92 protein-coding genes and 1 pseudogene (2 of these 93 running past the window's edge) are annotated in these 114,959 nt (G+C 68.1%); 29 read left to right on the forward strand and 64 right to left on the reverse strand.

Features of this window, described 5'->3' with window-relative positions; genetic code table 11:
* From icmH to tssH, 11 genes are all read right to left on the reverse strand, one after another.
* Positions 1-324: the start of a type IVB secretion system protein IcmH/DotU gene (icmH, locus tag V5F84_RS01635; RefSeq protein ID WP_394045260.1), read on the reverse strand. The gene continues 1,185 nt to the left of window position 1, outside the view; only the first 324 of its 1,509 coding nucleotides appear in the window; the start codon lies at positions 322-324; the stop codon falls past the left edge of the window.
* Positions 325-456: 132 nt separating this feature from the next.
* Entirely contained in the window at positions 457-1,791 is a 1,335-nt protein-coding gene (gene tssK, locus V5F84_RS01640; protein ID WP_394045258.1) for a type VI secretion system baseplate subunit TssK, read from the reverse strand.
* Positions 1,788-2,873 (reverse strand): FHA domain-containing protein, encoded by a 1,086-nt coding sequence (locus tag V5F84_RS01645; RefSeq protein WP_394045256.1) that lies wholly within the window; start codon positions 2,871-2,873, stop codon positions 1,788-1,790. Before V5F84_RS01645 ends, tssK begins: the two co-directional genes overlap by 4 nt.
* 17 nt (positions 2,874-2,890) lie before the next feature.
* Positions 2,891-3,478 (reverse strand): DUF6931 family protein, encoded by a 588-nt coding sequence (locus V5F84_RS01650; protein ID WP_394045254.1) that lies wholly within the window; start codon positions 3,476-3,478, stop codon positions 2,891-2,893.
* Between the two features lie 11 nt (positions 3,479-3,489).
* A complete protein-coding gene (locus V5F84_RS01655; RefSeq protein WP_394045252.1) occupies positions 3,490-5,556 on the reverse strand; it encodes a type VI secretion system Vgr family protein in 2,067 nt (688 codons plus the stop codon).
* Between the two features lie 175 nt (positions 5,557-5,731).
* Positions 5,732-6,208 (reverse strand): Hcp family type VI secretion system effector, encoded by a 477-nt coding sequence (locus V5F84_RS01660; RefSeq protein WP_394100495.1) that lies wholly within the window; start codon positions 6,206-6,208, stop codon positions 5,732-5,734.
* Positions 6,209-6,279: 71 nt separating this feature from the next.
* On the reverse strand, positions 6,280-8,370 hold the full coding sequence (locus V5F84_RS01665) for a hypothetical protein (RefSeq protein WP_394046892.1): 2,091 nt from the start codon (positions 8,368-8,370) through the stop codon (positions 6,280-6,282).
* Between the two features lie 130 nt (positions 8,371-8,500).
* Positions 8,501-8,977: an Hcp family type VI secretion system effector gene (locus V5F84_RS01670; RefSeq protein ID WP_394100494.1), complete on the reverse strand. Its 477-nt coding sequence runs from the start codon at positions 8,975-8,977 to the stop codon at positions 8,501-8,503.
* Positions 8,978-9,098: 121 nt separating this feature from the next.
* Entirely contained in the window at positions 9,099-10,175 is a 1,077-nt protein-coding gene (locus V5F84_RS01675; protein WP_394046465.1) for a class I SAM-dependent methyltransferase, read from the reverse strand.
* Between the two features lie 3 nt (positions 10,176-10,178).
* A complete protein-coding gene (locus V5F84_RS01680) occupies positions 10,179-10,562 on the reverse strand; it encodes a PAAR domain-containing protein (protein ID WP_394046467.1) in 384 nt (127 codons plus the stop codon).
* Between the two features lie 57 nt (positions 10,563-10,619).
* The gene (tssH, locus tag V5F84_RS01685; RefSeq protein WP_509277147.1) at positions 10,620-13,253 is read right to left on the reverse strand and encodes a type VI secretion system ATPase TssH; all 2,634 of its coding nucleotides are present in this window, start codon (positions 13,251-13,253) and stop codon (positions 10,620-10,622) included.
* A gap of 486 nt (positions 13,254-13,739) precedes the next feature.
* On the opposite strand from tssH, the gene V5F84_RS01690 reads away from it, so the two are divergent.
* Both V5F84_RS01690 and V5F84_RS01695 read left to right on the forward strand, forming a co-directional pair.
* Positions 13,740-14,150, forward strand: a complete 411-nt coding sequence (locus V5F84_RS01690; protein ID WP_394046471.1) for a hypothetical protein — start codon at positions 13,740-13,742, stop codon at positions 14,148-14,150.
* A 15-nt stretch (positions 14,151-14,165) separates the two neighbouring features.
* On the forward strand, positions 14,166-14,981 hold the full coding sequence (locus V5F84_RS01695) for a MinD/ParA family ATP-binding protein (protein WP_394046473.1): 816 nt from the start codon (positions 14,166-14,168) through the stop codon (positions 14,979-14,981).
* Here the strand turns inward: V5F84_RS01695 and V5F84_RS01700 are convergent.
* From V5F84_RS01700 to V5F84_RS01730, 7 genes are all read right to left on the reverse strand, one after another.
* The gene (locus tag V5F84_RS01700) at positions 14,943-16,853 is read right to left on the reverse strand and encodes a protein kinase domain-containing protein (protein WP_394046475.1); all 1,911 of its coding nucleotides are present in this window, start codon (positions 16,851-16,853) and stop codon (positions 14,943-14,945) included. The two genes, V5F84_RS01695 and V5F84_RS01700, sit on opposite strands and share 39 nt — an antisense overlap.
* A 184-nt stretch (positions 16,854-17,037) precedes the next feature.
* A complete protein-coding gene (tssJ, locus tag V5F84_RS01705) occupies positions 17,038-17,577 on the reverse strand; it encodes a type VI secretion system lipoprotein TssJ (protein WP_394046477.1) in 540 nt (179 codons plus the stop codon).
* Positions 17,578-17,822: 245 nt separating this feature from the next.
* Positions 17,823-19,301 carry a GumC family protein gene (locus V5F84_RS01710; protein ID WP_394046479.1) on the reverse strand — a complete coding sequence of 493 codons (1,479 nt, stop codon included), beginning with the start codon at positions 19,299-19,301 and terminating at the stop codon, positions 17,823-17,825.
* Positions 19,298-19,987, reverse strand: a complete 690-nt coding sequence (locus V5F84_RS01715; RefSeq protein ID WP_394046481.1) for a hypothetical protein — start codon at positions 19,985-19,987, stop codon at positions 19,298-19,300. Before V5F84_RS01715 ends, V5F84_RS01710 begins: the two co-directional genes overlap by 4 nt.
* Before the next feature lie 241 nt (positions 19,988-20,228).
* Positions 20,229-21,365 (reverse strand): glycosyltransferase, encoded by a 1,137-nt coding sequence (locus V5F84_RS01720; protein WP_394046483.1) that lies wholly within the window; start codon positions 21,363-21,365, stop codon positions 20,229-20,231.
* Positions 21,355-22,848, reverse strand: a complete 1,494-nt coding sequence (locus V5F84_RS01725) for an O-antigen ligase family protein (protein WP_394046485.1) — start codon at positions 22,846-22,848, stop codon at positions 21,355-21,357. The genes V5F84_RS01720 and V5F84_RS01725 overlap by 11 nt, the downstream gene beginning before the upstream one ends.
* Positions 22,849-22,885: 37 nt before the next feature.
* Complete coding sequence (locus V5F84_RS01730; protein WP_394046487.1) at positions 22,886-23,935, reverse strand: glycosyltransferase family 4 protein; 1,050 nt, start codon at positions 23,933-23,935, stop codon at positions 22,886-22,888.
* Between the two features lie 333 nt (positions 23,936-24,268).
* Between V5F84_RS01730 and V5F84_RS01735 the strand changes: the two genes are divergently transcribed.
* Both V5F84_RS01735 and V5F84_RS01740 read left to right on the forward strand, forming a co-directional pair.
* Positions 24,269-24,967 (forward strand): orotate phosphoribosyltransferase, encoded by a 699-nt coding sequence (locus V5F84_RS01735; RefSeq protein ID WP_394046489.1) that lies wholly within the window; start codon positions 24,269-24,271, stop codon positions 24,965-24,967.
* Positions 24,968-24,977: 10 nt separating this feature from the next.
* Positions 24,978-26,042 carry a quinone-dependent dihydroorotate dehydrogenase gene (locus tag V5F84_RS01740; RefSeq protein WP_394046491.1) on the forward strand — a complete coding sequence of 355 codons (1,065 nt, stop codon included), beginning with the start codon at positions 24,978-24,980 and terminating at the stop codon, positions 26,040-26,042.
* Between the two features lie 137 nt (positions 26,043-26,179).
* Here the strand turns inward: V5F84_RS01740 and V5F84_RS01745 are convergent.
* A pseudogene (locus tag V5F84_RS01745) lies at positions 26,180-26,740 on the reverse strand (GntR family transcriptional regulator); the annotation flags it as partial.
* Between the two features lie 146 nt (positions 26,741-26,886).
* Positions 26,887-27,816 (reverse strand): glycosyltransferase family 2 protein, encoded by a 930-nt coding sequence (locus tag V5F84_RS01750; RefSeq protein ID WP_394046493.1) that lies wholly within the window; start codon positions 27,814-27,816, stop codon positions 26,887-26,889.
* Between the two features lie 230 nt (positions 27,817-28,046).
* Between V5F84_RS01750 and V5F84_RS01755 the strand changes: the two genes are divergently transcribed.
* From V5F84_RS01755 to V5F84_RS01775, 5 genes are all read left to right on the forward strand, one after another.
* Positions 28,047-29,537, forward strand: a complete 1,491-nt coding sequence (locus V5F84_RS01755) for a lipopolysaccharide biosynthesis protein (RefSeq protein ID WP_394046495.1) — start codon at positions 28,047-28,049, stop codon at positions 29,535-29,537.
* A 259-nt stretch (positions 29,538-29,796) separates the two neighbouring features.
* Positions 29,797-30,327, forward strand: a complete 531-nt coding sequence (gene fabA / locus V5F84_RS01760; RefSeq protein ID WP_394046497.1) for a 3-hydroxyacyl-[acyl-carrier-protein] dehydratase FabA — start codon at positions 29,797-29,799, stop codon at positions 30,325-30,327.
* A gap of 55 nt (positions 30,328-30,382) precedes the next feature.
* Complete coding sequence (fabB, locus tag V5F84_RS01765) at positions 30,383-31,600, forward strand: beta-ketoacyl-ACP synthase I (RefSeq protein WP_394046499.1); 1,218 nt, start codon at positions 30,383-30,385, stop codon at positions 31,598-31,600.
* A 189-nt stretch (positions 31,601-31,789) separates the two neighbouring features.
* Positions 31,790-32,638 carry an enoyl-ACP reductase FabI gene (gene fabI / locus V5F84_RS01770; RefSeq protein ID WP_394046501.1) on the forward strand — a complete coding sequence of 283 codons (849 nt, stop codon included), beginning with the start codon at positions 31,790-31,792 and terminating at the stop codon, positions 32,636-32,638.
* A 27-nt stretch (positions 32,639-32,665) separates the two neighbouring features.
* Positions 32,666-33,622, forward strand: coding sequence for a homocysteine S-methyltransferase family protein (locus V5F84_RS01775; protein ID WP_394046503.1), 957 nt, complete (start codon positions 32,666-32,668; stop codon positions 33,620-33,622).
* Between the two features lie 96 nt (positions 33,623-33,718).
* Here V5F84_RS01775 and V5F84_RS01780 read toward each other — a convergent pair whose 3' ends face one another.
* Positions 33,719-34,711: a hypothetical protein gene (locus V5F84_RS01780; protein ID WP_394046505.1), complete on the reverse strand. Its 993-nt coding sequence runs from the start codon at positions 34,709-34,711 to the stop codon at positions 33,719-33,721.
* Between the two features lie 241 nt (positions 34,712-34,952).
* Between V5F84_RS01780 and V5F84_RS01785 the strand changes: the two genes are divergently transcribed.
* Together V5F84_RS01785 and V5F84_RS01790 are read left to right on the forward strand one after the other, a co-directional pair.
* On the forward strand, positions 34,953-35,729 hold the full coding sequence (locus tag V5F84_RS01785) for a bestrophin-like domain (RefSeq protein WP_394046507.1): 777 nt from the start codon (positions 34,953-34,955) through the stop codon (positions 35,727-35,729).
* 77 nt (positions 35,730-35,806) lie between these two features.
* On the forward strand, positions 35,807-37,828 hold the full coding sequence (locus V5F84_RS01790; protein WP_394046509.1) for a methyl-accepting chemotaxis protein: 2,022 nt from the start codon (positions 35,807-35,809) through the stop codon (positions 37,826-37,828).
* Positions 37,829-37,849: 21 nt separating this feature from the next.
* Here the strand turns inward: V5F84_RS01790 and V5F84_RS01795 are convergent, their stop codons facing one another.
* Positions 37,850-39,196 carry an aminotransferase-like domain-containing protein gene (locus V5F84_RS01795; RefSeq protein ID WP_394046519.1) on the reverse strand — a complete coding sequence of 449 codons (1,347 nt, stop codon included), beginning with the start codon at positions 39,194-39,196 and terminating at the stop codon, positions 37,850-37,852.
* Between the two features lie 218 nt (positions 39,197-39,414).
* Between V5F84_RS01795 and V5F84_RS01800 the strand changes: the two genes are divergently transcribed.
* On the forward strand, positions 39,415-40,275 hold the full coding sequence (locus V5F84_RS01800; protein ID WP_394046511.1) for a DMT family transporter: 861 nt from the start codon (positions 39,415-39,417) through the stop codon (positions 40,273-40,275).
* A 108-nt stretch (positions 40,276-40,383) separates the two neighbouring features.
* Here the strand turns inward: V5F84_RS01800 and pnp are convergent, their stop codons facing one another.
* The 10 genes from pnp to V5F84_RS01850 form a co-directional block, all read right to left on the reverse strand.
* Complete coding sequence (gene pnp, locus V5F84_RS01805; RefSeq protein WP_394046513.1) at positions 40,384-42,570, reverse strand: polyribonucleotide nucleotidyltransferase; 2,187 nt, start codon at positions 42,568-42,570, stop codon at positions 40,384-40,386.
* 255 nt (positions 42,571-42,825) lie between these two features.
* Positions 42,826-43,095 carry a 30S ribosomal protein S15 gene (gene rpsO / locus V5F84_RS01810; RefSeq protein ID WP_394046515.1) on the reverse strand — a complete coding sequence of 90 codons (270 nt, stop codon included), beginning with the start codon at positions 43,093-43,095 and terminating at the stop codon, positions 42,826-42,828.
* Between the two features lie 1,132 nt (positions 43,096-44,227).
* Positions 44,228-45,409, reverse strand: a complete 1,182-nt coding sequence (gene truB, locus V5F84_RS01815) for a tRNA pseudouridine(55) synthase TruB (RefSeq protein WP_394046521.1) — start codon at positions 45,407-45,409, stop codon at positions 44,228-44,230.
* Positions 45,409-45,852: a 30S ribosome-binding factor RbfA gene (gene rbfA / locus V5F84_RS01820; protein WP_394046517.1), complete on the reverse strand. Its 444-nt coding sequence runs from the start codon at positions 45,850-45,852 to the stop codon at positions 45,409-45,411. Before rbfA ends, truB begins: the two co-directional genes overlap by 1 nt.
* 321 nt (positions 45,853-46,173) lie before the next feature.
* Positions 46,174-49,458, reverse strand: coding sequence for a translation initiation factor IF-2 (gene infB, locus V5F84_RS01825; RefSeq protein WP_509277149.1), 3,285 nt, complete (start codon positions 49,456-49,458; stop codon positions 46,174-46,176).
* Complete coding sequence (locus tag V5F84_RS01830; RefSeq protein WP_394043148.1) at positions 49,455-50,159, reverse strand: RNA-binding protein; 705 nt, start codon at positions 50,157-50,159, stop codon at positions 49,455-49,457. The genes infB and V5F84_RS01830 overlap by 4 nt, the downstream gene beginning before the upstream one ends.
* A 36-nt stretch (positions 50,160-50,195) precedes the next feature.
* Positions 50,196-51,809: a transcription termination factor NusA gene (gene nusA, locus V5F84_RS01835; RefSeq protein ID WP_394043149.1), complete on the reverse strand. Its 1,614-nt coding sequence runs from the start codon at positions 51,807-51,809 to the stop codon at positions 50,196-50,198.
* Positions 51,809-52,612 carry a ribosome maturation factor RimP gene (gene rimP / locus V5F84_RS01840; RefSeq protein WP_394043150.1) on the reverse strand — a complete coding sequence of 268 codons (804 nt, stop codon included), beginning with the start codon at positions 52,610-52,612 and terminating at the stop codon, positions 51,809-51,811. The genes nusA and rimP overlap by 1 nt, the downstream gene beginning before the upstream one ends.
* Before the next feature lie 497 nt (positions 52,613-53,109).
* Positions 53,110-53,709, reverse strand: a complete 600-nt coding sequence (locus V5F84_RS01845) for a deaminase (RefSeq protein WP_394043151.1) — start codon at positions 53,707-53,709, stop codon at positions 53,110-53,112.
* Positions 53,651-54,628 carry a cytidine/deoxycytidylate deaminase family protein gene (locus tag V5F84_RS01850; protein WP_394043152.1) on the reverse strand — a complete coding sequence of 326 codons (978 nt, stop codon included), beginning with the start codon at positions 54,626-54,628 and terminating at the stop codon, positions 53,651-53,653. The genes V5F84_RS01845 and V5F84_RS01850 overlap by 59 nt, the downstream gene beginning before the upstream one ends.
* Positions 54,629-54,685: 57 nt before the next feature.
* Between V5F84_RS01850 and V5F84_RS01855 the strand changes: the two genes are divergently transcribed.
* A complete protein-coding gene (locus V5F84_RS01855; RefSeq protein WP_394043153.1) occupies positions 54,686-54,865 on the forward strand; it encodes a hypothetical protein in 180 nt (59 codons plus the stop codon).
* Between the two features lie 22 nt (positions 54,866-54,887).
* On the opposite strand, the gene trmB is transcribed toward V5F84_RS01855, so the two are convergent.
* The 13 genes from trmB to V5F84_RS01920 form a co-directional block, all read right to left on the reverse strand.
* Positions 54,888-55,583 carry a tRNA (guanine(46)-N(7))-methyltransferase TrmB gene (gene trmB / locus V5F84_RS01860; protein ID WP_394043154.1) on the reverse strand — a complete coding sequence of 232 codons (696 nt, stop codon included), beginning with the start codon at positions 55,581-55,583 and terminating at the stop codon, positions 54,888-54,890.
* 195 nt (positions 55,584-55,778) lie between these two features.
* Positions 55,779-56,969 carry a methionine adenosyltransferase gene (gene metK, locus V5F84_RS01865; protein WP_394043155.1) on the reverse strand — a complete coding sequence of 397 codons (1,191 nt, stop codon included), beginning with the start codon at positions 56,967-56,969 and terminating at the stop codon, positions 55,779-55,781.
* 89 nt (positions 56,970-57,058) lie between these two features.
* Positions 57,059-57,481, reverse strand: coding sequence for a helix-turn-helix domain-containing protein (locus tag V5F84_RS01870; RefSeq protein ID WP_394043156.1), 423 nt, complete (start codon positions 57,479-57,481; stop codon positions 57,059-57,061).
* A 93-nt stretch (positions 57,482-57,574) separates the two neighbouring features.
* Complete coding sequence (gene lnt, locus V5F84_RS01875; protein WP_394043343.1) at positions 57,575-59,206, reverse strand: apolipoprotein N-acyltransferase; 1,632 nt, start codon at positions 59,204-59,206, stop codon at positions 57,575-57,577.
* An 11-nt stretch (positions 59,207-59,217) separates the two neighbouring features.
* Entirely contained in the window at positions 59,218-60,207 is a 990-nt protein-coding gene (locus tag V5F84_RS01880; protein WP_394043157.1) for a hemolysin family protein, read from the reverse strand.
* A 21-nt stretch (positions 60,208-60,228) separates the two neighbouring features.
* Complete coding sequence (ybeY, locus tag V5F84_RS01885) at positions 60,229-60,747, reverse strand: rRNA maturation RNase YbeY (RefSeq protein WP_394043158.1); 519 nt, start codon at positions 60,745-60,747, stop codon at positions 60,229-60,231.
* Between the two features lies 1 nt (position 60,748).
* Complete coding sequence (locus V5F84_RS01890) at positions 60,749-61,831, reverse strand: PhoH family protein (RefSeq protein WP_509277150.1); 1,083 nt, start codon at positions 61,829-61,831, stop codon at positions 60,749-60,751.
* Positions 61,832-61,833: 2 nt separating this feature from the next.
* Positions 61,834-63,219 (reverse strand): tRNA (N6-isopentenyl adenosine(37)-C2)-methylthiotransferase MiaB, encoded by a 1,386-nt coding sequence (gene miaB / locus V5F84_RS01895; RefSeq protein WP_394043159.1) that lies wholly within the window; start codon positions 63,217-63,219, stop codon positions 61,834-61,836.
* A gap of 123 nt (positions 63,220-63,342) precedes the next feature.
* Complete coding sequence (olsA, locus tag V5F84_RS01900) at positions 63,343-64,311, reverse strand: lyso-ornithine lipid O-acyltransferase (protein WP_394043160.1); 969 nt, start codon at positions 64,309-64,311, stop codon at positions 63,343-63,345.
* Complete coding sequence (locus V5F84_RS01905; protein WP_394043345.1) at positions 64,308-64,688, reverse strand: Fur family transcriptional regulator; 381 nt, start codon at positions 64,686-64,688, stop codon at positions 64,308-64,310. The genes olsA and V5F84_RS01905 overlap by 4 nt, the downstream gene beginning before the upstream one ends.
* A gap of 127 nt (positions 64,689-64,815) precedes the next feature.
* Positions 64,816-65,292 (reverse strand): GNAT family N-acetyltransferase, encoded by a 477-nt coding sequence (locus V5F84_RS01910; RefSeq protein ID WP_394043161.1) that lies wholly within the window; start codon positions 65,290-65,292, stop codon positions 64,816-64,818.
* A complete protein-coding gene (gene tsaB, locus V5F84_RS01915; RefSeq protein WP_394043162.1) occupies positions 65,289-65,972 on the reverse strand; it encodes a tRNA (adenosine(37)-N6)-threonylcarbamoyltransferase complex dimerization subunit type 1 TsaB in 684 nt (227 codons plus the stop codon). Before tsaB ends, V5F84_RS01910 begins: the two co-directional genes overlap by 4 nt.
* Positions 65,973-66,081: 109 nt before the next feature.
* Complete coding sequence (locus V5F84_RS01920) at positions 66,082-66,642, reverse strand: NifU family protein (RefSeq protein WP_394043163.1); 561 nt, start codon at positions 66,640-66,642, stop codon at positions 66,082-66,084.
* Positions 66,643-66,917: 275 nt separating this feature from the next.
* Between V5F84_RS01920 and htpX the strand changes: the two genes are divergently transcribed.
* The 5 genes from htpX (at position 66,918) to hemN (ending at position 74,312) form a co-directional block, all read left to right on the forward strand.
* The gene (gene htpX, locus V5F84_RS01925; RefSeq protein ID WP_394043164.1) at positions 66,918-67,886 is read left to right on the forward strand and encodes a zinc metalloprotease HtpX; all 969 of its coding nucleotides are present in this window, start codon (positions 66,918-66,920) and stop codon (positions 67,884-67,886) included.
* A gap of 106 nt (positions 67,887-67,992) precedes the next feature.
* Complete coding sequence (gene rsmB, locus V5F84_RS01930) at positions 67,993-69,372, forward strand: 16S rRNA (cytosine(967)-C(5))-methyltransferase RsmB (RefSeq protein WP_394043165.1); 1,380 nt, start codon at positions 67,993-67,995, stop codon at positions 69,370-69,372.
* Between the two features lie 9 nt (positions 69,373-69,381).
* The gene (locus V5F84_RS01935; protein WP_394043166.1) at positions 69,382-71,133 is read left to right on the forward strand and encodes a heparinase II/III family protein; all 1,752 of its coding nucleotides are present in this window, start codon (positions 69,382-69,384) and stop codon (positions 71,131-71,133) included.
* Positions 71,134-71,187: 54 nt separating this feature from the next.
* Positions 71,188-72,777 carry a bifunctional phosphoribosylaminoimidazolecarboxamide formyltransferase/IMP cyclohydrolase gene (gene purH / locus V5F84_RS01940; RefSeq protein WP_394043167.1) on the forward strand — a complete coding sequence of 530 codons (1,590 nt, stop codon included), beginning with the start codon at positions 71,188-71,190 and terminating at the stop codon, positions 72,775-72,777.
* A gap of 167 nt (positions 72,778-72,944) precedes the next feature.
* Positions 72,945-74,312: an oxygen-independent coproporphyrinogen III oxidase gene (gene hemN / locus V5F84_RS01945; RefSeq protein WP_394043168.1), complete on the forward strand. Its 1,368-nt coding sequence runs from the start codon at positions 72,945-72,947 to the stop codon at positions 74,310-74,312.
* Positions 74,313-74,663: 351 nt separating this feature from the next.
* Here hemN and V5F84_RS01950 read toward each other — a convergent pair whose 3' ends face one another.
* Entirely contained in the window at positions 74,664-75,365 is a 702-nt protein-coding gene (locus V5F84_RS01950) for a helix-turn-helix domain-containing protein (protein WP_394043169.1), read from the reverse strand.
* A 193-nt stretch (positions 75,366-75,558) separates the two neighbouring features.
* Between V5F84_RS01950 and V5F84_RS01955 the strand changes: the two genes are divergently transcribed.
* The 4 genes from V5F84_RS01955 (at position 75,559) to V5F84_RS01970 (ending at position 81,107) form a co-directional block, all read left to right on the forward strand.
* Entirely contained in the window at positions 75,559-77,100 is a 1,542-nt protein-coding gene (locus tag V5F84_RS01955; protein WP_394043170.1) for a sensor histidine kinase, read from the forward strand.
* On the forward strand, positions 77,093-77,731 hold the full coding sequence (fixJ, locus tag V5F84_RS01960; protein WP_394043171.1) for a response regulator FixJ: 639 nt from the start codon (positions 77,093-77,095) through the stop codon (positions 77,729-77,731). Before V5F84_RS01955 ends, fixJ begins: the two co-directional genes overlap by 8 nt.
* Positions 77,732-77,886: 155 nt before the next feature.
* Positions 77,887-78,294 carry a response regulator transcription factor gene (locus V5F84_RS01965; RefSeq protein WP_394043172.1) on the forward strand — a complete coding sequence of 136 codons (408 nt, stop codon included), beginning with the start codon at positions 77,887-77,889 and terminating at the stop codon, positions 78,292-78,294.
* Between the two features lie 140 nt (positions 78,295-78,434).
* Entirely contained in the window at positions 78,435-81,107 is a 2,673-nt protein-coding gene (locus tag V5F84_RS01970; RefSeq protein ID WP_394043173.1) for a bifunctional acetate--CoA ligase family protein/GNAT family N-acetyltransferase, read from the forward strand.
* Between the two features lie 67 nt (positions 81,108-81,174).
* On the opposite strand, the gene V5F84_RS01975 is transcribed toward V5F84_RS01970, so the two are convergent.
* The 5 genes from V5F84_RS01975 to argH all read right to left on the reverse strand — a co-directional run bounded on the left by V5F84_RS01975 (position 81,175) and on the right by argH (position 85,670).
* Complete coding sequence (locus V5F84_RS01975; RefSeq protein ID WP_394043174.1) at positions 81,175-81,615, reverse strand: hypothetical protein; 441 nt, start codon at positions 81,613-81,615, stop codon at positions 81,175-81,177.
* A gap of 65 nt (positions 81,616-81,680) precedes the next feature.
* On the reverse strand, positions 81,681-82,949 hold the full coding sequence (gene lysA / locus V5F84_RS01980) for a diaminopimelate decarboxylase (RefSeq protein WP_394043175.1): 1,269 nt from the start codon (positions 82,947-82,949) through the stop codon (positions 81,681-81,683).
* Between the two features lie 16 nt (positions 82,950-82,965).
* On the reverse strand, positions 82,966-83,367 hold the full coding sequence (lptM, locus tag V5F84_RS01985) for an LPS translocon maturation chaperone LptM (RefSeq protein WP_394043176.1): 402 nt from the start codon (positions 83,365-83,367) through the stop codon (positions 82,966-82,968).
* A gap of 153 nt (positions 83,368-83,520) precedes the next feature.
* Positions 83,521-84,192: a 5,6-dimethylbenzimidazole synthase gene (bluB, locus tag V5F84_RS01990; RefSeq protein ID WP_394043177.1), complete on the reverse strand. Its 672-nt coding sequence runs from the start codon at positions 84,190-84,192 to the stop codon at positions 83,521-83,523.
* An 80-nt stretch (positions 84,193-84,272) separates the two neighbouring features.
* Entirely contained in the window at positions 84,273-85,670 is a 1,398-nt protein-coding gene (gene argH, locus V5F84_RS01995) for an argininosuccinate lyase (RefSeq protein ID WP_394043178.1), read from the reverse strand.
* 15 nt (positions 85,671-85,685) lie between these two features.
* Between argH and tlpA the strand changes: the two genes are divergently transcribed.
* Positions 85,686-86,459, forward strand: coding sequence for a thiol:disulfide interchange protein TlpA (gene tlpA, locus V5F84_RS02000; protein ID WP_394043179.1), 774 nt, complete (start codon positions 85,686-85,688; stop codon positions 86,457-86,459).
* Positions 86,460-86,751: 292 nt separating this feature from the next.
* Here tlpA and V5F84_RS02005 read toward each other — a convergent pair whose 3' ends face one another.
* The 6 genes from V5F84_RS02005 to V5F84_RS02030 form a co-directional block, all read right to left on the reverse strand.
* Positions 86,752-87,960, reverse strand: a complete 1,209-nt coding sequence (locus V5F84_RS02005) for a serine hydrolase (protein WP_394043180.1) — start codon at positions 87,958-87,960, stop codon at positions 86,752-86,754.
* Positions 87,961-88,091: 131 nt separating this feature from the next.
* Complete coding sequence (locus tag V5F84_RS02010) at positions 88,092-88,973, reverse strand: 3-hydroxybutyryl-CoA dehydrogenase (RefSeq protein WP_394015468.1); 882 nt, start codon at positions 88,971-88,973, stop codon at positions 88,092-88,094.
* Between the two features lie 114 nt (positions 88,974-89,087).
* Positions 89,088-90,032 carry an electron transfer flavoprotein subunit alpha/FixB family protein gene (locus V5F84_RS02015; protein WP_394043181.1) on the reverse strand — a complete coding sequence of 315 codons (945 nt, stop codon included), beginning with the start codon at positions 90,030-90,032 and terminating at the stop codon, positions 89,088-89,090.
* Positions 90,032-90,781 (reverse strand): electron transfer flavoprotein subunit beta/FixA family protein, encoded by a 750-nt coding sequence (locus V5F84_RS02020; RefSeq protein ID WP_394043182.1) that lies wholly within the window; start codon positions 90,779-90,781, stop codon positions 90,032-90,034. The genes V5F84_RS02015 and V5F84_RS02020 overlap by 1 nt, the downstream gene beginning before the upstream one ends.
* Before the next feature lie 175 nt (positions 90,782-90,956).
* Entirely contained in the window at positions 90,957-92,513 is a 1,557-nt protein-coding gene (locus V5F84_RS02025; RefSeq protein WP_394043183.1) for an HlyD family type I secretion periplasmic adaptor subunit, read from the reverse strand.
* 10 nt (positions 92,514-92,523) lie between these two features.
* Positions 92,524-94,293, reverse strand: a complete 1,770-nt coding sequence (locus tag V5F84_RS02030; RefSeq protein ID WP_394043184.1) for a type I secretion system permease/ATPase — start codon at positions 94,291-94,293, stop codon at positions 92,524-92,526.
* A 275-nt stretch (positions 94,294-94,568) separates the two neighbouring features.
* Here V5F84_RS02030 and ppc point away from each other — a divergent pair, with 275 nt between their 5' ends.
* The 5 genes from ppc (at position 94,569) to V5F84_RS02055 (ending at position 100,948) form a co-directional block, all read left to right on the forward strand.
* On the forward strand, positions 94,569-97,361 hold the full coding sequence (gene ppc, locus V5F84_RS02035; RefSeq protein WP_394043185.1) for a phosphoenolpyruvate carboxylase: 2,793 nt from the start codon (positions 94,569-94,571) through the stop codon (positions 97,359-97,361).
* A 128-nt stretch (positions 97,362-97,489) separates the two neighbouring features.
* Positions 97,490-97,732 (forward strand): AbrB/MazE/SpoVT family DNA-binding domain-containing protein, encoded by a 243-nt coding sequence (locus V5F84_RS02040; protein WP_394043186.1) that lies wholly within the window; start codon positions 97,490-97,492, stop codon positions 97,730-97,732.
* A complete protein-coding gene (mazF, locus tag V5F84_RS02045; protein WP_394043187.1) occupies positions 97,732-98,064 on the forward strand; it encodes an endoribonuclease MazF in 333 nt (110 codons plus the stop codon). Before V5F84_RS02040 ends, mazF begins: the two co-directional genes overlap by 1 nt.
* Positions 98,065-98,214: 150 nt before the next feature.
* The gene (locus V5F84_RS02050; RefSeq protein ID WP_394043188.1) at positions 98,215-99,507 is read left to right on the forward strand and encodes an adenylosuccinate synthase; all 1,293 of its coding nucleotides are present in this window, start codon (positions 98,215-98,217) and stop codon (positions 99,505-99,507) included.
* A gap of 37 nt (positions 99,508-99,544) precedes the next feature.
* The gene (locus tag V5F84_RS02055) at positions 99,545-100,948 is read left to right on the forward strand and encodes a hypothetical protein (RefSeq protein ID WP_394043189.1); all 1,404 of its coding nucleotides are present in this window, start codon (positions 99,545-99,547) and stop codon (positions 100,946-100,948) included.
* An 83-nt stretch (positions 100,949-101,031) separates the two neighbouring features.
* Here V5F84_RS02055 and mutS read toward each other — a convergent pair whose 3' ends face one another.
* The 7 genes from mutS to mnmE all read right to left on the reverse strand — a co-directional run bounded on the left by mutS (position 101,032) and on the right by mnmE (position 114,163).
* The gene (gene mutS, locus V5F84_RS02060) at positions 101,032-103,818 is read right to left on the reverse strand and encodes a DNA mismatch repair protein MutS (protein WP_394043190.1); all 2,787 of its coding nucleotides are present in this window, start codon (positions 103,816-103,818) and stop codon (positions 101,032-101,034) included.
* A 263-nt stretch (positions 103,819-104,081) separates the two neighbouring features.
* Positions 104,082-105,722 carry an inorganic phosphate transporter gene (locus V5F84_RS02065; protein ID WP_394043191.1) on the reverse strand — a complete coding sequence of 547 codons (1,641 nt, stop codon included), beginning with the start codon at positions 105,720-105,722 and terminating at the stop codon, positions 104,082-104,084.
* 152 nt (positions 105,723-105,874) lie between these two features.
* Complete coding sequence (locus tag V5F84_RS02070) at positions 105,875-106,759, reverse strand: ParB/RepB/Spo0J family partition protein (protein WP_394043192.1); 885 nt, start codon at positions 106,757-106,759, stop codon at positions 105,875-105,877.
* A 29-nt stretch (positions 106,760-106,788) separates the two neighbouring features.
* The gene (locus V5F84_RS02075; RefSeq protein ID WP_394043193.1) at positions 106,789-107,631 is read right to left on the reverse strand and encodes a ParA family protein; all 843 of its coding nucleotides are present in this window, start codon (positions 107,629-107,631) and stop codon (positions 106,789-106,791) included.
* Positions 107,624-108,313, reverse strand: coding sequence for a 16S rRNA (guanine(527)-N(7))-methyltransferase RsmG (gene rsmG, locus V5F84_RS02080; protein WP_394043194.1), 690 nt, complete (start codon positions 108,311-108,313; stop codon positions 107,624-107,626). The genes V5F84_RS02075 and rsmG overlap by 8 nt, the downstream gene beginning before the upstream one ends.
* Positions 108,314-108,561: 248 nt before the next feature.
* Positions 108,562-110,496, reverse strand: coding sequence for a tRNA uridine-5-carboxymethylaminomethyl(34) synthesis enzyme MnmG (gene mnmG / locus V5F84_RS02085; RefSeq protein ID WP_394043195.1), 1,935 nt, complete (start codon positions 110,494-110,496; stop codon positions 108,562-108,564).
* Positions 110,497-112,834: 2,338 nt separating this feature from the next.
* Positions 112,835-114,163 carry a tRNA uridine-5-carboxymethylaminomethyl(34) synthesis GTPase MnmE gene (mnmE, locus tag V5F84_RS02090; RefSeq protein ID WP_394043196.1) on the reverse strand — a complete coding sequence of 443 codons (1,329 nt, stop codon included), beginning with the start codon at positions 114,161-114,163 and terminating at the stop codon, positions 112,835-112,837.
* Between the two features lie 32 nt (positions 114,164-114,195).
* Between mnmE and V5F84_RS02095 the strand changes: the two genes are divergently transcribed.
* Positions 114,196-114,959 carry the 5' portion of a thioredoxin domain-containing protein gene (locus V5F84_RS02095; protein WP_394043197.1) on the forward strand. 1,252 nt of this gene lie beyond the right edge of the window, so only the first 764 of its 2,016 coding nucleotides appear in the window; the start codon lies at positions 114,196-114,198; the stop codon falls past the right edge of the window.

Raw genomic sequence — 114,959 nt, forward strand, 5'->3', positions numbered from 1 at the left:
CGCCGCGAGGCCGAGGCTGGGATTGTCGCGATAGACATCGAACGCGGCATAGAGCGCATCGGAGCGTTCGGTTCCCGCCGGCGGCCCCTTGCGCGGCGTGGCGCGGGCCTCGGGTCCGCGTTGTGCGGAGACGGCCGGGCTCGGCGGCGGCGGCGCGGCCGAGCGGGTTTGGTCGAACGGCGATGCGGGCGCCGACCGGCCACGACCCGGCGGCGGAGGCGGCGGGGCCGGCTGCGCCTTTACCGAACCATCGGCCGGCGCGGCGACCACGGAACCAAGCTGGCGCGCAGCAACAGCTGGGCGAGCGAAAATGGTGTCATCCATATCCCCTTCGCTCGGCCCGTTGCGGTTCATGTGATCAGTTTCCAGCTTGGTTCATCATACCGCGTGTACGCTGACCTTGTGATGCTTTCCTGTTGCGATCCGATGACTAATTCCTGAAAGCTCCGCTTAACCTTAATTGCGGATCGCCCACATCTCCATATGGACGCCGGGAAAATCGCCCGCGAGATGGACCGCGATACCGCCCGACACGGCCAATTGCTTCCAAAGCGGACTGGCCGGCTCCAGTTCGAAGTAAACCGCCCCGGCATTGTAGGGGATCTGGCGCGGAGCCAGCGCCAGGGGCCGGACGCGGATACCGGGAAGCTGGACGTTCACAAGCTCGCGGATCTGCTCCACGGGGCCGATCTTGATCAGCGCCGGCAGCGACCGGCGGATCGTCTCGCCGGGCATTTCCGCCTTCACCACCAGCACGAAATTCGCGCCCGAAATCAGCGTACGGTCCTGGATCGTTCCGACGCGGATGCCGTACTTGCGATCCTGAAGCGGGATCTGCACCGCGCTCTGCTCCAGCACCGCGCTGAGCGAGCGGCGCAATTCCACCATCACCGGCTCGAAGGTCTCTTCCAGATTGTCGTGGCGATAAACGGCGAAATCGCGCGGCCGCTTCTGGATGGCGGTGAAGGTGGACAATTCCCCCGCCAGCTCCAGGAAGGTGGCATAGAGGCGCTCGGGATGCAGGCCGGAAAGCCGCGCCAGATGGGCCAGGTGCGGTTCCGCGCGATTGATCACCTGGAGCATCAGGAAGTCGGCGATCTCGGCGACGCCGTGGCTGTCGGAGCCGGTCACGCGCGGCGCGAGCGCCTCGCCGCGATGATGCAGCATCGCGGTCAGTTCGTTGAGGAAGCCGGAGAGCGCAGGCGAGGCGGCGGCATCGAGAAACGGGGGAATGTAATTGGCATCGAGCCGCACCTTGCGGTCCGCCCCCACCTCCGCCACCCGCGCGAGCCCAAGGCAATGGAAGCCGCTGCGGTCCTGATTGTGCAGCAGCAGGGAAAGCCGCAGCTTGGCGGTCCGGATGCGGGCGGTGTTGTTGGAGCCGCTGATCTCGTCCACCACCTCCATCTCCTCGGAGCCGAAGCGGGCGGCGGAATTGCGCATGGTGCCCACCTCCACGTCCGCCGCGCCGCGCTGGCGCACCGGAATGCAGAGGTAGACGATGGAATCCGTCAGGCTCACCGGCAGGTCGATGGGCTCGGGGTGCTCGTGATCCTCGGGAATGTCAAACGGCGTGCCGTCCTCGAACACGCCCTGGCAGCGGTCGAGCGCGAATTTGCCCAGCGCCAGCAGGTCGCGGTTGATGGACAGCGCCCGCAGGCCCCAGGGGAACGGGCACAATCCCTCCACCCGCAGGCGCACCAGGCGTTCCAGATAGCGATCCTGCTGCTGGAAATGCTGGGCGCGCAGGAACATGCCCTCGGACCAGACGACCTTGCCGTTGGTGTTCATCGCGTGTCGTCTCCGTCAAGGGGGCGGCGGTAAGGGGCCTCGGGGTCGGGGGCGTCCCACGCGTCCGGCAGCATCTGCGTGTGCGGGGCCGGAGCGTGCGAGAGGTCGCGGTCGGCCCGCAGCTGGCTGGTGATCCGCACCGACAGGCTGACCAGGGAGAGGCCCGCCCATTCGGGATCCAGCGCCGCAAGGCGCGCGACGGCTTCTTCCGCTGTGCCGGCGAGAATGTCCTCGCCGGCCTGGACATCCGCGGCCTCGGAAATGCGGGCGAGCGCCTCCACCAAGGCGAGCACGGTCGCGCGCGGCAAGGTGGGCGCGGCGGTGGCGGAAGCCCCGCCCGGACCGCCGAAAGGCGGGGGCGGCGCGCCGTAGGCCGGGGCCGGTGTGCCGTAGGCGGGGGCGGGCGTGCCGAAGCCGGGGCTCTGGCGCGCCGAAGGCGTCCCCAGCACCTCGTCCTCCCAGCTCTCTGGAATATGCGTGTTCACCGGCGTCACCGTGCCCAGCGCCTGGAGCTCGGCCGGCACGTGGTCCGGTTCGGTCGCGTTCTGCCACGGGCTGGTGGCGAACAGCGGATCCGGGAGGGGCGCGGGCGGATCTTCCGTCCAGGGCAGAAGCGAGGTGGGCGAATAGGGCGTGAAGGCGGTGCTCTGCCCGATCTGCGGCGCGTCGGCGAAGGGATCGGCGGCCGGCGCCGGGGCGGTGCGGGAGCCGGCCGCGCCGGGCAGGATCGCCAGGAACGGATCGCGCTGCGCCTCTGCATCCTGGAGGCTCGCCTGCAAGGTGACGCTGGCGAGGTGCAGCAGGTCGCCGTCGTTCAGGATCACGGAATTGCCGCGCCCCAGCGGCTGCTCCGCGCTGTTCACGAACAGGCCGTTGACCGACGTGTCGATCACCACGAACACGCCGCCCTTCAGGTCGATGGTGCAATGGTGACGGGACATGAGCCGCGCCGGGTCCTCGATGACCCAGTCGTTGTCGTCCACGCGGCCGATGCGGAACGGCCCCTGCGTGACGCTGCGCGTGCGCTCGTGCAGCGGCAGGTTGGCCGGATCGACGATGGTCAGGCGAAGGCTCGGTGCCATGCTCCTCATGCGCTCCTTCAGGTGGCCGACTGTCCGCTGCCACCATTGGCGATGTCCGCCCCGATCATCAATGCCGCCGCATGGCGCTCGCCGATGGTCTTGGCCGGACCGGGCACGCAGCACAGCAGCAAGGAGGCGCCGATCGCGCTGCCGGTCAAGGCATCGCCCGGCGGCACCACCAGCACCGATTCCGGCGGCGCGAGGCTGCCCCCGGACCAGAAGGTGCCGAGCGCCGCATAGGCCCCGGCGGTCTCGAACTTCAGGGCTTCCGCCGGACGATAGGCCGCCCGCCGGTTCGCCTCGGTGGGTTCATAGACCCAGGTCTCGGCCGCGTTCCAGGCCGCGGTTTCCTTCTCCGGCAGCTCGCCCGGCAGGAAGCGCTGGCGCGCCGCGCAGGCCCACCACACCGCCTCGCGCCGGGGCAGGCCCAGCGCCAGAAACCGCAGCGCTTCCGTGGTCAGCTCGGCGTCGGCAAGCGCCTGGATGAAGCCGGCCGCGGTGAGGCCCGGCGTCAGCAGCGCCTGCGCCTCCTCGCTCGGCTCCAGTTGCGCCGTGAGATGCTCCGCCAGCGCATAGCGCAGCTTGGGGAGAAAACCGAGTTCCATGTTCCCCTCCCCTAGTTGATGGTGACCAGGCCGCCCTGGACCTGCACCGTGCCGCTGCCGTTCACGGACACCATCGGCCCGCTGACCGCAACCTTGGCGGTGCCCGAAATGGTGACCTGCGTGGCGCTGATGGCGACGCCGCTCTGGCTGATGGTGATGGAATTGCTCCCCACCTTGAGGGTGATGGTCTGCGCCGCCTGCAAGGTGATGCTGCCGCCGTTGCACTTCAGCGTCGCATTGCCCGAGCCGAGCGTCACGGTCTGGTTGCCCTGGCTGATGTCTGTGGTGGAATTGCCCTGCGAGACCGTCAGCGCGTGATTGCCCTGGCTCACGGTGGTGGTGGAATTGCCTTGCGAGACGGTGAGGGTCTGGTTGCCCTTCGAGACCGTCAGGTCCTCGTTGCCGGTGGTGATCGTCACCGCCCGATTGCCCTTGGAGACGGTGACGGTCTCATTGCCCTCCGACACGGTCTCGGTGCGATTGTTGGTGATGGTGATGATCTGGTCGTGCTTGACGTTCAGCGTGTCGTCATTCTCCACGTCGCGCGTCTGGTCCTTCTGCGCGTGCATGTAGATCAGCTCGGCGCCCTTCTTGTCGTCGAAGCGCAGCTCGTTGAAAGTGGTGGCATCGCCGCCGGTGGTGGAGCGCGTCTTCAGCCCGCTCTGGGTCTTGTTGTCGGGCTGGGTGTAGGGCGGCATGTTGGTGGCGTTGTAGACGCAGCCGGTGATCAGCGGCCGGTCGGGATCGCCCTCCAGGAAGCTCACCACCACTTCCATGCCGACGCGCGGCGTGAACAGGGCGCCCCAGCTGTTGCCCGCCATGCCCTGCGAGACGCGGATCCAGCACGAACTCTTCTCGTCATTGGTGCCGAGCCGGTCCCAGTGGAACTGCACCCGCACGCGCCCGTACTTGTCGCAATAGATCTCCTCGCCCGAGGGCCCGACCACGGTCGCGGTATGGGGACCCGGAATGAGCGGGCGGCGCGTCACCGGCGGCGGGCGATAGGCGACCGTGGCCGGCAGGGCGGTGAAGCTGTTGGAATAGACCACGTCCCGGCTCTGGTTGCCGATGTGGGTGGGATCGCGCGCCTCGTGCGTGACCGTGGCGAGCACGTAGGGCTTGCCCTGCTCCGCGGCCACCTCGTGCTTGGCCATGGTGAATTTTGAGCCGGCCTGGAAGGAGGCGTAGCTCGCCTCCCCGCGCACCACCGAATAGGTCGCCTCCACCGCTTCCATGCGCACCCGCGACAGGGAGGTGCCATCGTCCTTCTTCGTGTAATCGCCGGGATAATCGTAGATTTCCCAGGACTTGAAGGCCGAATTGGTGAGCACCGTGGAGGTGGTGGAGGTCAGATCCGTGGTCGGTTGCTCGAAATTGTAATCGTCCAGCGTCGTCTTGCCGGATTCGAAATGATAGGAGGATTCCCAGCGCTGCACCGCCACCGTCTCGCCGCTCTGCGGCTGGGCATGCTGCACGCTCTTGTCGGCGCAGTCGGTATATCCCGCGGTGCTGTCGCTGAGGATCAGCGTGTGCTTCCCGTTGGCGTGCTGGAAATAATAATAGATCCCCTCCTCCGCGAACAGGCGGGTGAGGAAATCGAAGTCGGTCTCGCGATATTGCACGCAATAGTCGCGGGCCGGGTGCGAGCCGGTGAGGCCCTGCTTCTGATAATCGGTGATGCCGCCGTCCGAGAACAGGGTGTCGGCGATCTGCGTGACGCTCTGGTTCTGGAAGATGCGGCAGTCGGCGGTGCGGGTGAGCAGCCAGAACTTCGGCGCCAGCACCGCCTCGTAGCGGCGCATGCCGTCCACGGTCTTGTCGGCCGCCGCGAAGGAGATCACGATTCCATTGATGTAGCGCGGGTCGGCGCCGGGGCGCGCGATGGCCACCGTGATCGGCTTTCCGAGCAGGCTGTCCGGAGTGATCGCGGTGTTGGTAGACACCATGGAGAGGGTGAAGCGGAACAGCTGCGACAGGCCCTCCGTCCCCGAAAACGCAGTGGCGATGAGCACATCGCCGCCAAGCGGGGTGGTGAGGGTCAGCAGGCGATCGGTCTGCACCGGCGCTTCGGTACTCATAGGTCAGGTCCCGTGGCGCGCGAGGCCCGATTGGCGTCCCGCGGCGCAGTTTGAGCGCGGCGCAGTGTAGCGCGATGCCAGAACCGGCAAAGCCGGAATGCGATGGCGCGCGCCCCGCATCCCGGCTGGCAACGAAGGGGCCGGCGCGGCGCGCCGACCCGGGCTCCAGGTCGGATCAGGAGGTCTTGGTGGTGGCCATGTCGTACGACACGGTGACCGGGGTGCCGGCCTTGTTGGTGTCGTCGTAGGGCGTGAACTTGAACTCGAGCTTGGTGAAGCTGATCGAGATCGACTCGGTCGGGCGGTCGCCGCCGGAGGAGACCGAATAGGACGAGATCAGCGCATTGGTCAGCGTGTAGGTGCAATAGGTCACGCCGGGGCTGCCGGTGGTGGTCAGATCGATCTTGACCGTCTTGCCGGTGTTGCCGGTGCAGGCTTCCGTGAACAGCTTGGGCGAGGAGGAATCGAACATCTTGACGATCGACACTTCGCTCACCGACGGCTCGGAGGCTTCACGGTTGTTCGTGGAGCCCGAAACGGTGGCGATGCCGCGGCCGACACCCCAGGAGAGCGACAGCACGTCGATCCACTTGGTGTGGTCCTGCTGGGTGGCTTCACCCGGAATGCCGTCGTAATTCACGTAGATGGCCATGTCTGCCCTCCTGCTATTTTTACCGGTTGGAGAAAGTCGCACTCCCGGCCCTTGTGGGGCCGAAGGTCAAATCATTTGACTGCCGTGGCGGAAATCTTTTTGCACACCTCATTGAGGGCGAGCTTGGTTTCCTTCCAGCTACAGAAGCCCAACGAAATCTTGCCCACGTCCAAAGAGAAGGCCACGACGGTGCAAAAGGCGATCACCATCGCGCGCTCGGTGTTGCTCGGGCTCACCGACCAGCGCAGCTTGCCCGTCGCCGCCAGCGTCGCCTTCTTCGCCTTCGTCACGACGCCGAACGTACCGACATAGCGCTCGATGAAGCCCGCGTCGTCCAGCATCTGGATGTAGCGGCTGTCGATGGAGGTGGCGTCGGTGGTGGGCGTGATGGCGCGCGAGAAGCGGGTAAGCTTGCTGGTCTCCTTCAGCTTCGCGTCGCGCAGGGTCTGGTTGATGATGAGGTTGGCGCCGATATAGACCTTCCACATCTCGACCATGTCTTTGTCGTTCATGATCCCTTCGTTGCCCTTGTTCATGGCGGTCGAAATGTCCGACACGAGGGCGTCCTTCAGGGCGCTGAAATATTCCTTCGAGGCCGCCTTCACCTGATCGAGCTTGTCGATGGAGATGTCGGCCCGGGTGAAGGTCGCCCCAAGGAAGTTCTTCTTGCTGAGCGCGGTGCTGGCTTTCTGGTAGGTGGCGAAGCTGGTCGCCATCAGGGCGTCGTCCTGGTTCCCCGCCTGCTGCCAGAAGGAATGGATCGCCGTCAGCGTGTTCTTCTTCGACATCAGCTGGGCCATCTCCTGCTGAATCGAGGCGATCTGCCCTTCCTTGGTGCGCAGGTCGCTGTTGAGCTGGTTGATCCGGTCCTCGATCGGACCGCGATCAATGCCCTGCGCATTGCCCAGATCGCCGGTATTCCGCTGGATGCTGGTTTCGATCACGCCCTTCTCGCCGGTCAGCCGCTGAAGGTCGGTGTTGTGCGTCACCATCTGGGCGCCCTTGTCCCAGCGTTTCGCATAGAAATAGCCGAGGATGAGCAGCGCGATCTTCTGCTCGTTGCTGAGCGGGCGATCGATCTTATCCGTCGAGCTCTTGAAGGATTCGCGCAAGCCGGCCGAGATGACCTGGCTGATCAGCTTGTAGAAGGCGATGAACATTTCCTGGGTCTTGGTGCGGAAATCGCCCAGGGACTTCTTTTCGTCCAGGTAGAATTTGGTGCGGTCGGCGGTCGGCCGCAGCACGTCCGGCAGCTTGAGATTGACCTTGTTGAGGCTGTTGATCTCCACCGCCACCGACTGGTTCTGCGACTGGACCTGGCCCATCATGACATTGGTGAAGGCGCGCCCGCTGACGGAATCGGGGTTCTTCAGAACCGATTCCTCATTGCGCTTCACCAGCATGCCGATGCCGGTCGCCACCAGGCTAGCGATGCCCTTCTGCGCGGCCAGCTGTCCGATGGTGCTTTCCTTGTCGAAGGCGCCGAAGGCGTTGGAAACGCCGCTGCTGATGGCCTTGCCGGCGTTGCCCGACGCATCCGCGCGGTTCTGGGCGGAATTGACATCCGAGCTGCCGGAGATGGCGGTCTTCTGGTCGGCCTTCTGCTGCGCATTGCCGGTGTTGAACAGAAGCGCCGGATCGTCCGCCGCGCGCTGGATGCCGGCATTGATGCCGAACCCGATGGCGCTGCCGAGGCCCTGCGAGAGCGGCACCAGGAACGGCCCGGCCACCGGCACGAAGGCGAGTCCAGCGGTGATCGAGGTGTCCATCACCGCCAGCAGCACGCCCATCATGCCCGCCGGCGGCGGCTTCACGCCGGCCAGGACGGCGCTGAGGTTCGCATCGAAGCGCTGGGTCTGGTAGACGAGCGCGCCCATGGCGGTGGTCGCACCGGTGGTCGCCTGCGCCGGCAGTCCGTTCACCACCAGCGCAAGCTCCGCAAGCGCATTGGCGAACTGCTGGTTCGGCACCCGGACCATATGCTCGTCGTAAAGCTCAAGCGCCTTGGTGACGGCCTTGTCCTTCATGATCTTGTCGGTGAGGGGGCCATACTGGGCGACCAGGGGACCCGCCGGCTTCGTCATGCACGCCGCAAGCGTATCGGCGCCGCCGGCCGCCGTCACGGTCGATTCGATGAGCGCTGTGAACTCTTTGATATCCATGACGTCCCCCTTCGAAAAACCACGGGCGCGGCGACAGGCTTAACTGGTTGGCCGGGCAACGTCCGCTTGGTCCCCGACAAGCACGAGCCCCCGGGCCGGCGCGGCGCGCCGACCCGGGCTCCAGGTCGGATCAGGAGGTCTTGGTGGTGGCCATGTCGTACGACACGGTGACCGGGGTGCCGGCCTTGTTGGTGTCGTCATAGGGCGTGAACTTGAACTCAAGCTTGGTGAAGCTGATCGAGATCGACTCGGTCGGGCGGTCGCCGCCGGAGGACACCGAATAGGACGAGATCAGCGCATTGGTCAGCGTGTAGGTGCAATAGGTGACGCCGGGGCTGCCGGTGGTGGTGAGGTCGATCTTGACCGTCTTGCCGGTGTTGCCGGTGCAGGATTCCGTGAACAGCTTGGGCGAGGAGGAATCGAACATCTTGACGATCGACACTTCGCTCACCGACGGCTCGGAGGCTTCACGATTGTTCGTGGAGCCCGAAACGGTGGCGATGCCGCGGCCGACACCCCAGGAGAGCGACAGCACGTCGATCCACTTGGTGTGGTCCTGCTGGGTGGCTTCACCCGGAATGCCGTCGTAATTCACATAGATGGCCATGGTGGGATTTCCCTATTTTCACCCATGATCGGCGCGGCTGCGGAGATCATCGAGGCTTGGCTGTAGCACCCAATATTGACAGTCGTACAACTGGTTTTACCCGTACTCCTGAAATTCCAGATCAGTCCAGTGAGGCGGTGAGTAGATGAACCGCGTAATGCATCGCAGCACGATCATGCAGGCGTACATGCCAGTCCAGGTCGTGCGAAGGACCGGTCTGGACCAGGGCGCCAAACCCCGCCTGGCGGGCCTGGGTGCCGACCTCCGCCATCAGCGTGTCCAGCGCCGCCGGCCCGTCCACCCACGCCTCCGGTGAGGTGACCTGGCTGCTCCAGTCGAACGGGGTCGCGATCGCCGCGCCGCCGCCGCTCATGAGCACGCGCGCCATCTCGGCGATCAGCCGGGGCGGGGCGCTGACGCAGTCGATCACATTCATGGCCACCGCGAGGTCGAACGTGTGCGCGCGGAACGGCAGGGCGAGCGCGTCGGCGATCCAGAAATCCACCCGGTCGCTGCCGGCGAACGCCACCGCATGGCGCCGGCGTTCGAACCGCATGCCCAGCCGCCGATGCGGATAGGACAGCACGGCGCGGTCGAGGATGCCGCGGCCGATCGCCAGCAGCGGCCAGTTCAGGTCGATGCCGAGGACGAGCCCGGGCGTCGCCGCCGCGAGATCGAACGCCGTGCGGCCCACGGCGCAGCCGATGTCCAGCACCGGCCCGGTGGTCGCGGGCAATTGCGCCAGCGCCGTGGCCAGGGTGCGCCGCACCGCGCCGGGCACGAGCGGCGTCGGAGCCGGCGGCGGTCCGAACAGGGCGGGCGCGCTGTCCGCCTCCGCCAGGTCGCCGTAATGGTCGTGGGCGTAGCTCGCCTGCTGGGTGCGGATCACGTTGAACGCCGCGTCCGGCCCCAGCGCGGCCGCCACCACCGCTTCCACCGGGTCCGGCAGTTCGTGGCGCTGCAGCAGCAGATGTCCGTTTGCGGCGAGCCAGGCGCCGAGGTCCGGCACCAGCACCGGCGCGCCGTCGATGATGGGATAGGCGATCCCGCAATCCAGCGCGGGGCAGCGCAGCAGGCCGGCGCTCACGCCGGCGGCATCCTCCAGCGCCCCCGGCGCCAGCAGGAGCGGAGAATCGATGCCACGGCGCTGGCACGCCGGACACACCGGCTGGAGAGCCTCGAAATGAGCATGGCGCATGGGTCAGCCGCCGATGATCACGGTGGGGCAGCCCGGCGGCAGAATGCTTCCGCTCGGGCTCGGAATCGGCGCGACGCAGCTGGAATGCAACGAGGAATCGCCGACGCGCGCGGCCGGCATGCTGCCGATGAGCACGGTCGCGGAACCCTTCATGATCATGCCCGGCCCGCCCGGCACGCAGCCGATCAGCATGCACGGCATGGTGGTGTCGGTGAGCCGCGCGGCGGGCATGTTGCCGATCAGCACCGTGGGGCACCCCTTCATGATCATCAGCGGCGTCGCCGGGTGCGGCACGGGCGTCGGCACCGGCGCCGGCGGATGCATGGGCGCATGGCAATGGGGCGCGCTTTGCAGCACCTGATCACCCATGCGGGCGGCGGGGGGCATCAGGCGCGCCTCCGCACGGCCGGCGCGGACGTCGGCCGGGAGGGGAACGGACCGCGTTCAGGCGACGTCATAGGTGAAATGCCCGTCTTCCCCGAGACCGACGGAGATGCTCGTGATGGGGGTGCCCTCGGTCAGCTTCTCCAGGACGCGGGCGGACATTTCCGGCAGCAGGGTGCGCGAGAGGATGTTTTCCACATTGCGCGCGCCCGACGAGCTTTCGGTGCAGCGGGCGGCGATGGTTTCCACCAGTTCGGGGGCGTAGCTGAACGCGGCCTTGTAGGCCTCGCGCACGCGCCGGGCGATGCGGCCGAGCTGCAAGCCGACGATGGTGCGGATGGTGTCGTCGCTGAGCGGCAGGTAGGGCACCAGCGTCACGCGGCCGAGGAACGCGGGCTTGAAGAATTTCATCAGCTCCGGCCGCAGGGCCTCGGCGAGGACCCCGGGCTCGGGCATGGTTTCGGGATCGGCGCACAGCTTCGCCAGCAGGTCGGAGCAGGCGTTGGAGGTCATGATGATGATGGTGTTCTTGAAATCGATGTCGCGGCCTTCGCCGTCCTTCATATTGCCCTTGTCGAACACCTGGTAGAACACGTCCTGCACGCCGGGATGGGCCTTTTCCATCTCGTCCAGCAGCACCACCGAATAGGGCTTGCGGCGCACCGCCTCGGTCAGGATGCCGCCTTCGCCATAGCCCACATAGCCGGGAGGCGAGCCCATGAGGAGGCTCACCTTATGCTCTTCCTTGAACTCGCTCATGTTGATGGTGGTGAGGTTCTGCTCGCCGCCATAGAGCAGGTCCGCGAGCGTCAGCGCGGTCTCGGTCTTGCCGACGCCGGAGAGGCCGACCATCAGGAACACGCCCACCGGCTTGCGCGGGTCGGTGAGCTTGGCGCGCGAGGTGCGGATCGCTTGCGCCACCGCCTCCAGGGCGTGCGACTGGCCGATGATGCGCTTCTCCATCGCCTCCTTGAGGGCGAGGACGGTGCGGATCTCGTTCGACTGCATGCGGCCGGCCGGGATGCCGGTCCAGCTCTGGACGATCTCGGCCACCGCCTGGCCGTCCACCACCGGGAACACCAGCGGCTGCTCGCCCTGCACCGCTTTCAGGCGCGCCACCGCGTCCTGGAGGGCAGCGCGCAGGGCGTCCTTGTCGTCGAGCAGGGCGGGATCCTCGAGCTTCGCCCGCAGGGTCTCGAACTCCTCCACCAGCGCCTTCTCCTCGGCCCAGCGCTGTTCCAGCGCGGCGAGCTCGGCGGTGGCGGTGGCGCGCTCGTCCTGGAGCTCGGCGGCGCGGGCGGAATGCTCGCCGCCGGAGCGGGTCTCGCGCTCCAGGATCCCAAGCTCGGTGTCGATCAGCGAGATCTTGCGCTGGCGATCCTCGATCGGGGCGGGAATGGTGCTCTGGCTCACGGCGACGCGCGAGCAGGCGGTATCGAGCAGCGACACCGCCTTGTCGGGCAGCTGCCGGGCCGGGATGTAGCGGGCGGAGAGGCGCACCGCATCGCCCACCGCCTCATCGAGGATGCGCACCTTGTGATACATTTCGAGGGTCGCGACGAGGCCGCGGATCATGGCCATGGCGGTGGGCTCGCTCGGCTCCTCCACCTTCACCACCTGGAAGCGGCGGGTCAGCGCGGCGTCCTTCTCGAAATACTTCTTGTATTCGGCCCAGGTCGTGGCGGCGATGGTGCGCAATTCGCCGCGCGCGAGCGCCGGCTTCAGCAGGTTCGCGGCATCGCCCTGCCCCGCCGCGCCGCCGGCGCCCACCAGGGTGTGGGCTTCGTCAATGAAGAGGATGATGGGGGTGGGGCTCGCCTTGGTCTCGTCGATCACCGAGCGCAGGCGGTTCTCGAACTCGCCCTTCATGCCGGCGCCGGCCTGGAGCAGGCCGAGGTCGAGCGTGCGCAGGGTCACGTCCTTGAGGGCGGGCGGCACGTCGCCGGCGGCGATGCGCAGGGCGAAGCCCTCCACCACCGCCGTCTTGCCGACGCCGGCCTCGCCCGTGAGGATCGGATTGTTCTGCCGGCGGCGCGACAGGATGTCGATGATCTGGCGGATCTCCTCGTCGCGGCCGAGGATCGGGTCGATCTTGCCCGAGCGCGCCTGGGCGGTGAGGTCGATGGTGAATTGCTCGAGCGCGCCCTTGCCGCGCGGCAGGGCCATGTCGTTGCCGCCGCCGTCGCTCGCCTGCGCGGTGCGGGCCACCGAATTCGCCTCGCCGGTGGTCATGGTGAGGCCGGAGAGATCGCGCTTCAGCGCGTCCGACTGGATGCGGCGGAACTGGTCGGAAATCTCGTAGCTGCGGCGCGCCAGCGCGTCGTCGGCCACCATCGCCCAGAGGATATGGCCCGAGCGGACGCGCGACTGGCCTTGATCCAGCGAGGCGAGCAGCCAGGCCTGCTTGGCCAGATCCACCACGTCCGGCGCAAGGCCCGGCGGGCGGGCATTCCCGGTCTTCATCTTGTCCAGGGCGCGGTTGAGGTCGGCGGCCAGGCGGCCCTGCTCGACCCCGTAATGATTGAGCACGGCGATGAAATCGGCGTCGTTCTCGCCGGCCAGCTTGGCGACCCAGTGCTCGACCTCGACATTGTAGTGCGTGCGCATGAGCGCGAAGCCTGCGGCGCTTTCCAAGGTCGCGCGGCACACGTCGTCCAAGCGCAGAATCAATGATTTGAGATCCACAGCCGCCATTGTCGTCCCCACGCCGCTGATCCGGCCCGCGCGCCCGCGCAGGTCGCTCGCCGCAGGGTGCAATCCCCCGCGCCGGCGCGAACCTATTCACGAATGACTAGAACAATATGTCGGTTTGCGACGGCCAGCGAGCGCACCGGGCGGCGGAAGCCCGGCCGGGCGGAAGCTGCGGCATGGCAGCAAAGCAGGCCGGCCGGCGGGATATAAGGGTTTTCCCGTATGCCCGCACCGCTTCAGCCCGAATGGCGTCCAATGCTGCCACCAGGGGTAGCAGAAAGCGGCCCTCAACTGCGGCAATATAGCACATGTTACGTTTTGAGCCGGCTGAGAATTGCTGCGATGCGGAACCGCGCCCGCCGTGAAATCCCCTCCTCCAACGGCAGGACCGCAAAAAACGGTTCTGTCATTTTTCGATGCTACATCTTAGCTTTCCTCGCCTTGCGGCAGCATTCGTGCCGCGCGGGGACGGCAGCGGCGGAGCCCGGCATGGCGGAGCAGGACAGCGAAACCCAGGCGCTCGATCAGCTGCGCACGCTGTGCGAAGCCATATCCGGCGGACGCTACGAGGATGTGGACGTGCTGCTCGCCATGACCGGCGATTGCGCGCTGCCCGACACGGTGCGGCGCCTCGCCGAGGCCTTCGGGATGATGATCGTGCGCGTGGAGGCGCGCGAGCTGCATCTGGAAGAGACGCTCGCCGCGCTGAAGGAGGCGCAGGCGCTGCTGGAAAAGGACAACCGCAACCTCGCCGCCAGCAACGAGGCGCTCTCCGCCGAGGTGCACCGCCTGCGCATCGACATCTCCCAGCGCGACCGCGCGGTGGCCGAGATCGTCGATACCGATCAGTTCCGCGCCGTCCAGGCCATGGCCAAGCGGCTGCGCGATCGCCCCCTCTAGAGAATCGTGCCCTTCATGACCCAGATCCTCGCGCTGCACTCCTATCGCGGCGGTACCGGAAAAACCAATGTGGCCGGCAATCTCGCCGCCGAGCTGGTGCGCGCCGGCCGCCGCGTGGCGCTGGTCGACGCGGATATCCAGTCCCCCGGCATCCATGTGCTGTTCGAGGTGGATGTGGACGAGGTCAGCACCCTCAACGATTTCCTCTGGGGCCGCTGCACGATCGACAAGGTGGCCGTGGACGTGACGCACATGGTGGCCCGCGCCGTGCCGCCGGAGGAGGCGCCCCGTCTCGGCCATCTCAGCCTGCTGCCCGCGAGCCTGAAGGCGGTGGATATCGCCCGCGTGGTGAAGGAAGGCTATGAGGTGGAGCTGTTGAACGAGGGGCTGATCGCGCTGTGCCGTTCGCTCGCGCTCGACTACCTGATCCTCGACACCCATCCCGGCCTCAATAACGAGACCCTGCTGTCGATCGCTATTTCCGATATCGCGTTGATCCTGCTGCGGCCGGACCATCAGGACTACCAGGGCACGGCGGTGACGATGCAGCTGGCCCGCCGGCTCGAAGTGCCGCGCATCGTCATGGCGGTGAACAAGGTGCATCCCGATTTCGACACCGCGGTGCTGTCGGAACGGATCTCGGAGACCTATGGCGCGGAAGTCGGCGCCATGATCCTGATGAGCGACGAACTGGTACGCACCGGCTCGTCCGGGCTCGTCTCGCTGCTTTATCCGCAGATCGACTTCTCGCGCGGCGTGCGCCAGCTCGCGATGGCGCTGGAGCGGGACGCCTCAATCCTCCCCGCGACGGCCGATGAGGCTGGGCAATAGCGCGGCGGCAAGGGCGCGGGCGTCGGCGGGCCGCTCGTCCCGGGTGAAGGACAGCGCGCACTCCAGCGCCCACCGGGCGGGGTCCGGCATGCCGGGGATGGGCGCGGGCACCAGCCCGAGCTGGGCCGCTTCTCCCGCCGGGCGCCGCCCATAGGGGTGCTGGCCGGCATAGATGAGATAGATGAGGCAGCCGAGCGAGAACACATCGTCGCGCGGATCGCGCGGCGCGCCGGCGATCATCTCCGGGCTGGAGAAGGCGGGCGTATAGGCCGCCAGCCCCTCGGGATTGAACCCGCCGCCCCGCAGCGCCACGGCGACGCCGAAATCCAGCACCTTGGCCATGCCGTCGCGGGTGATGAACACATTGCCCGGCTTGAGATCGCCATGCACGATGCCGAGCGCATGGGCGTGGGACATGGCGGCCAGCACCCCGGAGACCACGGGGCCGGCGAGATCCGCGTCCAGCGGCTCCCCCGGCGCGCGGCGCAGCGCGAGGTCGAGCGTCTCGCCCTGGAGCAGCTCCATCACGAAGAAGGCATGCGGACCGTCGCGATCGAAATCGAAGATCGGGCAGATGTTGGGGTGCGAGAGCAATTGCACCTTGCGGGCCTCCGCCTCCAGCGCCGCCAACGCGTCGGGATGCAGGCGAAACTGGGCGGACAGCACCTTGAGCGCCACATAGGGGTCGGGGTCGCCCGCCTCCAGGCGGCGGCGATCCACCGCGCGGAACACTTCGCCCATGCCGCCATGGCCCAGCTCGTCGTCGAGCACGAAGCGGTCCTTCAGCATGAAGCCGATGGCGAGCCGGGGCGCGTCGGTGGGCAGGCGCTTGGGCTCCAGCCGCTCGCCCTCGCGCACCAGGTCCGCCTGGCGGCGCACCCGCATGCTGCGGAAGCCGGAGAGCCAGCCGTCCAGATGGCGTTCGTTGAGCCCGGGGCCGTGCGTCTCTCCACCCTTGTGGCGCAACCCCTTGAGGCCGGACAGCAGGGCCGAGGTGATGCTGTCGTCGATGCGCGCCCGGGGCGTCGCGGCGCCCGCGTCCGGCCCGTCCGGGGCGGCGGCGAGCGGGGTGCGGCCGCGGGCCCGCGTGGGCAAGGTGGGAAGCGGAAGCGGTGCGGGAGCACGAGGGGCGGCGGGCGCGGGAAGCGGCCCCGCCAGCGCGCCCGTGGCGGTCGGCGGCAGCAGCGGCCTGCGGGCCGCGGCACTCTCGGCGGCCCGGTCCGGAGCGGGTGCGGCGGCGGGCGGGACCGGCGGCGGGGGCGCGAAGCCCGTCCGGTCGCGGGCGAACCGGTCGGACGCACCGGAAGGGGGCGGGGTGGCCGGCGGCGGGGCAAGCTCCGGCGGCTCGAAGGCGCGGACCGCGCCCGGCGCGAGGCCGCGCCGGTCCAGCGTCGGGCGCTCGCCCCAGCCGGTTCGCCCGTCCGACACCGGCAGCGGGCGCGCGGAGCGGCGCGGATCGACGACCGGGCGCAGCGTGCGCTCCTCCTGGGGCTGCGGCAGCGGCGTGCGCCGGTGCCATCCGGCTTCGGAGACGCCGGGGGGCGCCGGCTGGAACTCGGCGGGATCCGGCGGATGCAGCGGCTCGGGCCGCGCTGGGGGGGCGCCCGTCTCCGCCGCAGGCAAGGCACGGCGCGGATCGGTGGGGGAAGAGGACCGGCGGCGCTCCGGCATGGCGCCGGCGCGCACGCGATCCAGCAGCAACGCCGCGAGGCGATCCGGCAGGCGGCCGGAGGCGACGAAGTGCGTCAGGACGGCGGCGATCTCGTCCGGCGCGACACCGCAGCTCGCCAGCCGCTCGCCCAGATGCTGAACGCCGATCTCGCCGGTCAGGAAAAGCTCGATGGCCTCGACTGCGGAGGAATATCCGGCCATGTCCCGACCCTTGTGCTGACCCGTGACACGCCCTGTTTCCGTCGGGTCCTGGTTGCGTCCGCACCCCGCGCTCCGGCGCCATCGCGCCGGCGACGGGACTGCCTGCCCGCCCGAGATCGCAGCACCTTAGCACCCGCACGGGAGAACGGCAGCGATTTCCCGGCCGAACCTGTGTCGCGCAAGCCTAGAACCAGTTGTGATAATAAACTTTCACCAGCGGGATCGCGACCGACAGGGCGGTGATGTTCACCGTCGCCGCATTCAGCGCATTCTCCTGGATCGGCGCGATCGCCCGCCAATCGGCGAAGTCGATGTTGCGGAAGCCCACCACCACGCCGAGGAACGCGGTGTCCAGCGGCACGTCGTCCTTGTAGCCCTCGACCTTGCCGGGAGCCATGAGGAATTCGCGCTTGCCCAGCATGTCCTGCCCGAGGGTGGCGGCGTCGGCGTTGAACAGGGACGAGAAATCCGCCTGCTGAAAGGCATTGTCGGTCTTCAGCGTATAGAGCCGGATGATCACCGGCGTGGCGGTGCCATCGGGCGCCGGGTTGATCGACAGGTCCGCCGTGATCTTCGCGCTGACCTGGGTGGATTTCGGCGGCTTCAGCGCGCTGCACCCGGCGAGCGTGAACAGGCCGCCGAGCACGAGCGCCCGGCGCCCGCTCTGGAACGAGGCCTGCTGCCCGCGGGCGGCGAAATCGCGACCCATCTGATCCTGACCCATCTGATCTCGTTGCGGAATGGGGGCTGGCCCGTTGCGGTGCGTGGCGGTGCGAAGCGTATCGGTACGGTTCGTATCGGTACGATGCGTGTCGGTACGGTGCGTGCCGATGCGCTCGCACCCGGGCTGGGGATGCGGCGCGGACACGTCGGCGCGCGCCAATGCCGGGTCGGAGGACTCCAAGCGACGCGGCGTTAAATCACGATTTTCGTTACAGAATGACGACGGCGCGCCGTCCGGGGGGGCGCTCATGCGGGAAACCCTTCGCCCGCGGCCTCGATGCGCGGAATGCGCGCGATGACGGGGACGCCGAAGATGCGCGCGAAGTCGCCCGGCTTGCGCAGGCGGGTGTCGAGGAATTCCGCCATGCCGGCCAAGCCTGCTCCAAGCGCTATGCCGGCGACGACGCCGGCGAGGACATAGACGATATAGCCCGGCGTGACCTTGCGGGCCGGGCTCTCGGGATCTTCCAGCACCTTCACACGCTCCGGCGCCTCGAACACGCCGAGCGCGCCGGTGACGCGCGCCATCTCATAGCGCTTGGCGAGGGCGTCGTAATTGTCCCGCGCCATGCCCACGTCCCGCTCCAGCTTCTGCTGCTGCCGGTCGATGGGCCCGAACGCGGCGATGTCGCGTTGCAGGGTGGCGCTGACTTCCTTGATCTGCTCGACTTCCTTGGCCAGCGTCACCCGCCGGGCCTGCGCCTCCTGGAGGCGCTGCAATTGCGACACCAGCAGCGGGGCGGAGCCGAGGGCCTGGCCGTTCTCGCCGGCCTGGGTCACTCCGGCGGCGAGGTTCCACAGCCGGTCGAGATCCACGGTCTCGATATTCTTGGCCGACCCGAGCAGGCGCTGGCGCTCCTCCTCCAGCCGCGCGAGCTTGCGCTCGGCCGCCTGAACCTCGGAATGCTCGTCGGTGTAGCGCGCGCGCAGGCTCGCCAGTTCGGCGGAAACCTGCACGATGGATTCCTCGATCCGGCCGATCAGCGGATTGGTGCTGGCGAGGCGCTTGCGCAAATCCTGGAGCGCGGCATCCGCGCTGGCCAGCGCCATCTGCTTTTCCTCCAGCTGCTGGGTCAGCCCGGCGAGCCGCTGGACGGTGGCGTTGTAGAGCGCCGGCAGCTTGTCCGCATTGGCGGAACGGAAGGTGGCGAACGCCTGCTCGGCCTGGTCGAGGCTGGCGCGGCGCTCGTCCATCTGCTGCTTGAGGAAGCGCTCGCTGTCCTGCACCGCCGTGCGCTCGGGCGAGACCAGGCGCTCCACGAAGCGGTTGGCGATGGCCGTCAGCGTCGCCGCCGGCGAGAGCGGATCGCCGGAGCGCAGCCGCATCTCGATGATGTCGCTCCCCACCAGCTGGATGTTCACCGCCAGCGAGAGCGCCCGCACCATATAGTCGCGGTCGCGCGGATCGGTGGTCGGCCCGATCCGGCCGAGATCCTCCAGCACCTTGCCCAGCACCACCTCCGAATGGGCGAGGGCCACCAGGGCCGACATGCGCTCCTTCAGGTTGGGATTGATGGAGATGTCCTTCAGGATCGGGTTGAGCTTGGAGGGCTCCTGCACCAGCATCGTCATGCGCGCCTCATAGCGCTTGGGGGCGACCATGGCGGTCACCACCGCGAGCGGCGGCAGCAGCAGCAGCGGAATGAAGGCCAGGAACCTGCGCCGCCACGCCACCTGGGCGATATAGGCGAGGGTGTCCGACGTGCTTTCGAACAGCGCGCTCATTCGCGGCTTCCCGCGAGGATGCGCACCGTGTCGGGCTCAAGGTCCGGGTCGTAGAGCTGGGTCGCGGGAATCTCCGGCGGCAGAAGCGCCTTGACCGCGCGCGCCCGCTTGTTCGCCAGCAGCGCCTGGGCGAACGGATCGGCGCCGGAGCCCGGGCCCGCCAGCACGGTCACCGGGCGGCCGGGGCCGAGCCGGGCCGCCTTGAGCGCCTTGGCCAGCGCCGCCCCATCGGCCGCGCTGGGCATGTCCTGCCCGGGCTCGAACACGATGTCGATCAGCGGCGCGCGGGTGGACGGACGCGGCAGGGCGCCTGTGGTATCGGCGGCGAACGCGCTGACCTGCCGCGCCGCGGGCGGGCCGGCGAGCGCCGGAGAGGGCGATTGCGCGCCAGCGGGAGCCTGCACACCACCGGGCGATTGCAGGCTACCGGAAGGTTGCGCCAGGGCCAGGAGGGCCCGGCGGGCGGCGGCGGCCTCCGGCGTCGCAGCCGCGGGGGAAGGAGCCGCTGCCGTCGCTATCGCGGAGGCGCCATTCGCGGGCGCCCCGGTCGCCGTTGCCGCGGCGATCGCCGGCTGGTCCGGCGCGGCACGCGCACGCGCCAGGATGTCGGTGACGCTGACGGCTGTCCCCTCGCCCTTCTGTGCCGCGGCGGCGGCGCGCGCCTCGCGCAATTTGTCTTCGGCCATCAGGCTATTCTGCACCGGAGCGGGAATGAGCGCGGTGGGATCGCGCGGGCCCGCGCAGCCGCCCAGACCTCCCGCGAGCATGGCCCACAGAAAGACGGCGGCGAAGCGTTCTGGACCACGCCGGCTCCCCATCACCCCTTCCCCCGAAGCGCCCGTCCCCGAATCGGCGGATCACAGGCAGGCAGTCTAGTGTCATCCGCCTTAATAGATGATTCCGCCGCGCCCACATGCATCGCCGCGCTCAGAATCGCCCGAGCGCGGTCTCGACCGCCTCCGCGCGCCGGTCCCATCCTTCTTGCGCGACCGCCAGTTGCCGCAGCCGCGCCAGGGCGCCGCCGGCCTGGTTCGCCGCCGCCTCGATGGCGCCCGCGAGATCGCCGTCGGGCGCGATGGTGCTGACCAGATGGGCATAGGGCTCGAGCGCGGGAAAGCGGGTGGCCGCCACCGGTGTGCCGCTGGCGAGATATTCCCGCAGCTTCAGCGGATTGCACGCGCGGATCTGCGGCGTGTCGCGGAACGGGATGAGCGAAACCGTCCAATGCTGCACATAGCCCGGCAGCGCCGCATGGGGGCGGGCGCCGAGAAAGCGCACATTCTCCAGCCGCGCCAGGGCCGAAACATCGGTGCGCACCGGCCCGATGAACACGAAGGTCCAGTCGAACAGCGCCTGCGCCGCACGCGCCAGCATCGGCACGTCCAGCCAGTCGGAGATGCTGCCGTAGAAGCCCGCCACCTTGCCCCGCGGAAGGTCGGCGGCGGGCGGGGCGGGGCTGGAGAACACGCGCGCATCCACCCCGTGGGGCACCAGCACCGTCTTCTCGCGGGGAAAGCGCGCGGCGAGCACCGGGCTCGCGGCGATCACAAGGTCCGCCTTCTCGACCAGCCGGCGTTCCATATCCAGCACCGGCGCGTGGTCCACCCCCGAGAGGGCGCCGAAATCATCGCCGCAATAATAGACCACCGCCCGTTCGCCGAGCGTCCCCACCACCGGCAGGGCGCTCGGCAGCGAGGTCCACAGGATCGGCCGGACGATGTTTTCCTGCGCCATCACGGCGCGCAGCTGCCCGCCCAGCAGACGGGCGTTCGCCGCTTCAGCGACCGGGTTGCCGGGCCAGGGAAGGGCGCGCGGCGCCACCACGCGGAACCCCGGCGCGGCGCCGGGCGCATCTTGGGCCGGCGCGTCGATGGATGGCGGCGACCCGGCCAGCGCGGCGAGCTTGTGCGCCACCCGCCGCACGTCTCCCAGGCGCGGGCGCCGCAGGCCGATGGAATTGACCCATACGATCTTATGGGTGCGCGCCAGATGGCCGACGAGGTGCTGGGTCGAGGAGGGATGGCCGCCCCAATCCTCGCCGAACACGATCAGATCAGCTGCCATGGCCGCCCCGTTCCCCTTGGCCGGGCGGCGCCGGCCTGCGCGCGAAAGACAATCCGGCCCCGGGCGCCGGGCGCGGCGGGGGGAGAAAATCCGCTTCCCCCTCCACCTCCGGCGGCGCCAGCGCGCGGTCCAGGGCAACGCTGAGGGCAAGGATGACATAGAGCGGCCATGTGGTGCCCTGGGTGAGGAAGGTGCCGGAGACGCAGAAGCTGGCAAGGCCGGCCAACAGCGCCACCGCCGACATTTTCAAGCGCACATCCACCTCCGGTGCCTGCGCGGCCTTCAGGGAGTTCAGACACATGCGCCACATACAGGCGACCAGCACCATGAGTGTGACGAAGCCGGGCACGCCGATCTCGCCGAGAATGCCGAACCAGGTGGAGTGCACGGCATGGGGCGTGCCGTCCCAGGTGTCGGAATACTCGAAATAATTCGCCGTGAAATTGGCGATGCCGACGCCGGTGAGCGGGTTGTGGATCGCCATGCTGGTGGCGGCGCGCCAGGCGGTGAGGCGGCCCTCGGACGATTCGTCCACGATCGCCCCTTCGCTCGCCCCGCCCGACGAGCGCCCGGAGATGCCGGCTGCGGCGAACAGGATGATGAGGAAGGCGAGACCGCCGCCGATCAGCACCAGCTTGCTCTTCACGAACCGGCTGCCGATCACCGCCGCCACCGCCGCGAGCCCCAGCAGCCCGCCGCGACTCTGGGTGCACATGATGCCCCAGAAGATGGTGCCGCAGGCCATGGCGCCGAGCAGCCGGTCGCCCCAGCCGCAGCGCCCCATGAGCAAGGCGGCGGCGAAGGAGAAGGGAAACAGCAGCGCCAGCGCAAGATCGTTGGGGTCGCCCAGCAGCGAGCGGATGTCGCGGCCGATGGTGACGCGTGTGCCCTCCACGAGGCCGATGCCGTTCATCCAATTATAGATCGCGACCATGGCCACCACCGAACCGAACACGCAGAACGACCGGCTGATGAGGCTGAAATCCGCCGGCTTGCGCGTCGCCCAGGCCACCACGAAGGTCATCAGCCCGATCTTCACGAACACGTCGGACCAGAAGCTGAAGGCCAGATCCTTGCTTTTCGCGAACACCACCGAGATCGTGCAGAAAAAGAAGAACAGCGCGAAGATCTTCAGCTCGCGCGTCCAGAACACCTTCATCGTGCGCAGGAAGAACAGGTGCCAGCCGATCACGACGATGGTGAGCACGGCCAGCAGCAGCGGGATCTTCAGATTGAGCAGGACCGGGAACACCTCGGGAATGCGCAGGAACGAGAAGATGATGAACAGGATGCACGGCACGAACGGCCAGCGGAACGCGAAGATCAGGAAGATCAGCCCGAACGCCAGGGCGATCGGCACCAGCGGCTCGGTCACGCTGAGCCAGGCCGCGAACACCGCCAGCACCGCGCCCACCGCGATGGCGATCTCGCGCCACGGGCGCGGGCGCGGATCGGCGGGAGGATCGAAAAGGCGTTCGGTCACACAGGGGCTCGCGGCGCAGCGGGGGCGTGAATCGAGTCTACACGCGCCCATCCCGCCCCGCGAGGGCGGCATCATAAAGCGCGAGAATTTGAGGCAGCCGCGCCCGCGGCCCGTAGGCGGCGTGCACCCGCTCCCAGGCGCGCAGCGAGAGCGCGGCGCGCGCCGCATCGTCCGCTCGCGCCCACGCCTCCAGTGCGGCCGCGGCGGCATCGAGATCCCCGGCGGGGAACAGATAGCCGCTCGCCCCACCACCATTCACGCCATCGCCGATCAGCTCCGGCAAGGCGCCGAGCCGGCTCGCCGCCACCGGCACTCCCGCCGCCATCGCCTCGATGGCCGCCATGGGCAGCCCCTCCGCCCGCGAGGGCATGAGCAGCAGGCCGATGCCCGGCCAGATGCGGGACGGATCGCTCACCATGCCGTGGAACCGCACCCGCCCGCCGTGGGCCGCCTCCAAGGCGGGGCGCAGGGGGCCGTCGCCGAACATCTCGAACGACAGGGCACCGGCAAATCGTTCCGCGAGGGCACAGAACAGGTCCGGCCCCTTTTCCACGCTCAGCCGGCCGACGAAAGCGACCGTGCGGGAGGACGGCGGCGGGGGCGCTTGGTCCGGCACCGGCACGAAATTGCCGATCACCGACACCGGCTGCGGCAAGGCCTGCGCGATCGGTTCGCTCACCGCGATGCGCGGGCCGAGGCGCGCGGTGGCGGCATCGATCGCCTGATAGAGCGAGACCGGAAACCGCCCCGTTTCGCCCGCGTGGAAGGTGGACAGGCAGGGAATCCCCGCCAGGCGCGCGGCGAAACGCCCGAGAATGCCCGCCTTGTAGCCATGGGTGTGCAGCAAGGCGGGCCGCGCCTCCGCCAGCGCCGCGCGCAGCGCCCGAAAACCGCCCGGCAGCACGGTGAACGGCACGGCGGCGGCGCGCAGCTGACGCAGGAAATCATGATCGCCGTGGTCGGCCAGCAGCACGGCGCGCGCCGGCCGCCCGGCGGCGTTCAGCGCCTGCGTGAGGATCGCCACATGGCGCTCGATCCCGCCGATGCCGCGCGAATCCACCAATTGCCAGATCTCCCCCCGCGCCACGCCGCCCCTCCTTGCGCCCCGGACCCGCCGCCCGGCTCCCGCGGCGGTCGTCCAGCGTCATGCCCGGCCTTGCGCCGGGGATCCAGACTGAACCGCCAGCGCTAATTTGAGAAAGTCTCACCCGGCCACCGGGCGGGCCATCCACCGGTCCAGGATCGGCGGGATTTTCAGCCGGCCCGGGCGAAGGGTCCCCCCGGGCAAGGGACGGCTTGTGGCGATTGGACCCAGCCCTGCGCCCCGCGCGCATCTTCGGCTGCGCCGCCGGGTGCCCATGGACGCCGGCTCTGATATATGCGTTTTCCGCACACGAACGAACGAAGGGCGCCGCCGATCATGGCCAATGTGACAGCTTTCCCGGATAAGGCCACCATTGCCGCGCTTTCGGCGCGCATGTTCCTGGAAGTGGAGGCGGTGCGCTTCTCGTCCGGCGAGCCCTTCATTTTCACCTCGGGCTGGGCGAGCCCGGTCTATATCGACTGCCGCCGGCTGATCTCGTTTCCGCGCGTGCGCCAGGCGCTGGTGGATTTCGCGGTCTCCACCATCTATCGCGAGATCGGCTTCGAGAAATTCGACAGCGTCGCCGGCGGCGAGACGGCGGGCATCCCGTTCGCGGCCTGGATTTCCGACCGCATGATGCTGCCCATGCAGTATATCCGCAAGAAGCCCAAGGGCTTCGGCCGCAATGCCCAGATCGAGGGACATCTCTCGGCCGGCGAGCGCGTGCTGCTGGTGGAGGATCTCACCACCGACGGGCGCAGCAAGGTGAATTTCGTCAACGCCCTGCGCACCGCCGGCGCGGAGTGCGAGCATTGCTTCGTGTTCTTCTATTACGACATCTTCGCCGAGGCGGCGGGGGTGTTCAACGAATCCGGCCTGTCGCTGCATCGCCTGCTGACCTGGTGGGATATCCTCGCCGAGGTGAAGCGGCAGGACCTGTTCCCCGCCGCCCAGGTGGCCGAGATCGAATCCTTCCTGAACGATCCCCATTCCTGGTCGAAAGCCCATGGCGGCGTCGCGCAGATGGCCGAATAGCCGCAGCGCGATGGATTTCTACCCTCTCCTGCGTCCCGCGCTGAGCCGCATCTCGCCCGAGACCGCCCACACGCTCGCGATCCGCGCCCTGCGCGCGGGTTTCGGGCCCAAGGCGCGGACCGATTGCGATCCCATTCTCGCGACGCGGGTCTGGAACCTTGATTTCCCCAATCCGGTGGGCCTCGCCGCCGGGTTCGACAAGCATGCCGAAGTCATCGACCCGCTGCTGCGCATGGGGTTCGGCTTCGTGGAGGCGGGTTCGGTGACGCCGCGTCCGCAGAGCGGCAATCCCAAGCCGCGCCTGTTCCGCCTGGACGAGGATTGCGGCGTCATCAACCGCTTCGGGTTCAATTCCGAGGGCCTCGCGCCGTTCATCTACCGGCTCGGCAAGCGGCTGGGGTCCGGCGGCATCGTCGGCGCCAACGTGGGGAAGAACAAGGATACCGAGGACGCCAGCGAGGATTACGCCGCCGGCATCTCGGCCACCTGCCGCCTCGCCGATTATCTGGTCTGCAACCTCTCCTCCCCCAACACGCCGGGCCTGCGCGACCTGCAGGCGCGCGCCGAGATGGGCCGGCTGATCGGCCATGCCATCGGCGCCCGCAACGAGAGCATTCCCGATCCCGCCGGCCGGCCGCCGCTGCTGGTGAAGATAGCCCCGGACCTCGACGACGCGGCGCTCGCCGACATCGTCGAAGTGGTGCTGGAGACCGGCGCCGACGGCATCATCCTCGGCAACACCACCCTGTCGCGCCCGGCGAGCCTGCGCAGCGCCCACAAGGGGGAGACCGGCGGCCTCTCCGGCGCGCCGCTGATGGCGCTCTCCACCGAGCGGCTGGCGGCCCTGGCCCGCCTCACGCAGGGCCGCATTCCCCTGATCGGCTGCGGCGGCATCGCCTCCGGCGCGGACGCCTATGCCAAGATCCGCGCCGGGGCGAGCCTGGTGCAGCTCTATTCGGCGTTGGTGTTCAAGGGGCCGGGCTTGGTGGTGCGGGTGCGCGACGAACTGGCGGCCCATTTGCGGGCCGACGGCTTTTCCTCCGTGGCCGAGGCGGTCGGCGTGGACGTGCGCTGACGCTTGGCGGTTTCCTCGCCCCGTTCCTCCGATGCGGGGAGGGCGGCGAGGGATTCGTGCACCATCTCCGCCTTGTGGCGCAGATGCTCGCGCAGGATCGCGCCCAGCGCCGCCCCGTCGCGGGCGATCAGCGCCTCCATCATGCGCTCATGGTCCTCCACCGCCTCCAGCCAGCGGGCGGGCGACTTGCGCGCCACGAAGCGGATCGCGTGGATGCGCACCATCATGGAATTATAAAGCTGGGTCAGCGGCGCATTGCCGGCGACCTCGAACAGCGCCTCGTGGAACGCCCGGTTGAGCTTGAGATACGGCGCGGACTGGCCGGCGCGATAATGCTCCACCATGGCCTCGTGCATGGCCTTCAGCTCGGCCACCTTCGCATCGGTGATGCGCGCGCAGGCGAGTTCGCCCGCCAGCGCCTCCAGCGCCCCCATGATCGGGAACAGGGCGTCGATCTCGCCGTCGGACAGGCGCGCGACCATGGCGCCGCGATTGGGCGTGAGCGTCAGCAGCCCCTCGGCGGCGAGGACCTTGAGCGCCTCGCGCAGCGGCGTGCGCGACACTCCGAACCGCGCGCACAGCGCCTGCTCGCTGATCTTGTCGCCGGGCTGGAGCTCGCCGCCGAGGATCAGGTCCCGCACCAGGGGCACCAGGGCGCCGTGAAGGCTGCGGCGGACGATCAATGCGCTGTCGGACATGATGATCTCATTTCTGCGCCCAGAGATTTGCCGCCGCCGCGCCGCGATGCAAGCCCCGCGCGCATCCCCCGGGCGCTTTCCCGCCGATCGGCCTTCTTTGCAGCCGCCGCGCCCGCCAAACAGGCAGGGGCGCGCGCAAAAACCGGTCAGACGGACCGCGCGCCGATGCCGGCCAGCAGGCTTGCCGCGATGCCGCGTACGATTTCCGGCGAGGGCTCGTCCGCGAATGCCCTGAGTCGGCCGACGAGCGAGGCCCAGGCCCGGCCGGCCGCAAGGTCGGCTTCCGCCTCCACCAGGGTGATCTGGGTGCGGGCCCGGCGGATCGATCTCACCATCGCCGGGCTGGCGCGATCCGCATAGGCATCGACGATCGCATGCAGCGCCGCGATGCGCGCGGCCACATTCTTGGACACGCTGCCGGGCCGGTCGAGATAATCCACCAGGGTCGCGCCGGAGACGGCGACCGGGTGCCGGTCGGCGATCTTGAGCCACAGGGCCCAGTCCGAGGCGGAGGGCACGTCGGTGGGAAAACCCTCCACGTCCCGCAGGGCCGCCGTGCGGGCCACGGCGGTGGAGGTGCCGATGAGATTGCAGCCGAGCAGCGCCGCGCAGGGGTCGGCGAGGCGCTGGAACGCGGGCGCCCCGAAGAAGAACTCGTCCGGCTTCACAAGGTCGAAGAAGGTGCCGAAGGCCTGCCCCGCCTCGTTCACGAAGCGATAATCGGTGCCGGTCAGCGCCACGTCGGGATTGGCCGCATGGAAGGCGAGCTGGCGCGCCAGCTTGTCGTCCAGCCATACGTCGTCGGCATCGAGAAAGGCGATCAGCTCGCCCTCGGCGACTGCGATGGCGTGGTTGCGCGCCCGCGCCGGGCCGATGCCGTCCGTCGAGAGCACTCGCAGCCCCGGCCAGCGGCCCGCCTCCTGCGCCAGGAAGGCGTCGGTGCCGTCCGTCGAGCCGTCGTCGACGACCAGGACTTCCAGCCCCTCGACCTGCTGGAGACGAATGCTCTCAAAAGCCTTCGGCAGATAGGCGAGGCAATTGCGCGTCGGCATGACGATGGAACAGATCGGCCGCATGGTCCCCCCGAGCTTCCCGCCTGCTCTAGCATGGCCCCCGCCCGGTCCATAGCGGCGCACGCGCCGCACCCCGGCCGGGCGCGGCACGGGGTGCGGGACGAGGGCGGGATGGGGGGCGGGACGGCGCGGCGCCGGCCGGCACGCACCGGCGAAATGGCTTGCGCGGGATCGGGAATAAGGGAATCTTCCGCCCGCTTCGCCGGAATGATCGCGGGGCGGATAGAGGCGCAATGACCTTCTGGACCCGCTTCAGCCTCCAGAGATTGCCGGGCGGGGTGCGCGAGAGCCTGTATTACGCCACCGGCATCATTATGGTGCGGGCGATCGGCCTCATCCTGCTGCCGGTCAACACACGCTTTCTCTCCGCCGACGATTACGGCCATCTGGAAGTGCTGCTCGCCTTTGCCGACGTGGGCTCGCAATTGTTCGCCCTCGCCCTGCCCACCGCGCTGAGCCGGTTCGTCGGCGCGGCGGCGGGCTGGGACGAGCGGCGGCGGGTGTGCGCGGAAATGTTCGGCGTGGCGCTGGTCACCGCGCTCGTGTTCGGCGCCGCCGGCCTGGCATTCGCGGTGCCGCTCGCCACGGTCCTGCCGGGGCCGCCCACGGCCTGGGAAGTGCGCATGCTGCTGATCGCCCTGTGCACCGAGGGACTGCTGGCCGTGGGCCTCACCTGGCTGCGGATCCGCGGGCAGGCCGGCACCTTCCTCGCCCTCAGCCTCGGACGCACGGTGCTGTTCGCGCTGCTGTCCATCAGCCTGCTGTTCGCCGGCTTCGGCGTCATCGGCATCCTGATCGCCACCGCCGCCTCGGCCGCGGCGCAGACCCTGGCGATGGTGTGGTTGGTGGTGAAGGACACCGGCATCCGCCTGCGCGGCATCAATTGGCCGGGGCTGGCGCTCTATGTGGTGCCGCTGCTGCTCTCGGGCATCGCCGCGTTCGCGCTCGGCACCTTCGACCGCTGGATCCTGGCGGACGCGGTGGACCCGGCCGAACTCGGCCTCTACGGCGTCGCGGTGCGCATCGGCGTGCTCACCGCCGTGCTGCTCCAGCCGTTCCACATGTGGTGGATGCCCAAGCGCTTCATCGTGCTGGAGGAACCCCACGGCGCGGACCGCAGCGCGCGCATGGTGGGCCTGGGCATCATCATCACGCTTCTCGCGGCGGCGGGGGTGGCGCTCGCCGGGCCGCTGGTGATCACCCTCATGACGCCGCCCGCCTTCCATGCCGCCGCGCTCTATGTGCCGTGGCTGGCGCTGATCTATGTGGTGCAGGAATCCACCTCCCTGGTGGGGGTCGGCTGTTTCCTGCGCAAGGACGGCTTCGCGCCGCTCGCCATCAATCTGGTGGCGGCGGGGGTCGTGATCGCGCTCTATGTCCTGTTGATCCCCCGCCATGGGGTGGCCGGCGCCATCGGCGCGACATTGGCCGCGCAGGTGCTGCGCTTCGCCCTGACCCTGGCGATTTCTTACCATTACGCGCGAATCGCCTACCCCTTCGGCCGGCTCGCCCTGGTGGCCCTGTTCCTGCTGGTTGCGGTCGGTGCGGCGAACGCCTGGGCCGGCGGCGGGGCCAACGGCTGGGGCGGCCCGCTGGCGCTGTTTCTGCTCGGAGGGCCGGTGCTCGCGCTCGGCGCCGGGCTGACCTTGGTGCTGGGGCTGGTGCCGGCCCTCTCCGAGCGATGGCCGCTGCTGCGCCGGTTTTCGCCCCTGGGCGGGCGCTGAGGCGGCGCGCGGGAAGGTTCTGCCCGCGGCGCGGCGGCGGATCGCCCCGCCCGGGGCACGCCTGCTCCGCGCGACGGCTGCGCGCGGGGCGGCGCCTGCCCCAAGTGGCGGCGTGACGCTTTCATGACTTTGAGCGCGCCCCCGCCTATGATAGGGAGTGCCGCGCTCGCAACGCGCGCAACCTCGAGCCTGGCCTTGCCGGACCTTGAGGTCTAACGAAACTCACCCCTTCGTGGGCAGCATGGCGATACCCGTTAGAATGGCCGAGCGGCAGACCAGCTTCGAGTATGAAGACCTCCTCGCATGCGGACGCGGCGAACTGTTCGGTCCCGGCAACGCCCAATTGCCGCTGCCTCCCATGCTCATGTTCAATCGCATCGCGGAGATTTCCGAGACCGGCGGCGAATTCGGCAAGGGCTTCATGCGCGCGGAACTCGCCGTGCGGCCGGACCTGTGGTTCTTCGACTGCCACTTCAAGGGCGATCCGGTGATGCCGGGCTGCCTCGGCCTCGATGCCATGTGGCAGCTGGTGGGCTTCTATCTCGGCTGGCTCGGCTCCACCGGGCGCGGGCGCGCGCTCGGCCTCGGCGAACTGAAGTTCTCCGGCCAGGTGCTGCCGAGCGTGTCCAAGGTGGTCTACGGCATTGAGTTCAAGCGCGTCATGCGCTCCAAGCTGGTGCTCGGCATCGCCGACGGCTGGCTGGAGGCGGACGGCACGGTGATCTACCGCGCCAAGGATCTGAAGGTCGGTTTGTTCCAGGCGGACGCCCCGGCGCCGGTGGGCGGCTGACACCGCTCCGCCACGATTGCCGGCCAAGGTGCCGGCTCCGATTTAGGGAGGGGACATGCGTCGCGTCGTCGTGACCGGAATGGGCATTGTATCGTCCATCGGTAATTCCACCCAGGAAGTCCTGGCCAGCCTGCACGAAGCCCGCAGCGGCGTCACGTTCGCGGAAGACTATGCCAAGCTGGGCTTCCGCTCGCAGGTGCAGGGCGCGCCGACGCTGAAGGCCGACGAGGTCGTGGACCGGCGCGCCATGCGCTTCCACGGCGGCGGCACCGCGTGGAATCACGTCGCCATGGAACAGGCGATCCGCGACGCCGGCCTGGAGCAGGACGAAATTTCCAGCGAGCGCACCGGCCTCATCATGGGCTCGGGCGGGTCCTCCACCAAGACCATCGTGGAAGCCGCCGACATCGCCCGCACCAAGGGCCCCAAGCGCGTCGGCCCGTTCGCGGTGCCCAAGGCCATGTCCTCCACCGCCTCGGCGACGCTCTCCACCTGGTTCAAGATCAAGGGCCTGAGCTATTCCATCTCGGCCGCCTGCGCGACCACCAACATCTGCATCGGCAATGCCTACGAGCTGATCCAGTTCGGCAAGCAGGACATGATCTTCGCCGGCGGCTGCGAGGATCTCGACTGGACCCTCTCGGTGCTGTTCGACGGCATGGGCGCCATGTCCTCCAATTTCAACGACCGCCCGGCGGTCGCCTCGCGCGCCTATGACAAGGACCGCGACGGCTTCGTCATCTCCGGCGGCGCCGGCGTGCTGGTGCTGGAAGAGCTGGAGCATGCCAAGGCGCGCGGCGCCCGCATCTATGCGGAAATCGCCGGCTATGGCGCCACCTCCGACGGCTCCGACATGGTCGCCCCCTCGGGCGAGGGCGCCACGCGCGCCATGAAGCTGGCGCTCGCCGGCATCAAGGCGCCGATCGACTATATCAATCCGCACGCCACCTCCACGCCGATCGGCGACCTGAAGGAAATCGAGGCGATCCGCGCGGTGTTCGGCGACAAATGCCCGCCGATCTCCGCCACCAAGTCGCTGACCGGCCATTCCCAGGGCGCGACCGGCGTGCATGAGGCGATCTATTCCATCCTGATGATGCAGAACGGCTTCATCACCAAGAGCGCGCATATCGACGAGATCGACCCGGCGTTCGCCGACATGCCGATCGTGCGCGAGCGGGTGGACAATGCGAAGCTCGGCCACGTGCTATCCAACGGCTTCGGCTTCGGCGGCGCCAATGCCAGCCTCGTGCTGAAGCATCTCGACGCCTGAGCCCTCCCCCGGCACCGGCCGCACGGCCGCTGCCGGGACCGGCAGGCGCAGACCGTCAGGTTCTGAAATGCCAGGTGATCGCGTTCGGGCCTGCGCGAGCGACTTGGCGATGGTTTCTGGCGGCAAGGTCTGATAATCGCCGTTTCGAACGTTTCCGACCCGACAGGGTCGCACCTGGGGTAGCCGGCAATGCAGGACCTGATGAAAGGCAAGCGCGGCCTCGTGATGGGGGTGGCCAACGACCATTCCATCGCATGGGGCATCGCCAAGGCCTTGGCCGGTCAGGGCGCCGAACTGGCCTTCACCCACCAGGGCGAGGCCATGGCCAAGCGGGTGCGCCCGCTGGCGGAAAGCCTTGGCTCCTCCATCATCGCACCTTGCGACGTGGAGGATCTGGCCAGCCTGGACGCGCTGTTTTCCCGGCTCAGGGACGAATGGGGCACGCTGGATTTCGTGGTCCATGCGGTCGCCTTCTCCGACAAGTCGGAGCTGAAGGGCCGCTATGCGGACAGCAGCCGGGAGAATTTCTCCCGCACCATGATCATTTCCTGCTTCTCCTTCACCGAGATCGCCAAGCGGGCGGCGGACCTGATGCCGAACGGCGGCGCGCTGCTGACGCTGACCTTCGGCGGCTCCACCCGCGTCATGCCCAATTACAACGTGATGGGCGTCGCCAAGGCGGCGCTTGAAGCGAGCGTGCGCTATCTGGCGGCCGATTTCGGCCCGGCCGGCATCCGCGTCAATGCGCTGTCCGCCGGCCCGGTGCGCACGCTGGCGGGCGCCGGCATCGCCGACGCGCGGCTGATGTTCAATTACCAGAAGCGCCACGCCCCGCTGCGCCGCACGGTGAGCATCGAGGAAGTGGGCAATTCCGCGCTCTATCTCCTGTCGGAACTCTCCAGCGGCGTCACGGGCGAGACCCATTTCGTGGACAGCGGCTACAACATCATCTCCATGCCGCATCCCGACGTTCTGAAGACCCAGGAAGACGCCGAGGCGAAGCTCGCCGGCGCCCTCCCCGCCGACGCCGCCGAATAGCGGCGCGGAACCCGAGGGGCGGGAGGAATGACGGCGCGCTTCGAAACCCTGTTGCGCACCGCCCCCGCCATTCTCGCCGATGGCGGCCTCGAAACCCGGCTGATCTTCGAGGACCGTCTCGACCTGCCGGAATTCGCCGCCTTCCTGCCCCTGTTCCGGGACGGCGAGCGGCATGTGCTCGCCCGCATCTATGGCGAATATCTCGACATCGCCGCGCGCCACGGCCTGCCGATCCAGATCGGCACGCCCACCTGGCGCGCCCATCGCGATTGCCTCGCCCGCCTCGGCTTCGCGGCGCCGGGCGATGTGGCGCGGGTGAACGCGGAAGCGGTGCGGCTCCTGAAGCAGCTGCGCGCCGAAAGGGGCCTTGAGGACAGCGCGATGATCGCCGGCGTCATCGGCCCGCGCGGCGACGGCTATGACGCCGCCCAGGCTCCCGACGTGGCGACCGCCGCCGCGTATCACGGCGAACAGGCGGAGATTCTCGCCGGCCTCGGCGTGGACTTGCTCTATGCCCCCACCTTCGCCGGCGCGGCGGAGCTGGAAGGGGTCGCGCGCGCCATGGCCGCAACCGGCCTGCCCTATGTGCTGGCGCCGGTGGTGAATACCGATGGCACGCTGCGCGACGGCACGCCCTATGCCGCGTTCATCGACCGCCTCGATGCCACGCTCGCGCCGGCGCCGCTGCACTACATGGTGGGCTGCACCCATCCCACGCGCTTCGCCGCCGCCGAACGCGCCGCCCCCGCCCTTGGCGCGCATAGGGGCCGCCTGGCGGGTCTGAAAGCCAATGCCTCCACCTTGCCGCCCGAGGCGCTGAACGATCTCGACCGCCTGGAGGAAGGCCAGCCCGAGGCTTTCGCCGAAGCCATGATGGAGGTGCGGCGCGACTATCGCCTGCGCATCCTCGGCGGCTGCTGCGGCACCGGCCGCGCCCATATGGAGGCCCTGGCCGGCGCCCTGCGCGCCGCCTTGCCGAAGTGAGCGCGCCCGGCCCCGCGGATACCGGTTCGCGTGAAAAAAACGCGTAAAAGCAAAAACCCAGATCGGTTCCCCGTTTCATAGAAACAGGGAAACGATCTAGAACGGGCCGCGGTACAGCTGCTCCAGATCGGCATATTTGCGAAAGACGGAGACGTTCCCGTCGCGCTCGCGCCGGTAGATGAACTTGCCGTACTTGCGGGAGGGCAGAATATCCTCCTTGCGCCGGCTGGCATTGTCGATCCGCCAGCGATCCTTCAGCACCTTCTCGTGCTCGGTCGTGGCATGGGTGTGCGGCAGCGACATATGCTCTTCCAGGGCATAGAAGTCCCTGATCTTTCCCTGCTGGCCGTAATGCTCCATCATGTCCTGGTATTTCTGGCGCACGACGGGCGCATCCAGCTCGCGCGCGAGATCCTCCAGTTCGATCACCGCCCGCACGCCCGCCTCGGTCTCCACATAGGAGGAGCCGTCCTCCAGGAACTGGACCGCGCCGGTGCGCGCGGTCATCACCACATTGGCCTGCGTATGCTCGCACAGGAGCTTGTAGAATTTATAGGCGAGGCTGGATTTGATGTCGGCTTCGCTCAGCGCGCCGTCGTGATCCTTGCGGTAATCTTCCGCGCGCGCGGCATAGCAGATGATGAGCGCGAGCTTGTAGCTCTGGTCGGGATGGAGAAAATCCGCCGTCATCCGCGCGAGTTCGTCATATGTGCCGGCATGGCCGGTGCCCAGTTCCCAGCCCAGCCCCTTCCTGAGGGTCTCGGTGTCGTTGTGGCTGCCGTGGGCGCCCAGCAGGATCTTCCGGGCGGTGCGGCACGCCTCGCGGATCTGCGCCATCTGGGTGTCGTAGGCGATGCGGTGCTCCTGGCGCGCGTCCAGGGAGAGCGACGGGTTCGCGGCGGCGCGCCGGTGCTCCAGCAGCTCGAACAGATTGACCACGTCCACCACCACGTCGCCGAAGATCAGCTGGGTGAAGCGCTGCATGCAGGTGCGCGGCACGAATTTCTGCGCAAGATTCTGCGCGCTCTTCTGCACCAGCCCGGTCGGCTCCATGTCCGCGAGATTGAGAAATATGATCCGCTGCGTCATGGGCGCCTCCCCTCCTCCGCCGGCCGTTGGAACCGGCCGTGCGCGCATGCCGGCAAGATTCACCGAGGCGTGCCGGGCAATATCAGTACAGTTGCCGGGCGCCGTAAACCGCGATTTCGAAATGCCGTGAACCGCGCCCGGGCGCGTCCTTCCCTGACGGTAGTCCGATCCGCTATTGCCAAGATCATGTCGGTGTTCTAGCAGGAGCTTACTTCCCAGGCATCGCACCTATGGATCGGAAATGGACGCTCTAACCCTGGGCTTTATCGTTTTCATCGCTCTGTTTGGCGGCGCGGTGACCGCAATACGGATCGCGCCCTCGCTCCCGCCGCATCATCTCAGCAAGGATAGCCAGGACGCCGTGAAGCTGGGCGTCGGCATGATCGCCGCCATGGCGTCCCTGGTCCTGGGTCTGATGACCGCCTCGGTCAGCGGCAATTTCAGCAACGCCAGCAAGGACGTGAACAGCTACGCCCTGAACCTGCTCTCGCTCGACACGGACATGCGGCATTTCGAGCCGCAGAGCTGCCCGGCCCAGGTTCTTCTGGCGGATTATATCCGCAGTGTCCTCCATGAGACTTGGACCGGCGCCACCGACCTGCCCGAGCAGCGCAATCCCGCAAACTCGGGGCAGATTCTGCTTCAGCTCGACGGCGTGGTTCACGGCTGGACGCCCACAACCGCCGACGATGCGGCCGTGCGCACGAATGTGCAGAATGGCCTGCGCACCGTGCTGACCAGCCGCTGGACCATCAGCCAGGATTCCACCGCTGCCATTCCCACCGCCTTCGTGGTGGTGCTGGTGGCCTGGCTGGCGCTGATCTTCATCAGCTTCGGCCTGTATTCCCCGCCCAATATGGTGGTGATCGGCTCGCTGCTTCTGTGCGCGGCGTCCATCGCCGGCGCGCTGTTCCTGATTTCGGAAATGAGCGGGCCGTTTGACGGTCTGGTCAGCATCTCTCCCCAACCCATGGTCGGCGTCCTGAACTTCATCGACACGCACGGCTGCGGAACCTAGCTGCGGGCGGGGCTCGACAGCCCCAGGCAAGCGTTCGGCCGGATTGATAGCTCGCTTATCAATCTTGGACGGACACAATGGCCATTCGCATGGGTATCGGCCTGAAGCTCGGGATCACCTCCACACTGCTGGTCCTGCTTTCGGGAGGCGTCATCGTCAGCCGCCAGATCGCCCTGTCGCGGATCGAGGCCGCGGCGGCGGACGTCCAAACCCAGGCGGAGATCCTCCAGGAGGCGGAGAAAGTCGGCGCCCTGCTCAGCGCGATCCGCGCCAATGCCACCGAACTGATGCTGTCTTTCACCAATATCGACAACGACACCTTGCTGAAGCAGGCGCTCGCCGATATCCGCGCGGCCCAGGCCAGCCTCGACCGGCTGCTGGTGGTGGAAACCCATGAGGACGACCGCGAGGAATTCCGCAAGCTGAAGCGGCGGTTCGACGAGATCGGCAAGGCGACGACGGATATCGCCCGCTCCGAGACGGCCCAGCTCGACGCGGTGGATGCCCGACCGGCGATCCGCCTGCGCGCCCGCTCGGCCTTCTCGATGCTGGCGCTGGACCTCGGCAATGCCGGCAAAGCCGCCGCCGAGCAGCGCGCCCAGACCCTCGACACGCTGCTGGACCAGATCAACCTCGCCTCCTCCATCTACATGATCGAGCAGGACGCCAAGCAGCTGACCATGATCAAGGCCATGGAGGAGTCCGGCCTGCGGACGCTGGAGGAGATCAGGGACGCCGTCGGCGACGACGACCGCGCCGGCGACACCCTCGTCCTCGCCCGCCAGGCGTTCGAGGCCTATGTGGCCTCGATCCGCACCGGCCTTGCGGAAATCCAGGCGCGCGAGGACATCGTCCTCCAGCGCAGCAAGCCCGCCTTCAACGTGGCGACGGCGCTGCTGAAGCACGTGACCCAGGAAAGCCGCCTCCAGGCCGAGGAGGCCGAGCGCGACTCGACCGGGGCGCTGGACCGCGGGATGACGCAGATCCTGATCTTCTCGATCATCGCCATCGGCGCCTCGATCGCGGCGGCCGCCTATTCGGCGCTCGGCATCGCCGCGCCCATCAAGCGCATGAGCGAGGCCATGGAGGCGCTTTCCGGCGGCGATCTCACCGTCGCCATCCCCTATGCCGGCCGCGGCGACGAGGTGGGCGACCAGTCCCGCGCCCTGACCGTGTTCCGCGACAGCCTCGCCGAGGCCCAGCACCAACGCGACCGGCGGCGCGCCGAAGAGATGGCCGCCGACGCGCGGCGCAAGGCGGAGATGCGCGCCCTTGCCGATCAGTTCGAAAGCGCCATCGGCGCCGTGGTGGACACGGTCGCCTCGGCCGCGACCGAGTTGCAGCAGGCGGCGGAAACCTTGAGCTGCACCGCCGAGGAAACCACGGCGCAGGCCGCCGCCGTCTCCTCCGCCGCGGGCCTTGCCACCACCAATGTGCAATCGGTCGCCTCGGCGGTGGAGGAACTCTCCGCCTCCGCCCGGGCCATCGGCGAGCGCCTGCGCCACTCCACCCAGATGACCGAGCGCGCGGTGGCGGAAGTGGACAGCACCAACGGCCAGATGGGCGAGCTGCGCGCCTGCGCCGACCAGATCGGCAGCATCGTCAGCGTCATCGACACCATCGCCGGCCAGACCAATCTGCTGGCGCTGAACGCCACCATCGAATCCGCCCGCGCCGGCGAGGCGGGGCGCGGATTCGCGGTGGTCGCGCAGGAGGTGAAGCAGCTGGCCGGGCAGACCGCCAAGGCCACTGCCAATATCTCCGAGCGCATCTCGGGCATCCAGGATTCCACCGGCGACGTGCTCGGCGCGATCACCGGCTTCAGCCACACCATCACCGAGCTGAACGCCGGCTCGCTGGCCATCGCCGCCGCCATGGACGAGCAGAATGCCACCACCGGCGAGGTCGCCCGCAGCATCCAGCAGGCGGCCGCCGGCACCAATGAGGTGACCGTCAACATCGTCGGCGTGGAGCGCGCCGCCCAGGCCTCCGCCAGCGCCGCCGTGCAGGTCCTGTCCTCCGCCACCGGCCTGTCGCAGCAGGCCGAGCTGCTGCGCGGCCAGGTGCGCAGCTTCCTCACCACCGTGCGCGCGGCCTGAGCGGGCCGAAGCGCGCGGCGCTCAGCGGAGCGCCGGCCCGATCACCCGCAGCACCTCGCTATTCATCTGGGCGACATTGAAGCGCATCAGGTCGCCGGCCGATTGGGCGACGCTGAAGACATTGCCGGGAGCGAGCACCACCCCTTCGCGCAGAGCCGCCCGCGCGACCTGCGCCGCGTCCCGCCCCTCCGGCAGGCGGCACCACAGAAAGAAGCCGCCGCGCGGCAGCGTCCAGGGGCGGATGCCGAGCGCTTCGAGCTGGCCGATCACCTCCCGGCGGCGCTTCGCCAGCCGGCCGCGCAGCCCGGCGAGATGCTTGCGATAGCTGCCGTCGCTCAGGGTCGCGAACACCAGCTCTGACGCGACCGGGCTCGGCCCGCCGAAATTCGTCGCCACCTGGAGGTCAATGAGGCCCTCGATCCAGTCCGGCCGGGCGACGATATAGCCGCAGCGGATGGAGGCCGAGAGCGTCTTTGAAAAGCTGCCGATGCGGATCACGCGCGCAAGCCCGTCGAGGGCGGCGAGGCGCGGCGACGGCTCGGGCTCGAAATCGGCGAGGATCTCGTCCTCGACGATGGTCAGGTCGTGGGCCGCCGCGAGGGTGAGGATGCGATGGGCGGTCTTCGGCGAGAGGGTCGCGCCGGTGGGATTGTGGAGCGCCGCATTGGTGAGATAGAGGCGCGGCCGGTGGATTGCGAGCGCCTCGGCGAACCGCGCCACATCCGGCCCGCTCGGCGTATAGGGCGCGCTCACGATGCGCGCACCATGGGCGCGCAGCACCGCCTGGAAATTGAAATAGCAGGGATCGTCCACCAGCACCGTGTCGCCGGGCTTCAGCAGGAACCGGCAGAGCAGGTCCATGGCCCGCGAGCCGGACGGCGCGAGCAGGATCTGGTCCGCCCCCGCCTCGATCCCCTCGGCCGCGAACTGGCGCGCGAGCAGCCGGCGCAGGGCGAGCGATCCGCGGGTGGGCCCGTAATCGGTCAACACCGTGCTGTCGGCGCGGGCGAGCGCGCGGATCGCCCGCCGGATCGCCGCTTCCGGCATCCAGTCCGCCGGCAGCCAGCCGCAGCCGGGCCGCAGGATTTCGGGCGCCGCGTCCAGCGATTGTCGGGAGACCCACAAGGGATCCATGGCGCGGTCGAGCCGCGGCGCCACGTCCCGCAGCGCACCGGCCGGCATGGCGCCGGCGACGTAGAAGCCGGAGCCGGGACGCGAGCGGATCAGCCCTTCCGCCGTGAGGCGATCGTACGCCTCGACCACCGTGGACGGGGAGACCTGCATGTCGCGGGCGAACTTGCGGATCGACGGCAGCTTTTCGCCCGGCGCGAGGGCGCGGCTCGCCATGCGCCGGCGGATCTCGGCCATAACCGAGACCGTGCGGGTCGCGCGCCCACCCGCCGGATCGCCCTGCTGCGCTTGCCCATCCGGCAGGTCGGTGGCGCTTGCGGTTTCGCTCTCCAGGTCACCGATGGCCAAGTGTATGGCCTCCGCCATCCATACTGTTCGGCGTCACCGTATGGGTGTGTGGCTGTCGCCGCAAGGCCGCGCGGGCTATCGCGGCGGCAGAGGCGAGGACCATCATCATGCAGCGTGCGACGGACGGCTGGGGCAGCGGCCTCCTCGGTGTCATCATCTTCAGCGGCTCGCTTCCGGCGACCCGGGTGGCGGTGGGTGGATTTTCGCCCGTGTTCCTCACTTCGGCGCGCGCCGTGATCGCCGCCTTGCTGGGCGCGGCCCTGCTCCTGCTGCTGCGCCAGAAGCGACCCGCCCGGGCCGATCTCCTGCCGCTCGCGGTGGTGGCGCTCGGCGTTGTGGTCGGCTTTCCGCTGCTCACCGCTCTGGCGCTCCAGCACGTCACCTCCGCCCATTCCATGGTGTTCATCGGCCTCTTGCCGCTGGCCACCGCATTGTTCGGGGTGATCCGGGGCGGCGAGCGGCCGAAGCCGGCCTTCTGGCTGTTCTCGATGGCCGGCGCCGCCCTGGTGGCGGGATTTGCCCTGGCGGGCGGCGGCGGGGCCTCGCACGCCGGCGACCTGCCGATGGTCGCGGCGATCCTGCTCTGCGGCCTCGGCTATGCGGAAGGCGCCCGCCTCTCCCGCCGGCTCGGCGGCTGGCAGGTGATTTCCTGGGCGCTCGTCCTCGCCCTGCCGGTGATGGCGGTGATCGCGCTGTTCACCCTGCCGCAGGCCTGGGGCGACATCGGCGCCCCGGCGTGGCTGGGGCTCGCCTATGTGTCGGTGTTTTCCATGCTGGTGGGCTTTGTCTTCTGGTACCGCGGGCTGGCGCTGGGCGGCATCGCCGGGGTGGGCCAGTTGCAATTGCTCCAGCCGTTCCTCGGGCTCGCGCTGGCGGCCCTGGTGCTGGGCGAGCCCGTGGCCTGGACCATGATCGCTGCGACGGCCGGTGTGGTGCTCTGCGTCGCCGGCACGCGGCGGTTTGCCTGAGTCGTCCGCCGGGGAAGAGGCGGGGCGAAGAGGGAAGGCTTTGCCCAAACGAAAAGGGCGGCCCGAGGGCCGCCCTTCCGTTCAGATGTGGCGTGGCGGAACGGCCGATCACTCGGCGGCGCCGGCCTCGGTCTCTTCCTTGGCCGCGTCGCGGGCGGCGTCGCGCTCCGCCTTTTCCTTGGCTTCCAGGTCCTCGCCGGTGGTCTGGTCGACCACCTTCATGGACAGGCGGGTCTTGCCGCGCTCGTCGAAGCCGACCAGCTTGACCTTGACCTTGTCGCCTTCCTTGACCACGTCGGAGGTCTTGTTCACCCGCTCCTTGGCGAGCTGGGAGATGTGAACCAGGCCGTCCTTGGAACCGAAGAAGTTCACGAAGGCGCCGAAGTCCACGACCTTCACGACCGTGCCGTCATAGATCTGGCCGACTTCCGGCTCGGAGGCGATGGACTTGATCCAGTTGATCGCCGCCTTGATCGACTCGCCATTGGCAGAGGCGATCTTGATGGTGCCGTCGTCCTCGATGTTGATCTTGGCGCCGGTCTTCTCGACGATCTCGCGGATCACCTTGCCGCCGGACCCGATCACTTCGCGGATCTTGTCGACCGGGATGTTCATCACCTCGATGCGGGGCGCATGCTCGCCCAACTCGGAGCGGGCGGAGGTCAGCGCCTTCGCCATCTCGCCGAGGATGTGGGCGCGGCCTTCCTTGGCCTGGCCGAGGGCGACCTTCATGATCTCCTCGGTGATGCCGGCGATCTTGATGTCCATCTGGAGCGCGGTGACGCCGCGATCCGTGCCGGCCACCTTGAAGTCCATGTCGCCGAGGTGATCCTCGTCGCCCAGGATGTCGGAGAGCACGGCGAAGCGCTCGCCTTCCAGGATCAGGCCCATGGCGATGCCGGCCACCGGACGGCGCAGGGGAACGCCCGCATCCATCAGCGAGAGCGAGGCGCCGCAGACCGTCGCCATGGAGGACGAGCCATTGGATTCCAGGATCTCGGACACCACGCGCAGGGTGTAGGGGAATTCATGCTTCGGCGGCAGCATGGGGCGGATGGCGCGCCATGCGAGCTTGCCGTGGCCGATTTCGCGGCGGCCGGGGGAACCCATGCGGCCGGCTTCACCCACCGAGAAGGGGGGGAAGTTGTAGTGCAGCAGGAAGTGTTCCTTGTAGGTGCCTTCCAGGCTGTCGATGAACTGCTCGTCCTCGCCGGTGCCCAGCGTGGCGACAACCAGCGCCTGGGTCTCGCCGCGGGTGAACAGGGCCGAGCCGTGGGCGCGCGGCAGCACGCCGACTTCGGAGACGATCGGGCGCACGGTGCGCACGTCGCGGCCGTCGATGCGGATGCCGTCGTCGAGGATGGCCCAGCGCACGATCTTGGCTTCGAGCTCTTTCAGCACTTCGCCGACCTGCTGGCTGGCGGGGGCCGCCTGGCCGTCCATGGCCAGTTCCTCGAAATACTTCTTCACCTTGGACTTGGCGGCGCCCACCGCTTCGTAGCGGGCCTGCTTCTGCACGATCTTGTAGGCGGCGCGCAGGTCGGCTTCCGCGATCTCGCGGATCTTGGCTTCCAGCGCCGAATTGTCGGCGGCGGCGAACGCGCGCGGCTCCTTGGCGGCCTTCTCGGCGAGGCGGATGATGGCCTCGATCACCGGCTGGAAATGGCGGTGGCCGAACATCACCGCGCCGAGCATGATCTCCTCGGGCAGTTCCTTGGCTTCCGATTCCACCATCAGCACGGCGTCGGCGGTGCCGGCGACCACGAGGTCGAGGGCGCTTTCCTTCAGCTCGTCGGTGGTCGGGTTCAGCACATATTCATTGTCGATGAAGCCGACGCGGGCGCCACCGATGGGGCCCATGAAGGGCACGCCGGAGAGCGTGAGCGCGGCGGAGGCGCCGACGATGCCGGCGATGTCCGGATCATTCTCCAGATCGTGCGCCAGCACGGTGATGACCACCTGGGTCTCGTTGCGATAGCCGTCGGCGAACAGCGGGCGGATCGGGCGGTCGATCAGGCGGGAGACCAGGGTCTCCTTTTCGCTCGGGCGGCCTTCGCGCTTGAAATAGCCGCCGGGAATGCGGCCGGCCGCATAGGTCTTTTCCTGGTAATTGACCGTCAGCGGGAAGAAATCGATGCCGGGCTTCGCCTCGCGGGCGGAAACGGCGGTGGCGAGAACCTTGGTGTCGCCATAGGTGACAAGAACCGCGCCATCAGCCTGGCGGGCCATCTTGCCGGTTTCGAGGATCAGGGGACGTCCACCCCAATCCAGTTCCTCGCGATGAATATCGAACATTTGAATTATCTCTCTCGTCCTTCGAAGCGGGAGAGCCATGAGCAAGACGGCCGGACGCACCGCGCGCCGGCGCGTCCCGCATGGGGACGGCGTGCGACGGTTGCGTCCGGCGATCCTGCCATGACTTTCCCTTGAGCTTCGCTTTTGCGCGGCGGGCCCCATGCCCGACACGTCGTGCCCCGCCTCACGGGCGGCGCACCGGAGCCCGCAGCGGAAAAGGTCCGACCTTTTCGACCGCGGCAGGCTCCGCCGGCATCAGCGACGCAGGCCCAGACGCTCGATCAGCGCCTTGTAGCGGGCTTCGTCCTTGCGCTTCAGATAGTCCAGAAGGCTGCGGCGGGTGGAGACCAGCTTCAGCAGGCCGCGGCGGGAATGGTTGTCCTTGTTATGAGACTTGAAGTGCTCGGTCAGGTTGGAGATGCGTTCGGACAGAATCGCAACCTGGACCTCCGGCGAACCCGTGTCGCCAGCCTTGGCACCGAAATCCTGAATGAGCGCCTGCTTGCGCTCGACCGTGATCGACATCGGATGATCCTTTCAGTCAGAAGAAAACGAAAGGCTCCGCCTTGGCACAGGGGCCGCAGCGGCGAAAACGGGCTGCGGAACACGGTGGCGAGGGGGCCTTGCCCCTTCGGCCGGGCCGGGATGTCGTCCAGCGCGGTCAAAAGAAGGGCGTGCGCAAATCCTGGAAAACTCCAGGGCTCTGCACGCGGGCACCATACACGAAAGCCTCTCAAGCGCCAGCGGTTCTTGAAACCGGCGGCGCGGAGTCTCCCGGCAAGCGGAGGGGGATTGGGTGCGGCCGCGAAATGATGGCGCCGAAAGCGGGGGCCCCCTCCCCCCGTGCCTGCCCCCTCCCTGGCCTTCCCCGTAAACGGGAGAGGGGATGGGGTAGCCTTGTGAGGAGGTGAAGGGACGAAAAGCGCCATCAGCCCCCTCCCCCCTTGCGGGGGAGGGTTGGGGAGGGGGGTGCAGGGAGGGTCGGGGAGGGGGGCGCAGGGGAGAGTTGAGGTGGTGCAGTCCGCCCCCCGGCGACACGGTGCTGGCGGAGAGATACCCCCCACCCCGCCCTCCCCCGCAAGGGGGGAGGGAGAATTGCGATCCCCGATGCCCCTCCCTGGCCCTCCCCCGTAAACGGGAGAGGGGATCGGGCAGCCTTCTAAGGAGGTGAAGGGACGAAAAACGCCGTCAGCCCCCTCCCCCCTTGCGGGGGAGGGCTGGGGAGGGGGGTGCAGGGAAGGGTTCGGGAGAGGGTGCAGTCAGCCCCCCGGCGACACGGTGCTGGCGGAGAGATACCCCCCACCCCGCCCTCCCCCGCAAGGGGGGAGGGAGACCGCGATCCCCGATGCCCCTCCCTGGCCCTCCCCCGTAAACGGGAGAGGGGATGGGGCAGCCTTGTAAGGAGGTGAAGGGACGAAAAGCGCCGTCAGCCCCCTCCCCCCTTGCGGGGGAGGGCTGGGGAGGGGGGTGCTGGGAAGAGTTAGGGAGGGGGTGCAGGGAAGGGTTCGGGAGAGGGTGCAGTCAGCCCCCCGGCGATACGGTGCTGGCGGAGAGATACCCCCCTCCCCGCCCTCCCCCGCAAGGGGGGAGGGAGACAAGGGGGAGGGAGAATTGCGATCCCGGTCCGCCGCGGACCGGGCGCCTCAGGCCGGAGCCCTCACGCCGTGCGGCGCAGGGCGCGGGGCATGGCGCGGGACCAGTTGAACACGCGGTGCGGGCGGATCTCGCCTTCCACCATGTCGCCGATGGCGACCAGGCTGCCCTGGCAGCTCACCGCCACATGGCCGTCGAAGATCGGCGCGTCGCGGCCGCGCAGGAACACATTCTGCCCGCAGCGCAGGCGATGGGCGTCCTGCGGCGAGAGCGAGAGCTGCGGCAGTTCTTCGAGCGCGCAGTCCACCGGGTCGAGCGCCTCGAACAGCGGCCCCTCGCCGGCATCGGCGCGGGCGCGCAGATCGTCGAGCGTCACCAATTGCTCCTCCAGGAACGCCCCCACCGCCGCGCGGCGCAGCATGGAGACATGCCCGCAGGTGCCGAGCATACGGCCGAGATCGCGGGCGATGGCGCGCACATAGGTGCCCTTGCCGCATTCCGCTTCCAGCACCGCATGGTCGGCGTCGGGCCGGGCCACGAGATCGAGCCGGTGGATCAGCACCGGGCGGGCTTCCAGCACCACCTGCTCGCCCTCGCGGGCGAGATCATAGGCCCGCTCGCCGCCGATCTTCAGGGCGGAATAGGCGGGCGGCACCTGCATCACCTCGCCGCGGAACTGCTCTAGCGCGTCGAGAATGTCGTCGTCGCTGGGGCGCACGTCGCTGGTGGCGACCGGCGTACCCTCGGCATCGTCGGTATCCATCTCGGTGCCGAAGCGCACGGTGAAGCGGTAGGTCTTCTGTCCGTCCATCACATAAGGCACGGTCTTGGTGGCCTCGCCGAAGGCGATCGGCAGGCAGCCGGAGGCGAGCGGATCGAGCGTGCCGGCATGGCCCGCCTTCTTGGCGTTGAACAGGCGCTTCACCACCGAAACCGCCTGGGTGGAGGTCATGCCCACCGGCTTGTCCAGCAGCACCCAGCCGTCGATGTCGCGCTTCGGCAGGCGCGGGCGCTCGGGATCGTCCGGCGCGCGCGGCGTGCGGGGGCGCGGATCGGCGCTCTTGTAGCGCGGGCGCTCGCCCTCGCGCGGCGGGCGGCCGCCGAATTCGCTCTGGCGCGCATCCGCGGCGGTCACGCGCGGGGTGGTCACCTGCGGGGCGTCGGCGGCCGGCAGGTCGGCCGGAGCCGGGTTCAGGCCCGCGTTGAGGTCCAGGGTTGCCACGCCGGCGTCGTCCTCGGTCCGCATCATTCGTTTTCCGTCTTGGTCTTGTCGTCGAGGGTGAAGGGCTCGTGCGCGAGGTCGCGCAGCACTTCCGGCTGGCGCAGCAGCGCGTCGATGCGCGCGCCTTCCTCGAACGAGGTGTCCTTCATGAAGCGCAGGGAGGGAACCGACTTCAGCTCCACGCGGCGGCCGACCTCGGTGCGCAGCACCTTCTGGTGCGCCGCCAGGGCCTTGAGCACCGGCTGGATGTCGGCGCCGCCGAGCGGCATGACATAGCAGGTGGCGATCTTCAGGTCGGGCGACATGCGCACTTCGGGCACGGTGATGATGCGGCCGGACAGCACCGGGTCCACCACCGCATCGCCGCGCGCGAGCACATCGGCCAATGCGTGGCGCACCAGTTCGCCGACGCGCAGCATACGCTGGCTCGGGCCCGAGCCCGGTCCAGAACGAGTTTGAGTCTTCATTGTCGAAACCTTCTCGGCGCGCCGCTTGTCGCGGATCTTCGGCGCCAATGGAAAACATGAGGCCGGCGGGCTTGGACCGTCCGGCCTCGATGGCAATCATACCGGCAAACCCGGCGAACGCATGGCGGTCGCTGGCTCGGGGCATTGGCGGCTCGCGCCGCTCCCGACGACTCCCCTCCCCCCTTGCGGGGGAGGGCTAGGGAGGGGGGTCACATCTCGCCCGCCTTGCGAAGACGGTCCAGCGAGGAGATACCCCCCTCCCCAACCCTCCCCCGCAAGGGGGGAGGGAGTTCCTCGGCGAAGAGGAGCCTCAGCCCGCCTTCACAGCGAGCGCTGGATGACCTCGACGCGGTAGCATTCGATGATGTCGCCGGCGCGCATGTCCTGGTAATTCTCGAACGACATGCCGCATTCCTGGCCCGCGACCACCGTGTTCACGGCGTCCTTGAAGCGGTTCAGGGTGGCAAGCTTGCCCTCGTGGATCACCACGTTGTCGCGAATGAGGCGCACGTGCTGGCCGCGCTCCACATTGCCGTCCGTGACGCGGCAGCCCGCGACCTTGCCCACCTTGGAGACCGCGAAGATCTCCAGGATGAGGGCATTGCCCAGCATCGTCTCGCGATTGATGGGGGCGAGCAGGCCGCTCATGGCCTTTTTCACGTCGTCCACCAAGTCGTAGATGATGTTGTAGTAGCGGATCTCGATGCCGGCCTGTGCGGCGGCATCGCGGGCTTCCTTGTTGGCGCGGACGTTGAAGGCGATGATCGCGGCGCCGGAGGTTTCCGCCAGCGTCACGTCGCTCTCGTTGATGCCGCCGGCGCCGGCGTGGATCACGCGGGCCTGCACCTCGTCGTTGCCGACCTTCTCCAGCGCGCCGATGATGGCTTCCACCGAGCCCGACACGTCGCCCTTGATGATGAGCGGGAATTCCTTCCGGCCGGTCGACTTGACCTGGCTCATCATCTGTTCGAGCGAGCCGCGCATGGTGGCGGAGCGGGCCGCCGCCTTCTCGCGCTTCTGGCGCTGGCGGTAATCGGTGATCTCGCGGGCGCGGGCTTCGTTCTCCACCACCGCGAGGCGGTCGCCCGCCTCCGGGGTGCCGTTGAAGCCCAGCACTTCCACCGGCACCGAGGGGCCGGCTTCGTCCACATTGGCGCCGGTGTCGTTGATGAGGGCGCGCACGCGGCCCCATTCGGCACCCGCGACCACGATCTCGCCGATGTGCAGCGTTCCGCGCTGAACCAGCACGGTGGCCACCGGGCCGCGACCGCGATCGAGCTTGGCCTCGACAACCGTTCCTTCCGCGGGGCGGGTGGGATCGGCGGTCAGGTCGAGCAGCTCGCTCTGCAGGGCGATCGCTTCCAGCAGCTTGTCCAGATTGAGCTTCTTGGTGGCGGACACCTCGACTTCGAGGGTTTCGCCGCCGAGGCTTTCCACCTGGATCTCGTGCTGGAGCAGTTCCGAGCGCACGCGCTCGGGCTTGGCGTCCGGCTTGTCGATCTTGTTGATGGCGACGATGATCGGCACGCCCGCCGCCTTGGCGTGGGCGATGGCTTCCGCCGTCTGGGGCATCACGCCGTCGTCGGCCGCCACCACCAGCACCACGATGTCCGTCACCTTGGCGCCGCGGGCGCGCATGGCGGTGAAGGCCGCGTGGCCGGGGGTGTCGATGAAGGTGATCTTGCTGCCGGACGGCGCGGTCACCTGATAGGCGCCGATATGCTGGGTGATGCCGCCGGCCTCGCCGGAGACCACCGCGGTCTTGCGGATCGCGTCCAGCAGCGAGGTCTTGCCGTGGTCGACATGGCCCATGATGGTCACGACGGCCGGGCGCGGCTGCAGGGATTCGGGCGCGTCGACGGTGTCGAACAGGCCTTCTTCCACGTCCGATTCCGACACGCGGCGCACGGTGTGGCCGAGATCCTCGGCGATCAGCTGGGCGGTGTCGGCATCGACCACATCCGTGATCTTCACCATCTGGCCCTGCTTCATCAGCATGCGGATCACGTCCACCGCACGCTCGGACATGCGGTTGGCGAGTTCCTGAATGGTGATGGTCTCGGGCAGGATCACCTCGCGGCTGATCTTTTCCTTGCTCTCCTGCACCCGGTGGCCGGTCATGCGCTGGGTGCGACGGCGGAAGGAGGCGAGCGAGCGCTGGCGCTCCTCGTCGCCGGACAGGGCGGTCACGAGGGTCAGGCGGCCGCGGCTCTTCTCGGCGCCGGGGCCCTTGGGCAGCTTGGCCGGGGGGGCCGGACGCGGCGCGGCGGGGCCACGGCGCACGGCACCCTTGCGCTCTTCCTCTTCGCTCGTCTCGGTGGCGGCGGTGCCGGCGGGACGCGGGGTGAGCGGGCGGGCGGTGGTGGTGGTCGCCGGAGCGGCCGTGCCGGAGCGGGCGCCGCTCTGGTCCTCGCCGCCGAAGCGCTTGCGCGCTTCCTGCTCGGCGCGACGCTTGCTCTCGTCCTCGTTGGCGCGGCGGCTTTCTTCCTCGCGCTTGCGGGCCTCGGCGGCCTCGCGCTCGGCACGTTCGATGCGCTCGCGCTCGGCGCGGCGACGCGCCTCTTCCTCGGCGATGCGGCGTTCTTCCGCCATGCGCCGCTCTTCCACTTCGCGGACGCGGGCGTCGGCGAGGGCGCTGGCGCGCATGTTGCGCTCTTCATCGGTCAGGGTGCGCAGCACCACGCCCGATCCGCCGGGGCGGTTGGAGCCGGGACGTCCCGCCGGGGCGCCGCCGGCACCGGGGCGGCGCTCGCCGCTCGGCGCGGCACCGCCACGCTGGGGGCCACCCTGGCCGGGGCGCTGGCCCTGGCCGGAAGAGGATGCGCCGGAGCCCGATTGGCCACCGCGCTGCGGGGCGCCGGAGGCGCTGCGATTTCCACCCGCACCGGCCGGGCGCGCGGAGGAACCGGACGCACCGGTGCGGCCTTCGCCGGTCCGGGCGGATGCGGCGGGCCGCGTCTCGGCAGCACGCGGTTCGGCCGCGCGGGGTTCTGGGGCTTTTGCCTCGATTGGCTTTGCGTCCATCGGCTTTGCTTGCGAGACGGGTTCGGAGGGCGCCTTGGCGGCGGGGGCGGGTTCAGCCGGCGCCTTCGCCTCGGCCGCCGGAGCGGCGGGCGCGGGGGCGGCCGGAGCGGAAACAGGCGCGGCGGGCGCGGGCGCCTTGGCTTCCACCGGAGCGGCGGGCGCCTCAGCCACCGGCGGCTTCGCCACGGCAGCCTTGGCCGCCGGAGCGGCGGGGGCCGCTTCGGGCGCCTTGGCTTCCACCGGGGTAGCGGGGGCTTCGGCGCGGGCCGGGGCGGCGGGCGGCGTGGATGCAGCCGGGCTGGGCGCAGCCGGGCGCGGCGCCGCCGGAGCGGTTCCGGCAGCGGCGGCAGGTGCGGCCGGGCGCGGCGCGGGGGCCGCCGGCGCAGCCGGGGTCGCGCTCGCCGGCGCGGCGTCGCCCGGACCGAAGACGCGGCGCTTCACCTTCTCCACCACAACCGCCTTGGAGCGGCCATGGCTGAAGCTCTGGCGCACGGTGCCCTGCTCCACGGGTCGCTTGAGGGTCAGCGTCTTGCCGGTGGCAGGGTGGAGCGTCTTGTCGCCGGGTGTCTTAGTGTCGTTCATTCCGTATCCGTTCCTGGCATCCGGTCGAGCGTCAGGCCATGCCCGTCCGGTGCGCGGGCGGATGTTCCCATCCGCCAGCGCTCGAGCTTTCGGCAGCGCGCGAGAAATCCCGCGGTCGTCGGATGCGCGAGCAGCGCAGCGTGTACCACATTTGACCGCCCGAGCGCCAAGTCCAATTCGAGGCCCGATAAACAGTCGACGATGGCCACCGGGCTCATGCCGGCAGCTTCTCTCTGACGGGCGATGCCGTCGAGTTTGCGTTTCCCGTCCGGGCGGCCGTCGGCGGCATGCAGCAGCACGCTCACCGGGTCCGCATGGAGGGCGGCATCCACCTTGGTGGTGCCGGTGATGACGCGGCCCGCTTTGTTCGCCATGGACAGGGCGCTGCGGACTTCGGTCAGGATCAGGGATTCGATGAGGTCGGGCAAATCCGGGGCGATGGTGCCCTTGCCCTTGAACGCGCGGCCGAACGCCTTGCGCTTCAACGCCTCGGCGAGCGCGGCGCGGGTCGCGGTGACCCAGGCGCCCCGGCCGGGCAGCTTAGCGGCGAGATCCGGGACGATGGTGCCGTCCGGCCCCACCACGAAGCGGATCATCTGCGCAACCGGCGTGACGGCGCGCGTCGCGAGGCACAGACGCGCCAGCGGCGCACGCGCGGACACAAGCCCGCGCGGCCCCCCATCGGTCTCTTCCTCGATCAAGCTCGCTGCCAGCACGCCGGGTCATCTCCACTTCTCTCAGGTCTGGGCTTCGTCGGACGGGTCCTCGTCATCCGCGCCGTCGGCGGGGGTGTCGAGATCGTCCTGCGAAATCCAGCCGGCCACGACTCGGGCCTGCATGATGATGTGTTCCGCGTCCTCGCGGCTCAGCTCGAAGCCGTCGAGCGCGCCGGGGAAGCGGGTGGTCTCGCCGTCCTTGCGCTCGGACCAGCCGGTCAGGTCGTCGGTGGCGCAGCCGGCCAGGTCTTCCACGGTCTTGATGTCGTGCTTGCCGAACGCCACCAGCATCTTGGACGTGACGCCGGGCACCGTGGCGAGCGCGTCTTCCACGCCGAGTTCCTTGCGCTCGTTGTCGAGCGCCTCTTCCACGTCCGCGAGATGCTTCAGGGCACGCGCCTGCAATTCGCCGGCGGTCTCCTCGTCGAAGCCCTCGATGGAGGCGAGTTCGGAAATCGGCACATAGGCGATTTCCTCGACGCTCGCGAAGCCTTCGGAGGCGAGCAACTGGCCCATCATCTCGTCGAGATCGAGCGCTTCCGCGAACATGGTGGTGCGCTCGGCGAATTCCTTCTGGCGCCGCTCGCTCTCTTCCTGCTCGGTCATGATATCGATGTCCCAGCCGGTGAGCTGGGAGGCGAGGCGCACATTCTGCCCGCGCCGGCCGATGGCCAGCGAAAGCTGCGCGTCCGGCACCACGACTTCGATGCGCTCGCGATCCTCGTCCAGCACCACCTTGACCACTTCGGCCGGGGCGAGCGCATTGACGATGAAGGTGGCGATGTCCGGGTTCCAGGGGATGATGTCGATCTTCTCGCCCTGCAGCTCGTTCACCACCGCCTGCACGCGCGAGCCGCGCATGCCGACGCAGGCGCCGACCGGGTCCACCGACTGGTCGCGCGAGATCACCGCGATCTTGGCGCGCGAGCCGGGGTCGCGGGCGACCGCCTTGATCTCGACGATGCCGTCGTAGATTTCCGGCACTTCCTGGGCGAACAGCTTGGCCATGAACTGGGGATGGGTGCGCGAGAGGAAAATTTGCGGCCCGCGCGGCTCGCGCCGCACGTCGTAGATATAGGCGCGCACGCGGTCGCCGGTCTTCACCACTTCGCGCGGCAGCAGTTCGTCGCGCCGCAGGATGGCTTCGCCGCGGCCGAGATCGACCACCACATTGCCGTATTCCACCCGCTTCACGAGGCCGTTGGAAACCTCGCCGATACGGTCCTTGTATTCGTCATACTGGCGGTCGCGCTCGGCCTCGCGCACCTTCTGCACGATCACCTGCTTGGCGCTCTGCGCGGCGATGCGGCCGAAATCGAACGGCGGCAGGGTATCGGCGATGGTGTCGCCGACCTGGGCGGCGGGATTGTGCCGGCGCGCGCCTTCGAGCGTGATCTCGGTGGCGAAATTCTCCACCTCGTCCACCACCAGCAGATGGCGGGCGAGCCGCAATTCGCCGGTCTTGGGATTGATGTCGGCGTGGATGTCCGTCTCCTGGCCGTAGCGCGAGCGCGCGGCCTTGGCGATGGCGTCTTCCATGGCGGCGATGACGATGCTGCGATCGATCGTCTTCTCGCGGGCGACCGCTTCGGCGATCTGCAGCAGCTCGAGCCGGTTTGCGCTGACGGCAACCATCAGTGCGTCTCCTTCGCTTTGGCATTGCCGCCCTTCGCCTTGCGGGCGGACGGCTTCGATTGGGACTTGTCGGCCTTGGGCTTCGCGAGCTTGCGCGGCTGCAAGGGTTTCGCCGGCTTGGATTTCGCCGGATTGACGGGGGCGGCGGGCGCCTCCGCGGCCTCGTCGGCGAGATCGTCGAGCGCGCTGTCGGCCAAGTCCTCGTCCGCATCTTCCATCGCGCGGCCGGCGGCTTTCGCCCGGCGCAGCGCCTCGGTGATGAGGTCGTCGGTGAGGATCAGCCGCGCATCGCCGATATCGGCGACCGGCAGGCGCGAGACCGGATCTTCACCGGCCGGCGCATCGGGACGGCGCACCAAAGCCAGGCCGCCCTCGGTGCCGAGCAGGATGCCGCGGAAGCGCTTGCGGCCCTCCAGCGGCACGGCCATTTCCACCTTCACCTCATGGCCCGACCAGCGGTCGAAATCGGTGAGGCGCACCAAGGGCCGGTCGATGCCGGGGGAGGAAATTTCCAGGCGATAGGCGGAAGCGATGGGGTCTTCCACGTCGAGCACGGGGGAGATGGCGCGGGAGACGGCTTCGCAATCGTCGATGGTCATGGAGCCGTCGGGCCGCTCGGCCATGATCTGCAGCGTGCCGCCGTCGCGGGCCGTGTGCTTCACGCGCACCAGCCGCATGCCGAGGCCGGTGAGCACGGGACCGACGATGCCGGCGACGCGCGCGGCCACACCCGTCTCAATGATGAGGCGGGGCTCGTTCAGGTCTGCGGTGTCCACACCGTGGGTCGCTTGCGTATCGGTCATGTCCCTCGGGGACGTCTTTCTTTTCCTGTGGCGCGGATGCGCCGAATTTTTACCGGCGCGTGTGCGCCGTCTTGTCGTGCGGCGCGTGGGCGCCGAACCTTGGCCTTTTCGCCGCCTTCACCCCGCACCCGTCCCGCCCGAGGGGGCGGCGACGCGGACCGGATCGAAGGGTTTCGAAAACGCAAGCGTGCGGGCCTTCTGCGCCCCGCGGACGATCGCGTAAACGAAAATCGAGCGGGTCCCGGCCGGGGCCCACTCTCATCACCTTCGACGACGATGGCTCTGAGGTATCCCCGTTTGGGGGACAGCGCTAATATAGACGGAACGGCGGGGGATGCAAGGGCGGGGGATGGGTGGGGGATGGGCGGGGGATGGGCGGGGGAAGACACCTCCCTATAGGGGGCCGGCCACTATGGCGACTACCCGAATTGATCCCATAAAAAACTCAATATTGAGTACACAAAATGGAAAAATATAAAAATCGAATTTTTCAAAATCTATCCGGCGTTTATTTCATCAAGCTTTTCTATAAACGATCGATCTCCGAACTGCTCTATCACCAACTTTTCCAATTCTCCGTATACCGGTATTTTTATATCTATAAATGGTTTTCTTTCATCGTCAATAAACGCCTGAAATTGACCATCATCGCTTTTTCTTTTTGATCGCTCAAATATTTCTCTATATCTCCTCGGCGAAACTCCGTAAAAGTGCTCAAAAGATACAGCCGGATATTTGCTATACTGCCCTCTATCATTGTTTTCAATTTGAATTGAATCTGAGTGAAGATCAGAGGCAAGGCTTTTTGGATATGGTTCTAGAAATATTACTTTGCTTAATCCGGCAGAAACAATATGTTTCGCGCACATATGACAGGGAAACGTCGTTGAGAAAAGAGTACCAGACTTAACAGAGCGCCCTGTTCTAGCCGCGTCACAAATAGCCGACATTTCCGCGTGAGTAATACGACCGTACTCAAGCGCATCCATAATCTGCGCTTCTTTGATATTATTATTTTTTAATATATCATTAACGTATTCATCTGGGATAAATCGTCCGAGAAGATCGAATGTTATTTCTTTTTTTTCGCCGCTCATTACTATCAGATCCGTGCATATACTCTCGATCATCAAATGGATCATCGCACCAATACGTTCCTCCCGTTGCCTTAGGCACTTCATTGGAACCGAGTGAAATAATTTCGCGTTCCTGCGAAAATATCGCGGCACCCACCTGCCTAGATAAATCCAGAGACCGTAAAGCTGCGGCCTTAGCAAGGAACATCCCATATTCGATATGCGTAGGCGAGATCGAATTTGAAGAGAAAACTAAATCGCAAAACCTACTTATCTGCTCGTTGATAGACACAGGAGCGTCATGGCTAACAATTAAATCCGCATCATGAAATATTTTCGCCACGCGTTGGCCATGCGAATGATCGGATTCATCCTCATCTTTCTGAATTAACGCCTCTGCATCGGATCTAAATTTACTCGTCCCAACAACATTCTGACTTTTCGCAAACAGTCTTGACAAATGGTCAACCCTTGCACCCTTACGGGAATAAACTGAAATTTGAAAAAATAATCGGCCATAAATACTTCTCAATAAATCAATTTCTTCCTTCCTTTTAAACTGATGGATGAGGAATGCTGTTTTTTCAAAAGGTGTTGAATTGGTTATATCTGCAAACCTAATTCGCTTTTGAACTATTTGCCTTATGGACGACACTCCTAATATTGCATCGTCATCAAAATGAGAACGCAATTGATTACCATACGAAATATAGGAATAGTATCTTTTATCTAGTGGACTTCTAGATAATTCTACTTTTGGGATGATGTAATTTTTCAATGCCGGAAATACGTCTGTGGCCTTTATCTCAACGACTTGATAACCTGTTTCAGCTAGTTTTTCTCTGAAATCCGCCAAAACTGAGTTCAAATCCGCGCCGATCGGTGCAACGAAACCAAAAAAAAGTTCCGGAAATTTAATTCGTTGGACCGTGGTTCGCATGGATTCACCGCGACTCAGGAGTGTGATACGAGTTTAACGCTTCGGCAGGAGGATGGAATGCGCGGATTGATTCCAAAACGGAAAACCCGTGAAGAACTCGAAGACGCAAACCGCAAGCTGCTCGCAAAACACGAAGCACTTCTGCGTGCTTGGAAAACAGCGTCCACTCAACGCAATGAGGCTACAGAGCGCCAAGATATCGCTGGCACGACCGGGCATTTGCAGCCCACAGCTTAATTGCAAAAGTGAGGCTTAAGCCTCACCCCCTTACAAACTCCAGATACGTCGGCACGCGCCCTTCCCGCAGGGCCTTGGCCTCGTAGCGGGTGCCGGGCCAGCCGGCATAGGGCAGGCGCCAATCGTCCGCCGTGCGGGCGGGCCAGGTGAAGGCGCCGTGGGCGCGGATCTCGCGCAGGGTCCAGTCCACATAATCCGGCACGTCGCTGGCGAAGCGGAAGGTGCCGCCGGGCGGGAGCGCGCGGGCCAGCAGGTCCAGATTGTCGGCGCGCACGAAGCGGCGCTTCCAGTGGCGGCGCTTGGGCCAGGGATCAGGATAGAGCAGGCTCGCGCCGGCGAGCGATCCTTCCGGAAGGCGCGCCAGCAGCAGCGCCGCATCGCGGTCGAACAGGCGCACATTCTCGCGCGGCACCGCCTCCAGCGCCGTCACCGCCTTCACCATGCCGTTGAGAAAGGGCTCGACGCCGATGAAGCCGGTGCGCGGCGCCTCCGCCGCCCGGGCCAGCAGATGCTCGCCGCCGCCGAAGCCGATCTCCAGCCGCACCTCATCCACCGCGCTCGCGAACAGATGGCGCAGGGACATATCGGGGGCGATGGTATCGAGGTCGATCAGATAGCGCGGAAGAACATCGCGCAAAGCCGCCACCTGGTTGGGCCGCAGCGGCTTGCCCACCCGCCTCCCGTAGAAGGCGCCCTTCTCGTCATAATCGGCAATCATGGGTCTTCGTTCTGAAACCGGCGGCACGCGGCAGGATTTTACCGCCCCGCCGAAATTCGGGAAAAAACATTCGCCGAAAGGACGCGGAAAAGCCCCGAAAGCCTTACGGAGAAGTGCCGAAACGTGCCGAAAAAACGCGTTCGGCAGGCGGGAATGGCTCCCCGCCTGCCGACCGAAAATGTTTCACGTGAAACCTCAGAGCGCGGACTTCAGCGCATCCACAAGGTCCGTCCGCTCCCAGGAGAAGCCGCCGTCGGCATCCGGCGTCCGGCCGAAATGGCCATAGGCGGAGGTGCGGGCATAGATCGGCTTGTTGAGCCCGAGATGCTCGCGAATGCCGCGCGGGCGCAGGTTCACCACCTCGCGCAAGATCTTCTCCAGCTTGGCTTCTTCCACCTGGCCGGTGCCGTGCAGGTCCACATAGACCGCCAGCGGATCGGACACGCCGATGGCATAGGCGAGCTGGATGGTCGCGCGGTCGGCAAGGCCGGCGGCAACCACGTTCTTGGCCAGATAGCGCGCGGCATAGGCAGCCGACCGGTCCACCTTGGTGGGATCCTTGCCGGAGAAGGCGCCGCCGCCATGGGGCGCCGCTCCACCGTAGGTGTCCACGATGATCTTGCGCCCGGTGAGGCCGCAATCGCCATCGGGCCCGCCGATCACGAACTTGCCGGTCGGGTTCACGTGCCACACCGTCTCGGGGGAAATCCACCCGTCCGGCAAGGCCTTGGTGATGTAGGGCTCAACCAGCGAGCGCACGTCGTGGGAGGTGAGGTGCTCGTCCAGATGCTGGGTGGACAGCACGATCTGCGTCACGCCGACCGGCTTGCCATTCTCATACTGCACGGTGACCTGGCTCTTGGCGTCCGGGCCGAGGGCGCGGGTCTCGCCGGAGCGGCGGGCTTCCGAGAGCGTCTTCAGGATCTTATGGGCGTAGAAGATGGGAGCCGGCATCAGCTCGGGCGTCTCGCGCACGGCATAGCCGAACATGATGCCCTGGTCGCCCGCGCCTTCATCCTTGTTGCCGTCGATGTCGACGCCCTGGGCGATGTCGGCGGACTGCGCATGCAGCACCACTTCGATATCGGCATTCTCCCAATGGAAGCCGGCCTGCTCGTAGCCGATGTCCTTGATGGCAAGGCGGGCCTTGTGGGCGATCAGGTCCTTGGTGATGGTCGAGGGGCCGCGGGTTTCGCCGGCGATCACGACCTTGTTGGTGGTCGCGAGCGTCTCGGCCGCCACGCGCACCTGGGAGGGATCGAAGCCCTGCTCTTCCGACACGCGGAAGAAGGTATCGACCACCTCGTCGGAGATGCGGTCGCACACCTTGTCGGGATGGCCCTCGGACACGGACTCACTGGTGAACAAATAGGATTGACGCGACATCTGCTTCCTCTCGCCCACCGACGGAGCTCGCGGTCCTTGTGTCAAAGGCCTGCGAGCCGGTCAAGACCGGCTCGCGGGACTATTTGGATTCAGACCAGCCGCTCCGCGGCCTCCTCCTCGCCAGCGATCGCGGTCACCAGTTCCACGATGCGGCGGCGGATCTTGGCGTCGGTGATGCGCATGAAATTGCGGGTCAGGACGAGGCCGTCGGATGTCGCAAGGAAATCCGAGACATAGGCTGGCGAGTGCGCTTCTCCGAAACCTTCGGAATCGGTGGTCAGAGACGGCGCGCCTTCGAAGAAGAAGGCAACGGGCACGCTGAGCACGAGCGAAATCTGCTGCAATCGGCTCGCACCGATTCGGTTCGTGCCTTTTTCGTACTTCTGGATCTGCTGAAAGGTGATGCCGAGGCTCTCACCAAGCTTCTCCTGGCTCATCCCAACCATCATGCGTCGCATACGCACGCGGCTACCTACATATTTATCAATAGGATTTGGCGCCTTCTTGGCCATGTTCTCTCCGGCTGGATCGGAAATGTGTCACACTTCGCATCGCGAAGGCTGCCCTGACGCCGCGAAGATACGCATACATGGTTAGCGCGTCGATCAACTTTTGCGTGCAGCTTGCATGATCCGCAAGCCTCCGGCACCCAGCCACGCGGACATAAGAATCAAAAGAAATATGGATAGGACGATGGAACCACCGACGCGAGAAGCGGGAGGCGGATTCTCCAACGCTTGCGGGAGGTATCCGTCCACTACACCGTGTATGTCCAATCCCAAATCTGCGACAATACGTCCCAGCGGATCCACAATCGCGGAAATGCCCGTATTTGCTGACCTCACCAAAGGCAAACCCTCCTCGATCGCGCGGATGCGCGCTTGCAGGAAATGCTGGTGGGGCCCCGGCGTCTCGCCGAACCAGGCATCATTGGTGACGTTGAGCAGGAAGCGCGGGCGCGGACCTTCGGGAATGACGGCCCCGGGGAAGATGGCCTCGTAACAGATCAGCGGCGCAGCCAGGGGTGCCCCGGGAATATTCAGGGCCTGCAAGGCTTCCCCAGCGGAAAACCCGCCTCGCACCCGGGTCAGCTGTTCGAGGCCGATGCGCTCCAGGAACGCCTGGAAGGGCAGATATTCGCCGAACGGCACCAGATGCACCTTGTCGACGCTCTGGAGCACGGTGCCATCCGCCGCGATGACACGGATGGAATTGAAATAGGGCGACACCTGCCCGAGCGGCGGGGCGCCGTAGCGGGCGGCGCCGGTCACCAGAACCAGGTTGCGCGGCAGGCTTTCGCCGATTCGCCGGGCCGCCCACGGCTCGCGCTCATACAGGAAGGGAAAGGCCGATTCAGGCCAGATCAGCAGGCTCACGTCCGTGAGTCCCCCGGGATATCGGGCGCTCGGCGTGGCGCTGAGGGCGAGATAATCGTCGAGAATCGCCTCGCGCCGGCCATAGGCAAATTTCTCGTCCTGCTGCAGCGCAGGTTGCATCAGGCGCAGGTTAACGCCGGGCACGGAGCCAACCTGCGTGTGCGCCAGCCGAAGCGCGCCGGCGCCATACATCGCGCCGAGGGAAAGCCCCGCGAGGGCGAGAAAGCCCAGATCGCGCCGCCGCGCACCCGCAGAAAACACCAGGACCGGCGCAGCCAACAGCAGGATCGTGAGAAACGTCAGCCCGCCAATGCCAATGAGCGCCGTGCTCTGCGCCAGGGCGAGATTCTCGGCCAAGGCATAGCCGAACGTGTTCCAGGGAAAGCCGGTGAGCACATGGCCCCGCAGCCATTCGGCACCCCCGAGGCCGGCGGAAAGCGCACACAGGCGCGCAGCCCCCCGAGACCACAGCAGGCGCGCGGCCAGAAGGCCGAGCGCGGGAAACAGGGCGAGGCCCGCCGGCAGGCAGACGACCGCCACCGGCAACAGCCAGGCAAAGACATCCGCCTCCACCAGGAATGCGGCGCCGATCCACCACAAGGAGCAGAGGAAATAGCCGAAGCCGAACCACCAGCCGATGGCCGCCGCGGTGCGCAACGGGCGCCGCGTGCCCTGGCGCGTTCCATCCAGAAGCAGCACCACGACGGGAAAGCTGATCGCCAGCACCGGCCAAAGACCGAACGGAGCGGTGGACAGGGCGGCAAGCGCCCCTGCGCCAAAAGCCGCCGCGAGGCGGCGCCAGCCCGCAAGCGCGCTCACCCTGCGGGCGAAGAGACCGAGCGTCAGGGCAAGACGCGTCAGGATCCGGCGTGTCACGCCTGATCGCCGTCCGAAGCCTCTGCCGCGTCGTTCTCCGCCTGCGCGGGCGGGAGAATCCGCAACATCTTGACCCGGCGCGGATCGGCGTCGAGCACCTCGACGCTATGGCCGCCCGGCAAGGTGATGATCTCGCCCACGGCCGGAACGCGGGCGGCGATCGTCACGATCAACCCGCCGAGCGTGTCGACTTCCTCCGCCACATGGGCGGGGGCGAAATCCTCGCCCAGCACGTTCAGCACATCCTCAAGCGGGGTGCGCGCATCGGTGACGAAGCTGCCGTCGCCCTGGCGCTGGATCAGCGCCGCCTCGTCGTCATGCTCGTCCTCGATCTCGCCGACAATCTCCTCCACCACGTCCTCGATGGAGACGAGGCCGTCGGTCCCGCCATATTCGTCGATCACCAGGGCAAGATGGGTGCGCGCAGCCTGCATGGAGACCAGCAGATCCACCGCCGGCATGGAGGGCGGCACATAAAGCAGGCGCCGCACCAGGCCTGCATCGGTCAGCGACTGGCGCAGATCCACCTTCGACAGGTCGATTTCCTTGTCGACGGGATGGTCCTCCGCGCCGTCCGGCAGCGGTCCGGTCATGAATGCCAGCAGGTCGCGGATATGGACCATGCCGACCGGGTCGTCGAGATCGTCATCGAACACGACCAGGCGGGAATGGGCGGCATTGGCGAAGGCCACCATCAATTCGCCCAGGGACACATCCTTCTGAATCGCCACGATCTCGGACCGCGGGACCATGATATCGCCGATGCCGACCTCCTTCAGATGAAGGATGTTGCGCAGCATCTTGCGCTCGGATGGCGAAAACTCGCTCACCTCCCCGGAGCTTCCGCCTGCCTCCTCAAGCACCTCGACAAGGTCGGTGCGCAAGGAGCCATGGGGTCGGAACGTCCCGAGGAGGGCACGCAATCGATCGATGAAACTCTGCGGCTCCGCGGAGGCGGGGTCGCTCGACTGGTCGATGTTGGACATGGTCTCCCTTTGGGGTCGGCCTCAAGTTTCCGCGGGCAACGCATAGGGGTCGGAGATGCCGAGCCCCTCCAGGATGCCACGCTCCATTTCTTCCATCTCTTCCGCCTCGGCATCGTCCTCATGGTCGAAGCCCAGCAGATGCAATGTTCCGTGCACGACGAGATGCACCAGATGATCCTGCGGCCGCTTGTCCTCGGCCTGGGCCTCGGCCAGCACGGTCTCCAGCGCCACGATGACATCGCCCAATGGCTCCGGCGTGACATCTTCCGGCACTTCGGCGGCGGGGAAGGACAAAACGTTGGTCGCCTTGTCCTTTTCGCGCCACTGTCGGTTGAGCACGCGGATGCGCGCATCGTCCGTGAGGGTCACGCTCATCTCGGCCGCGCGTGCGAATGCATCGCCGCAGGCCGCGAGCGCCGCCTGGGCGGCGCGTTCCGCGAGCGCAGGCGCCTCCGGCACGCTTTCCCACCGCGGGTCCTCGACCAGAATGTCGATCGCGAACCGGTCGGGCGCGGGTGCGGTGGGTGCGGCGCGCGTCATGTCAGCCCGCCTTGGCGGCAAGGCGGGCCGCCTCGTGGGCCTCGTAGGCGGTGACGATGCGGCCCACCAGTTCGTGGCGCACCACGTCCGCCGCCTTGAACTGGGTGATGCCCACGCCCTCGATCCCGTCCAGCAGCCGCACCGCTTCCGCAAGGCCGGAGGTCTGGCCCATGGGCAGGTCGGTCTGGCTGGCATCGCCGGTGACGATCATGCGCGAGTTCTCGCCCAGGCGGGTGAGGAACATCTTCATCTGCATGGAGGTGGCATTCTGCGCCTCGTCCAGGATCACCGCCGCGTTGGAGAGCGTGCGGCCGCGCATGAAGGCCAGCGGCGCGATCTCGATCTCCCCGGTCTGCAAGGCCCGCTCGACGAAGGCGCGGTCCATGAGATCATAAAGCGCGTCATAGATCGGCCGCAGATAGGGATCGACCTTTTCCTTCATGTCGCCGGGCAAGAATCCGAGCCGCTCGCCCGCCTCCACCGCCGGGCGGGACAGGATGATGCGATCCACCATGCGCCGTTCCAGCAGGTGAACGGCATAGGCGACGGCGATCCAGGTCTTGCCGGTTCCGGCCGGGCCGGTGCCGAAATTCAGGGTGTTGCGCTTCAGGGCGCGGATATAGGCATCCTGCGCCGCCGTGCGCGCCCGCACCGGGCGCCGGCGCAGCTGGATCTCGTCGAAGGCCTGGCCTTCGGCCGGGTCGAAATCGAACAACGAACCCTGCGCCACCGCTTCGCGGATTGCGCCTTCAACGTCCCCGACGCTGATCTCCCGGCCGCGCTTGAGGCTCTCGTAGAGATGCTCCAGCACCTTGCGGGCCTGCTCGCAGCCTTCGCGCCCGCCTTCCAGGCTGACGTGATTGCCGCGCGAATCCGCCTTGACCCCGAGCTTGCGCTCGATCAGGGCGAGGTTGCGTCCGTAATGGCCGAACAGCAGCGTCGCAAGGCGATTGTCGTCGAAGGCAAGAACCACCTGAGCCGGGGTGTCGTCGCCGTTTATGGCCCAGGGATCGCTGATGGCCGCCCGTGCGGGGGCCTGCACCGAAGGAGAAGGACGGTCTTTATCGGCGCCGGACTTTCGCAAGCTCAAGCCTCCATGGCGGCGAACGCGGGTGCGTCCGCGGGCGAGGGAACAGCAATGACGCGGCCCGCGAGGCTGTTCGGCCCCACGTCCGTGATGGTGACCGTAACGAAGGCGCCGATGCCCACCGGCGGATTGCTCACCACCACCGACTGGAGATAGGGCGAACGGCCGATGAACTGGCCCTCCTGGCGACCCGGCTTTTCCAGCAGCACATCCAGGGTGCGGCCGAGGCAGGAGCGGTCGAAGGCGCGCTTGGAGGCTTCCAGCGCCTGCTGGAGGCGGGCGAGCCGCTCGGTCTTCACCTCTTCGGGAACCTGCAAGGCGAGGTCTGCCGCCGGCGTGCCGGGGCGCGGGCTGTATTTGAAGGAATAGGCGCCGGCAAATCCCACCTCGCGCACCAGATCCATGGTCTCCTCGAACTCGGCATCGCTCTCGCCCGGGAAGCCGACGATGAAATCCGTCGAGAGCGCCATGTCCGGCCGCGCGGCGCGCATGCGGGCGACGATATCCAGGAACACGTCCTTGCCGTGCTTGCGGTTCATGGCGGCGAGCACCCGGTCGGAGCCGGACTGCACGGGCAGATGCAGATAGGGCATCAGCGCCGGCAGGTCGCGATGGGCGGCGATGAGGTCCTCGCCCATGTCGCGGGGATGGCTCGTGGTGTAGCGCAGGCGGGCGATGCCCGGAACCTCCGCCAGCGCATGAACCAGGCGCGCCAGCGTCCACACCCTTCCGTCGGGGCCGAGGCCGTGGAAGGCGTTCACATTCTGGCCGATCAGGGTCAGCTCGCGCACCCCCTGCTCTGCGAGGCGCTCCGCCTCCGCCAGGATCTTCGCCACCGGGCGGGAGACCTCGGCGCCGCGGGTATAGGGCACCACGCAGAAGGTGCAGAACTTGTCACAGCCTTCCTGCACGGTGAGGAAGGCGGTCGGTCCGCGCTTGCGGGTGGCGGCGTCGCTCGGCGCCGGGAGATGATCGAACTTGTCCTCGACCGGAAATTCGGTGTCCACGGCGCGCACGCCGGCCTTCACCTGCGCCAGCAACTCGGGCAGGCGGTGATAGCTCTGTGGCCCCACCACCAGATCCACCACCGGCGAGCGGCGCATGATCTCGGCGCCTTCCGCCTGGGCGACGCAGCCGGCGACGGCCACCAGCGTGTCGCGCCCGTCCTCGGCCTTGGCTTTGCGCAGCCGGCCCAGCTCGGAATAGACCTTCTCGGCCGCCTTCTCGCGGATGTGGCACGTGTTCAGGATGACGAGATCGGCATCAGCCGGATCGTTCGTCTCCACATAGCCTTCGTTCGCCAGGGTGTCCGCCATACGATTGGAATCGTACACGTTCATCTGGCACCCGAAGGACTTCACATAAAGCTTGCGGGGTTCGTGCATGTTTCGCGTTCTGCCAACTCCACCATCGCGCATGGGCGCGACGCTCCCGTGACGCCCGCGCAGTCCGCCCCCGATTGAAAACCTGGAACGTTTGTCTTACCGGCAAATTGGCGTTTTGGGAACTCAGGCCGCGGGTGCGCGGCCCATCAAACTCGTCTCGCTGAGCCGGCGCACGGCCTCTTCGCTCGTCCGGGTCACGGCCTTGCGATCCGCCGCGCCGTCGAGCGCCTCGGGCTCACCGAACGTGACCTCCACGTCAATGGCGCCCTGCCGCAGCACTTCCAGCAGGTGGGGCGCCAGATCCATGTCGCCGAACCAGGCGGCGATTCCGCGATGGGAGCGGCCCATGGGGATGCCTTGGATCTTCACATAGGCGACGCACAGGGGCTGGACCAGCACCTGGCCGTTGGCCTTAAAGGTCTCGCGCACCGCCCCCACCAACGCCGAGCGGAAGGGCAGGATGCGGTTGCCGTCGCTCGAGGTGCCCTCCGCGAACAGCACCACCGGATCGCCCTCCGACAGGCGCGCGGCGATGGCGGCATTCACCTCTCCGGTGGCATGGCGGCGCTGGCGATCGACGAAGATGGTGCGCTGGAAGGCCGCCAGCAGGCCGATCAGCGGCCAGCGCGATACCTCGCTCTTGGCCACGAACACCAGCGGCGTCAGCGATCCGAGCACACAGATGTCGAGCCAGGACACATGGTTGGACAGCAGCAGCAACGGCCGCCCGGCGGCCGGCGCGCCCCGCACATGCCGGCGCACGCCGATCAGGAACAGGACGATGCGGTGATACAGCAGCGGAATGGTGCGCCGGCTGGGCAGGTGCAACTTCAGCGAAACCCATTGCAAGGGAATGCCGATCGCCGTGACGAGCCCCACAAGCGTGAGGATGACGCCCACCCGCACGGTATCGAAAGCGCCGCCGAGGCGGGGCTGGTCCGGCCCGAGGTCGGGCATGGGCTCGGCATCGAAGCTGGAACGCGGCATCGGCTCCGCCGAATGGCCGAAGAAGGAGCGATGCTTGCGCGGGCGCTTCGTGCGCCCGCCCGCCAGCTCGTCGAAAATATTGACCTCGTCGCGGGGGGCGCTCACGAGGGGTCCTCGTCCAGCGGCAGGACATGCAGCTCAAGGCGGTGCCCGACGAGGCGATAGCCGAGCCGGCGCGCGATCTCTTCCTGGAGCCGCTCGATCTCCTCGGAGCGGAACTCGATCACCTTGCCGCTGCGCAAATCGATGAGATGGTCGTGGTGTTCCTCGGGCACCGGCTCATAGCGGGCGCGGCCGTCGCCGAACTCATGGCGCTCGATGATGCCGGCATCCTCGAACATCTTCACCGTGCGATAGACCGTGGAAATCGAGATATTGTCGTCGATGGCGCTGGCGCGGCGATACAATTCCTCGACGTCGGGATGGTCCTCGGCGGCCGTGAGCACGCGCGCGATCACCCGCCGCTGGTCGGTCATGCGCATGCCCTTGGCGGCGCAGGCGTGCTCGATGGCACTGATGATGTCGCTCAAGAGCCAATCCTCACTCAAATCGCCGCTCTTATCGCCGCCCGCGCCTGTCCCCGCAAGGCATGCGCCGTGCAACCTTGGGTCACAGATCCCGGCGCATCACCAGGGCATCCGTACCGCCGGCATAATAGCCCTTGCGGCGGCCGCTCTCCACATAGCCGAGGGCACGATAGAGTCGCAACGCGGGCTGGTTGCTGTCCTCCACCTCCAGATGGGAGACCGTCACCCCCTCGCAGACCAGCCGCCTCAGGTGATGATCCAGCAGCAGCGCGCCATATCCCTTGCCGCGTGCCGACGGCAGCACGGCCAGGGAGAGAATCTCCGCTTCCGGCACCACCACGTGGGACAGGACGAAGCCGATGGGCGGTGTTTTTGGCGTCGCGCACAGGAGATGACCGCGCGCCGCGCGCTCGCTCAGCAGGCGCTCGAACTCGTCGATGCCCCAGCCGCGATGAAAGGAGGCGGCATGGATGCGCGCCAGATGCTCGCTGTCCCGTCCTTCCGCCGCGCGGATATAGGGCGGGCGCGGGCGCGCGGAGAACAGGCCCAGCAGGTTCACCGGCGTGCGATCCGCGCCCCGTCCTGGGGCTTCGCGTCGGGGGCGCGCAGATAGAGCGGGCGCGGCTCAGCCCGTGCCGGGTCGGCCACGGCGCCGAGCCGCGCCACCCAGGCCACGTCGGGCGCCGGCTGGACATCGACGCTGAACGGCAGCGTCTCGCCCGGCGGCCACGCCTCCGCCACCAACGCCGCGCCCGAGCCGACGAGGCGAATGGCGCCGATGGCGGCGGAGCGCGCCGCATCCTTCGCCGCCATGATGCGGGGGGCGATCAGCGTGCGCCCGCCGGCCCCGAACATCTGCAGGAACACATGGCCGTGGCGCGCGTCGATCGCACTCACCACCGGCAGGGTATCGTCCATGGCCAGGAACGGCGCGGCGAGGGCCGCCAGCGTCGTGACCCCCACCACCGGACGGCGCGCCGTGAGGCCGAAGCCGCGCGCCGCCGACAGGCCCACCCGCAGCCCCGTGAAGCTGCCCGGACCGACGGTGACGGCGATGCGGCTGAGGGCGGGAAATTCCAGCCCCGCATCCGCCATCACCTGCTCGACGATGGGAATCAGCGCTTCGGCGTGTCCGCGCTCCATGAGCAGCGAATCGCCCGCGACGATGGAGTCGCTTTCCGCGTCCAGCACGGCCACCGAACAGGCGGTCAGCGCGGTATCTATGGCAAGAACTAGCATGATGAATGTGGACGCCCGAATCCCGCGCCCACAATCCATCGAAAACGCATCTGACGGAAGGGGATAGTGCCAAATCCCCGGTGCGCACCGCAAATCAGCGGGGCACAGCTCAGACCGGACGCACCTCGACCACCTCGGGCACGAAGTGCCGCAGCAGGTTCTCGATGCCGTTCTTCAGCGTCGCGGTGGAGGACGGGCAGCCGGAGCATGAGCCCTTCATATTCAGGAAGACGACGCCTTCCTTGAAGCCGCGGAAGGTGATGTCGCCACCGTCATTGGCCACCGCCGGCCGCACGCGGGTCTCGATCAGCTCCTTGATGGTCGCGACCGTGTCGGTATCGGCCTCGGCGAAGAATTCCTCGGCATCGTCGCCGTCCGCCGCCGCACCTTCGGCGAGCACCGGCGCGCCGGACATGAAATGCTCCATGATGGCGCCGAGGATCGCGGGCTTCAGATGCGCCCAGTCCCCGCCGGTCTTGGTGACGGTGATGAAATCAGAGCCGAGAAACACGCCGCCGACCCCGTCCACGTCGAACAGGCGCTGGGCGAGCGGGGAACGGTCCGCCTCGCCAGAGGTCTTCAGATCAAGCGTGCCCTCGCCGAGCACGTCGCGGCCGGGCAGGAACTTCAGCGTCGCCGGATTGGGCGTCGGCTCCGTCTGGATGAACATGGTTCGCATCCTCGCGCGAAAGGGAGGCGGCCTGCGCCGCGTATATGGAGCTAAAGATAAGGTGCCGGGCGGCAAACGGAAAGGGCCGTGCCAGATCGGCACAGAGCGCGCAAACGGACGAACGCGAGGGGAACAAAGCAGGAGCGAATCGCTGGCCGGCGGCTGATGCCGTTTTGTTCGCGCGCCGGCGGGCATGACCTTGCGAGAGATGGGCGCGCTTCCCATCCTAAGAGGCGTATCATCGGCGGCGCCATAGCCGCCTCTTGGAGGAGACAATGAACTATCTGAAGACGGCGATCCTGCTGGCGGGCCTCACCGCTCTGTTCATGGCCGTCGGCTTCGCCCTCGGGGGCACCAGCGGCATGTTCATCGCGTTCCTGGTCGCGGCGGCCATGAACGTGTTCAGCTATTGGAATTCGGACAAGATGGTCCTGCGCATGTACGGCGCGCGGGAAGTGGACGATCGCACCGCGCCGGAACTCGTCTCCATGGTGCGGGAGCTGGCGGCGCGGGCGCAATTGCCCATGCCCAAGGTCTATATCATGGACAACCCCCAGCCGAACGCCTTCGCCACAGGGCGCAATCCACAGAATGCCGCGGTCGCCGCCACCACCGGCCTGTTGCAGATGCTCACCCGCGAGGAAGTCGCCGGCGTGATGGCGCACGAGCTGGCGCACGTGAAGCATCACGACACGCTGACCATGACGATCACCGCCACTTTCGCCGGCGCCATCTCCATGCTCGCGAACTTCGGCCTGTTCTTCGGCGGCGGGAACCGGGAGAACAATGCGCCGTTCGGCATGGTCGGCACCATTCTCATGGCGATCCTTGCTCCCATCGCCGCCATGGTGGTGCAGATGGCGATCTCGCGGTCGCGCGAATATGTGGCGGACCGGACCGGCGCGGAAATCTGCGGCCATCCCATGGCGCTCGCCGCCGCGCTCGCCAAGATCTCCGGCGCCGCGCACCACATCCCGAATTATGAGGCGGAGGGCCACCCCGCCACCGCGCACATGTTCATCATCAATCCCTTGTCGGGCGAGCGGATGGACAATCTGTTCTCCACCCACCCGGCCACCGAGAACCGCATCGCCGCCCTGCGCCAGCTTGCCCAGGAGATGGGCGCGCGCGGCTTCGCCAGCGCGCCCGTCGCCGCGCCTTCCGGGCCCGCGTCCCGTGGACCCGTGCCCCGCGGCCCGTGGGGCGGATCGGGCAGCGCGCAGCGGCGCGGACCCTGGGGCTGATGGGACCGGGCGGAAAACGGGCGGATCAGGCGGAATTGACGGCGCGAAGGTTCAGAAACCAGTGGCTATGGTTGCCAAGCGCCCCGCATGGCTCTAGGTGCGCGCAATGAAAACCCCGTCCCGCCCGAGATCCGCCGCCCGAAACGCCCACCGCTCGCCCGAGCGGCGCCCGCCGGAAGCCGCCGGCCTGCGCGCCCGCCTGGTTGCGGCCGATGCCCTGGACCGCGTGCTGCGCGGCAGCACCGCGCTGGAAGACGCGCTCGACAATGCCGCCGGCCTCGAGCCGCGCGACCGGGCGCTCGCCTTCCGCATTGTCGCCACCGCTTTGCGCCGCCTCGGCACCTTGCGCGCCGTTGTCGGCCCCATGCTGGACCGGGGATTTCCCAAATCCGCGCCCAAGGTCGAAACCGTCCTGCTGGTGGGTGCCGCGCAGATCCTGTTCATGGACGTGCCGGACCATGCGGCGGTCGGCCTTTCGGTGGAGATCGCGCGCGGCGACGGCACCACTTCGGGCTTCGCCGGCCTCATCAATGCGGTGCTGCGCCGCCTGACGCGTGAGGGCGCCGAGCGCCTCGCCGCGATCGATGCCCTCGCCGCCGACACGCCCGACTGGCTGCGCCAGCGCTGGACGAAAACCTATGGCGCCGAACGTGCTGCCGCGATCTGTGCCATGCACGCCCACGAGCCGGCCCTCGATCTCACGGTGAAATCCGATCCCGAAGGCTGGGCGCTGAAGCTGGGTGGCGAGGTGCTGCCCACCGGCACCGTACGCATTCTCCACGCCGGCCCGGTGCGGGCCCTGCCCGGCTATGAGGATGGCGAATGGTGGGTTCAGGACGCCGCCGCCGCCCTGCCCGCCCGCTTGCTCGGTGACGTGGCGGGCCTGAACGTCCTCGATTTGTGCGCGGCGCCCGGCGGCAAGACCGCCCAGCTTGCCGCCGCGGGCGCGCGCGTCACCGCGCTCGACCGCTCCGGCCAGCGCCTGGTGCGCCTCTCGGAAAATCTGGCCCGGCTCAAGCTCTCGGCCACGGTGGTGGAGGCGGATGCCGCTGAATTTTCCGGCGGTCCCTATGACGCGATCCTGCTGGATGCGCCCTGCACCGCCACCGGCACCCTGCGTCGCCATCCGGACATCGCCTGGAACAAGCGGCCGGGGGACATTGCCGGCCTCGCGGAGCTTCAGGGCCGGCTCCTCGACCATGCGCTCGACCTCCTGAAGCCCGGCGGCGTGCTGGTCTATTCCACCTGCTCGCTGGAGCCGGAGGAGGGCGAAGCGCAGATCGCCCGCCTGCTTTCCGCCCGTCCCGATGCGGAAAGAGCCCCGCTGACGCCAGAAGATGTCCCCGGCATCGCGTCGTTCATCACTCCTCAAGGTGATTTGCGCACTGTGCCCAGTGATTGGGTGCGGGGAGAGCCGGAGCGGTCCGGCCTCGACGGCTTCTTTGCCGCACGGATAGTGAAAGGCGGCACGCGCCGTCGGGGGTAGTCACCAGGCATGACCCGCGGAGCCCTGGCAGAACGCATGCGCCTCGCGGCCTTCGTCGCGGGGCAGGGCTGGCGCTTGCTCCTCGCGCGCCTGCCGGGCCTGCCGCTGTCCATCGGCCGGGTAAGCATTCCGGTTCCCGAGCGTCTGCTGATCGCCCCGCAGGACCTGCGCACGGGCGACGCCACCCGCGCCAGTGAGATTTACGCCGGGCGGTTCGCCTTCGCCGGCAAGATCGCCCTTCTGGACGGCCGCACGCCCTTCGAACTGGAGCCGCCTTCGCACGAATGGGCGCAGACGCTGCACGGCTTCGGCTGGCTGCGCCACCTGCGGGCGGCGAGCACCACCATCGCCCGCGCCAATGCCCGCGCCATTGTCGGCGATTGGATCCGCAATCCCGGCGAAGCCCGTGCCATCGCCGCCGAGCCGGAGGTGACGGCGCGGCGGATCATCTCCTGGCTCACCCAGGCGCCCTTCATCCTCCAGGACGCGGACCACGAATTCTATCGCCGGTTCATGCGCAGCCTCGCCCGGCAGGTGCGCCACCTGCGGCGCAGCGCGATCGCCGCGCCGGACGGCTATCCCCGCCTCATCTCCACCATCGCGCTGGTGTTCGCGGGCCTGTGCATGTCCGACCAGAGCCGGCTGCTCAAGGTCTCCCAACGCCGCCTGGAGGAGGAGCTGGACCGGCAGATCCTGCCCGACGGCGGCATCATCACCCGCAATCCCGACAGCCTGATCGCCTTGCTGCTGGACCTTCTGCCCCTGCGCCACGCCTTTGCCGCGCGCAACCAGCCGGCGCCGCAGGCGCTGATGAACGCCATCGACCGCATGATGCCCATGCTGCGCTTCTTCCGCCACGGAGACGGCGCGTTCGCCCATTTCCACGGCATGGGACACACCGCCGCCGACCAATTGGCCACCATTCTCGCCTATGACGATGCGCGCGGCGCGCCTGTCGCCAACGCGCCTCATTCCGGCTTCCAGCGGCTCGACGCCAAGGGCAGCGTGCTGATCGCGGATACCGGGATCGCCCCGCCGCTGGCCGCCGGCTGGGAGGCGCACGCGAGCTGTCTCGCGTTCGAATTCTCCAGCGGGCGCAACCGCATCTTCGTCAATTGCGGGATGACGGCGATGAACCGCGAGACCTGGTGGCAGGTGGCGCGCGCCACCGCCGCCCATTGCACCGCGGTGATCGGCGACACCTCCTCGGCCCGTTTCCTGCAATGGAAATGGCTGGGCGCCCTGGTCGGCTTCCCCATTGTCTCGGGCCCCACGGCCGTGCCGGTGCAACGGGGCAAGAGGGACGATGCCCTGATGCTGCGGGCCAGCCACGATGGCTATGCCGCGAGCTTCGGCGTCGTCCACCAGCGCTCGTTCCGGCTTGCGAGCGAAGGCGCGCGGCTCGACGGCGAGGATCTGTTCAAGCCGGCGGAAGGGGCCCCTCCCGCCTTGCCGGCCGTCGCCTTCGCCATCCGCTTCCACCTGCACCCGAGCGTGACGGTGGAGCGGCTCGACGATCCGAGCACCGTGCTGCTGTCCCTTCCCGGTGGCGAAGCCTGGGCGTTTCTCGCGCCCAATCAAAGCGTTCTGCTGGAAGAGAGCATCTATCTCGCGGCCCCTGACGGCCCGCGTCGCACCGTCCAACTGGTGATTTCCGGTTCGCTCGTCGAAACCGGCCGCGTGCTCTGGACCCTGGTGCGCACGCGCGAGCGGCAGCCCCCGCTTCCTGCGGGGGGCAGCTCTTCCGCCCGGACCCGGTGACGGCGACCGCCACTCCGTGATAGGGCGAGCGCAATTCAGATCCGGAGTTGCCCCATGCCCGCCGACGTGCGCCCCGTCACCCGTGCCCTGATCTCGGTGTCCGACAAAGCGGGCCTGATCCCCTTCGCCACCGCGCTGGTCAAGACAGGCGTTCAGCTGGTCTCCACCGGCGGCACCGCCAAGGCCCTGGCGGAAGCCGGCCTTGCCGTGGTGGATGTGGCCGAGCTCACCGGCTATCCGGAAATGATGGACGGCCGGGTGAAGACGCTGCATCCCCGCGTCCATGGCGGCATCCTGGCGATCCGCACCGATCCCGGCCACCAGGCCTCCATGGCCGAGCACGGCATTCCGCCGATCGACCTGGTGGTGGTCAATCTCTACCCCTTCGAAGCCACGGTCGCCCGCGGCGCGGACTTCGACGAAACCATTGAGAACATTGACATCGGTGGCCCCGCTTTGATCCGCGGCGCGGCCAAGAACCACAATGACGTGGCGGTGGTGGTGGATGTTGCCGACTATTCCGCCGTGCTGGCGGAAATCGAGCTGCATGGCGGCACCACCCTCGCCCTGCGCCGCAAGCTGGCGCAGACCGCCTATGCCCGCACCGCCGCCTATGACGCGGCCATTTCCAACTGGTTCGCGGTCGAGGTGAAAGCCGAGGCGCCCACCTATCGCGCGGTCGGCGGCAAGCTGATCGAGGCCCTGCGCTATGGCGAGAATCCGCACCAGACGGCGGCCTTCTACGCCACGTCCGAGCAACGGCCCGGGGTCGCCACCGCCCGGCAGGTGCAGGGTAAGCAATTGTCGTTCAACAATATTAACGACACGGACGCGGCCTTCGAATGCGTCGCGGAATTCCACCCGGCCCGCACCGCCGCGGTGGTGATCGTCAAGCATGCCAATCCCTGCGGGGTCGCGGAGGGCAGCTCGCTGGCGCAGGCCTATGCCAAGGCGCTGGCGTGCGATCCGGTCTCGGCGTTCGGCGGCATCATCGCCGTCAACCGGACCCTGGATGCCGAGGCGGCGCGGGCGATGGTGGAGATCTTCACCGAGGTGATCGTCGCCCCCGACGCCACCGACGACGCGATTAACCTCATAGCCGCAAAGAAGAATCTGCGCCTGCTGCTGACCGGCGGCCTGCCCGATCCGCGCAGCCCCGGCCTCAATGTCCGCACCGTCGCGGGGGGGCTGCTGGTGCAGAGCCGGGACAATGCCTCCATCGACGATCTGGACCTCAAGGTGGTCACCCGCCGCGAGCCCACAGAGGCCGAACTGACCGACATGCGGTTCGCCTTCCGGGTTGCTAAGCATGTGAAATCAAACACGATTATCTATGCCAAGGACCTCGCGACGGTGGGCATCGGGGCGGGCCAGATGAGCCGGGTGGATTCCGCCCGCATCGCCGCCCGCAAGGCCCAGGACGCCGCCGAGGCGGCCGGGCTGACGGTGCCGCTCACCAAGGGCTCCGTGGTCGCCTCCGATGCCTTTTTCCCCTTTGCGGACGGGCTGTTAGCAGCAGTCGAAGCGGGCGCCACGGCGGTCATTCAGCCCGGCGGATCCATGCGCGATGCCGAAGTGATCGCCGCCGCCGACGCCGCGGGCCTTGCCATGGTGTTCACCGGCGTCCGCCACTTCAAGCACTGACGAACCGCGCGGAGAAACCCACCTCCGCGCCACCACGGCGGGATTCGGCCCGATATCCGCGCATTTCGGCGGATGTCCGGCTCCGGCCCTCCGGACCCGCGGCGCGCCGGCGACCCTTGCGGTGAATCAAAGCGATTCGTCGGCGTTTCGCCGATGATCGCCGCATCATGAATGCAGATCTGCTCGCACGCGCCGGCCGCCCGGTGCCTCGCTATACCTCCTACCCCACGGCCCCCCATTTCGGCGCGGAGGTCGATGCCGCGACCTATGCCGCATGGCTGGCGGCGGTGCCGGCGGAGGCGACGGCGTCGCTCTACCTGCATGTGCCGTTCTGCGCGGAGCTGTGCTTTTACTGCGGCTGCCACACCACGGTCGCGCGGGGCGTCACGCCGCTGGTGGCCTATGCCGAACGGCTGGCGGAGGAGATCGAGCTGGTGACCGCGCGCCTGCCCGGCCGACTGGAGGTGGGGCACCTGCACTGGGGTGGCGGGACACCGACCATGCTGGGCAATCCCGATTTCCGGCGCATCATGGCGCTGCTGCGCGCGCGGTTCGCGGTTCGTCCCGATGCCGAGGTCGCGATCGAGATCGACCCCCGCGTCATGGACCAGGCGAAGGTGGACACCCTGGCGGCCGCCGGCATCAACCGGGCGAGCCTGGGCGTCCAGGATTTCGACCCCAAGGTCCAGGAAGCGATCGGTCGCCGGCAAAGTTTTTCCGAGACCGCCGCCGTCGCCGACGCCCTGCGCACGGCCGGCATCGGCGCCATCAATCTCGACCTGATCTATGGCCTGCCGCACCAGACCGCCACCTCCGTCACCCGCACCCTCAAAGACGCGCTGGCCCTTGAGCCGAGCCGGGTCGCGGTGTTCGGCTATGCCCATGTGCCCTGGATGAAAAAGCACCAGGCGCTGATCCCGGAAGCGGCCTTGCCCGGACCCGCGGCCCGGCTCGAACAGGCGGAAACAATCGCCCGGCTGTTAAACGAAGCCGGCTATGTATCCATCGGACTGGATCATTTCGCCCGCCCCGACGATGCCATGGCCCGTCGCGCCGAGGCCGGGACACTGAAGCGCAATTTCCAGGGCTACACCACCGACGACGCCCCCGTGCTGCTGGGCTTCGGCCCGTCCGCCATCGGCGCCCTGCCCCAGGGCTATGTGCAGAACCTGCCCGCGACCCCGGGCTGGCACCAGATGGTCGCCCGGGGTGAATTGCCCATCGCGCGCGGGCGGGCCCTGACCGCAGACGACCGGCTGCGGCGGGCGGTGATCGAACGGCTGATGTGCGATCTGAGCGTCGATCTCGACGCCGTATGCGCTGCGCACGGCACCGATGCCGGCGTGTTCGCCCGGGAGCTGGAGGCCCTCGCGCCGCTGATCGCCGAAGGACTCGCGGTGCGGGACGGGACGTCGGTGCGCGTGCCGGAAACGGCGCGGGCCTTCACCCGCACCGTGTGCGCCGTGTTCGACGCCTATCTCGCCCCCCTGGCGGACGCGGCCCCGGCGCCGCGCCGGCACGCAGCGGCGGTGTGAGCGCGAGGCAGATCGACATCAATGGAACGGGACCACTTGAAAGAAGGCCGGGACGCCCTCCCGGCGTCTTTCGCTGCGGCGTCTTTCGGTTTCGTCATGGCCGGGCGTGTCCCGGCCATCCAGGCCGGGTCGACCGCGCGAGCGCTGAAAAAGCTGGCGCCAATGGCAACAGGTGGATGCACGGGTCGCGCCCGTGCATGACGCTGCGCTGCTGTTATCGCGCCGGACCTTGACGCTCGATCGGCTCGAGGGCGGCGGCGAAAGGGAATGAACGGTAGTAAACCCGGCGGCGAACGTGCCGCGCCCTTGCCCGCGCGGCGGGCTTTATCGAGGGGCGCGCCCCTCGACGCCTCAGCTGTCGAGGCGACGCAGCGCGTTGCGGTCGCGCAGCACGATGCAGCGGGAGGACGGCAAGGCGATCGCGGCCGAGCCTTCGAGCTGGGTCAGGGTGCGCGAGACGGTCTCGATGGTGAGGCCGAGATAATCGGCGATATCCTGGCGCGACATGGGCAGATGCACTTCGCTGACATCGGCCGGGCTGGAGCGGCGGGCGAGGTCCAGCAGGAAGGTCGCGACCCGCTCCTGCGCCGTCTTGCGGCCGAGCAGCAGCAAATGGTCCTGCGCCCGGTGCAGTTCGGTGAAGGTGAGGTTCCAGATGGCGCGGGCGAGCACGCTGTCGTCGGTGGCCCGGCTGAACAGCAGGGAGCGCTTCACGCGCGCCAGCCGGCATTCGCTGACCGCCTCGGCGGAAAACCGGGTGCGCTCGGCGGTTTCCCAGCCGAAGGCGTCGCCCTTCAGGCAGAAGGTCTCGATCTGGCGGCGCCCGTCGCCGAGCAGCTTGCAGATGCGCACCACCCCGGAGAGCACCACGAACACATGGTCGGCGGGCTCATCCTCGCCGAAGATCTCGGCATTGCGGGCAAAGCTGACGACGGTTCCCATGCGCGCCACGGCGGCGGCGGGGTTAAGCACGTCTTCTTCCTCCCGGATGGCGGCGGGCAGCGGGGCGGGAAAGGCGCGGTTCGCGACGATAGCGGCGGCGGTGGCGGGCATCGAACAGGCCTCCAAAGGGTCGCTAAAGGCTTAGGTCTTTGCTCTCGATCAATAAATTCGGATCGAACCCTTAAGTAGGGCTCCCTAAGGGATTTCCCGGAGGCGCGGAGTAGGCCAAAGTGCATGTAAGCGGCGAAGGTAGCCGGCAGGCGCACGGCGCCACCGCGGCTGCAATGGGGTACGGACAGGCGGGATGACCAGCCAGAACGAGAGCGAAACCGTCGCCGCCCCGGCCGCGCCGGCGCCTCCGGCCGCCGGCGGCCAGATGGCGAGCTTCACCGGCGAGGCGCTCACCAGCCTGTTCGCCGGCACCTCCGCGGCGATGGTCGCCGTGGTGGCCGGCGACCTCCTGGGCTGGCCGGCCTTCGGCACGGCGGCGCTGCTTCTGTGCGGCATCGCCGTGGTGCTGGTCAGCGGGCGCGGCCTTGCCGCCAGCCTTCCGGCGATCGCGGTCGCCCTCGGCGCGCAATCCGCCCTGGCCGGGACCGGAGGGGTGGGCGCCTCCGCCGCCCTCGGCACGGCGCTGCTGTTTCTCGCCTTCGGGCTTTCCGCCAGCGTGCTCGGCGAGCGGCTGCGCCGCACCAAGCTCGACGCCGCCGCGCGCGACCGGGCGCTGCTGGCGCGCGAGGCGCACCTCTCCTCGATCCTCGACACCGTGCCCGATGCCATGATCGTGATCGACGCCCGCGGCAACATGCAATCCTTCTCCAGCGCGGCCGAGCGCCTGTTCGGCTACACCGCCTCGGACGCCATCGGCCGCAACGTTTCGATCCTCATGCCCAATCCCCACAAGGCGGCGCACGATTCCTACCTGGACCGCTACCTCACCACCGGGGAGCGGCGCATCATCGGCATCGGCCGCGTGGTGGCGGGGCTGCGCAAGAACGGCTCCACCTTCCCCATGGAATTGTCGGTGGGCGAGATGCGGTCCGGCTCCGGGCGCTTCTTCACCGGCTTCATCCGCGATCTCACCGAGCGCCAGGCGACCGAAGCCCGGCTCCAGGAATTGCAGGCGGAGCTGGTCCACATCTCGCGCCTCACCGCCATGGGGGAGATGGCCTCCAGCCTCGCCCACGAGCTGAACCAACCCCTTTCGGCCATCGCCAACTACATCAAGGGCTGCCGCCGCCTGTTGGACCAGGACGGCTCGCCCCATGTGCCGCAATTGCTGGGCGCGCTCGACAAGGCGGCGGAACAGGCGCTGCGCGCCGGCGACATCATCCGCCGGCTGCGGGATTTCGTGGCGCGCGGAGAAAGCGAGCGGCGGGTGGAGAGCCTCTCCAAGCTGGTGGAGGAGACCAGCGCCCTCGCCCTCGTGGGCGCCAAGGAATATGGCATCGAGGTGCGCTTCAAGTTCGATCCCGCCTGCGATCTCGTGCTGGCGGACAAGGTGCAGGTGCAGCAGGTCTTGCTCAACCTGATCCGCAACAGCATGGAAGCGATGATGGAAGCGCCGCGCCGCTTCCTCGTGGTGCAGACCAGCCCGGAGGAGGACGACATGGTCGCCGTTTCCGTGTCCGATACCGGCCACGGCATCTCCAAGGAGATCGCCGACCAATTGTTCATGCCCTTCATCACCACCAAGCAACATGGCATGGGTGTGGGGCTTTCCATTTCCCGCACCATCATCGAATCCCACGGCGGCCGCATCTGGGCCGAAGCCAATCCGGAGGGCGGGACCATTTTCCGTTTCACGCTGCGCGCCGTGCAAGAGGAGGCCCTGGGCAATGCCTGAGACCTTTCCCCAGGATACCTTGCCGATCCATGTCATCGACGATGACGATGCGGTCCGCGATTCCCTGTGCTTCCTGCTGGAGAGCGCCGGCCTGAAGGTGCAGGCGCACACGTCCGCCGGCGCCTTCATCGACGGCGGCGTGCCCGCCACCGCCGGCTGCATCATCACCGACGTGCGCATGCCCGGCCTCAGCGGGGTCGAGCTGCTGCAATATCTCAACACCCGCGGCTCGAAGATTCCGGTCATCGTCGTCACCGGCCACGGCGACGTGCCGCTGGCGGTGGAGGCGATGAAGCTCGGCGCCGCCGAATTCCTGGAAAAGCCGTTCGACGACGACGCCCTGCTCGCCTCGGTGCGCACCTGCCTCACCCAGGCCGCGCTGCATCACCACCAAGATACCGTGCGCAGCGATGTGGAAGTGCGCATCGCCGCCCTCTCCCAGCGCGAACGCCAGGTGCTGGAACTGCTGCTGGTGGGCCACGCCAACAAGGTGATCGCCCATGACCTCGGCATCAGCCCGCGCACGGTGGAAGTCTATCGCGCCAATGTGATGACCAAGATGAAGGCCGCCAGCCTCTCCGAGCTGGTGCGCATGGCGCTGCTCGCCGGGGTCGGCGGCGCGGGGAGCTGAACCGGCGCCAGAAGCCGCGCGGGGCCCTTGATCTATCTCAAGGCCGGTATGTCGCCATACCGAAATACTCCATCCTGCCGGCAGCGCGAGGTACGGCCGATCGCGTCGGCAGGCGATATCTCACGACACACGCAGGGCGTTCACGAAAGAGGCACATGGCGGTGTTGATGGCCGGCGAAAACCAGAACATGCGGGTCGTTTCCGGCAATGTGGTTCTGCTGGTGGATGACGATCCGGCGATCCGAAGCTCGCTGAAGTTCGCTTTGGAGCTGGAAGGCTTCGACGTGCGCACCTTCGCCGCGCCGGAGGAGATTCTGGCCGCCGACCTGCCGCTGCGCGGGTGCATCGTCGTGGATTATTACCTGCCCGGCCAGAATGGACTGGAATTGCTGGGCAAGCTGAAGGCCCGCCACGTCTCGCTTCCCGCCATCCTCATCACCACCAATCCGCCCGACAACGTGCGCCGCCGGGCCTCTTCCGCCGGTGTCGCCATCATCGAAAAACCGTTGCTGAGCAATGCCTTGAGCGATGCGGTGCGGGACAGCCTCGCGCGCAGCGCCTGACGCCCCGGCGCCTCCCGCGCGCCACCTGGAATCGCAAGCTCCAAAACCTGCACGCGCCGTCTCCCGGCCGTCGCGGGAATGCGTCATGATCGACACGAAGCTCCATCGCTCTGTCCGAGTTCCTGCCAAAGGTCCCGCCCATGACGATGCGCAATCTCGACGCCCTGTTCACGCCCTCCGCCATTGCCTTGGTGGGCGCCAGCAGCCGCGCCGGCTCGATCGGCACGGTGATCGCCCGCAATCTGTTCGAGGCCGGCTTTAACGGGCCGATCCTCACGGTGAAGGCGGGCGAGCGGGCGATCCGCTCCTCGCTGAATTATCCCACCATCGAGGCGCTGCCGATCCCGGTGGACCTCGCCGTGATCGTCGCGCCGCCCGGCAAGGTGCCGCAGGCGGTGGCCGATCTCGGCGCCAAGGGCTGCCGCGCCGCCATCATCGTCACCGCCGGCTATGATGTCGCGGACGGCGTCTATGATCCGGCGCTGCGCCAGCAGGTGCTGGACGCGGCAAAGCCCCATCTGCTGCGCATCATCGGGCCGAACAGCCTCGGCTTCATCTCCACCGGGCCGCGCATCAACGCCAGCTTCGCGCACCTGATGCCGGCGCGGGGCCATATCGCCTTCGTCAGCCAGTCCGGTGCCATGGCGACCGCGGTGCTGGACTGGGCCCATGCGCGCGGGCTCGGCTTTTCCCACGTGATCTCGCTCGGCGAGAAGGCGGACGTGGATTTCGGCGACCTGCTGGATTATCTGGCGCTCGACAATGCCACCCGCGCCATCCTGCTCTATGTGGAATGCCTCACCGACGCCCGCAAATTCATGTCGGCGGGGCGCATCGCGGCGCGCTCCAAGCCGGTGATCGTCATCAAGGCCGGGCGCAGCGCGGCCGGGGCCCAGGCCGCGCTCTCCCACACCGGCGCGCTCGCCGGCTCGGACATGGTGTATGACGCCGCCTTCCGCCGCGCCGGCATGCTGCGGGTGCACGAACTGCGGGAATTGTTCGAGGCGGTCTCCACCCTCTCCTCCGGCATCCGCCTCCGGGGCGAGCGGGTGGGCGTGCTCACCAACAGCGCAGGCGCCGGCATCATCGCCACCGACACGCTGGAGGACATGCCCGGCGAACTGGGCGCGCTCGACCCCAAGACCCTGGCCAAGCTCGACGCCGCGCTGCCGCGCGCCTGGTCCCATGCCAATCCGGTGAACATCGGCGCCGATGCCGACGGCAAGCGCTATGCCGACGCGCTCGCGATCCTGATGGAGAACGAGGGCACCGACGCGACCCTGGTGCTCAACAGCCCGAACGCGGTGGCCGACAGCGGCCAGGCGGCGGAGGCGGTGATCGCCGCCCTCGCCCTGCGTCCCCGCGCGCCGGTGCTGACCTGCTGGATGGGCGAGAGCGCGGTCGCCGATGCCCGCCGCAGCTTCACCGCGCACCGCGTGCCCACCTACGAAACCCCGGACGAGGCGGTGCGCGCGTTTGCCCATCTGGTCTCCTACCAGCGCAACCAGACCCTGCTCATGGAAACCCCGCCGGCCCGCACGTTCGACGAGCCGGACCGCACCAAGGCGCAGGATGTGATCCAGAAGGCGATCGCCGAGGGCCGCTCCACCTTGAGCGAGTTCGAGGCCAAGGCGGTGCTCGCGGCTTACGACATTCCCATCGTCGAGACCCGCATCGCGCGCGATCCCGCCGAGGCCGGGCGCATCGCCGCCGAAATGGGCGGCGTCCTGGTGCTGAAGATCCTGTCGCACGACGTGCTGCACAAGACCGACGTGGGCGGCGTCCGCCTCGACCTGCACGGGCCGAAGGCGGTGGAAGAGGCGGCGCGCGACATGCTGGAGCGGCTGGAAGCGCACATGCCCGGCGCGCGGGTGGAAGGCTTCACGGTCCAGCCCATGATCCGCCGGCCCAATGCGCAGGAGCTGATCGCCGGCATCGCCAATGATCCCACCTTCGGCCCCGTGGTGCTGTTCGGCCAGGGCGGCTTGGCGGTGGAGGTGATCGCCGACCGCGCCGTCGCCCTGCCGCCGCTGAACGCCGTGCTGGCGCAGGAGATGATCAGCCGCACGCGGATTTCCAAGCTGCTCGCCGGCTATCGCGACCATCCGCCGGTGGATCTCGAAGCGGTGGCCGCGACGCTGGTGAAGATCTCCGACCTGCTGGGCGACCTGCCGCAGATCGCGGAACTGGATATCAACCCCCTGCTGGCGGATGAGCACGGGGTGATCGCGCTCGACGCCCGCATCGTCGTGCATCCCACCCAGGGCGTGGGCACCGAGCGTTTCGCCATCAAGCCCTTCCCCACCGGCCTCGTGAGCGAGATCACCCTGTCCGACGGGCTGGTGCTGGATCTGCGGCCGATCCGGCCCGAGGACGAGCCGGGCATCGTCGACATCGTGCGCCGCTCCGACCCGCGCGACGTGCGCATGCGGTTTCTCGGCTCGCTGAAGGATTTCCCGCACCTGCTCGCGGCGCGCCTGTCGCAGATCGACTACGACCGGGAAATGGCCCTGGTGGCGGTCGACAAGGAGGGCGGCTTTCGCGGCGTGGTGCGCATCATCGCCGACCCCGACAACGAGACCGCCGAATACGCCATCATGGTGCGCTCGGACATGAAGGGCAAAGGCCTCGGCTACCGGCTCATGAACGAGATCATCGCCTATGGCCGCCAGCGCGGCCTGAAAATGATCTATGGCGACGTGCTGCGGGAAAACCAGCCCATGATGCACATGGCGCAGGATCTCGGCTTCGTCGCCAAGACCGGCGAGGATTATACCGTGATGCGGGTGGAACTGGACCTGAAGGGATCCTGAAGGGATCGGGCAGCGCCCGGGTCTTCGCCCGCGCGCACTTTGCCCCGGCGGGACCTGCCGGACCGGCTCAGATCGCCATGGCGGTCAGCACGGCCGCGCCGACGGCCATGGCCAGCACGATCAGGCTCCACATGGTCCAGGTGGGATGCAGGCGCGATCCCGCGCGGGGGTCTTCCGCGCTGAGGAACGGCGTCAGCGGATCCCCCGCATCCGGCCCTACGGCGGTGAACACGGGCGGATAGGGACGGGTGGTGGTGGGCGTGACGCCGGCCGCCTCGTCATCCGTGCCGAGCGGCGCGGCGGCCGGGCCGAACGAGGCATCGGTGGTGAAGGAGCGCAGCGCCCGTTCCTCGCTCGGCGTCAGGGCGGGCCTGGCCCGCGCTGGCGATGCGTGCGGCGCTGTGGCACCCGAATCCTCGCGGCGATCCCCCGCCCGGTCGCGCATCCTGTCGTGCGGCGGCTCGTTTCGTCTTGAACGGGGATCATCGTGAAATCTGGGCGGGTGCATGTCGCGTCTCCTTTCGTCAGGAGCAACACCGTGCGCACCAGCCTGTTCCGTAATTCCCTACAGGGTCAGGCGAACCATTGCGGCTGGCGATCCAGCGCAATCAGAGCCTCGGCCGGAACGCGCGGCCGCACCACCGCATGTTCGCCGCCGCGCACCAGGACTTCGGGGACCAGCGGGCGGGTATTATAGGTGCCCGCCTGCACCGCCCCATAGGCGCCGGCGGTCATCACGGCCAGCAGGTCGCCCGCCTTCAGCTCCGGCAGGGTGCGGTTGAGGGCGAGATAATCCCCGGTCTCGCACACCGGCCCCACAACGTCCGCCACCAGGGTGGGCGCACCGGCCGCCGGCTGCACCACGGGCAGGATATCGTGATGGGCGTCATAGAGCGTCGGGCGGATGAGATCGTTCATGGCCGCGTCGACGATCACGAAGGTCTTGCCCTCGCCGTGCTTCACATAGAGCACGCGGGTGACGAGGATGCCCGCATTGGCCACGATCATGCGGCCCATCTCGAAGATCAGCGGCAGATTAAGGCCGCCCAGCGCGCGGTTCACCGCCGCCGCATAGGCATCCGGCGCGGGCGGCACGGGATCCGACGCCGCATAGGGCACGCCGAGCCCGCCGCCGAGATCGAGATGGCGCAGCGTGTGGCCGGCGGCCATCAGGTCGCGCGCCAGTTCCGCCAGCAGCAGGATGGCATTCTCGAACGGCGCCATGTCGGTGATCTGGCTGCCGATATGCATGTCCACGCCGGCGATGCGAATGCCCGGCAGGCGCGCGGCTTCCGCATAGACCGCACGGGCGGTGGAGATGGGAATGCCGAACTTGTTCTCCGACTTGCCGGTGGAAATCTTGGCGTGGGTTTTCGCGTCCACGTCGGGATTGACGCGCAGCGACACCGGGGCGATCTCGCCGCGCGCGGTGGCGACCTGCGACAGCTGCTCCAGCTCCGGCTCGCTTTCCACATTGAAGCACTTGATGCCGGCGTCGAGCGCGTCGGCCATTTCCTGGCGGGTCTTGCCGACGCCGGAAAACACGATGCGCTCCGCCGGCACGCCGGCGGCGAGCGCGCGCTTCAATTCCCCGCCGGAGACGATGTCCGCCCCCGCCCCGAGACGGGCGAGCGTTGAAATCACCGCCTGGTTGGAATTGGCCTTCAGCGCATAGCACAGCAGCATGTCGCGGCCGGCGAAGGCCTGCGTGAACACGCGATAGTGCCGCTCCAGCGTCGCGGTGGAATAGCAATAGAAGGGCGTGCCCACGCCGTGCGCGAGCGCGGTGAGGTCGACATCCTCCGCATGGAGGCGGCCGTCGCGATAATCGAAATGATGCATGGCGGCTCCGGGCGCGTCAGAGCAGCCCGTCCAGGATAAAGGGACGTTTGGCGATATTGGGGGTCTGCGTCACCGGACGGGAGACCGAATCGCCGGGGGTGTTCGGCGCGACATAGGCATTGCCGGAGGCCGCGCGCGCATCGGCGCTGCCGGGCTGGGCGGAATTGGTGGACATGATGTCGTCGGTCGTGATCAGGCCGGCCGTGTTGTCGGCGCTGCCCTGGGGCGCGACCGGCGCGGCCGGGCCGGTGGCGGCCGGCGCGGGCGCCGCAGGGGAACCGGCGGTCGCGGCGGCGGCCTTCTGGCCGGGCGGGGTGGGCGGCTTGGTGCCGGGGGGCTCCAGCGGGCCCTTCACGCCGCAGCCGGCGAGCGCCAAGGCAAACAGGAACGCCAGGGAGACAGGCAAGCGATGCGACACGGCGAGGCCATCCAAGAAAATTCGACGCCACTATAACGAGCGACGCGCCAAAGGCGAGCCCCGCGCACGGCGGCGCTTCTCTCTACCGCACCGCAGCGCCCCTGTCGCGCCCGAGTGCGGCGCCGGCGACACAGTGCGGCCGGGCCGGGTCGCTCAGCGCCGGAGCACGAAACCTTCCGGCGGGTGGCGGTGCTCCCAATGGCGGGTTTCCAGCTCCGGCACGGCGCTTTCCGCGCGCGGAAAGCCGAGGCAGAAATAGCCGATGAAGCGCCAGTGCGCCGGCACGTCCATGAGTTCGCCCATGCGGTCGGGCGGCAGGATCGACACCCAGCCGAGGCCGATGCCCTCCGCCCGCGCCGCGAGCCACAGGGTCTGCACCGCCATCACCGCCGAATAATCCAGCGTTTCCGGCATGGTGAGCCGGCCGAGCCCATGCCCCTGGGCGGTCTCGCGATCGGCGAACAAAGCGAAATGCACCGGCGCGTCGTCGAGCCCGGCCAGCTTGAGGCGGGCATAGGCGGCGCTCTTGTCCGCCGACTGGCTGGCGAGCGCATGGGCGTTGCAGGCCTCGAAGCAGGCGCGCACCGCCGCCCGGCGGGCGGGATCGTCCACCAGCACGAAGCGCCAGGGCTCGCTCAGGCCCACGGAGGGCGAGAGGCAAGCCATTTGCAGCAGCCGCGCCATGGTGCCGTCGGGCAGCGGATCGGTGCGGAAGTGCCGCACGTCCCGCCGCCAGGCCAGCAGATCATGCAGCCGCGCGCGGAACGCGGCGTCGAAATGGGGCGCGGGATGCGCACCGCCGTTTGTCCCCTCGTGCGCGACCATGGGTGCCTCCCTCCCTGCCGCCGTTCGCCCGCCGTTTTCGGCGGTGCGATCCTGTCGGGCCGCCTCAGGCCTTTTGCGCCTCAGGCCTTGGCCGCCTCCGCCTGGAGGCGCTTCAGCCAGCGCTTGGCCTGCGCGCGCACCCGGCTCGGCGCGGTGCCGCCGTAGGATACCCGGCTCTGCACGGAGCGGGTGACGGACAGGACGCTGAACACATCCTGCGTGATGCGGCCATCCACGCTTTGCATGTCCTCCAGCGACAGACGGTGCAGGCCGATGCCGCGATCGGACGCGAGCGCGACGATGCGGCCGGTGACGTGATGCGCCTCGCGGAACGGCAGGCCCGCCGCGCGCACCAGCCAGTCGGCGAGATCGGTGGCGGTGGAATAGCCTTGCCCGGCCGCGCTCTTCATGCGCGCCGTGTCGGGCTCGATGTCGCGCACCATGCCGGCGGTGGCGGCGATCACCAGGGACAGGGCCGAAAAGGCGTCGAAGGCGCCCTCCTTGTCTTCCTGCATGTCCTTGGCATAGGCGAGCGGCAGGCCCTTCATCACCACCAGCAGCCCGGTCAGCGCGCCGATGATGCGGCCCGCCTTGGCACGCACCAGCTCGGCGGCATCCGGATTGCGCTTCTGCGGCATGATGGAGGAGCCGGTGGTGAATTTGTCCGACAGCCGGATCAGCGCGAACGCCGGCGAGGTCCAGATCACCACCTCCTCCGCGAAGCGCGAGAGATGCACGGCGCAGATGGCGGCGGCGGAAAGCGTCTCCAGCACGAAATCCCGGTCCGACACCGCGTCCAGCGAATTCGCGGTGGGCCGGTCGAAGCCGAGCGCCTTGGCGGTCATGTCCCGGTCGATGGGAAAGGACGTGCCGGCCAGCGCCGCCGAGCCGAGCGGGCATTCGTTGAGCCGCGCGCGGGCATCGCGCAGCCGGCCGCGATCGCGCGCCAGCATCTCCACATAGGCCATCAGGTGATGGCCGTAGGTCACCGGCTGGGCGGTCTGGAGATGGGTGAAGCCGGGCATGACGGTGGCGGCATGGGCGAGCGCTTTTTCGCTCAGCGCCAGTTGCAGGTCGGCCATCTGGGCGTCGAGCGCGTCCAGCGTGTCGCGCACATAGAGGCGGAAGTCGGTGGCCACCTGGTCGTTGCGCGAGCGCGCGGTGTGCAGGCGCCCCGCGCTCGGGCCGATCATGTCGGCGAGGCGCTGCTCCACATTCATATGGATGTCTTCGAGGTCGCGCCGGAAGGTGAAGGTGCCGGCCTCGATCTCTGACAGGATCGTGTCTAGACCGTCCTGGATCTTCTCGACATCCTCGCCCGCGACGATGCCCTGCTGCGCCAGCATGGCGGCATGGGCCTTGGAACCGGCGATATCCTGGGCGAAAAGACGCTGGTCGAAGCCGATGGAGGCGTTGATCTCCTCCATGATCGCATCGGGGCCCGTGGAGAAGCGCCCGCCCCACATCTTGTTGCTCATGACGGATCTCCGCTGATGACCGAGCCGACCTTGCCGCCCTCGCCCCCGGACCACCGCGCCGCGCCCGCCCGTGGCGGCAAAGGGCGCATGCTGGCTGTGGTGGCAGGAGCGGCACTTGCTGGCGCCGTGGCCGGCGCGCTCGCCCTATACGGGATGAATGCCCTTCCCGGCAATGCACCCGCGCTCACGGCCGCTTCATCGGCGCCGAATTCGCAGGCGGCCGCTGTGCCCGAGAGCACCAGTTCGGCCCGCGATCCCGCCTGCGCCCCGGCGGTGGAGGCGGCGAAGCGGCTCGCCCCGCTCGCCAAGGGCGAGATCGCCGCCTTTACGCTGGCCACCGAGCCGCGCCGCCTGCCGCCGCTCTCCTTCGCCGACGGCACCGGCACGCCGAAGACGCTGGCGGATTTCAAGGGCAAGATGATGCTGGTCAATCTCTGGGCCACCTGGTGCGTGCCGTGCCGCAAGGAGATGCCCGCCCTCGACCGTCTGGAGCAGACCCTGGGCGGAGCGAATTTCCAGGTGGTGGCGATCAATCTCGACACCCGCGACGCGGAAAAGCCCAAGGCGTTCCTGAAGGAGATCGGCATCTCCAACCTCGTCTTCTACGCCGATTCCGGCACCAAGACCTTCCAGGCCCTGCGCGCCGTGGGGCGCGGCTTCGGCCTGCCCACCACCTTGCTGGTGGATGCCCAGGGCTGCGAGCTCGGCTATCTCGCCGGCCCGGCGGAATGGGCGAGCGAGGATGCCCAGCATCTCATTAAGAGCGCCTTGGACGGCGGGCGGAGCTGAGTTTGGGGAAACCGGGTTTAAGCGCGCGGGCCCCCTCCCCACCCCTCCCCCGCAAGCGGGAGAGGGAGCCTGCGGGGCCTGCGGGGCCTGCGGGGCCTGCGGGGCCTGCGGGGCCTGCGGGGCCTGCGGGGCCTGCGGGGCCTGCGGGGCCTGCGGGAGGCTATTCCTTTTTCAAGCCTTGCAATCCCCTCTCCCGCGTGCGGGGGAGGGCTAGGGAGGGGGCAATCGGGGTCAGAGTCATCGAGGGGAAACGGAACAACTGAAGCGGCGCCGCCCCCGCACGTGACGCCTCTCAAACCCCCAGCAGCAGCTTCATCGCCCGCACGCCGACGGGCGTCGCCGAGGGGCCGTTGCAGAGCACGAACACCCCTTCGCCCGAAGGCTTGCCGCTGCCCTGCCAGGCGGAAAAACCCATCCAGGCGGTGAAGCCCGCCACCCCGCCGTCCTTGGTGAGCACCGTGACGCGCCCGCGCGGCGCCGTCGCATCGGCGCGGAACCAGCCATAGGCGGTGCGCGAGGCGCGTCCCCCGGCGCAGGCGGAGGCGGAGAAATCCGCGCCCTGCTGATAGGCGAGCGCGGGATCTGAGAGCCCGCCCTTCGCAAGGCCCATGTTGAGCCGCAGATAGGCCAGCATATCCGCCCCGGTGCTGACGATGCCGCCGGCGCCCACCGCCAGCGCATGGGTCGGCCGATAAGGCGCATCGCGCGGCAAAGGCTGCCATTGCTTGGTATGGCCGAGCGGCAGGCGCGCCTTCATGCCGGGCCGGAACCAGCCCGTGTCGCCGGCGCCGAAGGTGGCGCAATAATCCCCCAGGCGGCGGTCGTAGCGCTCGGCGAAGCCGTCCGCGTCCGCGCCCGCGATCCCCGTTCCGGCCATGGCGAGCAGCGCCCAGCCGAGGTTGGAATAGGCATAGCAGGCGCCCTGCTCCATGGGCGGATTATAGGTGGACAAGAAGTCGAACAGAGTCTGGAAGCCGGCCATGGTGCGCGGCGGATAGGCCCCGCCCTGGTTGTCCTGCGGCAGGCCGGGACGATAGGTGGCGAGATTGACGAGGCTCAACCCCTCCACCGCCGGCGACAGGCGCGCGCTGCCGCCGAGCCAGGTGCCGAGCGTGCCCTCGAACGGGCCATGGCGCTTGTAATGCACGCTGGAGGTGAAGACCTTCGAGATCGAGCCGATCTCGAACGGCGTCTTCGCGTCGAGGGCGAGCGGCTGGCCGAGAGGATTGGTGAGGTCCGCGCCGCCGGCGAACAGCAGGCGCCCCGCGCCGCCCGGCCCCACAACGCCCAGCACCAGGGCAAGCCGCGCCGCGCGCGAACTCCGCGCCCGTGCGCATTCCGAATCGATCAGGGCCTGGAATGGATCGGTGTCGCCGGACACGGCCGATGCGGCAGGGGTAGGGGCGCCGATCGGCTGGGCGCGGGGGCCACGCGCCCCGAGGGGCGATGCGAGCCCGCCCATCGCCAGCCCGCCCAGGACCATCGCGCGCCGTGTCAGCATTCGCCGCTCCCCCGACCTTCGCGCCCAGGCAAGGCCCGGTTTGCGGCAAGATCAGGGACGGCGCGTGCTGTACACGCAAACGGGAACGGCCGGGATCCCGTCGCGCAGCGGCAGCGCCGCGGGGGTCCGGATCAGCGGGTGGGAACCGGCTTCTCGCCGCGATAATCGTAGAAGCCGCGCTGGGTCTTGCGGCCGAGCCAGCCGGCCTCGACATATTTCACCAGCAGCGGGCACGGGCGATACTTGCTGTCGGCCAGGCCCTCATGCAGCACCTGCATGATGGCAAGGCAAGTGTCGAGGCCGATGAAATCCGCCAGCTGCAGCGGGCCCATGGGATGGTTGGCGCCGAGCTTCATGGCCCGGTCGATGGCATCCACGGAGCCGACGCCCTCATAGAGCGTATAGATGGCTTCGTTGATCATGGGCAACAGGATGCGGTTGACGATGAAGGCGGGGAAATCCTCCGCCACCGCATAGGTCTTGTGCAGCCGGGTCACGAACTGCTTGGCGCTCTCGAAGGTGTCGTCGTCGGTGGCGATGCCGCGCACCAGCTCCACCAGCTCCATCAGCGGCACCGGATTCATGAAATGAATGCCGATGAAGCGCTCCGGCCGGTCGGTGGAGGCGGCGAGGCGGGTGATGGAGATGGACGAGGTGTTGGACGAGATCAGTGCGTCCGGCCGCAGCACCGGGCAGAGATCGGCGAGGATCTTGCGCTTCACATCCTCGCGCTCGGTGGCCGATTCGATCACGAGGTCGCACTCGGCGAGCCCGTCCATGGTCGGCGCGCCGACGATGCGCTGAAGCGCGTCCTGGCGGGCCTGCTCGGTCACGGTGCCCTTGGAGACCTGCTTGGCCATGTTGCCGTTGATCGTGGCAAGGCCGGAGCGGATGCGGTCCGGATCGGCATCGCTCAGCGCCACGTCATAGCCCGCGAGCGCGCAGACATGGGCGATGCCGTTGCCCATCTGGCCGGCGCCGATGATCCCGACCTTCTTGATCTCGAGCGGCATGATGCTCTCGTCTTTCCGATATTGGGGGCCGAGATGGCCCCGGTCGGCGCCGAGCCGGGTGGACCGGCGCCGCATGGAGATGTCGCCCGGCTTCGATGGGCGCCGGGCGGGCCCTCAGCCCTTCGCCTTGGCGATCGCCGCCTGCAACTCGGGCACGATGGAGAACAGATCGCCCACAAGGCCATAGTCCGCAACCTGGAAAATAGGCGCTTCCTCGTCCTTGTTGATGGCCACGATGATCTTGGAATCCTTCATGCCCGCCAAGTGCTGAATCGCACCCGAGATGCCCACGGCCACATAAAGTTCCGGCGCGACCACCTTGCCGGTCTGGCCGACCTGCCAGTCGTTCGGGGCATAGCCCGCGTCCACGGCGGCGCGCGAGGCGCCGACCGCCGCGCCCAGCGCGTCGGCGAGCGGCTCGATCACCTCGGCGAACTTCTCCTTGGAGCCGACCGCGCGGCCGCCGGAGACGATGATCTTCGCCGCCGTCAGCTCGGGACGGTCGGAGGCGGCGATGCTCTCGTCCACGAACGAAGACACGCCCGGATTTTCCGCCGCACCGATGGTCTCGACGCTGGCCGAGCCGCCCTCGGGCGTGGCGCCGAACGAGGCGGTGCGCACGGTGATGACCTTCTTCGCGTCGGTCGCCTGAACGGTCTGGATGGCGTTGCCGGCATAGATCGGCCGCTCGAACGTATCGGGCGAAACCACCTTCACGATGTCCGACACCTGCATCACGTCCAGCAGAGCGGCGACGCGCGGCAGCACGTTCTTCGCCACCGAGGTGGAGGGGCCGACGATGGCGTCATAGGCCGGGGCGAGCGAGACGATCAGCGCCGCCAGCGGTTCGGCGAGGCGGTGGGCATAGGGTTCGCCATCGGCGAGCAGCACCTTTTCCACGCCGGAAAGCTTGGCGGCGGCCTGCGCCACGGCGGCGGCATTCTGCCCGGCCACCAGAATGTGCACCGGGCCGCCCAATGCGACCGCGGCGGTCAAGGCCTTGGCGGTGGCGCCGTTGAGAACCGAATTGTCGTGTTCGGCGAGCAGCAAAGTCGTCATCAGATCACCCCCGCCTCATCCTTGAGCTTCGTCACCAGCTCGGCCACCGAGCCCACCTTCACCCCGGCCTTGCGGCCCGCCGGCTCGGCGGTGTTCAGCACCTTGAGGCGCGGCGCCACGTCCACGCCATAGGCATCGGGCGTCTTCTCGTCGATGGGCTTCTTCTTCGCCTTCATGATGTTGGGCAAAGAGGCATAGCGCGGCTCGTTCAACCGCAGGTCGGTGGTCACGATCGCCGGCAGGGCCAGCTTGACGGTCTGGAGGCCGCCGTCGATCTCGCGGGTGACGAGGGCCGCGCCCTCTTCCAGCACCACCTTGGAGGCGAACGTGCCCTGGCCCCAGCCGAGCAGCGCCGCCAGCATCTGGCCGGTCTGGTTCGAATCGTCGTCGATCGCCTGCTTGCCGAGGATCACGAGCTGCGGGGCTTCCTCGCCCACCACGACCTTGAGGATCTTGGCGACCGCGAGCGGCTCCACCACGCCGTCCACCTTCACCAGGATGCCGCGATCGGCGCCCATGGCGAGCGCGGTGCGCAGGGTTTCGGTGGCTTGCGCCGGGCCGATGGACACCACCACGACCTCGGTCGCCTTGCCCGCTTCCTTGAGGCGCAGGGCTTCTTCCACCGCGATCTCGTCGAACGGGTTCATGGACATCTTGACGTTGGCCAGTTCCACACCGGACCCGTCCGCCTTCACACGGACCTTCACGTTGTAGTCCACCACCCGCTTGACAGGCACCAGGATCTTCATTGTTGAGCGCTCCTCCCGACCCACTTTAAGTGCGGCTGCGGAAAACCTCCCGCGCCGGAGCCATGCGCCGCAAACCACGCAGCGCAGCAAACCTTGGGGCGGGCAACCTAGGAGTGGCCCGAAACCGTGTCAACGCGGAAGCTGGCGCGGGTTTATACCGCTCCGCGCACCGCCCTCATTTCTCCCGGAAGGATCGCGTCAGGGCGTCCGTGAGGGGGCGCGTCAAATAGCTCATGACGCTGCGTTCGCCGGTGTTGAAAACCACTTCCGCCGGCATGCCCGGCCGCAGGCGCGCCTTCATCTCCTCGGGGATGTCCGTGCTCGCCACCGCCACCACCGCCTGGAAATAGGGCTGGTGGGTGGTCTCGTCGATGAGCCGGTCGGGCGAGACCGTGCGCAGCTCGCCGAGGATCAGCGGCGTGGTGCGCGAATGGAACGCGGGGAAGCGCACCTCCACGCCCGTGACGCCGCCGTGCAGGCGGTCGATGTCGGTGGTCGGCACCTGGGCATCGACGATCAGATCGTCGTTCTGCGGCACGATCTCCAGCATGGTGTCGCCCGGCCGCACCACGGCGCCCACGGTATAGATCTTCTGGTTGATGTTCTGCACGATGCCGGAGCGCGGCGCGCGGATGTCGATCCGGCTCAGCACGTTCTTCGAGACGTTCAGCTTCTCGCGCAGGTCCGCGATCTTCTGTCGCGTCTCGACGATCTGCCCGGCCACCTCTTCCTGCTGCTTCTGATCCAGCTGCTGGATCTGCATCTTCATTTCGCTGATGGTGTTGGCCGCCTTCGCCGCGTCGGCGATGTTGCGGCCCACCGTGCCCTGGAGCCGCGCTTTCTCGCGCTGGAGCTGGGCGACGCGCGGCTTGGAGACCAGGCCCTTGTCGTTGAGCTGCTGCACCCCGGCCAGTTCGTCGTCGATATAGAACAATTGCTGGTCGGCGGAGGCGCGTTCGCGGGCAAGGCCGTCGATCTCCGTCTGGCCCTGGGTGATCCGGCTGTTGAGGATGGCCGTCTGCCCCTCCAGCGAGGCCTTGCGGTCGCGGAACTGGGCCACCTGGTCGGCGAGGATGGATTTCACCGAGGGGTCCTCGGCGCGGGCGAGAAGCTCCGGCGGAAAGGTGATGGCGCTGGCGTGCTCGCGCTCCGCGGTCAGGCGAGCATCGTTCGCCAGCAGCGTGTCGAGCTGGCTGCGCAGGGAATCGTAATTGGATTGCGGATTGGTGGGATCGAGGCGGAACAGCAGGGCGCCGCGCTCCACCGCCTGCCCGTCCTTGACGTGGATCTCGGCGACGATGCCGCCTTCCAGATGCTGCACCACCTGGCGCTTGCTCTCCACCGACACCACGCCCGAAGCGATCACCGCGCTGTCGATATTGGCCAGCGCCGCCCAGCCGCCGAACACGCCGAAGGTGAGGAAGATCACGCCATAGCCCATGGTGGCTACGCGGCGGAAATCGCTGGAGGCCACGGGTGCCTTCATGCCGTTGTCCGCGTCGGCGATTTCCGGGGGCGGGGGCGGCAGGATCACTTCCCGCACGAACCGCGCGCAAGTTTCCCGCACGGCGGCGAGCCGCGCGGGCACCGCCTGGACGAACGCGCTTTGGCCGAGCGCGCTTTGCCCGAGCGCGCTCTGATCGATCCCCCGAAGCGCGGCGCCGAGCCGCGCGCGGGCGGTGCCGGCGGCATCTTTCACGGTGCGGAGGGAGCTGTCAGGACGAATGGACATGGGCTTCCCCTCAAGCGCCGGCGGCGTGGCCGCCGATATGTGCGGGCGCCGGGCCTTCCGCCGGTTGCACGAGGCGGGGGCCGAGCACCTTGGCGAGCACTTCGTCGCGCGGGCCGAACCCGTGCACCACGCCTTCGTTCAGCAGCAGGATGTAATCGCACAGCCCGAGGCTGTTGGTCTTGTGGGTGACCAGGACCACGGTGCGCCCGGCCTTCCGCAACGCCTGCACCGCCACCATCAGCGCCTGCTCGCCGGCGGCGTCTAGGCTGGCGTTGGGCTCGTCCAGCACCACCAAAGCGGGGTTTCCGTAGATGGCGCGGGCGAGCGCGATGCGCTGGCGCTGGCCGCCGGACAGCGAGGCGCCGCTCTCGCCGATCTCGGTATTATAGCCGCGCGGCAGGCGCTGGATCATCTCGTGCACGCCGGCCATCTGCGCGGCCTGGACGATCTGCGCCTCGTCGCGGGTCGCGAAGCGGGCGATATTGTCGGCGATGGAGCCCGCGAACAATTCCACGTCCTGCGGCAGGTAGCCGAGGCAGCGGCCGAGCTGCTCGGGGTCCCAATGGCCGAGGTCCGATCCATCCAGGCGGACCGCGCCGGCGCTGGCCGGCCACACGCCCACCAGCACGCGGGCAAGGCTCGATTTTCCCGCCGCGCTCGGGCCGATGATGCCGAGCACCGCACCCGCCGGCACGGCGAACGAGACGCCCCGCAGCACCGGCACGTCGCGGCCCGGCGCGTGGGCCACCAGATTTTCCACCTGCAGGGCGCCCGAGGGATCGGGCAGGCGCATGCGGGCGGTGGGAGCCGGCGACATGCGCAGCAGCTCCTGCACCCGGCGGAACGCCGAGCGGGTGGCGACGATGCCCTTCCAATTGCCGATCGCCATCTCGATCGGCTGGATGCAGCGCCCGACGATGATCGAGGCGGCGATCATCATGCCCGGCGAGATTTCCCGGTTGATGGCGAGATAGGCGCCGAGCCCGAGGATCAGGCTCTGCATGAACATGCGGTTGAACTTGGTGGCGGCCATCAGGAACGCCGCCCGGTCGGACGCCAGCGCCTGCCAGCCGAGCGCCGCGCCGCGATGGGTGATCCAGCGCTCGCGCAATTGCCGCACCATGCCCATGGCCTGGAGCACCTCGGCATTGCGGAAGGTGGTGGTGGCCTCGTTGTTGGCGCTGATGTTCGCCTTCGTCGCCCGGTCGAGGATCGGCCGCGTCACCTTGTCGTTGGCGAACGCGAGCACGCCGGAGATCAGGCAGCTCACCACCGCCAGGATGCCGTACCAGGGATGCAGCAAGGTGGCGAAGATGATGTAGATCGGCACCCAGGGCACGTCGCAGCAGGAGATCAGGCCGGGACCGGCGAAGAATTCGCGCACCGTGTCCACGTCCCGCAGGGCCTGCACATGGCTGGGCGAGGGCCGCCGCAGGGAAGCGCGCTGCACCGCGTCGAACGCCTCTTCCTTGATGCTCTCGTCGAACTTCGCCCCGGCGCGCACCAGCAATTGCGTGCGCAGCGCCTCGAGCGCGGCGGAGACCATGTAGAGGATGGCGACGATGACGGTGAGCAGCACCAGGGTTTGCAGATTGCGGCTCGCCAGGACGCGGTCATAGACCTGCATCATGTAGAGCGAGCCGGTGAGCCCGAGAATATTGATGAAGAAGCTGAACACCACCACGGTCCACAGGGCCGGGCGGGCGGCGTGCAGCGCATGGTCGAGCGCAGTCGGCGGTGATGGAAGCGATGGACGCGCAGCGGCGAGCGACTGGACCATGGACCCCCCGGACCCGGCGTCCCGCTCGGGGACGCACGCTTTCCCCGGCCCACGGGCCGGTTTTCTCTTGTCGCTATCGAACCGCCCCTTGGCAAGAGGCGAAAGTGTTGTGCCGACTTCGCTCAGGCGCCGGAACGGACAACCGGCGCGAGGTTCCGCACTGCGGTCGCCGCGAGGGGTAGCCGGTGCCGGCCCGCAGCATTTGCTTCGCTCATGCAAAAAAGCTCGTTAGACTAAAGGCGGAATACAGCGAAGCGGCGACGGGGGTCGGGCACATGTCGAGTGCGGTCTGGGCGGGGTTGAACGAGCCGGCGGACGAAACCAGCGATAAGGATCGCCCGCTGCGGGAGGACATCCGCCTGCTGGGCCGCATCCTGGGCGACACGGTGCGCGAGCAGGAAGGCGACGATATCTTCGCCCTCGTGGAGCGCATCCGCCAGACCTCGCTGCGCTTCCACCGCGATTCCGAGGAGGGCGCACGCCAGGAGCTGGAAGGCCTGCTGGAGAGCCTGAAGTCGGACACCGCCGTGCGGATCATCCGCGCCTTCAGCTATTTCTCGCACCTCGCCAACATTGCCGAGGACGTGCACCACACCCGCCGCAACCGCGCCCACGCGATCGCCGGCTCCGCGCCGCGCGTCGGCACCCTCGCCAACGCCTTCGCCCGCGCCGCCGCCGGCGGCAAGAGCCCGGACGCGCTCAAGGCCTTCTTCGACACGGCATTGGTCAGCCCCGTGCTCACCGCCCATCCCACCGAGGTGCGGCGCAAGAGCACACTCAACCGCGAAATGGAAATCGCCGCCTTGCTGGACCGGCGCCAGCGGGTCGAGGCCACCCCCGAGGAAGCCGCCCGCGACGTCGAGACCCTGCGCCGCGCCGTGCTCACCTTGTGGCAGACCGCCATCCTGCGGCGCATCAAGCTGACCGTGCTCGACGAGGTGGTGAACGGCCTGTCCTATTACGACTACACCTTCCTGCACGAGGTGCCGCGCCTGTTCTGCGCCATCGAGGACCATCTCGAACGGCTCGACCCCGAGGCCGGGCCGGTGGATGTGCCCTCGTTCCTGCGGGTCGGCAGCTGGATCGGCGGCGACCGGGACGGCAATCCCTTCGTCACCGCCGACGTGCTGCGCACCACGGTGGAGCTGCACCGCGACCGCGCCATGCAATTCCACCGCGAGGAAGTGGAGGCGCTTGCCGCCGAACTCTCGCTCGCGAGCCGGCTGGTTCCGGTTTCGGCGGAGCTGACCGAACTCGCCGCGCGCTCCCCGGACACCTCCGCCCGCCACCAGGACGAGCCCTATCGCCGGGCCCTCGCCACCCTCGCGGCGCGCCTCGCCGCGAGCGAGGCGGCGCTGAAGGGCGCCACCGTCCCCGCCGACCCGGCCTTTCCGCCCTATGAGAGCGCCGCCGCCTTCAAGGCCGACCTCGACATCATCCACCGCTCGCTGTGCGAGAACGGCTCGCGCGTCCTGGCGCGGGGACGCCTGCGCAACCTGCGGCGGGCCGCCGACTGCTTCGGCTTCCACCTCGCGAGCCTCGACCTGCGGCAGAATTCCGATGTCCATGCCCGCACGGTCGGCGAACTGCTGGAGGCGGTCTCGCCCGGCACCAATTATGCCGGCATGGACGAGGAGGCGCGCATCGCCCTGCTGACGGGCGAGCTCACCAACGCCCGCCCCCTCGCCTCGCCCTTCCTCACCTATTCGGACGAGACCCAGTCGGAACTCGCGATCCTGCGGGAAGCCGCGCACGCCCACCGCATGCTGGGCGGCGCGGTGATCCCCAATTGCATCATCTCCAAGGCGGAGGGCGTCTCGGACCTGCTGGAAGTGGCGCTACTGCTGAAGGAAGTGGGGCTGGTGCAGGCGAGCGGCACCAGCGCGCTCAACATCATCCCGCTGTTCGAGACGATCGGCGATCTCCAGGCCTGCGCCAAGGTGATGGATCGCATGCTGGCGATCCCGCAATATCGCAGCCTGGTGGACAGCCGCGGCGGCGAGCAGGAAGTGATGCTCGGCTATTCCGACAGCAACAAGGACGGCGGCTTCGTCACCTCGGGCTGGGAATTGTACAAGGCCGAGACCTCGCTGATCGAGGTGTTCGCCCGCCACAATGTGCGGCTGCGCCTGTTCCACGGGCGCGGCGGCTCGGTGGGGCGCGGCGGCGGGCCGAGCTATGACGCCATTCTCGCCCAGCCCGCCGGCGCGGTGGACGGGCAGATCCGCGTGACCGAGCAGGGCGAGATCATCGCCTCCAAATATTCAAATCCCGACGTCGGCCGGCGCAATCTGGAGATCCTGGTCTCCGCCACCCTCGACGCCACGCTGCTCCAGCCGGAACAGGCCGATCCGCGGCCGGAATTCTCCGCCTTCATGGAGGAATTGTCGGACCGCGCTTTTGCCGCCTATCGCGGCCTCGTCTATGAGACCCCCGGCTTCGAGGATTATTTCTGGTCCTCGACCGTGATCAGCGAGATCGCCACGCTGAACATCGGCTCGCGCCCCGCCTCGCGCAACAAGACCCGCTCCATCGAGGCGCTGCGGGCGATCCCCTGGGTGTTCTCCTGGGCCCAGTGCCGCCTCATGCTGCCGGCCTGGTACGGCTTCGGCACGGCGGTGAAGGGCTTCCTCGCCGCCCACCCGGACGACGGGATGGCGCAATTGCGCGCCATGTACAAGGAATGGCCGTTCTTCCGCACGCTGCTGTCCAACATGGACATGGTGCTCTCGAAAAGCTCGCTGGCGGTGGCCTCGCGCTATGCCGAGCTGGTGCCGGACGAACTGCTGCGCGCCCGCATCTTCGAGCGCATCCGCGCCGAATACGAAACCTCCATCGAACTGCTGCTCGCCATCATGGGCCAGAAGCGCCTGCTGGAGGGGAACCCCCTGCTCGACCGCTCGATCCGCAACCGCTTCCCCTATCTCGACCCGCTCAACCATGTTCAGGTGCACATGCTGAAGCTGCACCGCCGCGCCCAGGCGGGCGAGGATGTGGGGGACAAGGTGCTGCACGGCATCCAGCTCACCATCAACGGCATCTCCGCCGGATTGCGCAATTCGGGGTGAAAAGGGGGCTTGGACGCAGATCACACGCGAAGCGTTGTGGGATATCTTCCCGTTGCCTTTGAACTCGGAAGCGTTATGTATATCCAACGTAGATACGACGTAGGATAGAGAGAGCGGAGGCGTTCCCGATGATCACCACAATTGCAAAATGGGGGAACAGCATGGCGCTGCGCCTTCCCGCCGCCTTCGTGCGTGAAATCGCCGTCCGCGAGGGTACGTCGGTCGATATTTCCATCGTCGACGGCGCACTCGTGGTGCGCCCTGTCGAACCAATGCCGACCTATGATTTAGATACCCTTCTGAGGCAAATCAGCGACGACAACCGTCACGACGAGGTGCTTGCAAGCCCCTCTGTGGGCAATGAATTTTAATGCCCTATTGCCCCGAAAAATACGATGTCATCTGGATCGATTTCGATCCGCAAACCGGAAGGGAACAAGCCCACAGGCGCCCGGCCTTTGTGTTGTCTCCCGCCAGATACAACGCGAAGGCCCGCCTGTGCCTCCTTTGTCCGATTACAAATCAGGAGAAGGGATATCCCTTCGAAGTGAACGTTCCCGGCGGCCACAAGACGAGCGGTGTGGTCCTCTCAGACCAAATCAAAAGCCTGGACTGGTCCGCCAGGAACGCAGCCTTTATTGAAAGCCGCCCCGACTTTGCCGGCGAGGTGCTTGCAAAAATGCGGGCGATCCTCGGCATTTAAGTTCCAGGCGGGACATGGTCGGCAAACGCTCCGCCTTGCCTCGCAAGCCCCGATCCCGTAAGACGCACCCATCTGGCCCCGGACAAACCGGGGCTTTGCTTTGTTCGCGCGCGCCGCATCCGGCCGCGCCCCGGCGGAGGACCGCTCACCTTGGCCAACGTGGTCGTTGTCGGCTCGCAATGGGGCGACGAAGGAAAAGGCAAGATCGTCGACTGGCTCTCCGAGCAGGCCGATGTGGTGGTTCGCTTCCAGGGGGGCCACAATGCGGGCCATACCCTGGTGGTGAACGGCGTCACCTATAAGCTCTCGCTGCTGCCCTCGGGCGTGGTGCGCCCCGGCAAGCTTTCGGTCATCGGCAATGGCGTGGTGCTCGATCCCCAGGCGCTGGTGGATGAACTCGCCCGCCTCGCGGCTCAGGGCGTCGTCGTCGGCCATGAGCGTTTGCGCATCGCCGAGACCACCCCGCTGATCCTGCCCTTGCACCGCGAGCTGGACGCCCTGCGCGAAGGCGCCAATCCCGGCACCCGCATCGGTACCACCAAGCGCGGCATCGGCCCGGCTTATGAGGACAAGGTGGGCCGCCGCGCGATCCGCCTCGTGGACCTCGCCGACCTGTCGAGCCTGCCGGCCAAGGTCGAGCGCCTGCTCAGCCATCACAATCCCCTGCGGCGCGGCCTCGGCCTGGACGAGGTGGATTCGGCGGCGCTGATCGCCGAGCTGGAAGCCATCGCCCCCAAGGTCCTGCCGTTCATGGACCGGGTGTGGGAACTGCTCGACAGGGCGCGCCGCGACGGCAAGAAGATCCTGTTCGAAGGCGCCCAGGGCGCGCTGCTGGACATCGACCACGGTACCTATCCCTACGTCACGTCGTCCAACACCGTCGCCTCCGGCGCGGCGAGCGGATCGGGCGTCGGCCCGGGGGCGCTGGACTATGTGCTCGGCATCACCAAGGCCTACACCACGCGCGTCGGCGAGGGCCCGTTCCCGTCCGAGCTGACGGACGAGGTGGGCAAGACGCTCGGCACCAAGGGCCGCGAATTCGGCGTCGTCACCGGCCGCCCGCGCCGCTGCGGCTGGTTCGACGCCGTGCTGGTGCGCCAGACCGTGAAGACCTGCGGCATCCACGGCATCGCGCTGACCAAGCTCGACGTGCTGGACGGCTTCGAGGAGCTGAAGGTGTGCGTCGGCTACCGGCTCGACGGCAAGGAGATCGATTATCTCCCGGCCGAGAGCGGCCAGCAGGCCCGCGCGGTGCCGATCTATGAGACCATTCCCGGCTGGAAGGAATCCACCGCCGGCGCGCGCTCCTGGGCCGATCTTCCGGCCGAGGCGGTGAAATATGTGCGCTGGGTCGAGGAACTGATCGGCTGCCCGGTGGCTGTGCTTTCGACGAGCCCGGAACGGGATGACACAATTTTGGTGCAAAATCCGTTTCAAGCTTAACCAAAGCTTTGCTGATCTCCTCCAATCTTAAGCGCTGATGGCTGATTATTACCCGCTCCTGGTTCGCGCGATCGCCGGTCTCCCGTCCAACACGGCCGAGACGCGGAAGATCATGTTCGACCGCGCGCGGAACACGCTCCTGAAGCAATTGCGCGGCGTCGAGCCGCCATTGCCCGAAGGGGAGATCACCCGCGAGCGCCAGTCGCTGGAAGAGGCCATCCGCCGGATCGAAGCGGAGCAGAAGGCTCTTTCCCCGGTGGCGGAACCGCCCGCCCCGCCGGAGCCGCCCCCGCCCCCCGAACCTGTGGCCGCTCCGCCGCCGGAACCGGCCGCCGCCGCGCAGCCGCCGGTTTCCACCGGCGCCGAGCCGCCGCGCCGCCGCCTCGGCGAAAACCTCGCACGCCCGAGCTTCTCCCCGCCGTCCGAGAACGAGGCGCCGGATGCGGCGACGGACGACAGCGCCACCGACCAGCGCCCGACCCTCGGCAAGCCCAAGGTCGCGAGCCGCACCCCGCGTCCGCGCATGCCGGTCTCCGACGATGCCAAGGCCAGCGGGCGCGGCCGCCGCACGCTGATCTATTTCGCCCTGGCCATCCTGGCGGTCGGCGGCATCGCGCTCGGCGTGGTCAATCACGAAACCCTGGAGCAGCTCGTCTTTTCGCGCTCGGCCGCCCCGCCGGCGCCGGCCCAGCAGGGCGCCGATGCCGCGCGGCCCGCGAGCGAGCCGGCCAAGAGCGCGGATCGCGTCGCCCAGGCGTCCGGCGATGCCGCCCGCCGTCCGCCGCCGATGCCGCAGCGCCCGACCAGCGGCACCCAGCGCGCGGTCCTGTTCGAGGAAAGCGCCTCCGGTCCGCAGGGCCTGCAAAGCTATGAAGGCACGGTCACCTGGAAGACCGAGACCTTCAACGCCGGACCCGGCCTGCCGCCCGACACCGGCATTCGCGCGGAATTGCAGATTCCCGAACGGCGCATGGCGCTTTCGTTCGTGCTGCGGCGCAATACCGACCAGACCCTGCCGGCTTCGCACACCATCGAGATCGGCTTTACCCTGCCGGCGGACTTCCCCTATGGCGGCATCACCAATGTGCCCGGCATCCGCATGAAGCAGACCGAAGGCGCCCAAGGTGCGCCGCTGGTGGGCTTGTCCGTGCGGGTGAACCCGACCTATTTCCTGGTGGGCCTCTCGGCCGTGCCGGCGGATCGCCAGCGCAATATCCAACTGCTTCAGACCCGGCCGTGGATCGACATTCCGGTGGTCTATACCAATAACAAGCGGGCGATCATCGCGTTCGAGAAGGGCGCGCCGGGGGAACAGGCGTTCCAGGATGCCTTCACCGCCTGGGGAGAATGGCAGCCGCAGGTCTCAGCCCCGCCGCCGCTGGACGCCGGCACGGCCCCCATGACCGCGCCCCTAGCCGCGCCCGCGCCGGGCGGCGGCTGATCCGGGGCTTTTCTCCCCGCCTCACGAGGGCGGCGGCATGCGCTTCCTTCTTGAGCTGACGCATCGTCTCGGCGCGCGCCCTCTCAGCCGGCCTTCTGTGTCCGCAAGCCCTTGAGCTTGTACAGCGCCTCCAGCGCCTCGCGCGGCGTGAGGCTGTCGGGATCGAGCCCGTCCAGCGCCGTCAGAGCGGGATCGGGCGCCCGCGCCGCGGCGGGCGGGTCCGGCCGGCGGGCGGCGGCGAACAAAGGCAGCTCGTCCAGCAGCTTCTGCGCCGGCGCCGCCCGCTCCGCCGCTTCCAGTTCCGCCAGCACGGATTTGGCGCGGGCGATCACCGCAGGCGGCAGGCCGGCGAGCTTCGCCACCTGGATGCCGTAGGAGCGATCCGCCGCTCCGGCGATCACCTCATGCAGGAACACCACGTCGCCCTGCCATTCCGCCACCTTCACGGTGGCGTTCATCAGCCGCTCGCAGCGCTGGGTCAGGGCGGTCAATTCGTGGAAATGGGTGGCGAACAGGGCCCGGCTGCGGTTGATCTCGTGCAGGTGCTCCAGGCTCGCCCAGGCGATCGACATGCCGTCGAAGGTGGAGGTGCCGCGCCCGATCTCGTCGAGGATCACCAGCGAGCGCGGGGTCGCCTGGTTCAGGATGGCGGCGGTCTCCACCATTTCCACCATGAAGGTGGAGCGGCCGCGCGCCAGATCGTCCGCCGCGCCGACGCGGGAAAACAGGCGATCCACCACCCCCAGCCGCGCGGCGCGCGCCGGCACGAAGGCGCCGGCCTGCGCCAGCACCGCTATCAGCGCGTTCTGGCGCAGGAAGGTGGACTTGCCCGCCATGTTCGGGCCGGTCACGAGCCAGATCCGGCCGGCCTCCTTGCCGGGCGGGGCGGACAGATCGCAATCATTGGCGACGAACGGCCCGCCGCCCTTCGCCAGCGCCTGCTCCACCACCGGATGGCGTCCGCCCTGGACCTCGAAATCGACGCCACCGGTCATCTCCGGGCGCACATGGCGCTCGTCCACGGCGAGGCGCGCGAGGCCGGCGAACACATCGAGTTCCGCAAGAGCCTCGGCGGCGGCGCGGATCGCGCCCGCCTGCGCCACCACGGCGGCGGCGAGGCGGTCGAAAATATGCTGCTCCAGCGCGAGCGATCGCTCGCCGGCGCTGGCGATGCGGCTTTCCAGATCGCCTAGTTCCACGCTGGTGAAGCGCACCGCGCCGGCCAGCGTCTGGCGATGCACGAAGGTGGCGGAAAACGGCGCCTCGCGCAGGCGCTCGCCATGCTGGGCGGTGACCTCCACGAAATAGCCCAGCACCGCATTGTGCCGGATCTTCAGGGAGCGGATGCCGGTCTCGTCCACATAGCGCCGCTCCAGCGCCGCCACCACGCGCCGGCTCTCGTCGCGCAGCGCCCGCGTCGCGTCGAGGTCGGCATCGTAGCCCGCGCGGATGAAGCCGCCATCGCGGCGGGTGAGCGGCGGCTCGTCCTCCAGGGCGGCGGCAAGGTCGCGCGCCAGCTCCCGGTCCATGCCGGCCAAAGCGAGGATGGCGCGGGCCAGATCGCGCGGCGGCTCGTCGACAAAGGCGGCGGCGAGCGCGAACCCTTCCTCCAGCCCCCGGCCGACGGCAGCAAGGTCGCGCGGGCTCGCCCGGCCGAGGGACAGCCGGGAGAGGGCGCGCGCCAGATCCGGCGCCCCGGCCAGCCCGCGCCGCAGAACGGCGAGGATCTCGGCATTGCCGGCGAGAAATTCCACCGCATCGTGCCGCGCGCGGATGGCGGCAAGATCGGTGAGCGGCTCGGAAATGCGCCGTGCCAGCAGGCGCGCGCCGGCGGCGGTCACAGTGCGATCGACGGCGGCGAGGAGCGAGCCGCGTCGCTCGCCGGCGAGCGTGCGCACCAGCTCCAGATTGGCGCGCGTGCCGGCATCGATCAGCATCAGGGCGCCGTCGGCCTCGCGCACCGGCGGTGCCAGGGCCGGCCGCGCGCCCAATTGGGTGCGCTCCACATAGGCGACGATGGCGGCGGCGGCGATCAGCTCGGCGCGGGAGAAGGCGCCGAATGCCTCCAGCGTCGCGACGCCGAAGAAGCCCGCGAGCCGGCCTTCCGCGCCCGCGCCCTCGAACCCCTGGCGCGGCAGGGGGGTGACGGCGGGAAGCTGATCCCAGATCTCGCGCAGGTCGCCGTCTTCATACAGCGCGTCCGAGATCAGGACTTCCGCCGGCTCGATGCGGGCAAGGTCGGCGGTAAGGTCGGCGCGATTGGTGGAGACCACGCGGAAGCCGCCGGTGGAAACGTCCGCATAGGCCAGCGCATAGGCATGGGCATCGCCCTCCCCACCGGCGCGGGTGCGGGCGACGGCGAGCAACACATTGTCGCGCCGCGCGTCGAGCAAGGCGTCCTCGGTGAGGGTGCCGGGGGTGACGAGGCGGGTCACGTCCCGCCGCACCACGCTTTTGCCGCCGCGCTTGCGCGCCTCCGCGGGATCTTCCAGCTGCTCGCACACCGCGACGCGGAAGCCGAGCGCGATCAGCTTGTGGAGATATTCCTCCGCCCGCGACACCGGCACGCCGCACATGGGGATGTCCTCGCCCAGGTGCTTGCCGCGCTTGGTGAGAACGATGCCCAGCGCCTGGGAGGCCTGCTCGGCATCCTCGAAGAACAATTCGTAGAAATCGCCCATGCGGTAGAACAGCAGGCAGTCGGGATTGGCCGCCTTGATCTCCACGAACTGGGCCATGACCGGCGTGACATGCCCTTCGGCGGCGCGCGGCGCCTGAGCCTTTGCGGCGCGCGCGCCCTCCCCCGCCGCGGCCGGGACGGGATCGCTTTCGACGGGATCGGCTTGCGGATGGAGCCCTTCGCTGGTCATGGCCGCAGGCTAGAGCACGCGGCCGGGCAAGGAAATCGCGCCGCCGGCGCTTTCCCCCGTCATTGGGGGCCGGCGAGGGAAAAGGGCGCTCCTTCCCTCATCCCTCGGAGAGGCCCGGCCGTGACCGCCCCCTGTCCGACGCAAGGGCGCGAAAGGAATGCGCGAAAGGGGGCGCGCGCAAACGAAAAAGGCGCGGCACCCGAAGGTACCGCGCCCATGTCGGACCCGTGCGGCGCGCCGGGGCAACCGGCCGCCCCGCCCGGTCACATCAGCTGGCGCAGCAGGATGTAGAGCCCGCCGGAGAGGATGATCGCCACCGGCAGCGTGAGCACCCAGGCCATGGCGAGGTTGCGCACGGTGGAGAGCTGGAGACCGGACTTGTTGGCCGCCATAGTTCCCGCGACGCCCGAAGAGAGGACGTGTGTGGTGGAAACCGGAAGGCCATACATGTCGGCGGCGAAAATGGTGCCCATGGCGACCAGTTCCGCGGAACCGCCCTGGGCGTAGGTGAGATGGGTCTTGCCGATCTTCTCGCCCACCGTCACGACGATGCGCTTCCAGCCCACCATTGTGCCGAGGCCAAGGGCGATGGCCACCGCCACCTTCACCCACAGCGGTATGAATTTCGTGGCGTTGTCGAGGGCGCGCTTGAAGGCGGCGAGGTTGTCGCTGGTCTCGGTATCGAAGGTGGGTTCCTTCTGGCGGCCCATCAGGCGGATGGTTTCCGAGGCCAGATACATGTCGTTGCGCATGTTGGGCACGGCAGCGGCAGGCACCTGGGCGAGCGTCTCGTGATTGCCCACCAGGGCGGAGATTTCACCCGCCACGGCGGCGAGGGCCGGCACCGTTTCAGGGCTCAGCTTGCGGTCGCGCACATAATCGGTCAACGCCTGGCGCGGATCGGCGGGCGCGGCGGCATTGTTGGAGGCCTTGACCAGCGACGCCTGGGTCACCGAGGCGAGGGCGCGGAACTGGGCGACGTCGGTGGAATCGATGGCCCGGTTCAAAGCATAGGCCGTGGGCACGATGCCGATCAGGATCAGCATGATGAGGCCCATGCCCTTCTGGCCGTCGTTCGAGCCGTGGGCGAAGGAAACGCCCGTGCAAGTGAGCACCAGCAAGCCGCGGATCCACCACGGCGGCGCATGATTGGGCTTGGGCTCGGCATAGAGGGCGGGGTTCTTGATGAGCACCTTCATGGTCAGCAGCAGCAGGCCGGCGGCGAAGAAGCCGACCACCGGGGAGAGCAGCAGCGCATAGCCCACATTGGCGGCCTGGCTCCAGTCCACGCCGGCGACGCCGCTCTTGCCCTGGATGAGCTGGTTGGCGATGCCGACGCCGATGATCGAGCCGATCAGGGTGTGGGAGGAGGAGGCCGGCAGGCCGAGATACCAGGTGCCGAGGTTCCAGATGATGGCGGCGATCAGCAGGGCGAACACCATGGCCATGCCGGCGCCGGTGCCCACGTGCAGGATGAGTTCCACCGGCAGAAGTGAGATGATGCCGAACGCCACCGCACCCGAGGACACCAGCACGCCGAGGAAGTTCCAGCCGCCGGACCACACGACCGCGAAATGGGCGGGCAGCGAATTGGTGTAGATCACCGTCGCCACCGCGTTCGCGGTGTCGTGGAAGCCGTTCACGAACTCGAAGCCGAGCGCGATCAGCAGCGCCAGCAGCAGCAGCATGAACGGCGCGAAGGTGAGCACGCCCGGGGAGGCCGCCTGCACGTCGGTCCAGATGGACCACACCGTGTAGCCAAGGCCACCGATCAGCAGGGCGAAGAAGATGAAAATCTCCGGTGCGCCGTTCTTGCGATCGAGCTTCACCGGCTTTTCGCGATGCGCGTGGCCGTGCGCCGCCCCATGGGCATGCGCCGGTTTCGCAGCAGTGTGCGCCGTCATCGAACCCCCCTCAACCGACCCGGGAAAACCTTCCGTTACCTCGCACCAGCCCGTGACACGCGCATGACGCGTTGCAGCATAAAGATTTGTGCGGCTGGGCGTGGGGTGGGGGAAAAGGCGGGAAAGGTCTTTGCCGGATCAGGCCGGAGGCATCAGGCTACGCCGAGGCGGCGGCAGATCAGGTCCAATTGGTCGAGGTCGCCATAGCGGATGCGCAGTTCGCCCGCCTCGCCCCTGGCCTGGAGGCTCACCGCCAGCCCGAGCGCATCCGTGAGGCGCTTTTCCAGCGCGCGGGTATCGGCATCCTTGGGGGCGGGGGCGGGCTTGGGCGCCGGCGCGGCGACAAGCGCGTCCCGCACCTTGCCCATGGCCTCCACGTCCCGCACGCTCAGGCCCTTCTCCACCACGTCACGGGCGATGCTGGCGGGATCGTCATGGGCCAGGAGGGCGCGGGCGTGGCCGGCGGAGAGGCGTCCCTCGGCGAGATAGGCCTTCACGCTTTCGGGCAGCTTCAGCAGCCGCAAGGTGTTGGTGATGTGCGAGCGGCTCTTGCCGATGACCTTGGACAGATCGAGCTGGGTATAGTCGAACTGCGCCATCAGGGCCTCGTAGCCCAGGCCCTCTTCCACCGGGTTCAGATCGGCGCGCTGCACATTCTCGATGATGGCGATTTCCAGCGCCTCGCGGTCGGTGAGCTCCAGCACCACCACCGGCACCTCGTGCAGGCCGGCGCGCTGGGCCGCGCGCCAGCGCCGTTCGCCGGCGACGATCTCGAAACTGCCCGGATGGTCCGCCACCGGACGCACCACGATGGGCTGGATGATGCCTTTCTCGCGGATCGAGCTGGCCAGATCGTCCAGCCCCTCCTCCAGGAAGGTGCGGCGCGGGTTGCGCGGGTTGGCGCGCACGAATTCGATCGGCACCTTGCGCGTCCCCGCGCCCTTCTGGCTGGGCGCGGGACGGGTATCGTCCTGCCCCATGTCGCCGATCAAAGCCGCGAGCCCCCGGCCGAGCCGCGAGCGGCCTTCTTCCGCCATGTCCTTCTTCCCCATTGGAACGTGCCGCCTCAGGCCGCGACCGCGCGGGCGGCCCGCTCGCGCTGGATGACTTCGGAGGCCAGCCGCAGATAGGCCTGCGAGCCCGCGCATTTCAGATCATAGAGCAGCACCGGCTTGCCATAGGACGGCGCTTCCGAGACCCGCACATTGCGCGGAATCACGGTCTCGTAAACCTTGTCGCCCATGAACTGGCGCACGTCCGCCACCACCTGGTCGGAGAGATTGTTGCGCGCGTCATACATGGTCAGCACGATGCCGTGGATGGTGAGATCGGGATTGAGGGCGGTGCGCGCCTGCTCCACGGTCTTCAGCAATTGGGAGAGGCCCTCCAGCGCGAAGAACTCGCATTGCAGCGGCACCAATATGGCATGGGCCGCCGCCATGGCGTTCACGGTGATGAGCGAGAGCGAGGGCGGGCAATCGATCAGCACATAGGTGAATTTCGGCGCCGCCGGGTCGTTCGCCATGTCGCGCAGGGCGTTGCGCAGGCGGAAGGCGCGGTCGCGCTCATTGGCGATTTCCAGCTCCAGGCCGGAAAGATCCAGCGTGGAAGGGGCGACGAACAGGGAGGGCACGCCGGTGTCGACGATCGCCTGCGCCAGGGTGGCGTCGCCGCTCAGCACGTCATAGGTGGACAGCTTGCGCCGGCCGCGATCGATGCCGAGGCCGGTGGAGGCGTTGCCCTGGGGATCGAGATCCACCACCAGCACGCTCTCGCCGATGGCCGCCAGCGCCGTGCCGAGATTGATGGCGGTGGTGGTCTTGCCCACCCCGCCCTTCTGGTTCGCCAGCGCCAGGATGCGCGGCGTGACGCCGCCGACGATGGGGGCGGTGACGGAGGAATCAGTCATGTGCGCTTCCGCGTAGGTGTCCGCCGGGGACGGCCGGGGACGGGACCGCTTTGAGGGCGCGCGTCACAACCAGGATCTTCCCGTGGGGATCGCTGAGGCTGTCGCGCAGTTCGAGATCGAGTGTCCAGTCTTTGCGGGCTTCGGTCAATTCGCGCTGCCAATCCTTGCCCTTCGGAAAGATCCCGACGGCGCCGGCGGCGAAAAACGGCGCGGCGAGCGCCAGCAATTTGGGAAGCGGCGCCAGAGCGCGGGCGGAAACCACCTGTTTTCCAGGCGCCAATGCCTCCGCCACCTGCTCGATGCGTTGGGGATGCACGCTCACCGGAAGGTCCGCGAGGCGCGCCGCCTCCCGCAGGAAGGCGGACTTGCGGCTGTCGCTCTCCACCAGATCCATATGACCGCCTTCCCGCTCCGCCAGCACCGCCGCCACCACCAGACCCGGAAATCCGCCGCCGGAACCAAGATCAACCCAGGCGCGAACATCCTCACTCACATTGGTCATAAGTTGCAGAGAATCGGCGATATGGCGCGTCCACAACTCCGGTATGGTGGCGGGGGAAACGAGATTTATCGTTTTCTGCCATTTGGTTAGCAGAGCAGCGATGGTTTCCAGGCGCGAAAATGTTTCACGTGAAACATTTTGCGCGATGGCCGCCCGTGCCGAATCCGAGGTGTTTCTCATGCGCTTTTCGTGCCCATTTCCGCGGCTTTATCGCACGTGAAACCGCAGATTCGGCAGATGGATTTCGCCGAAATCTGCACGCCGGAATTTTGGGCCGGGTTACGGGTTACGTTCCCCAGGATTCACACGGGCGAGTCCCGACCGGGAGGCGCCCTCGGTCTCCGGCCGGAAGGCTCCGCCCCTCCCCTTCCCTCCGCACGCGGACGACGGGGACAAGGTTCAAGGGCGATGATTCGCCCCCACCGGTCTCAGCCCACCGCCTGTGCCGCACCCGCGACCGCTGTTCCGCTTCCCGCCACCGCCGCTTGCCGCCGCGCATACGTGACCAGCAGCGCGAGGGCGGCGGGCGTCATGCCTTCCATGCGGCCGGCCTGGCCGATGGTGCGGGGGCGCACGCGGGCGAGCTTCTGCTTCAGCTCGTTGGAGAGGCCCGGCAGCGGGGCATAGTCCAGCGCCTCGGGCAGGAGCAGGTCCTCGTCGCGCCGCAAGGTGGCGATGTCCGCCGCCTGGCGATCCAGATAGACGGCGTATTTCGCGTCGATCTCCAATTGCTCGGCCAGCGCCGGGCTCAGCGCGGCAAATTCCGGCCAGATGCGCGCCAGCTGCTCCAGCCCGATGTCCGGATAGGCCAGGAGATCGAACGCGCTGCGGCGCTGGCCATCCTTGTTCACGTTCAGCCCGAAGGTCGCCGCTTCGTTCGGCGTCAGGTTCAGCGCGCGGGCCCGAGCGCGGGCGCCGTTCAGCGCGGCCATCTTGGCGGAAAACTGCGCCGCCCGCTCCGCCCCCACGAGGCCGAGCGCCAGGCCCCGCGCGGTGAGCCGCTGGTCCGCATTGTCGGCGCGCAGGGTGAGGCGATATTCGGCGCGCGAGGTGAACATGCGATAGGGCTCGGTGACGCCGCGCGTGACGAGATCGTCCACCATCACGCCGAGATAGCCCTCGGCCCGGTCGATGATGATGCCGTCGCCGGTCTCCCCTGCCCCGCTGCCCGCTCGCCCGGCGCGCCGCGCGGCGTTCAGCCCGGCGAGCAGACCCTGGGCGGCGGCTTCCTCATAGCCCGTCGTGCCGTTGATCTGGCCGGCGAGGAACAGGCCGGGCGCGCGCTTGGCCTCCAAGGTCGGGGCCAGCTCGCGCGGGTCCACATGGTCATATTCGATGGCATAGCCCGGCCGCAGCACCTCCACGCGCTCCAGGCCCGGAATGGTCCGCAGGAACAGGTGCTGCACCTCTTCGGGAAGCGAGGTGGACATGCCATTGGGATAGATGGTCGGGTCGTCCAGCCCCTCGGGCTCCAGGAAGATCTGGTGGCCGTCCCGGTCGCCGAAGCGCACCACCTTGTCCTCGATGGAAGGGCAATAGCGCGGGCCGGTGCTTTCGATGCGGCCGGAATACATGGCCGAGCGCGAGAGGTTCGCGCGGATCACATCGTGGGTCTCTTGCGTGGTGCGGGTGATGCCGCACTGAACCTGCGGGTTGGGCAGGCGCGTGGTGAGGCTGGAGAAGGCCTCCGGCGGCTCGTCGCCGTCCTGCATCTCCAGGCCCGCCCAATCGATGGTGCGGCCATCGAGGCGCGGCGGCGTGCCGGTCTTCAACCGTCCGAGCGCGAGGCCAAGGCGCTTCAGCGTGCCGGAGAGCCCGAGCGCGGGCTTCTCGCCCATGCGGCCGGCGGGGATCTGTACCTCGCCCATATGGATCAGGCCATTGAGGAACGTGCCAGTGGTGAGCACGACAGCGCCGCAGGAAAAGGCGCGGCCATCTGAAAGCCGCAGGCCGGCGACCCGCCCGCCCGCGAGGATCAGATCGTCCGCCTCACCTTCGACGATGGTAAGGTTTTCCTGGGCCGCAAGCGCCGCTTGCATGGCGCGGGCATAGAGCTTGCGATCCGCCTGGGCGCGCGGGCCACGCACCGCCGGGCCCTTGCGCCGGTTGAGCACGCGGAACTGGATGCCCCCCTGATCCGCCACCCGGCCCATGAGCCCATCCAGCGCATCGATCTCGCGCACGAGGTGGCCCTTGCCGAGCCCGCCGATGGCGGGATTGCACGACATGGCGCCGATGGTGCCGGGGCTATGGGTGACGAGCGCGGTGCGCGCGCCGAGGCGCGCCGCGGCCGCCGCCGCCTCGCAGCCCGCATGGCCCCCACCCACCACCATCACGTCGAACACGATTTCCAGCTTGCTCATTCACATCTCGTGGCCCAAGGGCCGTGGGCGGACGCGCCGCCGGATTTTTGGATTGGACCAACAGGAACGGCACTTTCGCGGCGCGGTCAAGGCGGGCGAGACCGCGCGGGCCTGCACCCGAGAAGCGCGAGATGTTTCACGTGAAACATTTTTCTCGGCAAGGTGCCGAGGCGGAAGCAGAACGGCACGCTCCGCCGGCCCCCTCGCTCAAGCCCCCGCACTCCGAATGTTTCACGTGAAACATTCGGGCCTTTGGGCGGGGCGACGCGCGGGGGGCGGAGGACGGAGGGGGCGGAGGCCGGAGGGTCCGCCTACCTCCCAAATGTTTCACGTGAAACATTCCCGTTGGGACCTGACCGCATCGCCCGCGATGCTGCCTCTTTCGACTGCGATTTTGAAGGTGCCGCGCGGGGAGACAGCGGCTGACGTGTCCGCTTACCTCCCAAATGTTTCACGTGAAACATTCTGGGCCCGTAGCCCGTCGCGTCGCTCACGCGGCATCGCCGCCAGGAAAAATCCGGGGCCGATTATTGGATACCCCAAGACCCCTACCTCTCCCCCATGGGGAGAGGTCGACCGCGACAGCGGGCGGGTGAGAGGATGCGCCGCGCCGAACGCAATGCTGGCACCCCTCACCCAACCTTCTCCCGAGGGGAGAGGTAACCTTCGCCGCCCTTGCCGTACGGCTGGCTCATGCCTCGCCAGAATGTTTCACGTGAAACATTCTGGAGCCGTAGCCCGTCGCGCCGCTCACGCGGCCTCGCCGCCAGGAGATATCTGGGGCTGATTATTGGATGCCCTGCCCTACCTTTCCCCGAGGGGGAGAGCCCGACCGCGACAGCGGGCGGGTGAGGGCGCCGCGCCGCGCCGAACGTAATGCCGGCACCCCTCACCCCGCCCCGCTCCCCGAGGGGGAGAGGAGAACGCAGCGCAACGCCCTTCCCCGTCCGCGGCGCCGTACGGCTCACGCCTCGCCGAAATGTTTCACGTGAAACATTCCCGTTGGGACCTGACCGCATCGCCCGCGAACTGCCTCTTTCGACCGCGATTTTGAAGGTGCCGCGCGGGGAGACAGCGGCTGACCTATCCGCTTACCTCCCAAATGTTTCACGTGAAACATTCTGGGCCAGCAGCCTAGCGCACCGCTCACGCGGCGCGCCGGCAAGAGAAATCCGGGCCGATTATTGGATGCCCCCAAGACCCCTACCTCTCCCCCATAGGGAGAGGTCAACCGCGACAGCGGGCGGGTGAGGGACTGCGCCTCGCCGAACGCAATGCTGCACCTCCCCCCACCCCTCCCCCCGACGGGAGAGGGAGAACGCAGCGCAGCGCCTTTCGCCACCCTTGGTGCCGCACGGCTCATGCCGTGCCAGAATGTTTCACGTGAAACATTCGGTGGCCTTTGGGTCGGGGGGCGACGCGCAAGGGGGTCGGAGGGCGGAGGAGCGGCCGGAGGCTCCGCCTACCTCCCAAATGTTTCACGTGAAACATTCCCGTCGAGAGCCGGCCCGGATCGCCATTAGGGGGTGTTGCATCGTCGAGGCGCCTACCAGCAGGTGCGCTTGATGTGCTTCTTCCACCTGACGTCATGGCCGGGCCGATAGCGCGAGGCTTGAAAATCCGGCGCCAGCGGCTCCACATGGATGCACGGGGCAAACGATGCATGACGATGCTCTGCTGCACCGGCGTCACGCCAAGAAAAGTGATGGGCCCTACGCCTGTCGCGGGATGCGGTCCGCTTTCCGGCGGTCGGGGCGGAAAATGTTTCACGTGAAACATTTCGGAGAAGGCGACGGGCCGCCGAATCTGCGTGGCGCCCCCGGGCTGGCTCTTTCGACCGCGATTTTAAGGTGCCGCGTGGGAGCCGGCGGCTGACGTGTCCGCTTACCTCCGACATGTTTCACGTGAAACATTCTGGAGCCGTAGAACGTCGCACCGCACTCTCCCCGAGGGGAGAGGGAACGGACCCCAGCGCCCTTTGCCACTCCTGGTGCCGCATGGCTTACGCCTCGCCAAAATGTTTCACGTGAAACATTCTAGGCCCGTAGCCGCCGCACCGCTCACGCGGCCTCGCCGCCAGGAGATATCTGGGGCTGATTATTGGATGCCCTCGAGACCCCGACCTCTCCCCGATGGGGAGAGGTCGACCGCGACAGCGGGCGGGTGAGGGCGCTGCGCCTGGCCGAACGCAATGCCGGCTCCCCTCACCCGCACCTCTCCCCGATGGGGAGAGGGAGAACGCACCCAACGCCCTTCGTCGCCCATGGGGCCGTACGGATCATGCCTCGCCAGAATGTTTCACGTGAAACATTGGCCCCTCCCAGCCACGCGCCGCCGGTCACTTGCCGATGCAAAAGGTGCGGAAAAGGGTGTCGAGCACATCTTCGATATCCACCCGACCCACCAGCGCGTCGAGCGCCCGGGCGGCAAGGCGGAGGTCTTCCGCCAGCAGGTCCTCCCCGCCTCGCCCGGCACGCTTCAATGCAAGATCGAGATGCGCCAGCGCATCGCGCAGCGTGAGCCGCTGGCGCTCGCGGGTGATCAGGGCCGGCTCGCCGCCGCCGAGCTCCGACGCCCGTGCCTCGATCCGGGCGATGAGTTCCTCCATGCCCTGCCCCGTGGCGGCGGAAATGGCGAGCTCCTCGCCCGCGCTCGCGCCGCGCGGCGCATCGGCCCCGCGTCCCGCCCGGTCTGACTTGGTGCGCACGGCGAGCGCATGCGCCAGCTCGGGCGGCGGCGGCGCGCCGTCCTCGCTCAGCCACAGCACCAGGTCGGCAGAGGCGGCACGGGCGCGGGCGCGGCGGATGCCCTCGGCTTCCACTTCGTCCTCGGTCTCCCGCAGGCCGGCGGTGTCCACCAGCGTCACCGCCTGCCCGGCCAGTTCCAAATGCACTTCCAGCACATCGCGCGTGGTGCCGGGCCGGTGGGAAACGATGGCCGCCTCGCGCCCCGCAAGGCGGTTGAGCAAGGTGGATTTCCCCGCGTTCGGCGGGCCGGCGATGGCTATGCACAGGCCGTCGCGCACCCGTTCGCCGCGCGCGCTGTCGGCCAGCGCGGCCGCCAGTTCCTCCCGCAACAGGCCGGTTTCCAGCAGCGCCGGGCCGGTGAGATCCTCCGGCACATCGTCCTCATCGGCGAAATCGATGGTCGCCTCCACCAGGGCCAGGGCGCGGATCAGCCGTTCGCGCCAGCCGGCGACGCGCCGGGAGAGGACGCCGGAGGCTTGCGCCAGGGCCTGCCGGCGCTGGGCCTCGCTCTCCGCAGCGATGAGATCGCCGAGGCCCTCCACCTCGGCGAGGTCCATCTTGCCATTGGCGTGGGCGCGGCGGGTGAATTCGCCGGGCCCCGCGGGCCGAAACCCCTCCAGCCGCGACAAGGTTGAAAGAACGGCGGCAACCACCGCCCTGCCCCCATGGAGGTGGAGCTCCACGAGGTCCTCCCCCGTGGCGCTGCGCGGCCCCTCGAAGAACAGGATCAGCCCCCGGTCCAGAGCCTCCCCCGTGCCGGGGGAGCGCAACAGGGCATAGGTCGCCTGCCGGGCCGGCGGCACCGCGCCCGCAAGGGCCGATGCGGCGGCCCGCGCCGCGGGGCCGGAAATGCGCACGAGCGCCACCCCCGAGGGCAAGCGCCCGCTGGACAAAGCAAAGATCGTGTCCGATGACCGCATCACGCGCCGGCCTTGAAACTGGAGTTGGGACGATGACCGAAAACCGCCTCGGGTCCGAGACCAGTCCCTATCTGCTTCAGCATCAGGACAATCCCGTCCATTGGTGGCCGTGGGGGCCCGAAGCGTTCGCGGAAGCCCGCCGCACGGGAAAGCCGGTTCTGCTCTCCGTGGGCTATGCGGCCTGCCATTGGTGCCATGTCATGGCCCATGAAAGCTTCGAAAACCCCCTGGTGGCAGGGGTCATGAACGACCTGTTCGTGAACATCAAGGTGGATCGCGAAGAGCGGCCGGACGTGGACCAGATCTATATGGCCGCGCTCCAGCAGCTGGGCGAACAGGGCGGGTGGCCGCTCACCATGTTCCTCGATGGGGAGGGAAAGCCGTTCTGGGGCGGCACCTATTTTCCCCGCACGGCAAGCTACGGCCGCCCCGGGTTCACCGACGTGCTCCAGCAGGTCTCGCAAGTCTATCGCGAGGCGCCGGAGAAGATCGCGCACAATCGCGATGCCATCCTCGAGCGCCTCCAGAAGGCGGCCCGCCCGCAGGGCGAGGTGGTGATCGGCCTGGCGGAGCTGGATCAGGCCGCCCGGCAGATCGCCGGCCTGTTCGACAAGTCCAATGGCGGGCTGCGGGGGGCGCCGAAATTCCCCCAGACCGGGCTGATGGAAATGCTCTGGCGCGCCGGCGAGCGCACGGGGGACGGCACCTTCAAGGCCATTTGCGCCTTCACCCTCAATCGCATGTGCGAGGGCGGCATCTATGATCATCTCGGCGGCGGCTTCTCGCGCTACAGCGT

Origin of the sequence: Roseixanthobacter liquoris (genome assembly GCF_043195135.2) — a bacterium.
Lineage (GTDB): Bacteria > Pseudomonadota > Alphaproteobacteria > Rhizobiales > Xanthobacteraceae > NCEH01.

What these genes read in the sequence shown, in the direction of transcription:
- tssK (WP_394045258.1), bottom strand. Translation starts at nt 1,791, where the DNA reads ATGAACACCAACGGCAAGGTCGTCTGGTCCGAGGGCATGTTCCTGCGC.
- V5F84_RS01645 (WP_394045256.1), bottom strand. Translation starts at nt 2,873, where the DNA reads ATGGCACCGAGCCTTCGCCTGACCATCGTCGATCCGGCCAACCTGCCG.
- V5F84_RS01650 (WP_394045254.1), bottom strand. Translation starts at nt 3,478, where the DNA reads ATGGAACTCGGTTTTCTCCCCAAGCTGCGCTATGCGCTGGCGGAGCAT.
- V5F84_RS01655 (WP_394045252.1), bottom strand. Translation starts at nt 5,556, where the DNA reads ATGAGTACCGAAGCGCCGGTGCAGACCGATCGCCTGCTGACCCTCACC.
- V5F84_RS01660 (WP_394100495.1), bottom strand. Translation starts at nt 6,208, where the DNA reads ATGGCCATCTACGTGAATTACGACGGCATTCCGGGTGAAGCCACCCAG.
- V5F84_RS01665 (WP_394046892.1), bottom strand. Translation starts at nt 8,370, where the DNA reads ATGGATATCAAAGAGTTCACAGCGCTCATCGAATCGACCGTGACGGCG.
- V5F84_RS01670 (WP_394100494.1), bottom strand. Translation starts at nt 8,977, where the DNA reads ATGGCCATCTATGTGAATTACGACGGCATTCCGGGTGAAGCCACCCAG.
- V5F84_RS01675 (WP_394046465.1), bottom strand. Translation starts at nt 10,175, where the DNA reads ATGCGCCATGCTCATTTCGAGGCTCTCCAGCCGGTGTGTCCGGCGTGC.
- V5F84_RS01680 (WP_394046467.1), bottom strand. Translation starts at nt 10,562, where the DNA reads ATGCCCCCCGCCGCCCGCATGGGTGATCAGGTGCTGCAAAGCGCGCCC.
- tssH (WP_509277147.1), bottom strand. Translation starts at nt 13,253, where the DNA reads ATGGCGGCTGTGGATCTCAAATCATTGATTCTGCGCTTGGACGACGTG.
- V5F84_RS01690 (WP_394046471.1), top strand. Translation starts at nt 13,740, where the DNA reads ATGGCGGAGCAGGACAGCGAAACCCAGGCGCTCGATCAGCTGCGCACG.
- V5F84_RS01695 (WP_394046473.1), top strand. Translation starts at nt 14,166, where the DNA reads ATGACCCAGATCCTCGCGCTGCACTCCTATCGCGGCGGTACCGGAAAA.
- V5F84_RS01700 (WP_394046475.1), bottom strand. Translation starts at nt 16,853, where the DNA reads ATGGCCGGATATTCCTCCGCAGTCGAGGCCATCGAGCTTTTCCTGACC.
- tssJ (WP_394046477.1), bottom strand. Translation starts at nt 17,577, where the DNA reads ATGGGTCAGGATCAGATGGGTCGCGATTTCGCCGCCCGCGGGCAGCAG.
- V5F84_RS01710 (WP_394046479.1), bottom strand. Translation starts at nt 19,301, where the DNA reads ATGAGCGCGCTGTTCGAAAGCACGTCGGACACCCTCGCCTATATCGCC.
- V5F84_RS01715 (WP_394046481.1), bottom strand. Translation starts at nt 19,987, where the DNA reads ATGGCCGAAGACAAATTGCGCGAGGCGCGCGCCGCCGCCGCGGCACAG.
- V5F84_RS01720 (WP_394046483.1), bottom strand. Translation starts at nt 21,365, where the DNA reads ATGGCAGCTGATCTGATCGTGTTCGGCGAGGATTGGGGCGGCCATCCC.
- V5F84_RS01735 (WP_394046489.1), top strand. Translation starts at nt 24,269, where the DNA reads ATGGCCAATGTGACAGCTTTCCCGGATAAGGCCACCATTGCCGCGCTT.
- V5F84_RS01740 (WP_394046491.1), top strand. Translation starts at nt 24,978, where the DNA reads ATGGATTTCTACCCTCTCCTGCGTCCCGCGCTGAGCCGCATCTCGCCC.
- V5F84_RS01750 (WP_394046493.1), bottom strand. Translation starts at nt 27,816, where the DNA reads ATGCGGCCGATCTGTTCCATCGTCATGCCGACGCGCAATTGCCTCGCC.
- V5F84_RS01755 (WP_394046495.1), top strand. Translation starts at nt 28,047, where the DNA reads ATGACCTTCTGGACCCGCTTCAGCCTCCAGAGATTGCCGGGCGGGGTG.
- fabA (WP_394046497.1), top strand. Translation starts at nt 29,797, where the DNA reads ATGGCCGAGCGGCAGACCAGCTTCGAGTATGAAGACCTCCTCGCATGC.
- fabB (WP_394046499.1), top strand. Translation starts at nt 30,383, where the DNA reads ATGCGTCGCGTCGTCGTGACCGGAATGGGCATTGTATCGTCCATCGGT.
- fabI (WP_394046501.1), top strand. Translation starts at nt 31,790, where the DNA reads ATGCAGGACCTGATGAAAGGCAAGCGCGGCCTCGTGATGGGGGTGGCC.
- V5F84_RS01775 (WP_394046503.1), top strand. Translation starts at nt 32,666, where the DNA reads ATGACGGCGCGCTTCGAAACCCTGTTGCGCACCGCCCCCGCCATTCTC.
- V5F84_RS01780 (WP_394046505.1), bottom strand. Translation starts at nt 34,711, where the DNA reads ATGACGCAGCGGATCATATTTCTCAATCTCGCGGACATGGAGCCGACC.
- V5F84_RS01785 (WP_394046507.1), top strand. Translation starts at nt 34,953, where the DNA reads ATGGACGCTCTAACCCTGGGCTTTATCGTTTTCATCGCTCTGTTTGGC.
- V5F84_RS01790 (WP_394046509.1), top strand. Translation starts at nt 35,807, where the DNA reads ATGGCCATTCGCATGGGTATCGGCCTGAAGCTCGGGATCACCTCCACA.
- V5F84_RS01795 (WP_394046519.1), bottom strand. Translation starts at nt 39,196, where the DNA reads ATGGCCGAGATCCGCCGGCGCATGGCGAGCCGCGCCCTCGCGCCGGGC.
- V5F84_RS01800 (WP_394046511.1), top strand. Translation starts at nt 39,415, where the DNA reads ATGCAGCGTGCGACGGACGGCTGGGGCAGCGGCCTCCTCGGTGTCATC.
- pnp (WP_394046513.1), bottom strand. Translation starts at nt 42,570, where the DNA reads ATGTTCGATATTCATCGCGAGGAACTGGATTGGGGTGGACGTCCCCTG.
- rpsO (WP_394046515.1), bottom strand. Translation starts at nt 43,095, where the DNA reads ATGTCGATCACGGTCGAGCGCAAGCAGGCGCTCATTCAGGATTTCGGT.
- truB (WP_394046521.1), bottom strand. Translation starts at nt 45,409, where the DNA reads ATGCGGACCGAGGACGACGCCGGCGTGGCAACCCTGGACCTCAACGCG.
- rbfA (WP_394046517.1), bottom strand. Translation starts at nt 45,852, where the DNA reads ATGAAGACTCAAACTCGTTCTGGACCGGGCTCGGGCCCGAGCCAGCGT.
- infB (WP_509277149.1), bottom strand. Translation starts at nt 49,458, where the DNA reads ATGAACGACACTAAGACACCCGGCGACAAGACGCTCCACCCTGCCACC.
- nusA (WP_394043149.1), bottom strand. Translation starts at nt 51,809, where the DNA reads ATGGTTGCCGTCAGCGCAAACCGGCTCGAGCTGCTGCAGATCGCCGAA.
- rimP (WP_394043150.1), bottom strand. Translation starts at nt 52,612, where the DNA reads ATGACCGATACGCAAGCGACCCACGGTGTGGACACCGCAGACCTGAAC.
- V5F84_RS01845 (WP_394043151.1), bottom strand. Translation starts at nt 53,709, where the DNA reads ATGAGCGGCGAAAAAAAAGAAATAACATTCGATCTTCTCGGACGATTT.
- V5F84_RS01850 (WP_394043152.1), bottom strand. Translation starts at nt 54,628, where the DNA reads ATGCGAACCACGGTCCAACGAATTAAATTTCCGGAACTTTTTTTTGGT.
- V5F84_RS01855 (WP_394043153.1), top strand. Translation starts at nt 54,686, where the DNA reads ATGCGCGGATTGATTCCAAAACGGAAAACCCGTGAAGAACTCGAAGAC.
- trmB (WP_394043154.1), bottom strand. Translation starts at nt 55,583, where the DNA reads ATGATTGCCGATTATGACGAGAAGGGCGCCTTCTACGGGAGGCGGGTG.
- metK (WP_394043155.1), bottom strand. Translation starts at nt 56,969, where the DNA reads ATGTCGCGTCAATCCTATTTGTTCACCAGTGAGTCCGTGTCCGAGGGC.
- V5F84_RS01870 (WP_394043156.1), bottom strand. Translation starts at nt 57,481, where the DNA reads ATGGCCAAGAAGGCGCCAAATCCTATTGATAAATATGTAGGTAGCCGC.
- V5F84_RS01880 (WP_394043157.1), bottom strand. Translation starts at nt 60,207, where the DNA reads ATGTCCAACATCGACCAGTCGAGCGACCCCGCCTCCGCGGAGCCGCAG.
- ybeY (WP_394043158.1), bottom strand. Translation starts at nt 60,747, where the DNA reads ATGACGCGCGCCGCACCCACCGCACCCGCGCCCGACCGGTTCGCGATC.
- miaB (WP_394043159.1), bottom strand. Translation starts at nt 63,219, where the DNA reads ATGCACGAACCCCGCAAGCTTTATGTGAAGTCCTTCGGGTGCCAGATG.
- V5F84_RS01905 (WP_394043345.1), bottom strand. Translation starts at nt 64,688, where the DNA reads ATGCGCATGACCGACCAGCGGCGGGTGATCGCGCGCGTGCTCACGGCC.
- tsaB (WP_394043162.1), bottom strand. Translation starts at nt 65,972, where the DNA reads ATGCTAGTTCTTGCCATAGATACCGCGCTGACCGCCTGTTCGGTGGCC.
- V5F84_RS01920 (WP_394043163.1), bottom strand. Translation starts at nt 66,642, where the DNA reads ATGTTCATCCAGACGGAGCCGACGCCCAATCCGGCGACGCTGAAGTTC.
- htpX (WP_394043164.1), top strand. Translation starts at nt 66,918, where the DNA reads ATGAACTATCTGAAGACGGCGATCCTGCTGGCGGGCCTCACCGCTCTG.
- rsmB (WP_394043165.1), top strand. Translation starts at nt 67,993, where the DNA reads ATGAAAACCCCGTCCCGCCCGAGATCCGCCGCCCGAAACGCCCACCGC.
- V5F84_RS01935 (WP_394043166.1), top strand. Translation starts at nt 69,382, where the DNA reads ATGACCCGCGGAGCCCTGGCAGAACGCATGCGCCTCGCGGCCTTCGTC.
- purH (WP_394043167.1), top strand. Translation starts at nt 71,188, where the DNA reads ATGCCCGCCGACGTGCGCCCCGTCACCCGTGCCCTGATCTCGGTGTCC.
- hemN (WP_394043168.1), top strand. Translation starts at nt 72,945, where the DNA reads ATGAATGCAGATCTGCTCGCACGCGCCGGCCGCCCGGTGCCTCGCTAT.
- V5F84_RS01950 (WP_394043169.1), bottom strand. Translation starts at nt 75,365, where the DNA reads ATGCCCGCCACCGCCGCCGCTATCGTCGCGAACCGCGCCTTTCCCGCC.
- V5F84_RS01955 (WP_394043170.1), top strand. Translation starts at nt 75,559, where the DNA reads ATGACCAGCCAGAACGAGAGCGAAACCGTCGCCGCCCCGGCCGCGCCG.
- fixJ (WP_394043171.1), top strand. Translation starts at nt 77,093, where the DNA reads ATGCCTGAGACCTTTCCCCAGGATACCTTGCCGATCCATGTCATCGAC.
- V5F84_RS01965 (WP_394043172.1), top strand. Translation starts at nt 77,887, where the DNA reads ATGGCGGTGTTGATGGCCGGCGAAAACCAGAACATGCGGGTCGTTTCC.
- V5F84_RS01970 (WP_394043173.1), top strand. Translation starts at nt 78,435, where the DNA reads ATGACGATGCGCAATCTCGACGCCCTGTTCACGCCCTCCGCCATTGCC.
- V5F84_RS01975 (WP_394043174.1), bottom strand. Translation starts at nt 81,615, where the DNA reads ATGCACCCGCCCAGATTTCACGATGATCCCCGTTCAAGACGAAACGAG.
- lysA (WP_394043175.1), bottom strand. Translation starts at nt 82,949, where the DNA reads ATGCATCATTTCGATTATCGCGACGGCCGCCTCCATGCGGAGGATGTC.
- bluB (WP_394043177.1), bottom strand. Translation starts at nt 84,192, where the DNA reads ATGGTCGCGCACGAGGGGACAAACGGCGGTGCGCATCCCGCGCCCCAT.
- argH (WP_394043178.1), bottom strand. Translation starts at nt 85,670, where the DNA reads ATGAGCAACAAGATGTGGGGCGGGCGCTTCTCCACGGGCCCCGATGCG.
- tlpA (WP_394043179.1), top strand. Translation starts at nt 85,686, where the DNA reads ATGACCGAGCCGACCTTGCCGCCCTCGCCCCCGGACCACCGCGCCGCG.
- V5F84_RS02005 (WP_394043180.1), bottom strand. Translation starts at nt 87,960, where the DNA reads ATGCTGACACGGCGCGCGATGGTCCTGGGCGGGCTGGCGATGGGCGGG.
- V5F84_RS02010 (WP_394015468.1), bottom strand. Translation starts at nt 88,973, where the DNA reads ATGCCGCTCGAGATCAAGAAGGTCGGGATCATCGGCGCCGGCCAGATG.
- V5F84_RS02015 (WP_394043181.1), bottom strand. Translation starts at nt 90,032, where the DNA reads ATGACGACTTTGCTGCTCGCCGAACACGACAATTCGGTTCTCAACGGC.
- V5F84_RS02020 (WP_394043182.1), bottom strand. Translation starts at nt 90,781, where the DNA reads ATGAAGATCCTGGTGCCTGTCAAGCGGGTGGTGGACTACAACGTGAAG.
- V5F84_RS02025 (WP_394043183.1), bottom strand. Translation starts at nt 92,513, where the DNA reads ATGTCCATTCGTCCTGACAGCTCCCTCCGCACCGTGAAAGATGCCGCC.
- V5F84_RS02030 (WP_394043184.1), bottom strand. Translation starts at nt 94,293, where the DNA reads ATGGTCCAGTCGCTCGCCGCTGCGCGTCCATCGCTTCCATCACCGCCG.
- ppc (WP_394043185.1), top strand. Translation starts at nt 94,569, where the DNA reads ATGTCGAGTGCGGTCTGGGCGGGGTTGAACGAGCCGGCGGACGAAACC.
- V5F84_RS02040 (WP_394043186.1), top strand. Translation starts at nt 97,490, where the DNA reads ATGATCACCACAATTGCAAAATGGGGGAACAGCATGGCGCTGCGCCTT.
- mazF (WP_394043187.1), top strand. Translation starts at nt 97,732, where the DNA reads ATGCCCTATTGCCCCGAAAAATACGATGTCATCTGGATCGATTTCGAT.
- V5F84_RS02055 (WP_394043189.1), top strand. Translation starts at nt 99,545, where the DNA reads ATGGCTGATTATTACCCGCTCCTGGTTCGCGCGATCGCCGGTCTCCCG.
- mutS (WP_394043190.1), bottom strand. Translation starts at nt 103,818, where the DNA reads ATGACCAGCGAAGGGCTCCATCCGCAAGCCGATCCCGTCGAAAGCGAT.
- V5F84_RS02065 (WP_394043191.1), bottom strand. Translation starts at nt 105,722, where the DNA reads ATGACGGCGCACACTGCTGCGAAACCGGCGCATGCCCATGGGGCGGCG.
- V5F84_RS02070 (WP_394043192.1), bottom strand. Translation starts at nt 106,759, where the DNA reads ATGGCGGAAGAAGGCCGCTCGCGGCTCGGCCGGGGGCTCGCGGCTTTG.
- V5F84_RS02075 (WP_394043193.1), bottom strand. Translation starts at nt 107,631, where the DNA reads ATGACTGATTCCTCCGTCACCGCCCCCATCGTCGGCGGCGTCACGCCG.
- rsmG (WP_394043194.1), bottom strand. Translation starts at nt 108,313, where the DNA reads ATGAGAAACACCTCGGATTCGGCACGGGCGGCCATCGCGCAAAATGTT.
- mnmG (WP_394043195.1), bottom strand. Translation starts at nt 110,496, where the DNA reads ATGAGCAAGCTGGAAATCGTGTTCGACGTGATGGTGGTGGGTGGGGGC.
- mnmE (WP_394043196.1), bottom strand. Translation starts at nt 114,163, where the DNA reads ATGCGGTCATCGGACACGATCTTTGCTTTGTCCAGCGGGCGCTTGCCC.